General features: G+C 68.8%; 106 protein-coding genes, 2 pseudogenes and 1 other annotated feature (1 of these 109 running past the window's edge). Of the genes and pseudogenes, 68 read left to right on the top strand and 40 right to left on the bottom strand.

From position 1 onward, the window contains the following. The 3 genes from KB201_RS12680 to KB201_RS12670 all read right to left on the bottom strand — a co-directional run. Positions 1-1,130, bottom strand: partial view of an acyl-CoA dehydrogenase family protein gene (locus tag KB201_RS12680; RefSeq protein ID WP_159371200.1) — the 5' portion only. The gene continues 103 nt to the left of window position 1, outside the view; the window shows 1,130 of its 1,233 coding nt (coding positions 1-1,130); its start codon is at positions 1,128-1,130; its stop codon lies beyond the left edge, outside the window. A 90-nt stretch (positions 1,131-1,220) separates the two neighbouring features. Further along, positions 1,221-2,462 (bottom strand): AI-2E family transporter, encoded by a 1,242-nt coding sequence (locus KB201_RS12675; protein ID WP_159371199.1) that lies wholly within the window; start codon positions 2,460-2,462, stop codon positions 1,221-1,223. Positions 2,463-2,605: 143 nt separating this feature from the next. Further along, positions 2,606-5,011: an acetyl-CoA acetyltransferase gene (locus tag KB201_RS12670; protein WP_374193919.1), complete on the bottom strand. Its 2,406-nt coding sequence runs from the start codon at positions 5,009-5,011 to the stop codon at positions 2,606-2,608. 175 nt (positions 5,012-5,186) lie between these two features. Here KB201_RS12670 and KB201_RS12665 point away from each other — a divergent pair, with 175 nt between their 5' ends. Continuing rightward, positions 5,187-6,428: an acyl-CoA dehydrogenase family protein gene (locus KB201_RS12665; RefSeq protein WP_159371197.1), complete on the top strand. Its 1,242-nt coding sequence runs from the start codon at positions 5,187-5,189 to the stop codon at positions 6,426-6,428. Positions 6,429-6,454: 26 nt separating this feature from the next. Further along, complete coding sequence (locus KB201_RS12660) at positions 6,455-7,750, top strand: WS/DGAT domain-containing protein (RefSeq protein WP_159371196.1); 1,296 nt, start codon at positions 6,455-6,457, stop codon at positions 7,748-7,750. A 451-nt stretch (positions 7,751-8,201) separates the two neighbouring features. Here the strand turns inward: KB201_RS12660 and KB201_RS12655 are convergent. Next, positions 8,202-9,484: pseudogene (locus tag KB201_RS12655) on the bottom strand (IS3 family transposase). Then, positions 9,078-9,206 (bottom strand) — a sequence feature (AL1L pseudoknot). It overlaps the preceding pseudogene by 129 nt. A 281-nt stretch (positions 9,485-9,765) precedes the next feature. Between KB201_RS12655 and KB201_RS12650 the strand changes: the two are divergent. The 3 genes and pseudogenes from KB201_RS12650 to KB201_RS12640 all read left to right on the top strand — a co-directional run bounded on the left by KB201_RS12650 (position 9,766) and on the right by KB201_RS12640 (position 14,109). After that, positions 9,766-10,626, top strand: a complete 861-nt coding sequence (locus tag KB201_RS12650; protein WP_082652954.1) for a type II CAAX prenyl endopeptidase Rce1 family protein — start codon at positions 9,766-9,768, stop codon at positions 10,624-10,626. 34 nt (positions 10,627-10,660) lie between these two features. After that, positions 10,661-12,017 (top strand): annotated as a pseudogene (locus KB201_RS12645) (IS256 family transposase). Between the two features lie 298 nt (positions 12,018-12,315). Next, positions 12,316-14,109: an HNH endonuclease signature motif containing protein gene (locus KB201_RS12640; protein WP_211539393.1), complete on the top strand. Its 1,794-nt coding sequence runs from the start codon at positions 12,316-12,318 to the stop codon at positions 14,107-14,109. A 27-nt stretch (positions 14,110-14,136) separates the two neighbouring features. On the opposite strand, the gene KB201_RS12635 is transcribed toward KB201_RS12640, so the two are convergent. Further along, on the bottom strand, positions 14,137-15,090 hold the full coding sequence (locus tag KB201_RS12635; protein ID WP_211539392.1) for a hypothetical protein: 954 nt from the start codon (positions 15,088-15,090) through the stop codon (positions 14,137-14,139). A gap of 69 nt (positions 15,091-15,159) precedes the next feature. Then, entirely contained in the window at positions 15,160-15,747 is a 588-nt protein-coding gene (locus KB201_RS12630) for an HhH-GPD-type base excision DNA repair protein (RefSeq protein ID WP_159371194.1), read from the bottom strand. Between the two features lie 49 nt (positions 15,748-15,796). Here KB201_RS12630 and KB201_RS12625 point away from each other — a divergent pair, with 49 nt between their 5' ends. Further along, complete coding sequence (locus tag KB201_RS12625; protein ID WP_159371193.1) at positions 15,797-16,342, top strand: hypothetical protein; 546 nt, start codon at positions 15,797-15,799, stop codon at positions 16,340-16,342. A gap of 1 nt (position 16,343) precedes the next feature. Here the strand turns inward: KB201_RS12625 and KB201_RS12620 are convergent, their stop codons facing one another. The 5 genes from KB201_RS12620 to KB201_RS12600 form a co-directional block, all read right to left on the bottom strand. Then, positions 16,344-17,006, bottom strand: a complete 663-nt coding sequence (locus tag KB201_RS12620; protein ID WP_065632625.1) for a lysoplasmalogenase family protein — start codon at positions 17,004-17,006, stop codon at positions 16,344-16,346. Continuing rightward, positions 17,003-18,286 (bottom strand): lipase family protein, encoded by a 1,284-nt coding sequence (locus tag KB201_RS12615; protein ID WP_159371192.1) that lies wholly within the window; start codon positions 18,284-18,286, stop codon positions 17,003-17,005. Before KB201_RS12615 ends, KB201_RS12620 begins: the two co-directional genes overlap by 4 nt. A 52-nt stretch (positions 18,287-18,338) precedes the next feature. After that, positions 18,339-19,241: a hypothetical protein gene (locus KB201_RS12610; RefSeq protein ID WP_058252517.1), complete on the bottom strand. Its 903-nt coding sequence runs from the start codon at positions 19,239-19,241 to the stop codon at positions 18,339-18,341. Between the two features lie 234 nt (positions 19,242-19,475). Beyond that, positions 19,476-19,910 carry a GAP family protein gene (locus KB201_RS12605; protein WP_265965993.1) on the bottom strand — a complete coding sequence of 145 codons (435 nt, stop codon included), beginning with the start codon at positions 19,908-19,910 and terminating at the stop codon, positions 19,476-19,478. 199 nt (positions 19,911-20,109) lie between these two features. Beyond that, complete coding sequence (locus tag KB201_RS12600) at positions 20,110-20,940, bottom strand: hypothetical protein (RefSeq protein ID WP_211539391.1); 831 nt, start codon at positions 20,938-20,940, stop codon at positions 20,110-20,112. 298 nt (positions 20,941-21,238) lie between these two features. On the opposite strand from KB201_RS12600, the gene KB201_RS12595 reads away from it, so the two are divergent. The 4 genes from KB201_RS12595 to KB201_RS12580 all read left to right on the top strand — a co-directional run bounded on the left by KB201_RS12595 (position 21,239) and on the right by KB201_RS12580 (position 25,958). After that, the gene (locus KB201_RS12595; protein ID WP_211539390.1) at positions 21,239-22,306 is read left to right on the top strand and encodes a thiamine ABC transporter substrate binding subunit; all 1,068 of its coding nucleotides are present in this window, start codon (positions 21,239-21,241) and stop codon (positions 22,304-22,306) included. Between the two features lie 7 nt (positions 22,307-22,313). Beyond that, positions 22,314-23,969, top strand: a complete 1,656-nt coding sequence (locus KB201_RS12590; RefSeq protein WP_211539445.1) for an iron ABC transporter permease — start codon at positions 22,314-22,316, stop codon at positions 23,967-23,969. Further along, a complete protein-coding gene (locus KB201_RS12585) occupies positions 23,966-25,039 on the top strand; it encodes an ABC transporter ATP-binding protein (RefSeq protein WP_211539389.1) in 1,074 nt (357 codons plus the stop codon). The genes KB201_RS12590 and KB201_RS12585 overlap by 4 nt, the downstream gene beginning before the upstream one ends. Positions 25,040-25,109: 70 nt before the next feature. After that, on the top strand, positions 25,110-25,958 hold the full coding sequence (locus KB201_RS12580; RefSeq protein WP_165630806.1) for a DMT family transporter: 849 nt from the start codon (positions 25,110-25,112) through the stop codon (positions 25,956-25,958). Between the two features lie 7 nt (positions 25,959-25,965). On the opposite strand, the gene KB201_RS12575 is transcribed toward KB201_RS12580, so the two are convergent. Then, complete coding sequence (locus KB201_RS12575; RefSeq protein ID WP_091344396.1) at positions 25,966-26,142, bottom strand: hypothetical protein; 177 nt, start codon at positions 26,140-26,142, stop codon at positions 25,966-25,968. Positions 26,143-26,351: 209 nt separating this feature from the next. Here KB201_RS12575 and typA point away from each other — a divergent pair, with 209 nt between their 5' ends. The 7 genes from typA to cofG all read left to right on the top strand — a co-directional run bounded on the left by typA (position 26,352) and on the right by cofG (position 35,598). After that, positions 26,352-28,262 carry a translational GTPase TypA gene (gene typA, locus KB201_RS12570; RefSeq protein ID WP_058252521.1) on the top strand — a complete coding sequence of 637 codons (1,911 nt, stop codon included), beginning with the start codon at positions 26,352-26,354 and terminating at the stop codon, positions 28,260-28,262. 69 nt (positions 28,263-28,331) lie between these two features. Continuing rightward, complete coding sequence (locus tag KB201_RS12565; RefSeq protein WP_137809068.1) at positions 28,332-30,305, top strand: ABC transporter family substrate-binding protein; 1,974 nt, start codon at positions 28,332-28,334, stop codon at positions 30,303-30,305. Then, positions 30,302-31,192, top strand: a complete 891-nt coding sequence (mshB, locus tag KB201_RS12560; RefSeq protein ID WP_211539388.1) for an N-acetyl-1-D-myo-inositol-2-amino-2-deoxy-alpha-D-glucopyranoside deacetylase — start codon at positions 30,302-30,304, stop codon at positions 31,190-31,192. Before KB201_RS12565 ends, mshB begins: the two co-directional genes overlap by 4 nt. Before the next feature lie 4 nt (positions 31,193-31,196). Next, positions 31,197-31,595, top strand: a complete 399-nt coding sequence (locus KB201_RS12555) for a hypothetical protein (protein ID WP_058252523.1) — start codon at positions 31,197-31,199, stop codon at positions 31,593-31,595. A 60-nt stretch (positions 31,596-31,655) separates the two neighbouring features. Next, the gene (locus KB201_RS12550) at positions 31,656-32,795 is read left to right on the top strand and encodes a hypothetical protein (protein ID WP_058252524.1); all 1,140 of its coding nucleotides are present in this window, start codon (positions 31,656-31,658) and stop codon (positions 32,793-32,795) included. Between the two features lie 53 nt (positions 32,796-32,848). Further along, complete coding sequence (locus KB201_RS12545) at positions 32,849-34,354, top strand: NAD(P)/FAD-dependent oxidoreductase (protein ID WP_091344399.1); 1,506 nt, start codon at positions 32,849-32,851, stop codon at positions 34,352-34,354. Continuing rightward, positions 34,351-35,598, top strand: a complete 1,248-nt coding sequence (gene cofG, locus KB201_RS12540) for a 7,8-didemethyl-8-hydroxy-5-deazariboflavin synthase CofG (RefSeq protein WP_058252525.1) — start codon at positions 34,351-34,353, stop codon at positions 35,596-35,598. Before KB201_RS12545 ends, cofG begins: the two co-directional genes overlap by 4 nt. 245 nt (positions 35,599-35,843) lie before the next feature. Here cofG and KB201_RS12535 read toward each other — a convergent pair whose 3' ends face one another. Then, positions 35,844-36,218, bottom strand: coding sequence for a rhodanese-like domain-containing protein (locus KB201_RS12535; protein ID WP_058252526.1), 375 nt, complete (start codon positions 36,216-36,218; stop codon positions 35,844-35,846). Further along, a complete protein-coding gene (locus KB201_RS12530) occupies positions 36,215-36,868 on the bottom strand; it encodes a cysteine dioxygenase family protein (protein ID WP_078112978.1) in 654 nt (217 codons plus the stop codon). Before KB201_RS12530 ends, KB201_RS12535 begins: the two co-directional genes overlap by 4 nt. Positions 36,869-37,309: 441 nt before the next feature. On the opposite strand from KB201_RS12530, the gene fdxA reads away from it, so the two are divergent. Further along, positions 37,310-37,639, top strand: coding sequence for a ferredoxin (fdxA, locus tag KB201_RS12525; RefSeq protein WP_058252527.1), 330 nt, complete (start codon positions 37,310-37,312; stop codon positions 37,637-37,639). Positions 37,640-37,649: 10 nt separating this feature from the next. Beyond that, positions 37,650-38,792, top strand: a complete 1,143-nt coding sequence (dapC, locus tag KB201_RS12520) for a succinyldiaminopimelate transaminase (RefSeq protein ID WP_058252528.1) — start codon at positions 37,650-37,652, stop codon at positions 38,790-38,792. Between the two features lie 12 nt (positions 38,793-38,804). Here dapC and KB201_RS12515 read toward each other — a convergent pair whose 3' ends face one another. Together KB201_RS12515 and dapD are read right to left on the bottom strand one after the other, a co-directional pair. Next, positions 38,805-39,047 carry a DUF3072 domain-containing protein gene (locus KB201_RS12515; protein WP_058252529.1) on the bottom strand — a complete coding sequence of 81 codons (243 nt, stop codon included), beginning with the start codon at positions 39,045-39,047 and terminating at the stop codon, positions 38,805-38,807. Between the two features lie 48 nt (positions 39,048-39,095). Continuing rightward, positions 39,096-40,061 (bottom strand): 2,3,4,5-tetrahydropyridine-2,6-dicarboxylate N-succinyltransferase, encoded by a 966-nt coding sequence (gene dapD / locus KB201_RS12510; RefSeq protein WP_078112956.1) that lies wholly within the window; start codon positions 40,059-40,061, stop codon positions 39,096-39,098. 178 nt (positions 40,062-40,239) lie between these two features. On the opposite strand from dapD, the gene KB201_RS12505 reads away from it, so the two are divergent. The 10 genes from KB201_RS12505 to KB201_RS12460 all read left to right on the top strand — a co-directional run bounded on the left by KB201_RS12505 (position 40,240) and on the right by KB201_RS12460 (position 48,850). Then, positions 40,240-40,755: a DM13 domain-containing protein gene (locus tag KB201_RS12505; RefSeq protein WP_211539444.1), complete on the top strand. Its 516-nt coding sequence runs from the start codon at positions 40,240-40,242 to the stop codon at positions 40,753-40,755. A gap of 4 nt (positions 40,756-40,759) precedes the next feature. Continuing rightward, positions 40,760-41,857, top strand: a complete 1,098-nt coding sequence (gene dapE / locus KB201_RS12500; RefSeq protein ID WP_058252532.1) for a succinyl-diaminopimelate desuccinylase — start codon at positions 40,760-40,762, stop codon at positions 41,855-41,857. A gap of 46 nt (positions 41,858-41,903) precedes the next feature. Further along, on the top strand, positions 41,904-42,683 hold the full coding sequence (locus KB201_RS12495; RefSeq protein ID WP_058252572.1) for a TIGR00730 family Rossman fold protein: 780 nt from the start codon (positions 41,904-41,906) through the stop codon (positions 42,681-42,683). Between the two features lie 43 nt (positions 42,684-42,726). Then, complete coding sequence (locus KB201_RS12490; protein ID WP_055475893.1) at positions 42,727-43,284, top strand: TIGR00730 family Rossman fold protein; 558 nt, start codon at positions 42,727-42,729, stop codon at positions 43,282-43,284. Positions 43,285-43,339: 55 nt separating this feature from the next. Continuing rightward, positions 43,340-45,145 (top strand): long-chain-acyl-CoA synthetase, encoded by a 1,806-nt coding sequence (locus KB201_RS12485; RefSeq protein WP_055475894.1) that lies wholly within the window; start codon positions 43,340-43,342, stop codon positions 45,143-45,145. Between the two features lie 71 nt (positions 45,146-45,216). After that, the gene (gene folP, locus KB201_RS12480; protein ID WP_091344402.1) at positions 45,217-46,041 is read left to right on the top strand and encodes a dihydropteroate synthase; all 825 of its coding nucleotides are present in this window, start codon (positions 45,217-45,219) and stop codon (positions 46,039-46,041) included. Next, on the top strand, positions 46,038-47,066 hold the full coding sequence (locus KB201_RS12475; RefSeq protein WP_058252533.1) for a glucosyl-3-phosphoglycerate synthase: 1,029 nt from the start codon (positions 46,038-46,040) through the stop codon (positions 47,064-47,066). Before folP ends, KB201_RS12475 begins: the two co-directional genes overlap by 4 nt. Before the next feature lie 138 nt (positions 47,067-47,204). Beyond that, entirely contained in the window at positions 47,205-47,603 is a 399-nt protein-coding gene (locus KB201_RS12470; protein ID WP_058252573.1) for a DivIVA domain-containing protein, read from the top strand. 105 nt (positions 47,604-47,708) lie between these two features. Further along, a complete protein-coding gene (locus KB201_RS12465; RefSeq protein WP_004019232.1) occupies positions 47,709-47,876 on the top strand; it encodes a DUF3117 domain-containing protein in 168 nt (55 codons plus the stop codon). A gap of 2 nt (positions 47,877-47,878) precedes the next feature. Beyond that, positions 47,879-48,850: a putative RNA methyltransferase gene (locus tag KB201_RS12460; protein ID WP_058252534.1), complete on the top strand. Its 972-nt coding sequence runs from the start codon at positions 47,879-47,881 to the stop codon at positions 48,848-48,850. Here the strand turns inward: KB201_RS12460 and glgA are convergent. Beyond that, positions 48,829-49,995 (bottom strand): glycogen synthase, encoded by a 1,167-nt coding sequence (gene glgA, locus KB201_RS12455; RefSeq protein WP_197282777.1) that lies wholly within the window; start codon positions 49,993-49,995, stop codon positions 48,829-48,831. The two genes, KB201_RS12460 and glgA, sit on opposite strands and share 22 nt — an antisense overlap. Positions 49,996-50,124: 129 nt before the next feature. Here glgA and glgC point away from each other — a divergent pair, with 129 nt between their 5' ends. Continuing rightward, entirely contained in the window at positions 50,125-51,339 is a 1,215-nt protein-coding gene (gene glgC / locus KB201_RS12450) for a glucose-1-phosphate adenylyltransferase (protein ID WP_211539387.1), read from the top strand. A 33-nt stretch (positions 51,340-51,372) separates the two neighbouring features. On the opposite strand, the gene KB201_RS12445 is transcribed toward glgC, so the two are convergent. The 3 genes from KB201_RS12445 to cofD are packed head-to-tail and all read right to left on the bottom strand — an operon-like array spanning position 51,373 to position 54,355. Beyond that, a complete protein-coding gene (locus KB201_RS12445; protein ID WP_068972063.1) occupies positions 51,373-51,975 on the bottom strand; it encodes an NUDIX hydrolase in 603 nt (200 codons plus the stop codon). Beyond that, the gene (locus KB201_RS12440) at positions 51,972-53,321 is read right to left on the bottom strand and encodes a coenzyme F420-0:L-glutamate ligase (RefSeq protein ID WP_058252537.1); all 1,350 of its coding nucleotides are present in this window, start codon (positions 53,319-53,321) and stop codon (positions 51,972-51,974) included. The genes KB201_RS12445 and KB201_RS12440 overlap by 4 nt, the downstream gene beginning before the upstream one ends. Next, positions 53,318-54,355 carry a 2-phospho-L-lactate transferase gene (cofD, locus tag KB201_RS12435; RefSeq protein ID WP_058252538.1) on the bottom strand — a complete coding sequence of 346 codons (1,038 nt, stop codon included), beginning with the start codon at positions 54,353-54,355 and terminating at the stop codon, positions 53,318-53,320. Before cofD ends, KB201_RS12440 begins: the two co-directional genes overlap by 4 nt. A gap of 689 nt (positions 54,356-55,044) precedes the next feature. Between cofD and KB201_RS12430 the strand changes: the two genes are divergently transcribed. Continuing rightward, entirely contained in the window at positions 55,045-55,302 is a 258-nt protein-coding gene (locus KB201_RS12430; protein ID WP_171011557.1) for a WhiB family transcriptional regulator, read from the top strand. 64 nt (positions 55,303-55,366) lie between these two features. On the opposite strand, the gene KB201_RS12425 is transcribed toward KB201_RS12430, so the two are convergent. Next, a complete protein-coding gene (locus KB201_RS12425; RefSeq protein WP_058252540.1) occupies positions 55,367-55,888 on the bottom strand; it encodes a metallopeptidase family protein in 522 nt (173 codons plus the stop codon). Positions 55,889-56,030: 142 nt separating this feature from the next. Here KB201_RS12425 and KB201_RS12420 point away from each other — a divergent pair, with 142 nt between their 5' ends. The 3 genes from KB201_RS12420 (at position 56,031) to manA (ending at position 59,070) form a co-directional block, all read left to right on the top strand. Next, positions 56,031-56,540, top strand: coding sequence for a DUF3499 domain-containing protein (locus KB201_RS12420; RefSeq protein WP_171011554.1), 510 nt, complete (start codon positions 56,031-56,033; stop codon positions 56,538-56,540). A gap of 89 nt (positions 56,541-56,629) precedes the next feature. Beyond that, entirely contained in the window at positions 56,630-57,787 is a 1,158-nt protein-coding gene (locus KB201_RS12415; protein WP_058252542.1) for a hypothetical protein, read from the top strand. Next, positions 57,784-59,070 carry a mannose-6-phosphate isomerase, class I gene (gene manA, locus KB201_RS12410; RefSeq protein ID WP_211539386.1) on the top strand — a complete coding sequence of 429 codons (1,287 nt, stop codon included), beginning with the start codon at positions 57,784-57,786 and terminating at the stop codon, positions 59,068-59,070. Before KB201_RS12415 ends, manA begins: the two co-directional genes overlap by 4 nt. A gap of 10 nt (positions 59,071-59,080) precedes the next feature. Here the strand turns inward: manA and eccE are convergent, their stop codons facing one another. Next, positions 59,081-60,817, bottom strand: coding sequence for a type VII secretion protein EccE (gene eccE, locus KB201_RS12405; protein WP_055475942.1), 1,737 nt, complete (start codon positions 60,815-60,817; stop codon positions 59,081-59,083). A 203-nt stretch (positions 60,818-61,020) separates the two neighbouring features. Here eccE and eccB point away from each other — a divergent pair, with 203 nt between their 5' ends. Further along, the gene (gene eccB / locus KB201_RS12400) at positions 61,021-62,517 is read left to right on the top strand and encodes a type VII secretion protein EccB (RefSeq protein WP_055475905.1); all 1,497 of its coding nucleotides are present in this window, start codon (positions 61,021-61,023) and stop codon (positions 62,515-62,517) included. Between the two features lie 23 nt (positions 62,518-62,540). Here the strand turns inward: eccB and hpxO are convergent, their stop codons facing one another. Together hpxO and KB201_RS12390 are read right to left on the bottom strand one after the other, a co-directional pair. Continuing rightward, the gene (gene hpxO, locus KB201_RS12395; RefSeq protein WP_211539385.1) at positions 62,541-63,698 is read right to left on the bottom strand and encodes an FAD-dependent urate hydroxylase HpxO; all 1,158 of its coding nucleotides are present in this window, start codon (positions 63,696-63,698) and stop codon (positions 62,541-62,543) included. Positions 63,699-63,808: 110 nt separating this feature from the next. Continuing rightward, positions 63,809-64,435, bottom strand: coding sequence for a TetR/AcrR family transcriptional regulator (locus KB201_RS12390; protein WP_065632656.1), 627 nt, complete (start codon positions 64,433-64,435; stop codon positions 63,809-63,811). A 118-nt stretch (positions 64,436-64,553) separates the two neighbouring features. Between KB201_RS12390 and KB201_RS12385 the strand changes: the two genes are divergently transcribed. The 5 genes from KB201_RS12385 (at position 64,554) to nrdF (ending at position 69,782) form a co-directional block, all read left to right on the top strand. Then, positions 64,554-65,111, top strand: coding sequence for an NAD(P)H-dependent oxidoreductase (locus KB201_RS12385; protein ID WP_055475908.1), 558 nt, complete (start codon positions 64,554-64,556; stop codon positions 65,109-65,111). 420 nt (positions 65,112-65,531) lie between these two features. Next, complete coding sequence (locus KB201_RS12380) at positions 65,532-65,765, top strand: redoxin NrdH (protein ID WP_004019249.1); 234 nt, start codon at positions 65,532-65,534, stop codon at positions 65,763-65,765. A gap of 188 nt (positions 65,766-65,953) precedes the next feature. Next, on the top strand, positions 65,954-66,418 hold the full coding sequence (nrdI, locus tag KB201_RS12375) for a class Ib ribonucleoside-diphosphate reductase assembly flavoprotein NrdI (RefSeq protein WP_055475910.1): 465 nt from the start codon (positions 65,954-65,956) through the stop codon (positions 66,416-66,418). 100 nt (positions 66,419-66,518) lie between these two features. Next, entirely contained in the window at positions 66,519-68,711 is a 2,193-nt protein-coding gene (gene nrdE, locus KB201_RS12370; RefSeq protein WP_058252547.1) for a class 1b ribonucleoside-diphosphate reductase subunit alpha, read from the top strand. A gap of 66 nt (positions 68,712-68,777) precedes the next feature. After that, a complete protein-coding gene (gene nrdF, locus KB201_RS12365) occupies positions 68,778-69,782 on the top strand; it encodes a class 1b ribonucleoside-diphosphate reductase subunit beta (protein ID WP_058252548.1) in 1,005 nt (334 codons plus the stop codon). A gap of 5 nt (positions 69,783-69,787) precedes the next feature. On the opposite strand, the gene KB201_RS12360 is transcribed toward nrdF, so the two are convergent. Continuing rightward, positions 69,788-70,594, bottom strand: a complete 807-nt coding sequence (locus KB201_RS12360; RefSeq protein ID WP_211539384.1) for a hypothetical protein — start codon at positions 70,592-70,594, stop codon at positions 69,788-69,790. Beyond that, on the bottom strand, positions 70,591-73,593 hold the full coding sequence (locus KB201_RS12355; RefSeq protein WP_249145385.1) for a DEAD/DEAH box helicase: 3,003 nt from the start codon (positions 73,591-73,593) through the stop codon (positions 70,591-70,593). Before KB201_RS12355 ends, KB201_RS12360 begins: the two co-directional genes overlap by 4 nt. 155 nt (positions 73,594-73,748) lie before the next feature. On the opposite strand from KB201_RS12355, the gene KB201_RS12350 reads away from it, so the two are divergent. Then, complete coding sequence (locus KB201_RS12350; protein ID WP_211539383.1) at positions 73,749-73,922, top strand: hypothetical protein; 174 nt, start codon at positions 73,749-73,751, stop codon at positions 73,920-73,922. A 19-nt stretch (positions 73,923-73,941) separates the two neighbouring features. Here KB201_RS12350 and KB201_RS12345 read toward each other — a convergent pair whose 3' ends face one another. Together KB201_RS12345 and KB201_RS12340 are read right to left on the bottom strand one after the other, a co-directional pair. Further along, positions 73,942-74,430 carry a carbonic anhydrase gene (locus KB201_RS12345; protein ID WP_211539382.1) on the bottom strand — a complete coding sequence of 163 codons (489 nt, stop codon included), beginning with the start codon at positions 74,428-74,430 and terminating at the stop codon, positions 73,942-73,944. A gap of 140 nt (positions 74,431-74,570) precedes the next feature. Beyond that, positions 74,571-75,620 carry an ABC transporter substrate-binding protein gene (locus KB201_RS12340; RefSeq protein ID WP_211539381.1) on the bottom strand — a complete coding sequence of 350 codons (1,050 nt, stop codon included), beginning with the start codon at positions 75,618-75,620 and terminating at the stop codon, positions 74,571-74,573. Between the two features lie 291 nt (positions 75,621-75,911). On the opposite strand from KB201_RS12340, the gene ctaD reads away from it, so the two are divergent. The 4 genes from ctaD to KB201_RS12320 are packed head-to-tail and all read left to right on the top strand — an operon-like array spanning position 75,912 to position 80,179. Continuing rightward, complete coding sequence (ctaD, locus tag KB201_RS12335) at positions 75,912-77,696, top strand: cytochrome c oxidase subunit I (protein WP_065632663.1); 1,785 nt, start codon at positions 75,912-75,914, stop codon at positions 77,694-77,696. A 4-nt stretch (positions 77,697-77,700) separates the two neighbouring features. Beyond that, complete coding sequence (serB, locus tag KB201_RS12330) at positions 77,701-78,942, top strand: phosphoserine phosphatase SerB (protein WP_068970709.1); 1,242 nt, start codon at positions 77,701-77,703, stop codon at positions 78,940-78,942. A gap of 14 nt (positions 78,943-78,956) precedes the next feature. Then, on the top strand, positions 78,957-79,733 hold the full coding sequence (locus tag KB201_RS12325) for a peptidyl-tRNA hydrolase (RefSeq protein ID WP_159371166.1): 777 nt from the start codon (positions 78,957-78,959) through the stop codon (positions 79,731-79,733). After that, positions 79,730-80,179: a cupin domain-containing protein gene (locus tag KB201_RS12320; RefSeq protein ID WP_211539380.1), complete on the top strand. Its 450-nt coding sequence runs from the start codon at positions 79,730-79,732 to the stop codon at positions 80,177-80,179. Before KB201_RS12325 ends, KB201_RS12320 begins: the two co-directional genes overlap by 4 nt. 21 nt (positions 80,180-80,200) lie before the next feature. Here the strand turns inward: KB201_RS12320 and KB201_RS12315 are convergent, their stop codons facing one another. After that, entirely contained in the window at positions 80,201-81,202 is a 1,002-nt protein-coding gene (locus tag KB201_RS12315; RefSeq protein WP_211539379.1) for an LLM class flavin-dependent oxidoreductase, read from the bottom strand. Between the two features lie 99 nt (positions 81,203-81,301). Here KB201_RS12315 and KB201_RS12310 point away from each other — a divergent pair, with 99 nt between their 5' ends. Then, complete coding sequence (locus KB201_RS12310) at positions 81,302-82,138, top strand: ABC transporter ATP-binding protein (RefSeq protein ID WP_065632666.1); 837 nt, start codon at positions 81,302-81,304, stop codon at positions 82,136-82,138. Then, on the top strand, positions 82,139-82,966 hold the full coding sequence (locus KB201_RS12305) for an NUDIX domain-containing protein (protein ID WP_065632667.1): 828 nt from the start codon (positions 82,139-82,141) through the stop codon (positions 82,964-82,966). Positions 82,967-82,978: 12 nt separating this feature from the next. On the opposite strand, the gene KB201_RS12300 is transcribed toward KB201_RS12305, so the two are convergent. Then, positions 82,979-83,578 carry a maleylpyruvate isomerase family mycothiol-dependent enzyme gene (locus KB201_RS12300; protein ID WP_211539378.1) on the bottom strand — a complete coding sequence of 200 codons (600 nt, stop codon included), beginning with the start codon at positions 83,576-83,578 and terminating at the stop codon, positions 82,979-82,981. A gap of 101 nt (positions 83,579-83,679) precedes the next feature. Between KB201_RS12300 and KB201_RS12295 the strand changes: the two genes are divergently transcribed. Further along, positions 83,680-84,084, top strand: coding sequence for a MarR family winged helix-turn-helix transcriptional regulator (locus KB201_RS12295; RefSeq protein ID WP_058252199.1), 405 nt, complete (start codon positions 83,680-83,682; stop codon positions 84,082-84,084). On the opposite strand, the gene ligD is transcribed toward KB201_RS12295, so the two are convergent. Further along, positions 84,065-85,045 carry a non-homologous end-joining DNA ligase gene (gene ligD / locus KB201_RS12290; RefSeq protein WP_137809015.1) on the bottom strand — a complete coding sequence of 327 codons (981 nt, stop codon included), beginning with the start codon at positions 85,043-85,045 and terminating at the stop codon, positions 84,065-84,067. The genes KB201_RS12295 and ligD overlap by 20 nt on opposite strands. Before the next feature lie 127 nt (positions 85,046-85,172). On the opposite strand from ligD, the gene KB201_RS12285 reads away from it, so the two are divergent. The 3 genes from KB201_RS12285 (at position 85,173) to KB201_RS12275 (ending at position 88,217) form a co-directional block, all read left to right on the top strand. Then, complete coding sequence (locus KB201_RS12285; RefSeq protein WP_211539376.1) at positions 85,173-85,961, top strand: enoyl-CoA hydratase/isomerase family protein; 789 nt, start codon at positions 85,173-85,175, stop codon at positions 85,959-85,961. Between the two features lie 62 nt (positions 85,962-86,023). Further along, on the top strand, positions 86,024-86,998 hold the full coding sequence (locus KB201_RS12280) for a class I SAM-dependent methyltransferase (RefSeq protein ID WP_211539375.1): 975 nt from the start codon (positions 86,024-86,026) through the stop codon (positions 86,996-86,998). Positions 86,999-87,017: 19 nt separating this feature from the next. Continuing rightward, positions 87,018-88,217 carry a class I SAM-dependent methyltransferase gene (locus tag KB201_RS12275; RefSeq protein WP_211539374.1) on the top strand — a complete coding sequence of 400 codons (1,200 nt, stop codon included), beginning with the start codon at positions 87,018-87,020 and terminating at the stop codon, positions 88,215-88,217. 69 nt (positions 88,218-88,286) lie between these two features. Here KB201_RS12275 and KB201_RS12270 read toward each other — a convergent pair whose 3' ends face one another. Then, entirely contained in the window at positions 88,287-89,624 is a 1,338-nt protein-coding gene (locus tag KB201_RS12270; protein ID WP_211539373.1) for a PQQ-binding-like beta-propeller repeat protein, read from the bottom strand. A 127-nt stretch (positions 89,625-89,751) separates the two neighbouring features. Here KB201_RS12270 and KB201_RS12265 point away from each other — a divergent pair, with 127 nt between their 5' ends. Beyond that, a complete protein-coding gene (locus tag KB201_RS12265) occupies positions 89,752-90,498 on the top strand; it encodes an acyltransferase (RefSeq protein WP_058252168.1) in 747 nt (248 codons plus the stop codon). Between the two features lie 91 nt (positions 90,499-90,589). Here the strand turns inward: KB201_RS12265 and KB201_RS12260 are convergent, their stop codons facing one another. Genes KB201_RS12260 through KB201_RS12250 form a run of 3 tightly spaced genes read right to left on the bottom strand, consistent with a single transcriptional unit; the run spans position 90,590 to position 94,244 of the window. After that, entirely contained in the window at positions 90,590-91,864 is a 1,275-nt protein-coding gene (locus KB201_RS12260) for a glycosyltransferase family 4 protein (protein ID WP_211539372.1), read from the bottom strand. Then, on the bottom strand, positions 91,861-93,423 hold the full coding sequence (locus tag KB201_RS12255) for a glycoside hydrolase family 57 protein (RefSeq protein WP_058252166.1): 1,563 nt from the start codon (positions 93,421-93,423) through the stop codon (positions 91,861-91,863). The genes KB201_RS12260 and KB201_RS12255 overlap by 4 nt, the downstream gene beginning before the upstream one ends. Positions 93,424-93,425: 2 nt before the next feature. Continuing rightward, the gene (locus KB201_RS12250) at positions 93,426-94,244 is read right to left on the bottom strand and encodes a bifunctional 2-polyprenyl-6-hydroxyphenol methylase/3-demethylubiquinol 3-O-methyltransferase UbiG (protein ID WP_211539371.1); all 819 of its coding nucleotides are present in this window, start codon (positions 94,242-94,244) and stop codon (positions 93,426-93,428) included. Between the two features lie 186 nt (positions 94,245-94,430). Between KB201_RS12250 and KB201_RS12245 the strand changes: the two genes are divergently transcribed. The 10 genes from KB201_RS12245 (at position 94,431) to ligA (ending at position 104,874) form a co-directional block, all read left to right on the top strand. After that, positions 94,431-95,216 carry an electron transfer flavoprotein subunit beta/FixA family protein gene (locus tag KB201_RS12245; protein WP_004019278.1) on the top strand — a complete coding sequence of 262 codons (786 nt, stop codon included), beginning with the start codon at positions 94,431-94,433 and terminating at the stop codon, positions 95,214-95,216. Between the two features lie 53 nt (positions 95,217-95,269). Continuing rightward, the gene (locus tag KB201_RS12240; RefSeq protein WP_068970697.1) at positions 95,270-96,226 is read left to right on the top strand and encodes an electron transfer flavoprotein subunit alpha/FixB family protein; all 957 of its coding nucleotides are present in this window, start codon (positions 95,270-95,272) and stop codon (positions 96,224-96,226) included. 100 nt (positions 96,227-96,326) lie between these two features. Next, the gene (locus KB201_RS12235; protein ID WP_211539442.1) at positions 96,327-97,313 is read left to right on the top strand and encodes a GNAT family N-acetyltransferase; all 987 of its coding nucleotides are present in this window, start codon (positions 96,327-96,329) and stop codon (positions 97,311-97,313) included. Beyond that, entirely contained in the window at positions 97,310-98,254 is a 945-nt protein-coding gene (locus KB201_RS12230) for a 1-acyl-sn-glycerol-3-phosphate acyltransferase (protein ID WP_211539370.1), read from the top strand. Before KB201_RS12235 ends, KB201_RS12230 begins: the two co-directional genes overlap by 4 nt. A 62-nt stretch (positions 98,255-98,316) precedes the next feature. Continuing rightward, the gene (locus KB201_RS12225) at positions 98,317-98,796 is read left to right on the top strand and encodes a DUF4334 domain-containing protein (protein ID WP_159371154.1); all 480 of its coding nucleotides are present in this window, start codon (positions 98,317-98,319) and stop codon (positions 98,794-98,796) included. A gap of 69 nt (positions 98,797-98,865) precedes the next feature. Then, the gene (locus KB201_RS12220) at positions 98,866-100,086 is read left to right on the top strand and encodes a cysteine desulfurase family protein (protein WP_211539369.1); all 1,221 of its coding nucleotides are present in this window, start codon (positions 98,866-98,868) and stop codon (positions 100,084-100,086) included. Further along, positions 100,086-101,204 carry a tRNA 2-thiouridine(34) synthase MnmA gene (gene mnmA, locus KB201_RS12215; RefSeq protein WP_211539368.1) on the top strand — a complete coding sequence of 373 codons (1,119 nt, stop codon included), beginning with the start codon at positions 100,086-100,088 and terminating at the stop codon, positions 101,202-101,204. The genes KB201_RS12220 and mnmA overlap by 1 nt, the downstream gene beginning before the upstream one ends. Beyond that, the gene (locus KB201_RS12210; RefSeq protein ID WP_211539441.1) at positions 101,201-102,217 is read left to right on the top strand and encodes a vitamin-B12 independent methionine synthase; all 1,017 of its coding nucleotides are present in this window, start codon (positions 101,201-101,203) and stop codon (positions 102,215-102,217) included. The genes mnmA and KB201_RS12210 overlap by 4 nt, the downstream gene beginning before the upstream one ends. A 42-nt stretch (positions 102,218-102,259) precedes the next feature. Further along, the gene (locus tag KB201_RS12205; RefSeq protein ID WP_211539367.1) at positions 102,260-102,646 is read left to right on the top strand and encodes an MmcQ/YjbR family DNA-binding protein; all 387 of its coding nucleotides are present in this window, start codon (positions 102,260-102,262) and stop codon (positions 102,644-102,646) included. A 137-nt stretch (positions 102,647-102,783) separates the two neighbouring features. Continuing rightward, positions 102,784-104,874, top strand: a complete 2,091-nt coding sequence (gene ligA / locus KB201_RS12200; protein WP_211539366.1) for an NAD-dependent DNA ligase LigA — start codon at positions 102,784-102,786, stop codon at positions 104,872-104,874. Between the two features lie 7 nt (positions 104,875-104,881). On the opposite strand, the gene KB201_RS12195 is transcribed toward ligA, so the two are convergent. Together KB201_RS12195 and KB201_RS12190 are read right to left on the bottom strand one after the other, a co-directional pair. Beyond that, a complete protein-coding gene (locus KB201_RS12195; protein WP_068971731.1) occupies positions 104,882-105,397 on the bottom strand; it encodes an O-acetyl-ADP-ribose deacetylase in 516 nt (171 codons plus the stop codon). 34 nt (positions 105,398-105,431) lie between these two features. Then, positions 105,432-106,100: a hypothetical protein gene (locus tag KB201_RS12190; RefSeq protein WP_058252155.1), complete on the bottom strand. Its 669-nt coding sequence runs from the start codon at positions 106,098-106,100 to the stop codon at positions 105,432-105,434. Positions 106,101-106,279: 179 nt separating this feature from the next. Between KB201_RS12190 and gatC the strand changes: the two genes are divergently transcribed. Continuing rightward, a complete protein-coding gene (gatC, locus tag KB201_RS12185; protein WP_065632687.1) occupies positions 106,280-106,591 on the top strand; it encodes an Asp-tRNA(Asn)/Glu-tRNA(Gln) amidotransferase subunit GatC in 312 nt (103 codons plus the stop codon). Next, positions 106,588-108,108: an Asp-tRNA(Asn)/Glu-tRNA(Gln) amidotransferase subunit GatA gene (gatA, locus tag KB201_RS12180; protein ID WP_058252153.1), complete on the top strand. Its 1,521-nt coding sequence runs from the start codon at positions 106,588-106,590 to the stop codon at positions 108,106-108,108. The genes gatC and gatA overlap by 4 nt, the downstream gene beginning before the upstream one ends. 45 nt (positions 108,109-108,153) lie before the next feature. Here the strand turns inward: gatA and KB201_RS12175 are convergent, their stop codons facing one another. Together KB201_RS12175 and KB201_RS12170 are read right to left on the bottom strand one after the other, a co-directional pair. Further along, positions 108,154-109,401: an alpha/beta-hydrolase family protein gene (locus tag KB201_RS12175; protein WP_205333478.1), complete on the bottom strand. Its 1,248-nt coding sequence runs from the start codon at positions 109,399-109,401 to the stop codon at positions 108,154-108,156. Further along, positions 109,398-110,105, bottom strand: a complete 708-nt coding sequence (locus KB201_RS12170) for a hypothetical protein (protein ID WP_249145396.1) — start codon at positions 110,103-110,105, stop codon at positions 109,398-109,400. The genes KB201_RS12175 and KB201_RS12170 overlap by 4 nt, the downstream gene beginning before the upstream one ends. Positions 110,106-110,264: 159 nt before the next feature. Here KB201_RS12170 and KB201_RS12165 point away from each other — a divergent pair, with 159 nt between their 5' ends. The 3 genes from KB201_RS12165 (at position 110,265) to KB201_RS12155 (ending at position 113,341) form a co-directional block, all read left to right on the top strand. Beyond that, positions 110,265-111,557, top strand: a complete 1,293-nt coding sequence (locus KB201_RS12165) for a sensor histidine kinase (protein ID WP_058252150.1) — start codon at positions 110,265-110,267, stop codon at positions 111,555-111,557. A gap of 9 nt (positions 111,558-111,566) precedes the next feature. After that, positions 111,567-112,217 carry a response regulator transcription factor gene (locus KB201_RS12160; RefSeq protein ID WP_058252149.1) on the top strand — a complete coding sequence of 217 codons (651 nt, stop codon included), beginning with the start codon at positions 111,567-111,569 and terminating at the stop codon, positions 112,215-112,217. Between the two features lie 89 nt (positions 112,218-112,306). Then, the gene (locus KB201_RS12155; protein WP_058252148.1) at positions 112,307-113,341 is read left to right on the top strand and encodes a 6-phosphofructokinase; all 1,035 of its coding nucleotides are present in this window, start codon (positions 112,307-112,309) and stop codon (positions 113,339-113,341) included. Positions 113,342-113,355: 14 nt separating this feature from the next. Here the strand turns inward: KB201_RS12155 and KB201_RS12150 are convergent, their stop codons facing one another. Next, the gene (locus tag KB201_RS12150) at positions 113,356-113,589 is read right to left on the bottom strand and encodes a PspC domain-containing protein (RefSeq protein ID WP_058252197.1); all 234 of its coding nucleotides are present in this window, start codon (positions 113,587-113,589) and stop codon (positions 113,356-113,358) included. A 131-nt stretch (positions 113,590-113,720) separates the two neighbouring features. On the opposite strand from KB201_RS12150, the gene gatB reads away from it, so the two are divergent. Then, positions 113,721-115,226, top strand: a complete 1,506-nt coding sequence (gatB, locus tag KB201_RS12145; protein WP_078112932.1) for an Asp-tRNA(Asn)/Glu-tRNA(Gln) amidotransferase subunit GatB — start codon at positions 113,721-113,723, stop codon at positions 115,224-115,226. The last annotated feature ends 117 nt before the right edge of the window (positions 115,227-115,343 follow it).

The following is a 115,343-nucleotide window of genomic DNA, read 5'->3' as shown; positions in this document are numbered from 1 at the left end:
GCCTGCCACGGTTCGCCGCTGACGTAGCCGTCGGTGGGCGGGGTGTACTGGAAGATGGGTCCGCCCGGCTTCGTGGCGTGGGGCTGGAAGACGCGTCCGTGCGGGCCCGCGGCCTCCAGGCTGAGGGTCGTGATCTCCTGGCTCAGTTCGGTGCCGAGGATCTTCAGCATCGACGCGATGGAACCGGGGTCCTTGCCCGAACTCATCGCGGCGAGCGCGCGGTACTCGAGGACCTCGAGGATCTTCGCGCGCACCTGCAGGTCGGTGAGCTTGGCCGCGAAGGCCGGATCCTCCGACAGCGGGCCGCCGTTCGGCGCCGTCACCGACGCCGCGTCCCGGCCGAGCTGCTCGGCCATGACCTGCAGCGCCGGGGCGGCCGCGCCGCCACCACGCTCGAAGACGAGCAGGTACTTCGCGACGGTCCACCCCTCGTCGATCTTGCCGAGGACGTTCTTCTTGGGCACGCGCACGCCGTCGAAGAAGACCTGCGCCTGCACCTGCTCGCCGGACGCGAACACGAGGTTCTGCACCTCGATGCCCGGCGAGTTCATGTCGATGAGCACGAACGTGATGCCCTGCTGCTTGCGTTCCTGGCGCGAGGTCCGCACGAGGCAGAAGATCCAGTTCGCCTCGGAGGCGTGGGTGGTCCAGATCTTGGAACCGGTGACGACGAGGTCGTCGCCGTCGTCGACCGCGGCCATCGACAGCGACGCGAGGTCCGAGCCGGACTCCGGCTCGGAGTAGCCCTGGCAGAAGAAGACGCTGCCGTCGAGGATGCCCGGCAGGAAGAAGTTCTTCTGCTCGTCGGTGCCGAACGCCATGATCGCGTGCGACACCATGCGGATGCCCATCGGCGACAGCGACGGCGCGCCGGCGAGGATCGACTCACGGCTGAAGATGTAGTGCTGGGATTGCGACCAGTCGCATCCGCCGTACTGCACCGGCCACGCGGGAGCGGCCCAGCCACGCTCGTGCAGGATCGCCTGCCACTCCATCGAGGCCTCGTGGTCGGAGTAGACGCTGGTGCGCAGCGTGCCCGCCGCGCGTAGTTCGGGGGTCAGTTTCTCGTCGAGGAACGCGCGGACCTCGTCGCGAAACGCAGCGTCGTCCGGAGACCAGTTCATGTCCATGAGCGGTGCGCAACCTATCTGTAAACGGTTGTGGTCAGATTGGGGTCGAAAGGGAATCTACCCAATGATCGGCGCGGTGCGTAGCCCGCCTCACGTTTCCGGTTCCAGTGTGACGCCCGGGGCCGATCCGGGTGGCGGATCCTCACCCTTCGTGCCCGTGGTCTTCGCGGGTTCTCTCGTGTCGTCGTCGGAGGTTCCCGCCTCGGCCGGGTCCGGGCTCTTCGGCTGCCCGCCCGACGACAGCAGCACGTCTGCCCAGCGGGTGGCGGGGTCGATGTCGATGAGCAAGGCCTTGGCGAGCAGGGTCAGCGGCACCGCGAGGATCGCGCCAAGCGGCCCGATCGCCCAGGCCCAGAAGAGCAGGGACAGGAAGGTCAGGGTGGTCGACAACCCGACCGCGTCGCCGACGAATTTCGGTTGGATGACCGACTGGATGATGACGTTGATCGCGCTGTAGACGACGATGACGACGATCATCTTCGTGGGCCCCCCGACGAGGAGCCCGAGCAGCGCGGGTGGGACCAGACCGATGATGAAGCCGACGTTCGGGATGTAGTTGGTGATGAACGACAGCAGGCCCCAGAGGATGGGGAGCGGGATGGACAGCAACGCGAGGGCCACGCTGTCGAGCACGGCGACGATCAGGCCGAAGACCGTCGACACCCACAGATAGCTGCGTGTCCCCTGCGAGAACGAACGGAAGGCCGATGCGATGTCGGGGCGCATCCGGTCCAGGATGTTCATCCGGTCGTCGAAGCCGACCGAGTCCGCGGCCATGAACAGCAGCAGGGCGAGGACGAGCACGAGCGCCGAGGCCACGCTGAACGTGCTGCTCAGCACGTCGGTCACGGCACCCACGACCTTGCTGGTGTCGACATGGGAGATCATGTCCTGCACCTTGTCGTGGCTGACGCCGTGGCTGGTGAGGAAGTTCTGGAAGCCGGTGACGAGGTCGTCGAACTTGTCGTCGTACTGCGGCAGGATCGATGCCAGGCGCGCGACGGAGAACACCAGCGCCGCGAACAGCCCGATGAGGATTCCGTAGACGAGGAGCACCGTCGTCACGAAGGCGGCCCACCGCGGGAAGCCCTTCTTGCGCAACCAGTTCGGGACCGGCTGGACGGCGACGGTGAGCATCAGCGCGAGAAAGACCGGCCCGACCAGCGACGCCACCGACTTGATGCCGCCGATGGCGACGACGAGGCCGGCGATCGTGAGGAGCACGATCGTGCCCCGCGGCAGTGTCCAGTCGGGGGGATCGACCCGGTACGACGGTGGTGGGGGTGTGCGTTTGGAGGACTTGGTTCCGCGTGCCTCACTGCTACCGGACATGGTGTGCCGCCTTTCTGGACACGACTGTTACGTCGAAACAGCGGCCACCCACACGCGGGAGCGCGCGGAGTGGCCGCCGTCAAGTGTTCAGCATCCGACGACCGTGCGCGCGTCTTCCGTGCGCTTTCGTCTTCGATGAGTCTCTAGTGGCCTTTCCAGTTCGGCGTCCGCTTCATCACGAACGCCATGATCCCTTCGAGGGTGTCGCCGCTGATCACGAGCGAGTCGAGCACCGAGGTGCTGGCGTGGACGGCGTCGACGGTGTCGGTGATGGCGTCGGACTGCTCCATGGTGGCGATCGACGCCCGTACCGACGTCGGAGAGGCGGCCAGGATCTCCTCGGCCACGCCGCGTGCGGTCTCGAGAACCTTTCCGGCCGGGGCGATCCGGCTCACCAGTCCGGCGGAGGCGGCCTCGGCGGCGGAGATCCGACGCCCGGTCAGGATCATGTCGCGTGCGAGCGCGGGCGGGATCATCCGCGGCAGGCGGACCAGACCACCCGCGGCGGCCGCCAAACCCACCTTCACCTCGGGCAGTCCGAACGACGCGTCCTCGTCGGCCACGACGATGTGACAGGCCATCGCGATCTCGCAGCCGCCGCCGAGCGCGAAGCCGTTGACCGCCGCGATCACCGGTTTGGGCAGGCTGCGCCGCGAGGTGAGTCCGGCGAACCCGTTCTTCGGCACCGACAGGGCGGCGGGGCCCGCGGTCGCCGCGAGATCGTTGCCCGCCGAGAAGGCCTTGTCGCCCTTGCCCGTCAAGATCGCCACCCACAGGTCGGGATCGGCGAAGTAGGCCTCGAAGATCGAATCGAGTTCGGCGTTCGCGGCGGGGTTCAACGCGTTGCGCGCATCGGGCCGGTTGATGGTCACCTCGAGCAGCCGGCCGTCGCGACGGATCTCGACGTGCTCGTAGGAGTCGCGGAACGCCGGCGCGACGACCGGATGCCGGGAGTTCATGGCCGCGGCGGTCAGGGCCACCCGATTGCCCTTGTCGAAGGACCGCACGACGATCGGCGTGCCGACGGGGTCGTCGGAGGTGAGGAGGAGGTCGAAGAGTTCGTCGTCGTCGGAATCGAGATTGGCCACGAAGCGGGCGCCGAGTCCCTCCGGAACGGTCGGGTCGACCAGCCGGCCGATGACCACACCGGTGCGGCGGCCGTTCTTCTGCGGGATGACCGTGTAGGTCTCGATGATCGCGGCGCCGTCGGCGTCGGCGATCGTGGGAACGGTCGGTACCGCGTCGAGCTCGGCCTGGACCGGACTGCTGGTGTCCGGGCGCCACGGTGCCGGCGTCGTCGAATAGACACCCGCGGCATGCTTGCTCAGCACACCACCGTTGGCGACGACGAGACCGTAGTCACCCGGCGATCGCCGGACGCGGGTGACGACTTCGGCGATCGCGTGGAGCGAGTAGTTGTTGCCCGGCCCGCCGAAGAACGGCAGGCCACCCGTCAGGGTCAGTCCGCGCGGATCGTCGGGCGACATGCCGATCCCGTCGAGGACGTTGAACACCGCGATCGGGAAGCAGCTGTAGATGTCGACCACGGAGATGTCGTCGAGCCCGATCCTGGCGACCTGCAGCGCATGCCGCACCGCCGCGGGAGCCGCAGGAGCGGAGGACAATTCGGGGCGAGCCAGGACCGGGCGTTCCACCGTCGACGAATGACCGTGCAGGAAAACCCATTTCGCGGGGTCGATGCCGGCGGCCTGCGCGGCCCGCACCGACATCACGACCACGGCTGCGGCCTGGTTGACCTGATCGCGCGCCACGATGTACCGGGTGAACGGATCGGACACGATCCGGTTCTCGGGGGTGACGGTGACGAGTTCGTCGGCGGTGCGCGCCGTCGGGGCGGCCGAGTGCGGGTTGGCGGCGGCGACCTCGGTGAACGGCGCGAACAACTCACCCATCGTGGCGATGTAGGCGTCGCGGCCCAGGCCGGAGGCGTGCCGGCGGGCGTTCTCCAGCAGGGCGTACTGCGGCAACACCGACGCGAGGCCGTGCCGCATCTCGGCTACCGAGATGATGCCCTTGAGCCCGAAGCCGCGGTCCTCGAGCTGTCCACCGACCTCCTCGGCGAAGCTCGGGCGCTGGTGCTCCGGCTGTGACATGAGGTGGCGGACCGTCGACATCACCTCGGCGCCGAACACCACGGCCCCCTCGGAGTCGCCGGCGGCGATGGCCGCCGCGAGTTCGGTGAGCATCGTCTGCGGGGTCTGGCCGCCGGTCACGGCCTGCACGGCGCGGCGTGGGTCCACCCCGATCCGGTTGCCGACCGCGCGCGGCATGTTGTCCGGTCGGCCCAGCGGTGACGACGACAACGGGCTCGAGATCTCGAACGAGCGGATCGCGGCGATCGTGTCGATCGACCCGGCGACGTCGCCTCCGGAGTCGGCGAATGCGGCGGTCACCGCCCGGGCGGCGAGGTCGGCCTCGCCGAGCGCCTCGTATCCGGGATCGGTCAGGCGTTCCGATGCCTGGCCCACGCCGACGACGACGGGGGTGGTCGGATCGATATCAACGAGCGTTGTTGGCATACCAAACATTGACACATGGCGTGACCGGGGTCTCATCGGAGGTGGCCGACGAGCGTCGGAGCGCCAGTGTGCGGTGCACGCGCCCAGAACGTCAGCGTTGCGGTCAGCGCGGTTGCAACCGTGGTCGGCCGGTGCCGGGCCGACCAGACTGTCGCCGACCAGTCTGCGATCGAAAGGACCCCCGATGACGTCCACTGTGCCGTCCACCGAGCAAACTAACCGGCCCGCCACCGGAACGACGGACGAGCGTCTCGACGAGGTGTTCGCACCGATCTTCGCCCGGATCGCCGAAGGCGCCGTGCAGCGCGAGGACGACCGCAGGCTTGCATACGACGAGGTCTCGTGGCTACGGGAGGCGAAGTTCGGCGCGTTGCGCGTGCCGGTGGAATTCGGCGGTTATGGCGCGTCGATCCGTCAGCTGTTCCGGTTGCTCATCGATCTGGCCGCCGCGGAGTCCAATCTCCCGCAGGCCCTGCGGGTGCACTGGTCGTTCGTCGAGGACCAGCTCGCCGCCCTCCCGGACGAGGCTGCGCAGCAGTGGTTGCGCAAGGTCGGCGAGGGGACGCTGGTCGGCAACGCGATCACCGAGCCCGGCGTCGGCGCCATCGACCGGTATCAGACGCGCCTGACCCCGGATCCGGCGAGCGCCGGCGGCAGCGGGTTCCGGCTCGACGGCACCAAGTACTACAGCACCGGCAGCCTCTACTCCGACCACATCCTCGTCGCCGCCGACCAAGACGGTGAGCGGGTCTCGGTACTCGTCGACGCCGACGCCGACGGCGTCACCCAGCACGACGACTGGGACGGCTTCGGTCAGCGCCTGACCGCCAGCGGCACCACCGAGTTCGCGAATGTCGAGGTGCCGGCCGAGCGTGTCCTCGGCCCGGGGTACGGCGGGGAGGGGCGCACGTACGCGACGTCGTATCTGCAACTCGTGCAGCTCTCGGTGCTCGCGGGTATCGCGGCACGCGCCACCGACGACGTCGTGGAGTGGGTGCGCAACCGCACTCGCACCTTCACGCATTCGACCGCCGACCTGCCGCGCCATGATCCGTTGGTGCAGCAGGTGATCGGCCGGTTGTCGGCGGCGGCCTACACCGCGCGCACGCTGGTCCTCGACATCGCCGACGAGCTCGACGAGCTCGCGCTCGCCGGCTGGGAGGACGCCGCGCTCCTCGACCGCGTCGAATTCGATGTCGCCCGTGCCCAGGCCGCCGTCATCCCCGCCGTGCTCGACGCGACCACGCAGCTCTTCGAGGTCGGCGGCGCGTCGATCACCTCCGAGCGTCTGCGCCTGGATCGCCACTGGCGCAACGCCCGGGTGATCTCGGTGCACAACCCGCTGATCTTCAAGCTGCAGGCGGTCGGCGACCACGTGCTCAACGGCACCGACCTGCCGTACGCCTGGAGCGCCGGACAGAAGTAGCACGCCGTGCCGCTACGCTGGCGGCCATGCACCGGATGGCCGCGGCGGACGCGGTGTCGTACTGGATGTCGCAGCGCATCCCGAACGACGAGTTCCTGGTGTATTGCTTTGCCGCGCCGCGCGGTTCGATCGAGGACTGCGCGGCGCGACTCCGGCTGCGGGCGGCGCACGTCGACGATCTGTGCCTCCGGATACGAGATGTCCCGGGCACCGCCGACCGCCCGTATTGGGAATCCGTCCGGCCCGCCGACGACCAGGTCCGCGTGGACGCGTCGAGCCGCACGTGGTCGTCGTGTCTGACGGAGATCGCCGGGCTCATCGCCCAGCCGCTCGATCCCACGAGGGAGGCGTGGCGGGCGCACCTCTTCGGTCCGGTCGCCGACGTCCCGGCAGCGACGGGTCCGGTGGTCGTCGTCGTGCTCCAGGTCTGTCACGCCCTGGGTGACGGGCGTCGGATGTCGCGGATCGCGCGCGACTGGTTCACGGCTCCCGCCACCCCACGACGACCGCTGTCCGAGGTGCGTTCACCCTTCCGCGAGCTGATGGTCGACGCCGGTACGGCGCTCGGCGGAGTGCTTCGATTCCCCGGCGAGTTCGTCACGACAGCGTGGCGAGGGGTTCGCGCGGCGCGGCTCGCCGCGGCATCCGTGCCGGGCACGGCGGGATATGCGCCGACTCGGTTGAACGTCCCGCCCGGACCGCGGCGGACCCTGCGTGTGCTGGTCGTCGCGCGTGATCAACTCAGCGGCCCCGGAGTACCGGTCACGGTCGCCGTACTCACCGCGATCTCGGTGGCGCTCCCAGAGTATCTGGGGGACGGGAATCGACGATACGGCGCGGAGCTGACGGTCGGGCGCGGCGGAGAACGTCGAGCGCGAAATCACTTTCGCAATGCGGGGATCGATCTGCACATCGACACCGACGATCTGGGCGAGCGCGCACGACTCATCGGCGCCGAGATCGCCGCCGCACGCGCGGCCGAGGCGGAACCGCTGCGGGTCGCGCAGCGTCGGGCGTCGGAGTCGACACCGGCGATCCTGACCCGATGGGGGATCCGATCCTTCGATCTCGACACCCCGCCGGCGACGGTCACCGGCGTCACCGTGGTCTCGTCGGTGAACCGCGGAGCCGCCGATTTCGAACTCGATGGAGGCGAGATCCTCTTCAGCACAGGGTTTCCCGCGCTGTCGCCGGCTCAGGGACTGACTCACGGCGTACACGGGATCGGCGACCGGATCGCGATCTCGGTGACCACGAGCCCGGATGTCGTGAACGATGTGGACCGGTACGTGGAACTGCTCGCGCGAGCGCTGGGTGGCTGACTGCGCGCCGCGGCGGCCCCTCCGCTCTACACCGAAAGAACCCCAGACCCAGTTGCGGAGAGCGCGTCACGCCCCTGCTCCCTGAGGAGCGTCCGGAGCTTGCGGAGGGCGCGTCACCCCCTGCTCCCTGAGGAGCGTCCGGAGCTTGCGGAGGGCGCGTCACGAAGGGTCTTCGCAACCCGACTCACCAAGACCCTTCGTGACGCTCGCAAGCTCGCTCCTCAGCCTGGATCCGTGGACGGGTGCGGGGTGTCGATAACGTGAGAATGCCCTCTGAGCTGGAATGATTGGTGGTGTTGAGACACAAAACATTCCAGCCCAGAAGGCACTTTCAGTGAAAGTATCGCACACGTTCTCCGCCACGTCCGCCATGTTCGACGACGACAACCTGGTGTCGCACGCCGGACTGGAAGCGGTCATGTGAATCGCCCCGGGTTTGCTGGAGGCTCGGTTAGTTGGTTCCAGCGGATGCCGGGACCGGGTTCTCACGGTAGCTGGTGACCGTGTGGGTCGACCAGTAGGCGTCCTCGTACTCGACGGGTGGGACGTGGCCGATCTCGCCGTGCAAACGGCGGTGATTGAACCAATCGATGTACTCGGCGACGGCGATCTCGACCTCGCCGACACCACCCCAGCCACCTCGAGGACGCATCACTGGGTTGCGGATGCATTCGGCCTTGGACAACGAGTTGAACGCCTCGGCCATCGCATTGTCATACGAATCACCCTTAGAGCCAACAGAAGTCACCGCATCGGCTTCGGCGAGGCGTTCGGTGTAGCGGATGGCTCGATACTGGGCGCCGCGGTAGGAGTGGTGAATCAGCCCGGCCACGTCCTGGCCGGCACGCGAGCGCGCCCACAACCCCATATCCAGGGCGTCGAGCGCGAGGTCGGTGCGCATGGTGGTCGAGACCTGCCAGCCCACGACCATCCTGGAGAACACATCGAGGATGAACGCGGCATACACCCACCCCGAGTGGGTGCGGATATAGGTCAGGTCGGCCACCCACAGCGCGTTGGGCGCCGCCGCGGTGAACTGCCGTTGCACACGATCTGCCGGTCGTGGAGTTTCGGCCCCCTCGCTGTGCGTGGTCTTGCGTGTCTTCAACCTCGTTATCCCCTGCAGCCCACCAGCTTTCATCAACCGTTCGACAGTGCACCGGGCCACGCGGACACCCTTCCTGCCTAGTTCGGCATGGACTTTGCGGGCACCGTAGACGCCGAGATTATCGGCATGCACAGTGCGGATCTCGCCGAGGACCTCGCGGTCACGGACCACCCGTGGCGCCTCGACTCGTCGAGAACTCAGATGGGCTCGCACCGTGGACGGAGCGATCTGGGCGGCCGTATCGCGCAAGGCCGCGCAGATCGGATCGACTCCGTGTTCGCCGCGGAAAGTGGCGACGAACTCCACGATCAGCGCTGCGGGCGGTCGATCTCCGCCGCGAAGAATGCCGAGGCCTGCTTCAAGATGGTGTTCGTCCGCCGTAGCTCACGGTTCTCCCGTTCCAGCTGTGCGATCCGCTCGGCCTCGCTGGTCGTGGTACCCGGTCGGACGCCGCCATCGATCTCGGCCTGCTTGACCCAGGTCCGCAGCGCCTCCGGGTGCACACCGAGTTGATCGCCGATCCGTTTGAGCGCTCCCGGCCGCGTGACCGGGTCCTTGCGGGCCTCCACCGCCATCCGCGTCGCCCGCTCCTTCAGCTCAACGCTGTACTTCCGTGGTGCTGCCATGCTCTCCATCCTTCACAGATTCGAGAGCCTCCGACAAACCCGGGGCGGTTCAGCCGGCGCCGGTGTGAATTTCTCGTCATCTCATGGCCTCAGCCTAATCCAGGCTCAGTGTGAGACAGGCTTGTTCCGGTTCGCCGTGCCCCCGCTTAGGGTTGCTCAGCCTGCAACCGCGTCTTGTCATCTGGAGCGGTGCCACGACGGGAACTTCGACCCATGCGCGGGCCCGAAAGGCGCGCTTACTGTGTTACTGGCCTGTAGGCGCAGCGAAGAACGAGGCATGGATGTCGGATGAAGTAAGTCAGTCCAGCACCGGCGAATACTCATGGTGGACGAAGTTGCGCCATGGCCTGCCGCGTAGCACCGTGATCTTCTTCGCGTTGGCGTACCTGATCAGCTGGTCGATCTGGTTACCGATGCTCTTCGCGCCTGACAGCCTGCAGTGGCTGCACTACGTGGGAAGTCTCGGCCCACTGATCGCGGCGGTCGTACTCCGGTGGCGCGACGGGGGACGCGCGAGTGTCATCGCATTGTGCTCTCAAATGTTCCGCTGGCGAGTCCCTTTTGTGTGGATAGTGTTCGCAGTCGCATTCCCGCTGGCGCTGTTCGGTCTCGGCGCCGTGGTTTCGACTTTGGCAGGCTCGCCCGTCGACTGGTCAGAGTTCCTGGGGTCGAAGGAGTTTGCTCACGTGGGTTGGCTGCTCGTCCCGATTGAGATCGTGTTCTTCGGATTCGGCGAGGAGACAGGCTGGCGCGGATACGCCATCCCCAGCATGCAGGATGCCGGCTGGACAGCGTACGGAGCCACGACCATCTTCGCCGTGGGATGGGCTGGCTGGCATCTGCCACTGTTCCTCTATCCCTACGGATTACAGACTCTGGGACTCCTGATGATTCCTGGTTGGATTCTGAGTCTATTGTTCGGCGCCTACCTCACGACGTTTCTGTTCAACAGCGCACGCTCGAGCATTCTGGTCATCGCGATCTTTCACGGCATGGTCGATATCGTGTCCATATCCCGGGCGGCCACCGACATCACTCTCCTAATCGTCAACGCCGGACTCATCGCAACCGCCGTCGGCGTCACCATCGTCTCCGCTCCGGAGCTCCGGGGACTGTCGCTGATTCGGTGTAAGTGGTTGTGATCGCCCCCGGCGTGGGGCAGGAGGAATCACGACGATGACCGACACAATCGGAGGCGTGGATGCCCCGGTGGCAGGGCCGGTTCAGACCGGTCAGGAACACGATGTCACCACTGCGGATGCGGTGCGTGAGCTCTCGAAGGCCGAGCAGGCTTTGGTGAGCGATCTGGTACGTAGCTCACGCGCTCAGGGAGTGGCGCTGACCGGTCCTGGCGGGCTGCTCAAAGCCTTGACCAAGAGCGTCCTCGAAGCCGCGCTCGATGAGGAGATGACCGAACATCTTGGCTACGACAAACATGACGTGGCCGGCCGCAACACCGGCAATTCGCGTAACGGCACGCGCGCGTAACGGCACGCGCGCGAAACGGGTGCTGACTGATGCGTGCGGGCAGGTGTCGATCGAGGTCTCCCGCGACCGCAACGGCACCTTCGACCCGGTGATTGTCGGTAAGAGCAAGCGTCGCGTCACCGATGTGGATCGGGTGGTGCTGTCGCTGTATGCCAAAGGCCTCACGACCGGTGAGATCTCGGCGCATTTCGCCGATGTCTACGGTGGGTCGGTGTCGAAAGACACCGTCTCGCGCATCACTGATCGGGTCATCGAGGAGATGGTGGGTTGGTGGGCGCGCCCGCTGGAGAAGGTGTACGCGGCGGTGTTCGTCGACGCGATCATGGTCAAGATCCGTGACGGGCAGGTGCGTAACCGGCCGATCTATGCTGCGATCGGTGTTGATCTCGACGGGCACACAGACATCCTCGGCATGTGGGCCGGTGACGGGGGCGGCGAGTCGGCCAGGTTCTGGTTGGCGGTGCTCACCGACCTCGAGAATCGGGGTGTCCGCGACATCTTCTTCGTTGTCTGTGACGGGTTGAAAGGGTTGCTCGACAGTGTATCTGCCGCATTCCCGTTGGCCACGGTACAGACGTGCATCATCCATCTGATCCGGAACACCTTCAAGTACGCCTCCCGCAAGTACTGGGATCAGATCAGCGCCGATCTCACACCGATCTACACCGCGCCGACCGCCGCTGAGGCCCGGCTGCGGTGGGAGGAATTCGCTGAAAAGTGGGGGACGCCATACCCGGCGATCGTGGCACTGTGGGAAAACGCGTGGGAGGAGTTCATCCCATTCCTTGACTACGACGTCGAGAATCGGCGAGTGTTGTGCTCCACCAACGCGATCGAAAGTCTCAACGCCCGCTACCGGCGTGCGGTGCGCGCTCGCGGGCACTTCCCGAACGAGCAGTCCGCACTTAAAACGCTGTACCTGGTGACCCGGTCACTGGACCCAAAGGGTACCGGTCAGACGAAGTGGGCCGTACGCTGGAAGCCAGCGCTCAACGCCCTGGCCATCACGTTCGCCGATGGTATGCCCGCAGCCGAAGAACGCTGACCCACCGAGCAATCGGAAAACCGCCGCTTACACCGAATATCGGACAGACCCGAAGGGCTCGCACTGCGCACAACGGTTCTTTCGTGATCCACGACGGCGGCCGGGCCGCGTCACGAAGGGTTGGCGACGAAATGTCCCCGGTCTCATCGAATTCGACTTGATCTGCGCCGCCGACCATAGCCAGATGTCGAGGACTGCGCGTCGGGCGCGATTTCTTGTCGGTGGTCGGGTCTACCTTGGACGTATCAATTGATCCGGTCAACCAGGCCGGGTGGCAACGACTTCGGGGGGAGTCACTGTGGGGGCATGGACCGATCTGCCGGGCGAGTTCCTCGCCGGGGTCGATCCTGCTTGTCCGGCCGATGCCGACACCGCCACCCATATGCAGCGTCTGGGGTCGATCCGCGCGGGCGAGTCGTATCTGGCGTGGTGCCGCTACCAGACGATCCTGGTGTTGTGCGATCGGCTGCTGACCACGGTCGGCAACAGTTACGTCTCCGACGGTTTCGGTGACATCGTCGCCCGGGTCTCGCGGGAGGCCGGGATCACCCGCTACCGGGCGGGGATGCTGGTCGACGAGGCGCTGTGTCTTCGTGACCGGTTGCCGCGGGTGTTGGAGACGTTGCGCGACGGCATCATCGGGCCGCACCAGATCCGCGAGATCATCGGACGCACGCACTTGGTGTCCGATGATCACCTTCTCGACCCCGGCGACCCCGCCAGCCGCCGGATCATCGAGGTGCTCGACGAATCGATCGCCGACCTGCTGCGCTCCCGGTCCGGGTCGTGGTCGACGTCAGGTTTGCGCGACATGATCGACCGCCTGGTCTTCGGCCACGACGCCGACGCCGTCCGCGAACGGCGCCGCGAAGCGCTCGACAAACGCGGGGTGTGGACCGAGCACCACGGTGACGGCACCGGTGAGATCACCGCGGTCATGGCCGCCGAGAACATCCGGGCTTCCAACGCCTCGGTACGGGAGTTGGCCGCATCAGTGTGCGACCGCGATGGCCGCACCCTCGGGGAACGCAAGTCCGACGCCATGTGCGCGTTGCTCACCCGAACAGCGTTCACCTGCGCGTGCGGTCAGTCCGACTGCACCGCAACATTGCCCAATCCTGCCGGCGCCACCGCGGGTACCGAGATCGTGATCCATGTCGTCACCGACGCCGACACCCTGGCCGGCGGGTCCGGACCCGGCTGGGTCGACGGGCACGGAGTGATCTCCGATGACCATGTGCGCGACCTCGCCGCCCGGCCCGACGCGACGATCAGGCCGGTCACCCCCATTCGCACACCACCCACGCAGGTCGTCGCCGGCGAGGGCGGATACGACGACGACACCAAGCGGACGGCGAACATCGCCGCGCCACAGCCGGATACGGCGGGCACCGACACCAACGCCGATGCCGGCGGCGCGGGTGACGCGTCGACACCCCCGACTTCGACCTCATCGTCGACGGAGCCGGTGTCGTCGGAGATGGTGGTGGTCTACCCGGCTGCCCTGCCTGGTGACCCGTACCGGCCGACGAGTGCGTGTGCGGAGTTCGTGCGGGTGCGCGACGGCTACTGCACCGAGCCGGGTTGCACGCGTTCGGCTTTCACTGCCGATGTCGATCACGTCGCCGAGTACGACCACGCCCGACCGGCACGCGGGGGTGCGACCTCGAGTGAGAACCTCAACGCCAAATGCCGTCCCGGTCATCTGCACAAGACCCACGGCGACTGGACCGATGTGCAGTACCGCGACGACGAGGGCCGCCTGGTCACCGAATACGTCACGCCCGAGGGGTTTGTCATCCCCGGCGAGGCCGAAACCCTCGAAGACCTCTTCCCGAACCTGCGTCGCATCCGGTTCGAACAAGCCGCGAAAGCACCACCCAGTCCGCGGACCATCGTGCCCGAACGGCAAGGCAGACAACAGCAAGGCCGACAACCGCGCACGATCACCGAACGCACCGCCGCCAAACACGCGAAGCGGCGAGAAGAACGTGCCCGCAACAACAAACAGCGCGAAGCTAACCGCCGCGCCCGGAACGAGGCAACCCACCATCAAGCGACAACCCACGACGACGAGCCCCCGCCATTCTGACCCGGCGCTCGGCGTGGCCTGTGGCGGCTAACTCCGCGGGTACCCGTTCGTGTCCGCCGGGGCGTCTCCGTGTCCGTTGCCACCCGACCCCTTCGGCGGACGGGTGAGGCGTTTGGGAAGTCGCTCGGCGAGACCGCCGAGCGGTGCGACCGTCTGGTTGAGCAGGTCGACGGTCTCGGCGAGCTCGTGGACCGTTTCCTGCATGGCGAGCAGGTTGGGCCCGAGCTGCCCGATGACCTCGGTGAGCTCGGAGATCCGGTCCAGCGGCCCGCCCGGTGCGATCGCGCGCTCGACCGCGCCGTTCTCGCCCAGGAGCTGATCGAGCAGGCCGTCGTCCTCGGCGAGCCGGTCCAGGATGCCTCCCGCGGCGGTCACCTTCTCCAGCACGCCGTCGGGCGCGGTCAACTTGTCGACGATGCCGCCCTCGGAGGTGAGGCGCTCGAGGATGCCCTCGTTCTCGGTGAACTGGTCGACCACGCCACCCGGCCGGGTCAGCCGGTCCAGCGGTCCACCCTTCGCGGTGAGGCGCACCAGGATGCCTCGTTCCTCGGCGACCTGGTCGAGGAGTCCGCCCTCGGCGGTGAGCTTGTCGAGCGGACCGTTCGGAGCGGTGAGCCGGTCGACGACACCCCCGGGATCGAGCAGTCGCTCCAGCGGACCGCCGTTGGCCAGGATCCTGCCGAACGGCCGCTCGGGGCCGAGTAGTTCGGACAGCTGGTTGAGGAGGGCGAGCGGAGTCCGGAGTGATCCGAGCTCGTCCGCGTCGACGCCCACTGCCAGTGCGATCTCGTTCTGCACGCTCCCGGCCGTGATGCGGGCGATGGCGACTGCGGACTCGGCTGCACTGAGCACCACCCCGGTGACCGCGAAACCGAGTCGGAACGGCATCTCGACGAGCGCACGGCCCGCGTCCGCCGTGGCCACCGGTCTACGGTCGGCGCGGCGACGGTCGGGTAGCGGCCGATCCGGAAGGGACTCCATGCTTTCCGACCCTAGGCCAACCGACCGGCGTTCGGGGCGAGGGTTCGGTGATTCCGAAGGGCGGTGTCGCTACCGCGCACCGGTCGCCGGTGCCTCTGCCGCCTTGGCGGCCTTCGCCGCCTTCTTGAAGTCGCGGACCTTCTGCAGCGACTCCGGGCCGGTCACGTCGGCCACCGACCGGAACCCCTTCTTGCTGTAGTCGCCGGCGACCTTGGTCCAGCCCGACGGCTTGACGTCGAGCTGCTTGGCGACGAGCGCGACGAAGATCTTGGCCTTCTGGTCGCCGAACCCGGGCAGGGCGCGCAATCGCTTCATCAGGTCCGCGCCGTCGGCGGCCTCGGTCCAGATGCGCGCGGCGTCGCCGCCGTACTCCTCGGCGACGACTTTCGCGAGCGCCTGGACCCGGCCGGCCATCGACCGACCGTAGCGGTGGATTGCCGGGGGAGTGGCACACAGGTCGGCGAACGCCTCGGGGTCGGCGTCGGCGATCTCGACCGGATCCATCGTGCCGAACCGGTCACGGATCTTGGCCGGCCCGGCGAAGGCCCGTTCCATCGGGAACTGCTGGTCGAGGAGCATTCCCGTGAGGAGGGCGAACGAATCGTTCGACAGGAGTTCGTCGGCCGCGGGTTCCTGCGCGATCTGGATCTTCGGCATGGGGTCGATTCTGGCAGACGGCACCCGCGTGCGGCTCTAGACTGCCCCCATGATGAGCGGGGAGAACACGGTCGGCTTCGAGAACGGCAGACGTCGGCGGGGGCGCGTCGGAGTGGGAACGGTCGCGACGGTGGCCGGCGCCGTGCTGGCGCTGGCCGTGTCGCTGTTCGGTACTGGCGCCGCCGGGGCCGCACCGGCAGACGACGGGGCGAACTACGTCACCACCCTGCGGTGCGACAGCGTCAACCCGTGGCCGGCAGGCACGGTCAAGGTCCGCGTGGACGTGTTCAACCAGATCCGGCACCCCGCGGACGGACTACCCGGACCCGTCATCGCGCTCATCGGCACCGACCGTGCCCGAGCAGTGGCCCTCGAATACACCTACGAGGTGTCGGTGTCGTGGCGGAACCTGCGGACCGGACGTACCGGCGTCACCACTGTTCCGGGCCGCGGGTACACCATCAAATGGCAGGTCGACATCCATCCAGGCAGCGGTCCCGTCGCCTTCACGATCCGCCAGAAGATCGGTGCGCTGGCCTTCTTCCCGATGACCAATCCGAAGTACTCGACCTGCTCGGGCCGCGCGGTCGCCTGACTCACCGGTCGGCGAGTCCGCCGATCAGCAGGTACTGCGCGGTGAAATAGCTTGCGAGCACCCAGGCCTCGCCGGCCACCCGGAGTCGAGGGTCGGTGACCAGGTGTCGTCGATTGATGATCGCGAGGTCGGAGAGCAGGAAGAACCACCCGCCCGCCCGCAAGCGCGGTTGCGGCGTCGGCACGTCCGCCGCCAGCGCCGACATCGTCGCGAGCGTGTTGCCGTACGTCCCCAGAACCGGCAGCAGGGCAGGGCGGTGTCGGCTCAGCACCGTCGCCGACTCGGCGAGAACGCCCACCCGCGGCGCGACGGACCGAACCGTCGGTCGTGCGCCGGCACGCCACATCGCGACCGCGTAGCTCAACTGTGCGCCCGCGAAAGACGTTGCACCCCTGCGGAGAAAACGATCCTTCGTGGCCGGGTCGTCGTGTTCGAATTCCTCCTGCAACATGAACCGGTCGCCGAGCGCGGAGAACCCGACGACGGACGCCAGGGCGACGGTGTCGGCGACCGGGCGGCGTCGTGCTCCGGCGGCCACCCGCGCCGCGAGAAGCGCGATCGGCAGCGGTTTGGTGATCGCGGCGCTGCGTCGATCACCGGCCGACCCGGCGATCGTCGCTGCCGCGGCAGTGGCCGCATAGGCGATCCGGAACGTTCGGTTCACCGCAGGACGCGGGCGACGAACGCGCGGATGTCGGTGTCGGAGAACCGCTTCGACTGGGCACCGTCGAGCGTCAGATAGGTACGCGCCGACACCTTGCTGTCGCCGACCCGGGCGTCGTTGAGGTACTTGAGGGTGAGCGGTACGACGACGGAGGTGTCCTGTAGGGTCTGCGTCATCAGGACCGGACGCTCGAAGCCGCGAGTGGGCAGCTCGGTCGCCTTGGTCAGCAGGGCGGTGAGTTCGGTGTTCCCCGACAGCGGTTTGGTGAACAGCGAGCCGATGGCGAGACCGTCCACCTCACGCGCGAACTCGGTGACACACGACGCGGCGGCCTTGGTCAGCCACTTCTTGCCGGTGTCGGTGAGGTAGGCGTCGAGATCGAGGTCGGACTGCGCGTTGCGGATCGCGCTCAGCGTGTACAGCGCGTCGGCGGCCAGCCCGGACGGCATCGCCGCGGACGACGGCCCGAGATTGGCCACGAGCGAACCGAACTGGGCGGGAATCGAACTCGCCGCGGCACCCTTGAAGTCGAGCTTGCCGCCCTGGATGGTCGGGGCCAGTCGGGCCAGCGTGATCGCGGCCGCGGCTCCCTGGCCCTCGCCGACCACTGCCCACGAGCGCGACAGGTTGTCGGCGATGTCCCGAGAGGCGCGCACCGCGTCGACGATGTTGCGGGCAGTGGCCTCGAGATCGTAGTACTGCGGCGTGCCGGGGGTCCCGACACCCGCGTAATCGGTACTGACGACGGCATATCCACGACCGAGCCATCGCTTGAGCTCATCGGTGTCCTCGGCGGTGGGCCGCGACGACGGTGCGCACCGGTCGGCGATGCCGCGCGAACCGTGGGCCCAGGCGACGATCGGCCAACCGCCGGCCGGCGCCCGCCCGCCCGGCACCATCAACACGCCCGAGGACAGATGGGCCTTGCCGTCGGCGCCGGTGCTCCAGTACGTGAAGTCATTTCCGGACCCGGCGCCCGCGACCGTACGTGCCCGGGGGAGTTCGCGATTGGCGTAGACGGCGCCCGGCGTCTGTCCCGGACCTCGCGTGTCGACGGTGCCCGCATTGTCGTCGGCGGGCGCGCTGTTGTCCGTCGACGACGGTTCCGCCGACGGCTCGGCCACGCCTGGCGTCGATGTTCCCGGAGTCGGTTCGGCCGCGGCCGTCGCCGTCATGCCGACGGCGGCCGGGGCCACGACGATCGTCAGGGCGGCTGCGGCCGCGAGGGCGCGTGCGAGGTGGGCACTCCGTGGTTTCGAAGTGTTGCCGTGGGGGTTCATGTGTCGTCAGTTCGTTCTGTGAGGCGTGACCGGATGCGAAAAGCGTTGTGCGTCAAGCATTGACGATGCCGACGGCAGGTAGGAACCAGCAGTTCTGGGTACCGTTGCTGGCGTTGCCGAAGACTGCCGACAGGATGGTGCCGCTGCCGGTCTTCACCGGTGCCAGCCGGACCCCGGACAGCAGGGGCAGCGCCGTCAGCGCGGTGCGGTCGGTGATCGGGTCGAGATCGGCGAAGCCGCCCTGGAGCGTGCTGGTGTTGAACCACGCGACCTGCATCTTGCCGCCGCTACCGGCCGTCGGCGAGGCGGGCACGAAAGCGTATGCGGTCTCGCCCTTCTCGACGAGGTTGAGCTTCTCGGGCAGCTTCACGCCGGGGATCATGTCGAGCAGCGGCTTGAGCTGGGTCAGGGGGTCGGTCTTCATCGGCCACGGACCCGCCACGGCCCCTGCCCCGGCGGTGACGAGTCCGAGCGGGTTGTCGGCGGTGGGTGCGGTGCAGAACGGCGACACCGACGGGGTGAGCGTCTGGATGCCGAGCGTGCGCAGCAGGGCGATGGGGTCGGTCGGGGCCGCGACCGGAGTGGCGGCCGACGCGGGTGCGCCTTCGGCGGCCGCGGGGAGCGGGAGAGCTCCCGCACGCCCGGCGATGTCCTCGACCGAGAGTTGTCCGGCGCTCCCCATGATCGTCTGGGCGGCCTGCACGGCGATCTGGTCGACACCCGCGGCCTTGAGCAGACGTACCGCCCCGGCCAGCTCGGCGTCGAACGGGATCGACAGCGCGCCGAGCAGATTGGCGGGGATGAGGGGCTCGGCCGTCGCCGGCGCCGAGGTGGCGGTGAGGGTGGCCGCCGCGATCGCCACACCCATGAGACCGGCGCCGCAGCGCTGGATCGCGCGGCTGCGAGTGACGCGACGCGGAGCGTCGGAACGCGTGAACCGAGACGTGAGGGACATGGCTCTCCTTGGGGCAACCGGCTGTGACGGCCGAGCACCCGCCACGTGTGGCGGGTGTGACAGATGGGACTCGAGTTACAAGAGACCACGAAGACTCGGAACCCGGCAAGTCGCGAGTCCGACCTGTGACATGGGCGCGATCCGCGAGAGACCGAAACCGCGGCGAACTGCGGGTTCAGTGCCCGCGAGCACGGCCTCGGACCGCCGCACAGAGGCCGACCACCGTCGGCACGCTCAGCTCGCGCCGCCGATTCCCTTGCCGATCAACACGACTCCGATGACCAGGATCAGCACCGCCATCACCGTCGCGTTGTTCGCCTGCAGCCACGACTTGTGGCGGTCGAGAGGATCGCGCAGGCGGGCCGCGGCGAGCTGGTAGCCCACGACCGGGACCACGACCGAGGTCGAGGCCAGGAGTGCGAAGATCGCCACCGCGATCACGTCCTGCGGCATCGACAGCGCGCCCGAGGTGATCGAGACACCCGCCGCCCCGCAGAGAACGAGATTCTTCGGATTGATCGCCGCCAGCGCGAACGCGGTACCCATGGCGGTCACCGGACGCATCTCGTCGATGGCCGACATCCACTTCGGCGTCGCGGACTCCGCGTGCCGGGAACGCCACTGACGCAACCCGACGACGAGCAGGACGACACCGAGCGCGATCTTCACTTAACCGGGCGACACCGCGACACCCACCGCAAGGGGTAGTAACTCACCGAGCAGGGGTCCCATCGAGAATCCTCACGAAGTGGCCGCCGACCGTGTCGTCGTACGCCATGGTCGCATCCCGTGAGGAACTCTCGACCGGTAACGAACGAAGGCACCCCGCGATGAGTCGGGGTGCCTTCGTCTGTGAGAGGAGAAGAGATCAGATGATCGCGAGCCCGATCACCGGGACGATGGTGCAGGAGACGACCTTGCCCTTCGTCTTCGTGGTGACGTTGCCGTGGATCGCCGAGATGACGCGGCCCTTGCCGGTTCGCGAGATACCGGTAAAAGTGCCGGGGCCTTCCTTCACGTTGATCTTCGGGTTGCGCTTGAGCGTCGTGGTACCCGTGCGACCGGTGTCGACGTTGAACCAGCTGACCGTGAGCGGCGCGGCCTTGTTGTCGATCGCCGGACCCGTGCCGAGCGAGGTGTAGACGTAACCGCTCTCGCCGCGCTTGGGGCCGGGGGCGGGTGCCTCCTGCGGTCCGGCGGTGACCAGGGCGCGACCGAGCGAACCGCCGCCGGGGATGCAGCCGAGGCCGAAGGTCGGGTAGAGGAATTCCTGGATCTTCGGGGCGTTCGGGCCCTGCGGGATCTCGGGATCGCCGGGCTTGGGCTCGGCGGCGAGCTGACGCGCGGCCTGCTTGCGGCCGGGTTCGCCGAGGAAGTCGGCGATCGAGCGCCAGATCTTGCTCACCTCAGCCGGCATACCGGGGGTGTCGGCGAACGACTGGGCCTGGCGGAGCAGGTCGACCGAGACCTTGCCGTCGGGTCCGGGCGTCGCCACGGAGCCGATGATCGCGGGAGCGAACGCGCCGAGCGACTCCAGCACGCGCTGGTCGACCTTCGGGGGCGGGGCGGCCTGCGCGGCCATCGGCATCGCGAGTGAGGTCGCCGCCGCGAGCGCCGACACGGCGACGAGGAGTCGACGGGTCCGGAGTCGATGCGGGGCATGGCCGGATCGCAACCTCAGTGGCCGGGAGAAACGCACTGGTGTGTCCTAACGGTCGTGGCGCCGACGATCAGTTGATCGGCGCCTCGCGGGTCGTGTCATCCGCCCGGGTGTCGGGTAGCGGACAGCCCATCCTCTCACCCGGGTCGTCGCGGGTCATTCTAAGCCCCCCGCGGGTTCCACTGTCCAGACCGCCGGCATGTTACGGGTGGGGTTAGAGTGGTAATTGATGCAATTGTTATCGAAGTGACGTCGGGCGGTTGGATCTTACGGACAGGCGGCAACCTGGTTGGATGAGGAGAATCGGGTATCGGGGACGGTCGAACAGGAGTCTGAAGTGACAGAGCTGCGCGCTGACGCGTCGGGTCGCCCACGCGGGAGGTCGCGACTGACGCGCCTGGTGGTCGGTGCCGTCGCGGTCGTACTGGCAGCGACGACGGCCAGTGCCTGCGCCGACGACTCGTCGTCGGGCGGCGAGGTCACGCTGCTCACCCACGATTCCTTCGAACTGCCGGAGTCGGTCATCGACGAGTTCCGTCAGGAGACCGGGCTGACCCTGAAGATCGTGAAGTCCGGGGACGCCGGGCAATTGGCGTCGACGGTGTCACTGACGCCGGGTGCGCCCAAGGGAGACGCGGTCTTCGGCATCGACAACACCTTCGCCTCGCGTCCGATCGACGCCGGCGCCCTGGAGTCCTATGAGTCACCCGCCGCGGCCGACGGTGCCGCCGATTTCGCGGTGCCCGGCGCGGAGGGGCAGCTCACGGCCGTCGACCGCGGGGATGTGTGCCTCAACATCGACGACGGCTGGTTCGAATCCAGGTCTCTGACCCCGCCGGCGAGCTTCCGGGACTTGACCCGCCCGGAATTCGCCTCGCTCACCGCGGTGACCGACCCGGCGACCTCCTCGCCGGGCACGGCGTTCCTGCTCACCACCGTCGGTGCGCTCGGAAACGGCTGGCAGGACTATTGGAGGCAGGTCGTCGGCGGCGGCGCGACCATCGTCTCGGGCTGGGAGGTGGCCTACAACCAGCTCTTCACCGCCGGCGAGGGCCGTGGCGACAAACCCATCGTGCTGTCCTATGCCTCGTCGCCGGCGGCGACGCCCGGGACGAGCGCGCTGCTCGACAGCTGCTTCCCGCAGGTGGAGTACATCGGCATCCTGAAGGGCACCCGGAACTCGACCGGCGCCCGCAGGCTCGTCGATTTCATGCTGAGTCCCACTGTGCAGAAGGAACTCCCGAACTCGATGTACGTCTACCCGGTGCAGCGCGACACCCCGCTGCCCGAGGGATGGCCGGCGCGCGCGGAGGTGCCCGCCTGGATGTCGTCGCTGCCGCCCGCCACGATCGCGGAGAACCGCGAGATGTGGCTCGATCAGTGGCGTGCCGCGGTCGGCCGGTGACGACTCGGTGACCCCGGCCGGGACAGTGGTGACCCGGGTGGCCCGGGCCGCCGGACCGGTTGCGCTGTGGGTCGTCCCGGCGCTGTTCGTCGTGGTGCTGTTCGCCTGGCCGGTGATCGCGCTCGTCCGGCGCGCCGTCACGATCGCCCGTGACTCCGGGGTGGGCCTGATCGAACTGCTCGACCGTACCGACGCCCTCGGGCTTCTGGGCGTCACCCTGGGCCAGGCGGCCGCCTCGACGGTCCTGGCACTCGCCGCCGCCGCACCCATCGCGTGGTTGTTCGCCCGGGTCCGCGGGACCACCGCGCTCGTGCTCGCCGTCGTGGTGACCGTGCCGTTCGTGCTGCCGACGGTCGTCGTCGGTGTCGCTTTCCGCTCCCTGCTGTCCGGCCCATTGGCGTTCCTGCACATCGAATCCGGGCTGCCGGCCGTGCTCGCGGCGCACATGTTCATCAACATCGCCGTCGTCGTCCGCGTCGTCGGGGCGGCCTGGCGCAACCTCGACCCGCGACTGCTCGAGGCGGCACGGTCGCTCGGGGCGGGCCGGATTCGGGCGACCATGACCGTGGTCGTGCCGCGCCTGGTGCCCGCCACGGCGTCGGCGGCCGCGCTGATCTTCTTGTTCTGTTCCACCAGTTTCGGCGTCGTGATCATTCTCGGCGCCGGGGAGCTGCGGACCCTGGAGACCGAGATCTACACGCAGGCCATCGGATATTTCCGGATTCCCGAGGCGGTCGCGCTGTCGATGCTGCAGATCGTGGTGGTCATTGCGGCGCTGCTCCTGACGCGGGTGTTCGCGGATCCGGCGAGCCGCGGATCGGGTGGCGGCGCCCGGCGGGCCGAACGGAACCGCAGGGTCGCCGGCGGCCGCTGGACGCGGCCGGCGGTCTGGGTGGTGGGGGCGTGGACAGCAGTCCTCCTCGTCGGACCGGTCCTGGTGCTGGTGGTGCGGTCGGTCCGGCCGGTCGCCCACGGCGACTGGACCCTCGCCGGCTACCGCGCACTGGCCGAACCCGTCAACGGGGTGACACCCCTGGAGAGCCTGCGCTATTCGCTGGTGACCGCGACCGCGGCGACCGCCATCGCCCTGGTGGTCGGGACGCTCGCCGCCGTCGCGCTGCATCGCGCGCACGGAGTCGTCGGGGCGATCGGCTCGGCCGTCTCGCTCATCCCGCTCGGGATCAGTGCTGTCACACTCGGATTCGGCTACCTCATCGTACTGGCGTCGTTGCCGTACGAGATCGCCGCATCACCCGCGGTCATCCCACTGGTCCAGGCCCTCATCGCGATTCCGGTGGTCATCCGCATCATGATGCCCGCACTCGAGTCGGTGCCGGTCCGGTTGCGGCATGCCGCGGCGACGTTGGGAGCCACGCCGTTTCGCGTCTTCGCGACCGTCGACCTGCCGATCGTCGGAAGGTCGATTGGGGCTGCCGGTGGGTTCGCCTTCGTCATGGCCCTGGGCGAGTTCGGCGCGACGAGCTTCCTCGCCCGCGCGGACACGACCACCCTTCCGGTACTCATCGGGTCCGCCCTGAACCGCCCAGGCGCCGAGAACCTGGCCACCGCCATGGCCGCCTCGGTGGTCCTCGTCATCGCGACGGTCGTCGCAGTCGTCGTGGTCGAGGCGTTCCGGCCCCGCTCGGAGGTGCCGCTGCTGTGACCACGCAGAACGCGAAAGACGTTGCCGGACAGGCTCAATTCGTACTCGAGGTCTGCGACCTCACGGTCGCGTACGGCGGCGAGACCGTCATCGACGGTCTGTCGTGGCGGCTCGGGGGAGAAGGGTCACTGGTAACCGCGATCCTGGGCCCGTCGGGGTGCGGCAAGTCGACCCTGATCCGGACGATCGCCGGACTCGAGTCGCCGGTCGGTGGAACGGTGCGGTTCGGCGGAGTCGACCTCGCCGGCGTCGAGGTCCATCGGCGGGACTTCGGGGTCGTCTTCCAGGACGGGCAACTTTTCGGCGGGCGCAGTGTCGCGTCGAACGTCGCGTACGGGCTGAAGGTGCGGCGCTGGTCGCGTCGCGCCATCGCCGATCGCGTCGCCGAGATGCTCGACGTCGTCGGACTCACCGGCTACGACAAGCGTCTCGTGGAAACCCTGTCGGGCGGCCAGGCCCAACGGGTCGCGCTCGCGCGTGCCATGGCCCCGCGTCCGCGTCTGCTGTTGCTCGACGAGCCGCTCGCCGCGCTCGACCGGCGGTTGAGAGACGAATTGGCCGTGGAGATCTCGGAGATCGTGCGAGCGGCCGGCGTGCCGACGATGGTGGTGACCCACGACCACGCCGAGGCGGCCACCATGGCCGACGAGATCGCGGTCATGCGGGACGGGGTGATGATCCAGACCGACGTTCCGGCGGCGCTGTGGCGACACCCGGTCGACGAGTGGACCGCGCGTTTCCTCGGCGCCACGACCGTCGTCGACGCGCAGGTCCGCTCGGGCGTCGCGCAGACCGTCCTCGGTGAGATGCCGCTGGATCGTCCCGACGGTTCGTGCCGGCTCGGCCTGCGGCCCGAGTCGGTGGCGATCGGACCTACGCCGTCCGATGCGCCGGAGAGGCCGGGAACGACGGCGACCGTCGTGCTCGTCGCCGAACTCCCGGCCGGGCCGCGCGTGCGCATCGACACCCCGGTCGGCGAGATCGATGCGGTCACCGACGCCTTCGTCGCGATCGGCGACCGGATGCGGGTGCGTCTGGTGCCGGAACGGGTCGCGGTGATCGGGTCGTGACGCCGCGTGGGCCGGCGAGGCGGTCGTCGTGCCGGTGACACGGCGGGACCTGCTGGTCCCGCCGGGACTGATGGTCGTCGGAGCGACCTCCATGTATCTCGGCGCGGCCGTCGCCGTCGGCCTGTTCGACGTCATCTCCCCGGCCGCCGTCGCGTGGTTGCGGATCGCCGGGGCCGCGCTGGTGTTGCTGCTGTGGGTGCAACCGGCCCGGACGGCCTGGCGTTGGGAGCGATTGCGCCTCGCCGGATGCTTCGGGCTGATCACCGCCGGGATGAACATCGCCTTCTACGAGGCGCTCGCGCATCTGCCCCTGGGCACGACCGTCGCCCTGGAGTTCCTGGGCCCGATCGTGGTGGCCGCCTTGGGTTCTGCGACGCGTCGCGATGTCGCCGCACTCGTCCTGGCGGCTGTCGGCGTGGTCCTGATCGCCGATGTCCGGTGGTCGGGAACGGCGATCGGCGTCGTCCTGGCGCTGACCGCGGCCGCCTGCTGGGCGGGGTACATCGTCCTGGGCAAACGGGTCGCGGCGCGAGGCACGGGCGTCGAGGATCTGGCGACCGGCTTCGCGGTGGCCGCGTTGCTCACCGCGCCGCTCGCGTGGTGGGTGGCCGACGCGGTACGCGCGGGGGCCGCGCTGCCGGTGGTCCTGGCCCAGGGGTTGCTGCTCGGCATCGCGTCGACCGCGGTGCCCTACGCACTCGACCAGATCGTGCTGCGGCGGGTCGGCCAGGCAAGGTTCGCGATCCTGCTCGCGCTGCTGCCGGTGACGGCGTCGGTGATCGGGTTGCTCGCGCTGGCGCAGGTGCCGCGGCCCCTCGAAGCGGTAGGGATCGCGCTCGTCGCGGTGGCGGTGGCCGTGCGATCGGTCGACGACGACAGCCGGTCCGACGATCGCGAGGCGGAGATGCCGCCGGGGTGACCGCGAATCAGGCGGCGCGCGCCTTCTTCAGTGCTTTGTGCAGCTCTTTCTTCGACATGTCGGAGGTGTCGAGCTTGCGCATCCGGTGAATGACCACCGGGCAGCGAACACAGCGCGTCGAACTCTTGCAACACTTCTTCTTGGGCTTCAGAGAGCCCACCTTGGTCGGGTCGACCTTGCCCATACGGCGAGGTTAGCAGACCCTAACTACAACTCTTGTGGGTGCTGTGATCGCGGTCTCACCGCCCGAGCCGATAGTCTGTGACGTTGAATCCCTAGGTGATCTGCTCCCCGCGCCGGTCAGAGCCGTTCGGCTGCGAACGTTCCAGACGTTCGGCAGTGACCCGGACGCCGGCCGCCGCTGCCGGTCCCCAACCACACGAAAGAGAGCCAGTGAGCGCTGTCCCCACCTTCCGCAACGTCGCGATCGTCGCGCACGTCGACCACGGAAAGACCACACTCGTCGACGCCATGCTGCGCCAGTCCGGCGTCTTCGGCGAGCGCGCCGAGGTCGTCGACCGGGTGATGGACTCCGGTGACCTCGAACGTGAAAAGGGCATCACCATCCTCGCCAAGAACACCGCGGTCCACCGGCGCCAGCCGGACGGCACCGAGGTCGTCATCAACGTCATCGACACCCCCGGCCACGCCGACTTCGGCGGTGAGGTCGAGCGCGGCCTGTCGATGGTCGACGGCGTGGTCCTGCTCGTCGACGCCTCCGAGGGCCCGCTGCCGCAGACGCGCTTCGTGCTCCGCAAGGCGCTGGCCGCCGAGCTGCCGGTGATCGTCGTCGTCAACAAGACCGACCGTCCCGACGCCCGCATCCAGGAGGTCGTCGACGAGACGCAGGATCTGCTCCTCGACCTCGCCTCCGACCTGGACGAGGAGGCCGCGAAGGCCGCCGAACTCGTCCTCGAGCTCCCCGTGCTCTACGCCTCGGGCCGCGCCGGTGTCTGCAGCACCGAGCAGCCGGCCGACGGCGAGATCCCGGCGGGGGAGAACCTCGACTCCTTCTTCGACGTCCTGCTCGAACACGTCCCGGCGCCCAAGGGTGACCCGGACGCGCCGCTGCAGGCACACGTCACCAACCTCGACGCGTCGGCCTTCCTCGGCCGTCTCGCGCTCGTCCGCATCCACAACGGAACCCTCCGCAAGGGCCAGCAGGTGTCCTGGTGCCGCGAGGTCGACGGTGAAGCCGTCGTCGAGCGCGCCAAGATCACCGAGCTCCTCGCCACCGTCGGAGTCGACCGGGCGCCCGCCGAGTCCGCATCGGCCGGTGACATCGTGGCCGTCGCCGGTATGCCGGAGATCATGATCGGCGACACCCTCGCCGACCTGGAGAACCCGCAGCCGCTGCCGCGCATCACCGTCGACGAGCCGGCGATCTCGGTCACCATCGGCACCAACTCGTCGCCGCTGGCGGGCCGGGTGTCGGGCCACAAACTGACCGCCCGCATGGTCAAGCAGCGTCTGGACACCGAGCTGATCGGCAACGTGTCGCTGCGCGTGCTCGACATCGGCCGGCCCGACGCCTGGGAGGTGCAGGGACGTGGCGAGCTCGCCCTGGCCATCCTCGTCGAGCAGATGCGTCGTGAGGGCTTCGAGCTGACCGTCGGCAAGCCGCAGGTCGTCACCCGCAAGGTGGACGGCAAGGTCCAGGAGCCGTTCGAGCATCTGACCGTCGACGTGCCCGAGGAGTACCTCGGCGCGGTCACCCAGTTGCTCGCCGCCCGCAAGGGCCGCATGGAGCAGATGAACAACCACGGCACCGGCTGGGTCCGGATGGAGTTCATCGTGCCCTCGCGCGGCCTCATCGGGTTCCGTACCGACTTTCTCACCGAGACCCGCGGCACCGGCATCGCCAACGCGGTGTTCCAGGGTTACGACGCCTGGGCGGGCGAGATCCGGGCGCGCCACACGGGTTCGCTCGTCAGCGACCGGTCGGGAACGGTCACCCCGTTCGCGATGATCCAGCTCGCCGACCGCGGCACGTTCTTCGTCAACCCGGGCGACGACTCGTACGAGGGCCACGTCGTGGGGATCAACCCGCGCCAGGAGGATCTCGACATCAACGTCACCCGCGAGAAGAAGCTGACCAACATGCGTCAGTCCTCGGCCGACGTGATGGAGACCCTCGCCAAGCCGATGCAACTCGACCTCGAGGGCGCCATGGAATTCTGCGCCGCGGACGAGTGTGTCGAGGTCACCCCTGAGGTCGTGCGAGTGCGTAAGGTGCACCTCGACTCGACGACGCGCGCCCGTGAGCGCTCGCGGGCCAAGTCCCGGGATGCCGCCGTCAGCTGAGTGTCGATGGCGCTCCGGCGCCGCATCACGGTGGCGGGCGCGTCCGACGGACCGAGAAGCTTCTTCGTCATGGGGGTATCCGAGGTGAATCGCGCGAGACCACGACCGGGCCGCGAGGCCGCGAACCGGGTCCGTGGGCGGTTGCTCGGCATGCTCTCGTGCAGCGTCGCCCTGCTCGTGGTGCTGACCGCCTGCATGTCGGATCCGCCGCCCCCGGTCCGCGACACCGGGCCACCGCCGACCCCGACCGAGTACCCGGTGGAGAAGACGATCTACATCGCCACCGACTCGGTCGGATCGGGCTTCAACCCGCACATCGCCGCCGACCAGAATCCGGTGACCACGGCGGTCGCGGCGATGACGCTGCCCAGCGCGTTCGCGCCGGTCCAGACCCCGGGCGGGACGGTGTGGGAACTGCAGCGCTCGTTCGTCACCTCCGCTGAGGTGACGTCGCGGGCGCCGTTCACCGTGACCTACCGCATCCACACCGACGCCCAGTGGTCCGACGGCCTGCCGGTGACGGGCGACGACTTCAACTTCCTGTGGCAGCAGATGTCCCGGCAGCCCAACGTCGTGGCACCGGCCGGCTACCGGCTCATCGACTCGGTGCAGTCCCGGGAGGGCGGCAAGGTCGTCGAGGTGCGGTTCGAGTCGCCGTACCCCGCGTGGCGAGAGCTGTTCACCGGATTGCTGCCCAGTCACGTGCTCAAGGGTGCGCCGGCCGGCTTCCAGACCGGGATGGACACCGGCAAGCCGGTTTCGGCCGGGCCCTACGCGATCGTGGGGATCGACAAGACCCGCGACGAGGTCCGCCTCGCCCGCAACGACCGGTATTGGGTCACCCCGCCCCGGTTGGATCAGATCGTCCTCCGCCGCGCCGGCACATCGGCCCAGATGCTCGACTCCGTACGATCCGGCGACTCGGCCATCGTGGCCCTCGGCGCCTCGCCGGCCACCGACGCGGAACTGACCGCGCTGCCCGGTCTCGAGACCGCCCGCAGCCTGACGTCGCGGTCACTCGGTGTCAGCGTGAACGCCCGCACCGACGCGATGAGCTCGGTGGAGGTCCGGCGCGCGATCCTCGGGTTGGTCGATCCGCGACTGACCACCTTCGCCGGTGCCGGCGACTGGGTCGTCGAACCGTTCGCGAACACCGTCTTCGCGCCGTCGGATCCGGGCTATTCACCGGTCGACCGCCCGCGCCTCGGGGCGGCCGAGGTCGACGCCCTGCTCGGCGCCGCCGGTTACCGCCGCGCCGCGCCCGAGCCCGTCGGCTCGGCATCCCCGGTGCCGTCGGCGTCGTCGTCGGAGCCCTCCTCGGTGTCGCCGTCGTCCCCGTCCGGGTCCACGCCCGCGTCCGAGGCGCCGTCCGCCGGCGGGTCGGCGACGCCCGGGGTGAGCGAGACCCCGAACGAGGGTCTGGTCGAGGTACCTGAACTACCCGAGGGAATCCTGCCGTTCCAGCGCGACGGGCAGGACCTCATCGTCCGTGTCGGTGCGGTCGCCGGCGATCCGCGGACCACGTCGGCCGCGTCGAGCATCGTCGACCAGCTCCGAGGTGCAGGGGTGCGCGCTCAGGTCGTGACGCTGCCCAACAGCGAGCTGTACGGGTCGGCGCTCACCAACCAGCGCGTCGACCTGGTCGTCGGGTGGTCGGGGCTCGGCGTGCCGCCGGCGTCGTCGCTCGCGTCGCAGGTCGACTGCAACCAGCCCAAGCCCGGTACCGAACCGTCGCCCGCGACGCCGCCGACGCCCACCAGCATCGCGCCGAGCGGTGGCGATCCCGGGGACAGCTATGCCAGCAACGTGTCCGGGTTGTGTGACCCGCGGCTCATCGAGCTCGCGCGCACCGCACTCTCCGAGGACGACCCGATCCCGACGCTGAACGAGGCCGAGCCGCTCCTCGCCGCGCAGGCGATCTACCGGCCGCTGTACCAGGACTCGATGGTCGTGGGCACCACGTCCGCGGTGCGCGACGTCCCGCTCACCGGACCCATCCAGGTCTCGATCTTCGGGACCGCGGTCAATTGGGAGCTGACGTGACCGGTGTCCCGGCGGATCGCCGGCTGCTGCTCGTCCACGCTCATCCCGACGACGAGACGATCATGACCGGCGGCACCATCGCCCGGTACCTCGCCGAGGGCGTCGACGTGCGGGTGCTGACCTTCACGCTCGGGGAGGAGGGCGAGGTGATCGGCGACGAGTGGGCCCAGCTGGTCGCCGACGGCGGCGCCGACCAGCTCGGCGGGTTCCGGGTACTCGAACTCACGCGGGCACTGGCCGAGCTCAGTCCCGCCGGCCGACCCGCGTTGCGGCCGCGATTCCTCGGCGGTGCGGGCCGATGGCGGGACTCCGGGATGGCCGGCGCCCCGTCCGCGAACCACCCGCGCGCACTCGTGCGGGCACCGTTCGACGAGCCCGTCGAGGCGTTGGTCGACGTGCTCACCGACTTCGCACCCCAGGTGGTCGTCAGCTACGACGTCTCGGGTACGTACGGCCATCCCGACCACAAACTGGTGCACGAGGTCACAACGGCCGCGGTCGCCCGGGCCCGGGAAGTCGGGCCGGGCCCGACCAAGATCTACGAATCGGTGACCGAACGCACCGCACTGGACTCCGGGCTCGCCGGCGTGGCCGCGGTACCCGACGGCTGGCGGATGCCCCGCGACGGTGAGCTGCCGAGCTATCCCGACGTCGACATCACCACCGAGATCGACATCAGCGCGTACCTCCCCCAGAAGGTGGCCGCCCTGGCCGCCCACGCCACGCAGGTGACCGTTGCGGCGTCCGGGACCGAATACGCGCTGTCGAACAACATCCTGCAGCCGATCGCCCGCGCGGAGCATTTCATCCTCACCGAACCAGAGCGTCACGAGTCCCTCGGTGCCACGGACACGCGCGAGTCGGACCTGTTCGCCGGGATCGACTGACTCGATGGCCCGCTTTGTTCGGCCCGTATCGGGTTCCGTCGTCGACCGACTGCTCCTGGGGTTCCTCGTCGTCGACGGGTTCGCGATCGGGCTCCTGAGCGTCGCGTTCACCTATCAGCGCTTCGGCGGCGTCGCCCTGCCCGTCGCGGCACTTGCCGCCGGCGTGGTCAATGCGGTCCTGCTCTGGCTCGCGGCCGGCCTCACCGCGACCCCGTGGCGGTACGGGCCCCTCGCCGCATGGGGGCTCGTCGTCGTGATCGCCGGCGGGCTCCCCGGCCCGGGCGGGGACGTCGTGCTCTCGATCAGCAGTGGTTACCTCGTGCAGACCCTGCTGCTCGTCGTCCTCGGTGTCGGGCCGTGCGCCGCGCTGGGCTGGACGGGGCGGCTGCCCGAACCCGACTGACCACCGCTCCGCAGGGGCGCTCCGCGTTGTGTCGCGAGGGGCGGCGTTAGAGTGAAAGACATGCTTCTGCGCGCGTGGGCCGAAGACATCATGGCCCCGATCGAGCGCGTCACGGCCGCACTGAGCCGTGTCCGTGACGACCCGACTCTCGGGGCCGACGCCCTCGACGATGACGGCTGGGTCGCCCTCCTGGGTGCCTCGGGTGCGCAGCTCGACGAATTGTGCGAACTGGCCGACACCGTGCGTCGGCAGGTGACCGACGCGGAGGTGTTGACCTTCGTGGTCAACCGCAACTTCGACACCGGGGTCGTCAGCCGGCTCGGACCCGACGACCCGGGTCTCGACGAACTGGTCGCCGAGGCGGTCGCACTCGGCGCGACCGAGATCTGCATGCAGGGACCCCTGCCCGCCGAACTGCCGGCCGACGGATACGTCCGACTCGTGGAGGACATCACGGGTGCCGCCGACGGGCTCCACCTGCACGCCTATCGGGCCCCGGAGATCGTCGACGGCGCCGAGCGTGCCGGGATCACGATCGTCGAACACCTCGAGCGGCTGCGGACAGCGGGCCTGGGGTCGGTGCCGGGGACCGCCGCCCAGATCCTCGACGACACCGTCCGGGTGACGCTCTCACCCACCGGCACGGCGCCGCCGGTCGGCAGCTGGGTCGACGTCATCGAGACCGCCCACCGCGTGGGTCTCTTCTCCACCGCGACTATGCTCTACGGGCACGTCGAGACGCCCGCACACCAGATCGCCCATCTTCGACTGCTACTCGAGATCCAGCGTCGCACGGGCGGTTTCAGCGAACTCATCCTGATGCCACTGCTTCCCGAGAACGTGCCGCCCCACTTGGCGGACACCGCCTCGCGGACCGCGTCGGAGCGAGAGACCCGCGCGTTGCACGCCGTCGCCCGCCTCATGACCGCAGGCCTCCTCGATCATCTGCAGGTGGCGTGGACCAAACTGCCCGCGGCCACCGTCGATCTGGTGTTGCGCGGCGGGGCGGATGACCTGGGTGGGCTGTTGCTCGACGGCACCCTGATGCCGGGCGCGGGACCGGAGTCAGGTCGTGTCCTCGACGCCGCGGCTGTCGTCGACATCGCGGCGCGAGCCGGACGGAGGCCGCGTCAGCGCACCACCCGCTACGGGGTGCCGGAGCCCGACCGGCAACTCCCGCTGCCACAGGTGTCCGCGTGAGCCGGAGCATGTCTTCCGGGCGGGCGGCCGGAGCGCAGCAGCGCGCGCTGACGATGGACGACGTGGATGTCGCCATCATCGGCGCGGGCTTCGCCGGGCTCGGGATGGCGACGCAGCTCGCACGCCGCGGGCGGGAGTCCTTCGTCGTGCTCGAACGCGCCGACGGCGTGGGGGGCACGTGGCGCGACAACACCTATCCCGGCATCGCCTGCGACATCCCCGCCCATCTGTACTCGTTCTCGTTCCGGCCGCCGGCCGATTGGTCGGCGCGGTTCCCTCGTGGCGCCGAGATCCGCAGCTATCTCGAACAGATCGTCGTCGACGAACGACTCGCCGACCGCATCGAACTCAATCGCGAACTACGCGAAGCGGTCTGGGACGAGCAGGGGGCGCACTGGGTGATCACGGCGGCGGCGCCGGACGGCCGGGCCGTCACCTTCCGCGCTCGCTCGCTGGTGCTGGCGGTCGGACGGTTGTCGGAGGCGCGCATCCCCGACATCGACGGACTCGACACCTTCCCGGGACAGGTCGTCCACACGGCCGCCTGGCACGACGACGTCAACGTTACGGGTGCGCGGGTCGGGGTCGTCGGAACCGGTGCGTCGGCGGTGCAGCTCATCCCGCATCTCGCCGACGCCGCGGACGATCTCGTCGTGTTCTGCCGTACGCCACCGTATGTCGTGCCGCGCGCGGACCGTCTCTACACCGACGACGAACGCGCTGCCATGCTCGACCCCGTCGTCGCGGCGGAGGTGCGCGACCGACTGCTCACCGAAGCCGATGCGGCGTTCCGGCAGCGGCTCGGGTTGCATCCGGACATCGACGAGATCCGTTCCCGTGCACGGGATCACCTCCACGGGCAGGTGGCCGATGCCGACCTTCGTGAACAGCTGGCCCCCGACTACGAGATCGGTTGCAAGAGAATCCTGCTCAGCGACGACTTCTATCCGGCACTGCAGCGGCCCAATGTGGTGTTCGAGTCGAGTGCTCTGACGTCGGTCGCCGAGACCAAGGCCACCGCGCACAGTGGTCACACCTACGATCTCGACGTCCTGGTGATGGCAACCGGTTTCGAATCCGCACGCCCGCCCGCCGCATCGCGCATCACCGGTCGTGCCGGTCGGCGGCTGTCCGACCACTGGTCTGCAGGCATGACGTCCTATGCCTCGACCGTGGTCAGCGGTTTCCCGAACATGTTCGTCCTCGACGGGCCCAACGCGGCGCTCGGCCACAACTCGGCGATCTACATGATCGAGACGCAACTCGACTACGTCCTGGGCGCGCTGGAGTACATGGCCGGCAACGGGATCACGACGCTGGCGGTCTCGCCTGCCGCCGAAGACGAATACACGCGGGAGATCGACGCTCGCAGCGAGTCGACGGTGTGGCTGACCGGTTGTGAGAGTTGGTATGTCGACCCCGACAGCGGTCGCCTGACCCTGTTGTGGCCGGGCACCGCGGCGTCGTTTCGCGAACGCAACGGCACCTTCGACCCCGAACCGTACGAACCCCGTCCCGACGACGCCGGCACCGGAACACCTGAGGAGGGTGAGGAATGACCGAGCAGTTGACCGTCCGCGCGGCCCTGGACGCCGCGCGCGACCGGGCGCCGATCGGTCTCGACGAGGCCGTGACGCTCCTGTCCTGCGCCGGAGACGACCTGGTCGAACTGCAATCGATCGCCGGGGCGCTCCGAGACGAGGGGCTGGCCGCGGTCGGCCGGTCCCGGCAGATCACCTACTCCCGCAAGGTGTTCATCCCGCTGACGCGCCTGTGCCGCGACCGGTGCCACTACTGCACCTTCGTCACGGTCCCCGGAAAGCTCGCCCGCGCGGGGGAGGGGCTCTATCTGGAACTCGACGAGGTCGTCGACCTCGCGCGCCGCGGTGCCGAACTCGGCTGCAAGGAGGCGCTTTTCACGCTGGGTGACCGCCCCGAGGACAGGTGGCCGCAGGCCGGCGAATGGCTGGCCGAACGGGGTTACTCCTCGACGCTGGACTACGTTCGTGCCGCCGCGGTCGCCGTGTTGTCGGAGACAGGTCTGCTGCCGCACCTCAATCCCGGGGTGATGAGCCTCGAGGAACTGCTCCGTCTGCGCCCGGTCGCACCGTCGATGGGCATGATGCTGGAGACGACGTCGCGTCGCCTGTTCACCGAGAAAGGCCAGGCACACTACGGAAGTCCCGACAAGGACCCGCTGGTCCGCATGCAGGTGCTGCGCGATGCGGGCACCGCTCGTGTCCCGTTCACCACCGGGATTCTGGTCGGGATCGGCGAATCACTCACCGAGCGGGCCGAATCGCTGCTGGCTCTCGCGGATGTGCACGCCCGAGGCGGGCACATCCAGGAGGTGATCGTGCAGAACTTCCGGGCGAAGCCGGACACCGCGATGCGCTCCACCCCCGACGCGGAGATGACCGAGTTCCTCGCCGCCGTCGCGGTCGCCCGGGTCGTCCTCGGCCCACACATGCGGATCCAGGCGCCCCCGAACCTGGTGTCGCCCGCCGAATGTGCCGCGCTGATCGCCTCCGGCGTCGACGACTGGGGTGGGGTGTCGCCGCTGACTCCCGATCACGTCAACCCGGAACGCCCGTGGCCTCACCTCGACGCCCTGGCCGCCCGCACCGCGGAGTCCGATTTCGTTCTCACCGAACGCATCACCGCGCAGCCGCCGTATGTGCTGAACGGTGCCGACTGGATCGACCCGGCACTGACCCAGCACGTCGCCGCGCTCGCCGACCCGGTGACCGGCCTCGCCGTCGACACCCGCCCGGCTCCGCGTCCGTGGCCCGCCGTCGCTTGAGAATCACTCTGCGCCCTCGAGGTTGCGTGCGGAGTCCCGCCCCCGCTCCCTGAGGAGCGCCCGGAGCTTGCGGAGGGCGCGTCACGAAGGGTCTTCGCAACCCGACTCACCAGGACCCTTCGTGACGGCCTCCGCAAGCTCCGGCCTCCTCAGGGAGCAGTGATTGGGCTCGCGCCGAGCACGGCGAGTTCTTTCGTAGTCCACGACGGCCGCCAGGCCGCAGACACCGACGTGCGATCGAAGGGTCAGCCGAGAACGGGTGCGAGCGCTTCGTATCCGCCGACGACGTCGGTGGCGCGATGTAATCCGAGATCCTGCAGGGCCGCGGCGGCCAGGCTCGACGTATACCCCTGGGAGCACAGGACGATCCAGCGGACGTCATGGTCGACGGCCTGGTCGATGCGCGCGTCGCTCGCCGGGTCGCACCGCCATTCGAGGACATTCCGTTCGATGACGAGAGCACCCCGGGCCTCGCCCTCCTCCGCGCGCTGCGCCGCGGGACGGATATCAACGAGCACCGCCCCGTCGGCCAGCTCGGCGGGGACGTCCACGGCCTCGACCCGCGCGATCCGCGACCGTGCGTCGGCGAGCACGTCGTCGATGGTGCGGGGAGTGCTCATTCGGGCTGGTCGGTGAGAACGGTCCGGTCGCGGCGCAGGTGGCCGCCCTCGGAGATGTCGTAGTAGGACATCGCGGTCAGCGGCGGTGAGTAGGCGTGCACGCTGAGCGTCGGGGTCACCAGAGGGCTGGTCTCCGCACCGATCTCCGGTGCGGCGACGACCGGGTTCCGCACGACGTCGTGCACCCACCCGAGAGGGAAGGCGGCCTGGTCGCCGGCGTCGAGGATGCGCACCGCCAGATCGTCTCCCGTCCAGTGGTACTCGCGCAAGCTGCCCGACAACACCGTCAGGGCACCGAGCGAACCGGCGTGGTCGTGGAGTTCGGTGGCCTCGCCCGGGGTCCAGCTGATCAGCCACACGTCGACGTCGTCGTCGGCGTGCAGGCGCGTCGACCAGCGATGCCGTTCGTCCCAGACGTCCGGGAGCAGGTCGTCGTGGCGACCGTCGAGGACGTCTGCGACGCCCTGGTCGGTGATGCGGAGGAGGTCGGCGGGCCGGAGCCGCGTCGGCAGGTGACCAAGGGCGCGCGGGGCCGCAGTACCCGGACGCTCGCGCAGCGGCGACGACGTCCGAGCCCGATTCCGGGCGGAGGAAAGAGACGATATGGCGGACTGAGGCGCCCGTTCGGTGCGGGCGAGGGTGGAGGTCATGGCGAATCCTTGCGAGGGTCGAAGAGGATGTGGTGAGGCCGATCGGTTCAGCAACAGCACATCGACATCGACCGCGCGGTGGGTCGGTGCGGCACCCGGGCACATGCGCCCCTGGGTCGGTGTCCGGTGAGGACGGATTCGTCGACGACGATCATGCGCCCGACTCTGCACGCGGATCGTCGCGGCGTCGAGGTTTGGCGGCACGCTGAACGAAACCCGGAGCGGCGTCTCGCGGTCGGCGATGTGATCCTCGTTACTCAAACCCGGATTCGGGCGCCTCTGGACGGGGGTCGATTTCGTCGCAGCGTCTCCCGGGGCGGATACTGTGGGGTGCGGTTCGACCAGCCCTCGGGCCGCACCGGCGCCGACGCCGGAGTGCCGTTCGACGCCGAACTGCGTTTCTCGTCGCGCCGACCCGGATCTTCCCTAGCGAAGGAGTGAGTGGTGACCTACATCATCGCGGAGCCTTGCGTCGACGTGTTGGACAAGGCTTGCGTGGAGGAGTGCCCCGTCGACTGCATCTACGAGGGTGGACGCATGCTCTACATCCAGCCGGATGAGTGCGTCGACTGTGGCGCGTGTGAGCCGGTGTGCCCGGTCGAGGCGATCTTCTACGAGGATGATGTTCCCGACGAATGGGAGCCCTACGTCAGCGCGAACGCCGACTTCTTCGACGACCTCGGCTCCCCGGGCGGCGCCAGCAAGGTCGGCAAGACCGAGGCCGATCCGGCGTTCATCAAGGGTCTCCCGCCGATGAACGAAGAGGACTGACCGCCTCCGCATGAGCAGTCCTGTCTCCCGTACGGCTGCGCCCCTGCGCGTCTCCTCGACCCGCGTCAGCGGGCGTCTGCCCGACTTCCCGTGGGACACGATCGCCGATGCGAAGGCGACGGCTCAGGCCCACGCCGATGGCATCGTCGACCTGTCGGTCGGGACGCCCGTCGACCCGGTGCCCGCACTCATCCGCGACGCACTCGCCGAGAACTCGGCGTTCCCGGGATACCCGACGACGATCGGGATCCGCGAGTTGCGGCAGGCGGCCGCGGAGTCGCTGATCCGACGCCACGGGGTCACATCGCTCGACGAGTCGGGAATCCTGCCGGTCATCGGTACCAAGGAGGCGATCGCGGGCCTGGCCTCGACCTTCGGGCTCGGACCCGGCGACGACGTGGTGATCCCCGAGGTCGCCTACCCGACCTATGAGGTGAGCGCCCTGCTCGCCGGTGCGCGGGCGGTGCGGGCCGATTCGACCGTCGCGCTGGGACCGATGAACCCGGCGCTGATGTTCATCAACTCGCCGTCGAATCCGACCGGCAAGGTCCTCGGCCTCGATCATCTCCGCAAAGTCGTGGGATGGGCGCGCGAGCGGGGGACCGTCGTCGTGTCCGACGAGTGTTATCTCGGTCTGAGTTGGGAGGGCGAGCCGCTGTCGATCCTCGACCCGAGGGTCTGCGACGGCGACCACACCGGACTGCTCGCGGTCCACTCACTGTCCAAGATCTCGAACCTGGCGTCGTATCGCGCCGGATTCTTCGCCGGCGACACCGAACTGATCGCCGAATTGCTCGCGGTCCGCAAGCACGCCGGACTCATCGTGCCGTTCCCCGTCCAGGGAGCGATGACCGCCGCACTGGCAGACGATGCACACGTCCATGAGCAGCGCGAGCGTTATGCCGAGCGTCGTCGGCTGCTCAAAGCAGCTGTGGAGGGTGCGGGATTCCGGGTCGACCATTCCGAGGCGGGCCTGTATCTCTGGGCCACCCGGGACGAACCGTGCCGGGAGACCGTCGCCTGGCTCGCCGACCGCGGAATCCTCTGTGCTCCAGGCGATTTCTACGGTCCGGCGGGTGAGCGCCACGTTCGGATGGCGCTCACCGCCACCGATGAGCGGATCGGTGCGGCCGTCGCTCGTCTGACGGCCTGACACCGGCCCTGCTCAGCCGCGACCGCTCTTCTGTTGCAGGCGGTCGATCTCCTCGGACGCCTCGGCTTTCGTGAGGTCGGCCGAGAGGGTCTCGCCGGCCTCCCGTGCGAGGGTGTCGAGATAGCTCCGCTGCGCGCCGGTCATCGGCTCGTCGCCGGTCACCCAGTCGTCCGGGTCCTTCTCGGTGGAGTTTCCGGCGCCCGCGCCGAGGACGTCGTCGATATCGTTCGTCGAACGATTGTTCGATGTGCTCATGGGCCCACCATACGTCGGGATCACGAATCCGGCCAGTGAGCCCCGGTGTCAGTCGTTCTTGTGCAGCGCCTCGTTGAGGGCGATGCCGTCGCCCTTCCACGGCACGACCTCGACCGCGCCGGTCAGGCTGTTGCGACGGAACAGCAGGTTGGACTGGCCGGACAGGTCGCGCGCCTTGATCTGCGTGCCGTCGGGTCCGGTGACCTTGGTGCCGGCGGTGACATAGAGGCCCGCCTCGATGACGCAGTCGTCACCCAGCGGGATGCCGCAGCCGGAGTTCGCGCCGAGGAGGCAGCGCTTGCCCAGCGCGATGATCTCCTTGCCGCCGCCCGACAGGGTGCCCATCGTCGAGGCGCCGCCGCCGATGTCGGAGCCGTCGCCGACGACGACGCCCGCGGAGATGCGACCCTCCACCATCGACGACCCGAGGGTGCCGGCGTTGAAGTTGACGAAGCCCTCGTGCATCACGGTGGTGCCGGCCGCGAGATGCGCGCCGAGGCGGATGCGGTCGGCGTCGCCGATCCGTACGCCACCGGGCACCACGTAGTCGACCATGCGCGGGAACTTGTCGATCGAGTAGACGGTGACCGGTCCGCGGGCGCGCAGCTTCGCCCGTACCGACTCGAAGTTGTCGACCGCACACGGGCCGTGATTGGTCCACACCACGTTGGTGAGCATCCCGAAGATGCCCTCGAGGTTGGCGCCGTGCGGGGTGATGAGGCGATGCGACAGCAGGTGGAGTCGGAGGTAGACGTCGTAGGCGTCGATGGGTGCGGCGGAGATGTCGGCGATGCCGGTGCGGACCGCGACGGTCTTGACCCCGCGGGCCTCGTCGACGCCCACCAGCTCACGGAGGTGGGCCGGTGTCGACTCGTCGTCGAGGATCACGGTCTCCGCGGTCTCGACCCCGTCGAGTTCGGGTTCGGGGAACCAGACGTCGAGGACGACGCCGGGAGTCGAACCCCCGTCGATCACGGTCGCGATGCCAGTTGCGTGTGCGCCAGTAGATGTCACGACAGGTGAGTCTAGGTGATCGACACCGGCGCCCCCGCCCCGCCACCGGTGCCCCGGCGTCATCCATTCGGCCCAAAGACCTGGTCACGCGCTGTGCGCCGCTCGTAGGGTCGCCAGCATGACCGGTCATCCCCAGCCATCTGTACCGCCCCGGCGCCGCCGACGCCGCTGGCCGTGGGTGTTGGGCGGGGTCGGCGTCGTGATCGTGGCGGCGCTGGCGGTCGGGGCCGTCGTCTTCCAGCCGTGGCTGATCTTCGTCGACACCGAGGTCGACGACGCGATCCCGGTCGCGGTCACCCCCACGACGTCGACGCCGGGGCAGCCGCCGCCCGCCGGGCCGGTGGTCGTCTCGCGCGGCAGCCTGATCAGCCATGAGCACCCGACATCCGGAACGGTCTCGATCATCGAACAGCCCGACGGCTCACGCGTGCTGGCGATCGAGGACCTGGACACGACCACCGGCCCTGATGTCCACGTGTGGCTGTCGCAAGGGGACGTGGTCGAGGGGTTCGCCGGGTGGCGAACGGCCGCGGACGTCCCGCACGTCGACCTCGGCATGATCAAGGGGAACAAGGGCAACCAGGTCTACGAGATCCCCGCCGACGTCGAGCTGGCCGACTATCCGTCGGTGTTCCTCTGGTGCGTGAAGTTCAGCGTCTCCTTCGGCGCCGCGGAGATGGGCTCACTACGGTGAGGGAGTGAGCACCGACCTCGACCTGACCGCCGACCCCGTCGAACTGACCGCCGCGCTCGTCGACATCGAGAGCGAGTCGCGCAACGAGTCGGCCATCGCCGACGCGGTCGAGGCCGCGCTGCGCGCGCAGACGAGCGGATTCGAGATCCTCCGCCATGGCAACCGGGTCCTCGCACGGACCGACCGGGGGCACGCCCAGCGGGTCATCCTCGCCGGGCACCTCGACACCGTGCCGGTCGCCGGCAACCTCCCGCACCGCCGCGAGATGGATTCGGAGGAGGGCGACGTCCTGCATGGATGCGGCACCGTCGACATGAAATCCGGTGACGCGGTGTTCCTCCACCTCGCGGCGACCCTGCCGGAACCCGCCTCGGATCTCACGCTGATCTTCTACGACTGCGAGGAGATCGCGGCAGAGTTCAACGGCCTCAACGACATCGAACGCGAACTCCCCGAGTGGCTCGCCGGTGACGTGGCGATCCTCGGCGAGCCGACCGCGGGGCTCATCGAAGCCGGATGCCAGGGGACGCTGCGGGTTCGGTTGTCGACGACGGGAACCCGAGCGCACTCGGCCCGATCCTGGATGGGCGACAACGCCATTCACAAGCTCGGCGGTGTCCTGACCACGCTGGCGGGGTACGAGGCCCGTCGGGTCGACATCGACGGCTGCGAGTACCGCGAGGGCCTGTCGGCGGTCGCGGTCGGCGGCGGGGTGGCCGGCAACGTGATCCCCGACGCCGCGCATGTCGACGTCAATTTCCGCTTCGCGCCGGACCGTTCGATCGACCAGGCGCTGGACCACGTCCGCGAGGTGTTCGCCGCCGACCTGGCCGACGGCAGGATCGGGCTGGAGGTCACCGATTCCGCGGCCGGCGCCCTGCCCGGGCTGGGGCACCCGGCGGCCGCGGCGCTCGTGGCGGCCGCGGGCGGACGGTTCCGCGCGAAGTACGGCTGGACCGACGTGTCGCGGTTCTCGGCGCTGGGCATCCCCGCAGTGAACCTGGGCCCCGGCGATCCCAATCTCGCGCATCGCGTCGACGAACGGGTGCCGGTGGAGCAGATCCGCGCGGTGACCGACCTACTGCGCACCTACCTGTCCTGACCTCGCGAGACCGGCGGAGCCGGACGGCGCTGCTAGCGTGACCGCCATGTCGACCACGCCCGAGCCGGAACCCGTCGAAGACGGAACGAACCCCGACACCTGCTACGTCGGCCCGATCCGGATTCGGCGGGACCAGCGCGGCAAGACCACGGACCGCCGCCTGCTGGAATGGGTCGACCCGCGCGACGCCACGCGTCGTTCCGAACGAACCATGCGCGACTCCTGGCGGGTCCTGCGCATCCAGTCCGAATTCGTCGCCGGGTTCGATGCGATGAGCGAGGTCGCCGAGGCCGTGACCGTCTTCGGCTCGGCGCGACTGCATCCGGAGTCGCCGGAATACGCGCTCGGTGTCCGCGTGGGCCGAGCGCTGGGCGAGGCCGGGTACGCGGTCATCACCGGTGGCGGACCCGGTGCGATGGAAGCCGCCAACCAGGGCGCACATCAGGCCGGGGCGCAGTCCATCGGACTCAACATCGAGCTGCCCTTCGAACAGGGCCTCAACCCGTGGGTCGATCTCGGCATGAACTTCCGCTACTTCTTCGTGCGCAAGACGATGTTCGTGAAGTACGCGCAGGCGTTCGTCTGTCTCCCCGGCGGGATGGGCACCCTCGACGAACTCTTCGAGGCGCTGACCCTCGTGCAGACCAAGAAGGTGGTCCGGTTCCCGATCGTGCTGGTGGGCAGCGACTTCTGGGGCGGCCTCCTGGACTGGATGCGCGACGTCCTCGCCGCGCGTGGGATGATCTCGCCCGAGGATCTGGACCTGCTCACCGTCGTCGACGACCCCGACGACGTGGTCGCCGCGATCGAGGCCGCGACACCCTGAGGGTCGATATGACCTTCCCGGCCGACGATGGCACGATTGCCCGGTGAGTGCTGTCTGCGTCTATTGCGCCTCCGGTCCCGTCGACCAGCCCTACCTCGATCTCGCCGCCGAAGTGGGTCGGACGCTCGCCGAGCAGGGGCATGTGGTCGTCTCCGGTGGCGGGAACATCTCCATGATGGGAGCGCTGGTCAACGCCGCTCGCGAGGCCGGTGGCCACACGGTCGGCATCATCCCGCGCGCACTGATGAAGCACGAGGTCGCCGACCTCGGGTCGGGCGAACTCGTGGTCACCGAGACCATGCGCGAACGCAAACGCCTCATGGACGAGCGCGCCGACGGGTTCATCACCCTCCCCGGCGGGATCGGGACGCTCGAGGAGCTCTTCGAGACCTGGACCGGGGGCTACCTCGGGATGCACGACAAACCGGTCGTCCTGCTCGATCCTGTCGATTTCTACGCGCCGTTGCTCGACTGGCTGCGAGAGTTGTCGACAACCGGGTTCGTCGCCCGACGATCGCTCGACCGGCTGCTCATCACGCGGTCGGTCGCCGACGCGGTGGAGTTGGCGACGGCACGGAAAGGTCTTGCTACCGGCCGGTAAGGTAGCGCGTGAGTGCGCGGGGCACTCGAAACGCCAGCGGGAGAGCGGAGGGCAGATGTCCCAAGGGGTCGAGCAGCAGGACGGTCGGCAGCAGAGTGTGAAGAAGACCGTCGGTATCCCCGACATCCTTCGCGGCGTGGTGAAGATGGCGCCACATGCGACCGGGATGATCAAGCACGCGCCGGGACTCATTCGACGCCCACCGGAGGCCAAACGGACCATCGGTTCGGTCTTCCAGAAGCACGCGGCCGAGCACCCCGACCGGCCGTTCGTCCGGTTCGAGGGCCGCACGACCACCTACGGCGAGGCCAACCGCCGCGTGAATCGTTACGCCGCAGCACTTTCCGCCGACGGCGTCGGCAAGGGCGACGTGGTGGCGCTGCTCTCCAAGAACTGCACGACCGACCTGCTGCTGATGCTCGCCACCGTCAAACTCGGCGCGATCGCCGGGATGCTGAACTACAACCAGCGCGGCGAGGTGCTCGAGCACAGCGTCGGCCTCCTCGAGGCCAAGGTCCTCATCCACGATCCCGAGTGCGCGGAGGCCTTCGAGTCGATCCCGGAATCGGTTCTGCCCGAACACGTCTACGATTTCGCCGCGTTCGACGCCGCGGCCGAGGGACTCTCGGAAGCCGATCCCGAGGTCACCGAGCAGCTGCCCGCGTCGACCAAGGCGTTCTACATCTTCACCTCCGGCACCACGGGGATGCCGAAGGCCAGCGTGATGAGCCACAACCGGTGGCTGGCGAGCCTGTCCGGCATCGGCGGTCTCGCCGTTCGGTTACGCCACAGCGACACCATGTACGTGCCGCTGCCGCTCTACCACAACAACGCGTTGTCGGTGTCACTGTCCTCGGTCCTCGCCTCGGGTGCGTGCATCGCCATCGGACGCTCGTTCTCGGCGTCGAAGTTCTGGGACGACGTGATCCTCAACCGTGCGACGGCGTTCTGCTACATCGGCGAGCTCTGTCGCTACCTCCTCGCGCAGCCCGAGAAGCCCACGGATCGCCAGCATTCCGTGCACACCGTGGTCGGCAACGGTATGCGCCCGGACATCTGGGACGAGTTCCGCGAGCGTTTCGGGGTCGACCGCGTCGTCGAGTTCTACGGGGCCAGCGAACTGAACCTCGCATTCGTCAACGCGTTCAGCGTCGACAAGACCGCCGGCTTCTGCCCGCTCCCGTACAAGATCGTGGAATACGACGAGGAGGGGAACCCCAAACGCGGCGACGACGGTCGGCTCGTGAAGGTCGGCCGGGGCGGTACCGGCCTGCTGCTCGCCCAGATCAGTGACCGGGTGCCCGTCGACGGCTACACCGACTCCGAGGAGACCGAGAAGAAGATCATCCGCGACGCCTTCAAGGACGGTGACTCCTACTTCAACTCCGGTGACCTCGTCCGCGATCAGGGCTTCGCGCACATCGCCTTCGTCGACCGGCTCGGCGACACCTTCCGCTGGAAGGGCGAGAACGTCGCCACCACCCAGGTGGAGGGGGCGGTCGACTCCTATCAGGCCGTCGCGCAGTCGGTGGCGTACGGCGTCGAGGTCCCCGGCACCGACGGTCGCGCCGGGATGATCGCGATCAAGCTGCGCGAGGGCGCCGACCTCGACCCGGGCGCATTCGCCCGCCATCTCTACGACGCGCTGCCGTCGTACGCGGTGCCGCTGTTCGTGCGGATCGTCGACGATTTCGAGCAGACCTCGACCTTCAAGAACCGCAAGGTCGAGCTGCGCAAGGAGGGGTACACCGACGCCGAGGCCGAACGGCTCTACGTGTTGCTCGGCAAGGAGAAGGGCTACACCGAGTTCTACGACGATTACCCCGACGACGTCGCCGCCGCCAAGGTGCCCAAGGGGTGAGTTCCGGCCCGGAGACGTCGGCGTCGGACACGCTGTGCGGGCGGCGGGTGCCGACCGACCGCGCGTTGGTGATGGCGATCGTCAACCGCACCCCTGATTCGTTCTACGACCGAGGTGCGAGCTTCGACGACGCCGCCGCTCAGGCGCACGTCGACCGGGTCGTCGCCGAGGGCGCCGACATCATCGACGTCGGCGGGGTCAAGGCCGGACCCGGACGCGAGGTCGACGCCGCGACGGAGGCCGCCCGGGTCGTCGGCATGATCGCCTGGATCCGTGACCGGCATCCGGACGTGCTGATCAGCGTCGACACCTGGCGCAGCGAGGTCGCCGACCAGGCCTGCGCCGCCGGCGCGGATCTCATCAACGACACCTGGGCGGGATTCGACCCCGACGTCGTCGACGTCGCCGCCGAACGCGGGGCCGGGATCGTCTGCTCGCACACGGGTGGCGCGCGGGTGCGGACCCGGCCGCACCGCGTCGCATACGGGGACTCGGTCGACGCGGTGGTGGCCGACGTGATCCGGGAGGTGACCTCCGCGGCCGACCGGGCGCTCGCTGCCGGGGTGCGTCGAGACTCGATCGTTATCGATCCGACGCACGATTTCGGCAAGAACACTCACCACGGGCTGGCTCTGTTACGCGGTGTGAAAGATCTTGTTAACACAGGCTGGCCGGTCCTGATGGCGCTGAGCAACAAGGATTTCGTAGGGGAGACTCTGGGTACAGACCTAGCGCACCGATTGGAAGGGACTCTGGCCGCGACAAGTCTGGCCGCCGCCCAAGGCGCCCGGATCTTCCGCGTCCACGAAGTCGCTGCCACTCGTCGCGTGGTCGACATGGTCGCTGCCATCGCGGGAGCGAAACCACCCGCCCGAACAGTCAGGGGACTCGCATGACCAAGCAGCAGAAGCGACGTAGGCCCAGCACCGTCAGCCGGGACAAGGCCGCCATGTGGCCGACGGTCGCCCAGACCCCGGGGACCGAGCAGCGCTGGTCGGCAACCCACACCTGGGAGCAGCCGGACTGGACGATCGACGACCTCGTCGACGCGAAGAACGGCCGGACTATCTCGGTGGTGCTGCCCGCGCTGAACGAGGAAGAGACCGTCGCCGACGTCATCGCCACGATCATGCCGCTGTACGGCACCCTGGTCGACGAGATCATCGTGCTGGACTCCGGGTCCACCGATGCCACCGCCGAGCGCGCGCTCGCCGCCGGCGCGCAGGTGATCTCCCGCGAGGAGGCGGTACCCGAGTTGGACCCGGTCAAGGGCAAGGGTGAGGTGCTGTGGCGTTCGGTCGCCGTGGCGACCGGCGACATCATCGCATTCGTCGATTCCGACCTCATCGACCCGGACCCGATGTTCGTGCCAAAGATGCTCGGTCCGCTCCTGCTGAACCCCGAGATCCAGCTCGTGAAGGGCTACTACCGGCGCCCGCTGCGCACGGGCGGTACGCACGACGCCAACGGCGGCGGACGCGTGACCGAGCTCGTGGCACGCCCCCTCCTGGCATCCCAGAAGCCGGATCTCACCGCGGTGCTGCAGCCACTCGGCGGCGAGTACGCCGGCACGCGCGAACTGCTCTCCTCGGTGCCGTTCGCGCCGGGCTACGGGGTCGAGATCGGCCTGCTCATCGACACCTATGACCGGTACGGCCTGGCCGGGATCGGTCAGGTCAACCTCGGGGTCCGAACCCATCGCAACCGCCCGCTGGTGGAATTGGGGGTCATGAGCCGCCAGATCGTCGGAACCCTGATGCGCCGCTGCGGCATCGAGGACTCGGGCGTCGGGCTCACCCAGTTCACCGCCGAACCCGACGGCTCCTTCACGCCGCACACCACCGAGGTCTATCTCGAGGATCGTCCGCCGATGAACACCGTGCGCGCCCTGGCCCCCAAGGCCGAGGAGATGGCCTCCTAGCCGGCTCCGGACCTGCTGAGCCAGACCTGATGAACCCGGCCCCGACCCGGCGACGCCGCCCGCCCTGACGCGGGTGGCCGTCGCCGGGTCGGTGCTGTGCCGGGCCGTCGTCCGGGCGCTTCTGCCAGGATGGAACGCATGCAGACGCTGCTGCTGTACCTGCTGATCATGGGACTCGTCGTCGCGATCGTGTTCGCTGTCGTCTGGTTCGTGTTCGGACGCGGAGAAGATCTGCCGCCGGTCGAGCCCGACACCACGCTCACCCGGTTGCCGTCGGTGGGCATCACCGGTGACGACGTGCGTGCGTTGCGCTTCGCCCAGACCCCGCGTGGTTACAAGCAGGCCGAAGTCGACTGGGCGCTGGCACGTCTCGCGCGTGAGGTCGACGACCTGCGGTCGGTGATCACGCGTCTGCGCGAACGGGAGTCGGTGCCCGGGGCGGAAGCAGACGCGGCTCCGGACGATCCCGCCGCTGGTATCACCGGGAACAGCGGCGTGGACGCCGGGCGGTCCGGCCCGCCGAGCACCCCCCAGTAGGGGCCGTACGTCGAGACCGCGCGGCGCGCGTGTCGCGCACTGACAATCGTGTGCGACCCGGGCACGTATCATGTTCGGAGCAGGGACCTTGAAGGGAGCTTGAGAATGGCGGCAATGAAGCCACGTACTGGGGACGGCCCCCTCGAAGCGGCCAAAGAAGGGCGTGGAATCGTTGTCCGGATTCCGATCGAAGGTGGAGGTCGACTGGTCGTCGAGCTGACCGCCGACGAAGCAGCCGCGCTGGGCGAGGAACTCCGCGGGGTAACCGGCTGAACATGCCCCACGAGGGTAGTTCCCATGAGGCCCGGGCGGACCCACCGACCCCGCACCGGGCGCATGGCCTCACTTCGGTACTCGAGATCCTGCGCTGCCCGGTGTGTACCGGGCGCCTGTCGGCCGACGGCGCGTCGCTGCGCTGTCCGCAGGCGCATTCTTTCGACCTCGCCCGTCAGGGCTATGTCTCACTGCTCGACGGCCGGTCCGGCGCGCTGCGCGCCGACACCGCAGCCATGGTGGCCGCCCGAGCCCGCGTGCACGACTCCGGTTTCCTGCTCCCCGTGGTCGATTTCGTCGCCGGCCGCGCGGCCGAGGTCACGGGTGGACACGACCGGCCGGTGATCCTCGACGCGGGGGCCGGTGGCGGACACTATCTTCGCACCGCGGTCGAGGCGAGTGGGGTGCCCGGCGGTGACGGACGGTCCTCGGCCGCCGGAATCGGCCTGGACCTCTCGAAGTACTGCGCGCGGGCCATGGCGCGGGGACCCCGACCCCTCGCTGCCGTCGTCGCCGACGTCTGGCGCGGCCTGCCCGTCGTCGATGACGCTGTCGCGGTGGTGCTCTCGGTGTTCGCGCCGCGCAACGCGAGCGAGTTCGCCCGCGTACTGGCCCCTGATGGCGCACTGATCATCGTGAGTCCGGGGCCCGACCACCTCGGCGAACTCATCGAGCCGATGGCGATGCTGCGTGTCGACGAGGCCAAATCCGAGCGCCTCCGTGCCTCGCTCGACGCGGGCTTCGAATTGGTCGACGAGTTACCTGTCCGGTACTCCGCAGACGTCGACGCGCAGACCGTGGGGGATCTGGTCGCCATGGGCCCGTCGGCATTTCACTCCGACGAGGCCGACATCCGCTCGCGGGCCGCGGCCTTCGCCGGGGACGGTCGGGTGCCGGTCACGGTGTCGGTCGTGGTGACCACGTGTCGGCCCGTCCGCGGACGCTCACCCGCTCAACGCCGTACGGACTCGTAGACACCCAGCGTCTGTTCGGCGATCGACGCCCAGGAGAACTCGGCTTCGGCGCGTTCGCGGCCGGCCACCCCCATCGCCGACGCCGCCGCCGCATCCGAGGCCACCGCGTTCACCGTGTCGGCGAGATCGTGTTCGAAGGTCGCCGGATCGACGGGGTCGTACCGCACGAGGCGGCCGGTGACGTTGTCGCGCACCACCTCGGGAATGCCGCCGACCGCCGAGGCCACCACCGCGGTACCGCAGGCCATCGCCTCGAGGTTGACGATGCCCAGCGGTTCGTACACCGATGGGCACACGAAGACCGTTGCCGCGGTCAGGATCTCGCGGATGCGGGGGAGTGGGAGCATCTCGCGCACCCAGTGGACGCCGGGACGCGAGGCGGAGAGTTCGCCCACCGCGCTCTCGATCTCGGCGCCGATCTCCGGCGTGTCGGGGGCACCAGCACAGAGGACGAGCTGGATGTCCGGATCGAACCGGTGCGCCGCGGCCACCAGATGTGCGACGCCCTTCTGCCGGGTGATCCGGCCGACGAACGCCGCGATCGGGCGATCCGGGTCGAGCCCGAGTGCGGTCGGCGTCGAGTCGGGTCCGAACGGATCGTCGACCGGGAACCATTGAGATGTGTCGATCCCGTTGCGCACCACATGGACACGCTCAGGGTCCAGACGCGGGTAGGTGTCACAGATCTCGGTGCGCATCCCCGAGCTCACCGCGATCACCGCGTCGGCGTACTCCACCGCGTTGCGTTCCACCCAGCTCGACACCCGGTACCCGCCGCCGAGTTGCTCGGCCTTCCACGGGCGCGACGGTTCGAGCGAGTGGGCGGTCAGCACGTGCGGCACGTCGTAGAGCTGTCCCGCCAGGTGCCCGGCAAGGCCGGTGTACCAGGTGTGGGAGTGCACGACATCGGCACCGGACGCACCCACCACCATCCGCAGATCGGCCGACAGCGTCGTGATCGCCGCATTCGCCCCGGCCAACCCCGGGTCGGGGGTGTACACCGAGGCAGTCTCCCGCTCGGCGCCCATGCAGTGCACGTCGACGGTGATGAGATCGCGCAGATACCGGACCAATTCGGTGACGTGGACCCCGGCGCCACCGTAGACCTCAGGTGGATATTCCCGTGTCATCATCGCCACCCGCATGATCTCGACGCTAGTGCCAACGCGCGCAGATCGCCATCGGTGCTGCCAAACCCCGGTCGCGGCCGACGCCACGCATACTGACCGCCCGGTCATCTGGCCGACGGCTTCGATCGCGGTTAAGTTGGGGGAGTGAGATCTGAGCCGCACGTCCTCGGCATCGTCCTCGCAGGCGGCGAAGGCAAGCGTCTGTACCCGCTGACGATGGACCGCGCCAAACCTGCGGTGCCCTTCGGCGGTGCCTACCGACTCATCGACTTCGTGCTGTCCAACCTGGTCAATGCCGGTTACGAGCGCATTTGCGTGCTGACACAGTACAAGTCGCATTCGCTGGACCGGCACATCTCGCAGACCTGGTGGACGTCGGGATTCCACGGCGAGTACATCACCCCGGTGCCGGCCCAGCAGCGACTCGGACCACGCTGGTACACCGGCAGTGCCGATGCGATCTTCCAGTCGATGAACCTCATCACCGACGAACGACCCGAGTACATCGTCGTCTTCGGAGCCGATCACGTGTACCGGATGGATCCGTCGCAGATGGTGGCCGCGCACATCGAATCCGGCGCCGACGTCACGGTGGCCGGGATCCGCGTGCCCCGAGCGGAGGCGGTGGCCTTCGGCTGCATCGACTCCGACGAGAGCGGGAAGATCACCCGCTTCCTGGAGAAGCCGGCCGATCCGCCCGGCACGCCGGACGATCCCGACGTGACGTTCGCGTCGATGGGCAACTATGTGTTCACCACCGAGGCGCTGGTCGACGCGCTGCGCGCCGACGCCGCCGACTCGGACTCCGACCACGACATGGGCGGTGACATCATCCCGGCCTTCGTGCGCCGGAACACCGCCTTCGTCTACGACTTCAAGGACAACCAGGTACCCGGTGCCACCGAACGCGACACCGGTTACTGGCGCGACGTCGGAACACTGGATGCGTTCTACGAGGCGCACATGGACCTGGTGTCGGTCCACCCGATCTTCAACCTCTACAACGGCCGCTGGCCCATCCGCGGCGAGACCCACAACCTGCCGCCCGCCAAGTTCGTCCAGGGCGGGGTCGCGGAGGACTCCGTGGTCGGTTCCGGATGCATCATCTCCGCCGGCACGGTGCGCAACTCCGTGCTCTCGTCGAACGTCATCGTCGAGGACGGCGCGGTGGTCGAGGGCAGCGTGCTGATGCCCGGCGTCCGCGTCGGTAAGGGTGCCGTCGTCCGCAAGGCGATCCTCGACAAGAACGTCGTGGTGGGCGACGGCGAGCAACTCGGTGTCGACGTGAGCGCCGACCGCGAGCGGTTCTCCGTCAGCGCCGGTGGTGTCGTGACGGTAGGGAAGAACATCCGGGTCTGACGACGGCCCTTCGTGGCTCGCTTCGCTCGCACCTCAGGGAGCGGGGGAGCCGCCGTCCCGCAAGGCCGCGTCGATGAGCGTCGCGATGTCGTCTCCGGCGTCGTCCGGAAGCGCGTCGACCGGCCACCAGCGGAGGTCCACGGACTCGTCACTGCATACGACGCGGGGGAGTTCGCCGTCGGGCGTCGGGGCGGCGACCACCCGGTAGCGGACGTCGAGGTGGCGGGTGGGGACTCCCAAGGAGCAGGTGATCGGGTGGGTGTGGAGGTGGACCATCCCGTCACCGGCGAGCGTGGGGTCGGCGGTGTCGAGCACGAGTTCGGGCATGCCCGACTCTTCTCGCGCCTCGCGCAGCGCCGCGCCGGCGAGGGAATCGTCGGAGGGTTCGCAGTGACCGCCGAGCTGTATCCACTTCCCGACGCGGGGGTGCAGGGTCAGCAGAACGTGTCGGCGCGTCGCGTCGAAGACGATCGCCGAACCCGTCAGATGTCCTGGTGCGCAGGCCCGAAGACACCCGTCCGGGGACGCGGCGAGGAACGCGAGATATGCGTGACGCAGGGAGTCCTGGGCGGGATCGGGTGTCTCCCACCGTGTCAGGGCCTCGACGGCGGAGGCGTGCAGCGACTCGGCGGTCACAGTTCGACGACCCACTCCGCGGTGGGGGCGGGGTCGCGCAACCCGGCCGGTTCGAGCGGATGTCCGATGGCGACGGCCCCCAGCGGTTCCCAACTCGAATCCAGATCGAGGACGCGGCGCACCGTCGGCGCGGCGAAGATGGTCGACCCGACCCAGCAGCTGCCGATGTCGCGGACCGCCAGCGCGGTGAGCAGGGTGGCGACCGCCCCGCCCGCGGCCACGGTGAACATCGTGTGCTCGGCGGCGTTGCGACGATCATCGGGGTAGTCGTGGGCGCCCTCGGGTACGAGGAACGGGATCACCAGTTCCGGGGCGTCGTAGAGGATCTGCCCGCGTCGAAGTCGCTTCTCGATGGATTCGGCTGTCTTCGAGTCCGATTCGAGGTCGGTGCGCCAGTCGCGCGTCATCGCGTCGAGCAGTTCGCGGCGTCGCGAGGCGGAACGCATCCACACGAAGCGGACCGGATGTGTGTGGTGGGGTGCCGGGGCGGTGAGCGCCTCGGCGAGGGCGTCGCGCAGCTCCGCCGGGTCGACGGGCCGGTCGGCGAAGGTGCGCACCGAACGCCGGGTGCGGATGGCCTCTCGGCGGCCCTGTGCGATCGCCTCTTCGGTCCCGAGGCGGAACAGGTCCTCGTCGTAGGGACGGATGAGGTCGGCGGCGGTGGTGCCGTCGTCGGCCGGAGCGAACCCGCGGACGACGGCGACGGGGACGGCGGCGAGCTTGCCCTTGACGAGGTCTGCCGCGGCGGCGAGTTCGTCGGCCACCGCTATCTCGGTGACGATCAACGGATTCCCGTAGTCGTCGACGCCGCCCTCGTATGGGTGGGTCACGGCGATGCCGGCCGCGCCGATGGCAACGTCGGTCTGTCCGGTCCGCCAGGCCCGACCCATCGTGTCGGTGATGATCACCGCGACGTCGAGGCCGGCGGCGTCGGCGATGGCACGCCGCAGTGACGCCGCACTGCGGTCGGGGTTCTCCGGCAGGAGTGCCAGCTGATCGCTGCGCACATTCGAGCCGTCGATCCCGGCCGCGGCCTGCACCAGGCCGAGACGGTTCTCGGTGATCAGGGTTCGGTTCTTACGGGCCAGGACGCGCACCGATTCGGCGTCGACGAGGCGACGACGCAGTGCGTCCCGCTCCTCGGGATCGCTGGGCGCATCGACCATCCGCCCTTCGGCCTTGGAGATGATCTTGCTGGTGACCACCAGCACGTCGCCGGACTCGAGCCAGGGTGCGGCGCCGAGGATCTCGCCCGCGACGTCGGAGTCGGCGGTGAACTCGGGCAGGCCGGTCACCGGCCGGATCTCGAGATGTCCCGGTGCGCGGTGGTCGGGGCGAGCGGTCACTGCACGCCCTTGTTGGTCTCGGGCAGCGGTACGTCGACGAGCGCGCAGGCCGCACGCACCATCTGCGCGGTGGCCGCGGGGTCGGTCATGAGCAGCGGTGCGGTACCGACGGCGATGCCGTCGACAGCGGCGTGGTCGCCGTCGGCGATGAGCCAACCGTCGAGAATCCCGTTGCCGCTGCGGGCGCCGTAGTGTCCGGCGATCCCCTGTGCCGAGGACTCGACCTCGATCACGGACAGGCATTCGTCGGCCATGCCGCGCAGGGGACGGTTGTCGATGACCGGTGAGATCCCGACCACCGGGGCCTTGGTCTGGCGCAGCGCGCTGCGCATCCCGGGAACACTGACGATGGCGCCGATGCTCACGACCGGGTTCGACGGCGCGAGGAGGATGACATCGGCGTCGGCGATCGCGTCGAGGACGCCGGGTGCCGGCGCCGTGTCGTCCGAACCGACCTGCGCGAAGCCGAAGGTGGGGATCTGCGCGCGATGGCGTACCCACCATTCCTGGAAGTGGATCGCGACCCGTTCGCCGTCCTCGCCGTCGGGTTTGGCGACCACGACGTGGGTTTCGTGACGATCGTCGGTGACGGGCAGGAGCCGCACCCCGGGGACCCAGCGCCGGCACAGGGCGGCCGTGACGTCGGACAGCCGGTACCCGGCGTCGAGCATCTGGGTCCGGATGAGGTGGGTCGCGAGATCGCGATCGCCGAGGCCGAACCAATCCGGGTCGGCCCCGTAGGCGGCGAGTTCCTCTTTCGCGCGCCAGGATTCGTCGCGCCGACCCCACCCGCGTTCGGGATCGATCCCGCCCCCGAGTGTGTACATACAGGTGTCGAGGTCGGGGCAGATGCGGACGCCGTGCATCCAGGCGTCGTCGCCCACGTTCACGATGGCGGTGATCTCGTGCTCGGTCGCCGGGGCGCCGGACGCGTCGTCCTGGGGGGCCGGGAACGCCGTCGGGCCGAACAATTCGCGCAGACCGAGGAGGAATCGTGCCCCTCCGACGCCCCCGACGAGTACGGTCACCTTCACAGCAGGTACTCCTTCACACCGCCACTGTAGTGCGCGGTGCGAGTCGGCGGTCAGGCGCTGTCGGTGCGGTGCGGATGGTTTCGACCCGTGCCGGGTTCGGTGTGACATTCACGTCGGGTTGAGGTCAATGTCGTGTCGAGTCACAGGGTTGTCGGATCCTGGTGGTAAACAGAGAATCTTTGACTTCAACTTGACCGGGACCGCCTTGGGCGTGTGTAATCACATCAGTGTCATTCCGAGTTTGAGATCGAGAACCTTCGGATCGAAAACCGCTGGACTTCAACGGATTCGATCGTATGTTCGAACTCGGGTGAGGGTCGGTTCCGGCACTTCGCGGGCCGTCGCTCGGGCGCTGTGTACGTCTGATGTGGGTGTTTCCACATCCGTAGTACAAGTGGTGTGGCAACAGTGGTGGGTGCGGCACACAGGCCGTGTTCGCAGAGGACGCAGAAACTACCAACATCCCGAGCTAGGAGGCGCCGACGATGGCTTTGGAAAACCCGATCGGCAATCCGCTTGAACCACAGAACCGCCCGCAATTCACCGCCGAATTCAACACCCTTGGCCCCGTTGATGATTCGATGATCGGCGGCACCGCCGCCGCGTCGGCCATCGGTATCGGGACCGACTTCGGGTCGCCGCACGGGCCCGTCGCCGACGAGGCCGAGCCGGGTCGTCGTCATCTTTCGTTGGTGCCCAACGACTTCGACGATCTCTTCGACGCCGTCGAAGAGCAGTGGCAGGACCGTGCCCTGTGTGCGCAGACCGACCCCGAGGCGTTCTTCCCGGAAAAGGGTGGGTCGACACGTGAGGCCAAGCGGATCTGCCAGGGCTGCGAGGTCAAGTCCGAATGCCTCGAGTACGCCCTGCACAACGACGAACGCTTCGGCATCTGGGGCGGCCTGTCGGAGCGTGAGCGCCGGCGTCTCAAGCGCGGCATCATCTGACCGGCGTCACCATCTGACCGGACGGCTCGCGACGGAGTCGTCCCCACCGATCATCGACCGCGGATCACTCTGGTCCGCGGTCGATCGTGTCTTCGTCGACGCCCAGATGCGTCGCCACCTGTTGCACGAGTACCTCGTGGATCAGATCCAGCAACTCGGTGCCCTTCTTGGCCCGGGACTCCAGTGGCCGGCGGAACAGGATGATCTGCGCCCGCGTCGGTGCGCCGTTCACATCCATCCCGGCCGGGATCAGCCGTGCGAGCGGCACCGCACCGTCGGCGGTCACCTCGTCGGGCCACTCGACCGTCTCGGGGTCACGTGGCAGGAGCCGGGGGATCTCGTCGACGGCGATGTCGAGTCCGGCGATCTGGTCATGCCACTGCGCGTCGATCTCGGCGAACGCCTCCAGGGCGACCGCGTCGAATTCATCGGACCGGCTGTTGTGGGCGGGCACGCCCTGTGGCAGCAACGGCGAGCGCAGTCCCCGTCCGCGACGATCGCGGTGACGACCCGTCCGCCGACGACCGCGGCGCGCCTCCGGCAGGCCGGAGGAGCCACGTGGAGTCGGCTTCGGGTCGATACGCATGGCGAGAGTGTAGGAGGTCGGACGAGTCCGTGTCTCCTCCGGTCACTGCGTGTCTGCTCCGGCGGTCCGGGTCTTCGCCGGCCGCCCGCCCGGTGAGCGTGTCGCCGACGCGGTTGCGAGCGACGAGGGCTAATCTCGTCACGTGAAGCTTCCCCGACTGTGCTGCCGACCCGGCTGCGCCCGATCCGCGGTGGCTACCCTGACCTTCGTCTACGCCGAGTCGACCGCGGTGATCGGTCCGCTCGCGACGTCGCAGGAGCCGCACTCGTGGGACCTGTGCGACGATCACGCCCGCCGGATCACCGTCCCGCGCGGCTGGGAGATGCTGCGCAGCGAGCGGGGATTCTCCGCGCCGCCGGCCGAGGATCAAGAGCTGACCGCGCTCGCCGAGGCGGTTCGGGAAGCCGGAGCCGTCGCCGGCGGTGGACGCCCGCGGTACGTCGACCGCAGTCCGATCGACGCCCTCGACGCCTTCGAGGACACCGCGTTCGTCGAGGCCCATCGCGATGCCGTGGACGACCGTCGGACGGGTCGGCACCGCGCCGGCCCGGTCGATGCACCGTCGCAGCCGGCCGGGGCCCCGCGACACCAGACCCGGCCGCGCCCGGGGCGCCGCGGACACCTGCGGGTACTGCCGGACCCGGTCGACTGACCGGTCACCACCGCGCGGGGGGCGTGGACCACACAGACACTGTGCCGAGTACGTGCGCGCCGACTCCGCGACCTGGCTACCCTGGTGACATGCGAACCGGTTCCCCCGACCTCGACGACGCCGAGGAGCTGATCTCGGCCGATGTCGACGGTTTGCTGAGAGCGGTCGCGCTCGCCGGCGCACAGGTGCGCGCCGTCGCCGAAGCGGTGCGCGAAGGCGTGCTCGCCCCGCTCGCGGACCTGCGTCCCCGTAGCGTCATCGTGGTCCACGGTTCCAGCGGCGTCTCCCATCGGGCGACCGACTTCGCGGTGGCCACGCTCGGGGCCCGGGTGGACGTCCCGGTGGTCAGTGGTCCGGTGTTGCCCGGGTGGATCGGCCCGCTCGACGTCGTGATCGTCGCCGGCGACGATGCCGGGGACATGGCGCTCGCCGACGCCGCCGCGCGGGCGTTACGCCGGCGGGCCGAGGTCGTGGTGGTCGCCCCCGTGGCCGGGCCTCTTCGAGATGCGCTGGGCGGCAACGGGATCAACCTTGCGCCGCGGTTCGACATCGAACCCCGCTTCCGCTTCGTGGGGTTCGCCGCCGCGCTGCTCGCGGTGTTCGGTGCGCTGACCCAGGTCCGGTTCACCGGGAGCGTGCCCGCACTCGACGACCTCGCCGACGCACTCGACGACGAGGCCTCGACCGGACACCCGGCCCGCGACGCCTTCCACAATCGCGCCAAATCGCTGGCGCTGCGCGTCCGGGGCCGCCCCACCGTCTGGACGGCGGACAGCCCGGCCGGCGCGGCCATCGCCCGGCATGCCGTCGCCGGGCTCGTCGGACTCTCCGGGATCGTCAGCGCCGCAGCCGAACTCACGGACGTCTCGCGAATGGTGCAGTTGCTCGGGTCGCGCTCGGATGTCGCACCGAGTGCGGACTCGATCTTCTACGACCCCGACTTCGACGGACCGCCGGCAGCTCCCGCGCCGCGTGTCCAGGTCGTCTCGACGGGGCGGCGGGAATGGTTCACGCGTCAGCGGATCACCGGTCTCGGCGAGGTCGATCTCCTCGTCGGAATCGATCGTGCGCAAGAGACTTCGGCCGCCGGGGGCGCGGACGGCCGCGAGTGGGAGGACCGGCGTCCGGCGCCGGGTGAGGATCCGGTGGCCGACGGCCCGGGGGATGTACTGGATTTCCTGATCGTGGCACTACGGGTCGAGATGGCGGCGGTGTACCTCCGCCTGGTTGGGAACGCGTTGCAATGAGGATCATCGACGGAGTGGTGCGGCCATACGCCTGGGGGTCGCGGACCGCGATCGCGTCCATGCAGGGTAGGTCCGTGCCGTCGGCGCACCCGGAGGCGGAGCTGTGGTTCGGGTCCCATCCCGCGGGGTCGGCTCGGTGCGTCGATGTCGCCGGGATCGAGCAGGATCTCGTCGACGTGATCGACGCGGATCCGATCGGTACGCTCGGCGCGGCAAGCACGGCGGCTTTCGGCGAGCGTCTGCCGTTCCTCCTGAAGGTGCTCGCCGCCGAGGAACCGCTGTCCCTGCAGGCACATCCGTCCGCCGAACAGGCCCGGGCAGGATTCGAACGCGAGAACTCCCGCGGTGTCGCGCTCGAAGCCCGCGACCGCAACTACCGCGATCCATGGCACAAGCCCGAACTGATCGTCGCGACGACCCCGTTCGACGCCCTGGCCGGCTTCCGTCGACCGGAGGACACCATTCGGTTGCTCCGCGCACTGCAGGTCAGTGAGCTCGACCCCTATCTGGGGATGCTCGCGGGGCAGCCGGACTCGGAGGGGCTGCGGGCGCTCTTCACGACGTGGCTGACGCTGCCCGAGTCGCTGCTCCGTCAGCTGGTCCCGGCGGTACTCGCCGGCGCGGTCACCGTGCTGAGCGCGGGTGAGACGGAGTTCGTCGCCGAACTGCGGACGGTGTGTGAACTCGGGGAGGCCTACCCGAACGATCCCGGTGTCCTGGCATCGTTGCTGCTCAACAACATTCACCTTGAACCCGGGCAGGGTCTCTATCTGTCCGCGGGCAACCTGCACGCCTACCTCCGCGGTACGGGCGTGGAGATCATGGCGAACTCCGACAACGTGCTGCGGGGCGGACTGACGCCCAAACACATCGACGTTCCCGAGTTGTTGCGCGTCCTCGACTTCACCCCGGTCGATGTCTCGGACCTGACCCCGCAGATCCGGACCGTCGGCGCCGAGCGCGTGTACCTCACCCCCGCTCCCGAATTCCGGCTGTCGCGTGTCGAACTCGACGGGACGGGCCTCCACCACGCCTCGTCGATCTGCTTCGACATGCCGGGCCCGCAGATCCTCGCCGTGCTCAGCGGCGCGGTGGAGGTCCGACCGGCGGGTGGGAACCCGCTCACCGTGACGGCCGGACGGGCGGTGTGGATCACCGACGACGACCCGGACGTCATCGTCCGCGCGGCGTCGGCTCGTGCGGTCTTCTACCGCGCGCTGGTGCCGGCCGCGGTCTCGGCGCGACCCGACCCGACCTCATCGGTGGCGTCCGCGTCCGAATGATGTCAGTCCGTCAGCGCCGGACCGGAGTAGCCGCAGCGGTGCCCGCGGGTTCGGGGTAGCCGCCGATCAGGTTCCATTCGTCGGGGGTCGCGACCATGGTGACCAGGATCGGCCGCCCGCCGGTGTCGAGTGCGATGTCCTGTGGCGTACGCGGATTCTGACGCAGCGCGACGGTGGCGCCGTCGGCGGGTTCGCCGAGGCCCGGTGCGACGACGATCATCCGCGTGGTGTCGGGTTGTGGGGAAGGTGGCGCCACACCGTCGACGATGACCAGGCCGGGGCCGGGGCGCGCCGGGGTGCGGTCGCCCGAGAGTGACAGCGCGCTCGGATCGCCCACGGCGGTGACCACCGGGGTCCACCGGTGCGGGCGGTCGGTGTGCACGCGCACCGCGGCACCGACCGCGACTGCGCGGAGAGCGATCTGGGCCACGACGTGAATGCCCGCGGCGACCGAGACCGTGGAGATACCGGGTCCGACGAGCCGGGTGGCGACCGCGCGGCCGGCGTGATCGGCGCCGATGAGCTGGCCGCAACCGCCTGCCGGGATACGCGCCGAGGCGAGGAACGCCTCCGCCTCCGAACCCGTGAGTGCGGGTACGGCCCGGTCGAGCCGGGTCGGCGTCGAGATGGGGAGACTCGCTGCGAGAGCGTCGAACTGGCGGCCGTCGAGGGGGATCAGACCCGCGGGCCATCCACCGAGTGCGCGCCTCGCGGCGGGGAACTCGTTGACGCGGACGATCCCGGACACCTCGACCGTCGTGCGATCGCCGCGACGCCTGCCCTCGGTGACTCGTGGGCACAACTTCACGGTGACGGTCGTCGAGACCGCGGAGTTGACCCAGATGCCGCGCAGCACGTCGGTCAGGGCGGCCGGTTCGACGGCGGCGCTGCGCATCCGCAGACCGGCGACGCCGACCGAGTCGCGTTCCTCGGCGAGCGAGTCGAGGCTTGCGCCCTCGATGAGCTGCGCCGTGATGGCGGTGATCTGTGCCGCCGACAGGATGGTCGTCGACAAGCCGTGTTCGGCGAGCCTCTTGGCGACGCGGCGGGTGGTCACCGTCGCGGTGCGCAGTGCACCGGTCGCGCCGCCCCCGCGGCGGGCGACGGCGTCGGCGCAGTCGAGGGGATTGAGCCGGAGGACGACCAGCACCGACCGTTGGGCCGTCGCCGACAGCGGGCCCAGGGTGCGGTCGTAGGTGTCCGGCGCGATGCCCGAACCCCACACGCGCACACCGTGACTGATGACCTCGATGGAGCTGAGCCGGATGTCGTAGGGACTGATGCACTCGGCCAGGACGCCGAGGGGCACCACCTGGCCCGATTCGTCGCCGAGTTCGCTGTGGCCCGGGGTCAGGTAGGTGACGGCCGGGCTGCCCGGGTCCACCCGGACGACGGTGACCAGGGTGTCGCCGACCCACCTCGCGCCGATGGTCGTCGGAGCCGATGTCCGCCGTGCGGTGGCGTGGGTACTGGGGGCGGGCAGCGGGATGTCGAACGGGGCCGGGGCGAGATCGGCGTGGTCGCGGCGCATCCGCGACCACGAGAACGACAGATTCGCCACGATTCGACCGAACACCGACGGCCGGCCGCCGACCCGCACCAGACCTGCGGAGACGACCGCGGCCACGCCGAGTGCGGTTGCACCCCAGACGCTGCCGGACACCACCCAGACGACGAGTCCGAGCGCCAGCACCGCCTCGATCACGACGAGTGTGGGCAGTGCGATCCCACGCCTGTTCCGCTCCACGGTTGCGACCCCCTCGATCACCGCTGCCGACTGGCGTGTGCCGTCCACCGAGAGTGTGCACAAGCGGTGGAGCCCCACACGTCAGGGGCATGTTTGTCGGTTAGGCTACTACCGCGCGGCAGGGGGTATGCCGCAGGAGATCACAACCCGCTCGCCGCCGGAGAAGGTCCGACGCCGCGGCCCGGGTGCGGACAGGGGGAGCCGTGGCACGTCAGCTGACGACCAAAGCCCAGGTCAACGGCTACCGTTTCCTGATCAAGAGGCTCGAGCACGCCCTGGTACGACGCGACGTCCGGATGTTGCACGATCCCATGCGTTCACAGTTGCAGGCGCTCGTGGTCGGGACCGTCCTCGGTCTGCTGGTCCTCGGCGGGTGTGGAATCTGGGGCCTGATCCGGCCGCAGGGGTCCGTCGGCGACGCCACGATCATCGTCAGCAAGAACAGCGGCAGCACCTACGTCCTGATCGAGGACACCCTGCATCCCGTCCTCAACCTGGCCTCGGCACGGCTGGTGACGGGTAGCTCGGAGTCGCCGACCTCGGTCGGGGACAACAAGCTCAAGCCGTACCCGCGCGGACCCCTGTTGGGCATCCCGGGTGCGCCGGCGGCACTGCCGAAGTCGGCGCACCCGGACTCCTCCACCTGGACGGTCTGCGATTCGTCGACCGTGTCGGACGCGCCGGTCGAGTCGATCGAGCAGACCGTCATCGCCGAGACGCCGCGTCTGGGTGACGCGATCGGGACGGCGAACCCCGCCGACGCCGTGCTCGTCGATGGCGGCGACCAGACCTTCCTGGTGTATCAGCTGTTCCGGGACGGTGTCTGGAGTCCGGTCCGTGCCGCTGTCGACACCGAGAGCGCGCCCGTCATGCGGGCCCTCGGTCTCGAGGGGGCCACGCCCCGGCAGATGTCCACCGGCCTACTCAACACCTTCCCACTGGTCGATCCGCTTGCCGTGCCGGAGATCTCGGGTGCCGGCCAGCCCGGGGCAGTCGACGGCGCGAGTGTCGGCAGTGTCGTCAAGTCGGTCGGTGTCGACGACACGACGTCCTATCATCTGGTGCTGCGCGACGGGGTGCAGGAGATCAGCGCCCCGACCGCCGAACTCATGCGGCTGGCCGACTCCGACGCAGCTCCGGTGACCACCGTCGCCCCGGGGCAGCTCGCTGCGCTGAGAACCGTGGAGTCGGAACCCGTCTCGGACTTTCCCGAAGTCGCGCCGACGCTGCTGGACGTGGGCGGCGATCCGACGCTGTGCCGCACCTGGACCCGCGGGACGGGGGAGCCGCGCGCACAGACGACGTTGCTCGCGGGGCGTGAACTGCCGCTCGCGTCGGACGCGGTGCCGGTCCGGCTGACGTCGTCCGATGGTGCCGGACCGAACCTCGACGCGGTCTACATGCCGCCGGGCTCGGGCCAGTATCTGCAGGTGACCGGCAACGAGGCGGACAGCTCGCGCACCGAATCGCTGTTCTACGTCAACGATTCGGGTGTGCGGTTCGGCGTGCCGGACTTCGAGACCGGCGGCATCCTCGGGCTCGGGGATTCACCGTCCCGCGCGCCGTGGTCGGTGGTGTCGCTGCTGGCGCCCGGGCCGACCCTCTCGCGCGAGAACGCCCTCGTCGCGCACGACGGCCTGGAGACCGCACGACTCGACGCCGGCGCGGAGCACACCGAAGGACCCTCGACCGGCGGATGATCGACGGCGCTCCCGCCGCGGCCCTACGTGAGCGGGCCGCCGACGATGTTGCCGACGATCCCGCGGATGACGTTGGTGCCATCCTCGGATCGCAGTTCCTCGTACCAGGCCGCGGTCGCCTCCGGGTCCTTGCCGTGCGTGACGTCGCAGCGCTTCCGTGCGCGGAGCACGAGGTCGGCGGCCCGTTCGGTGCGTGACGCCTCATAGGTCGCGAGGGCCGCGTGCAGGTCGTCGGCGTGATCACGGAAGGCGAACTGCAGGGCGATCGCATCTTCCATCGCCGAACAACCACCCTGCCCGATGTCGGGGGTGGTGTTGTGTGCGGCGTCGCCGAGTAGTGCTACATGTCCCCGGACCCAGGTGTGGAACGGATCGATGTCGAGGATCTCGACGCGGTTGGTGGTCGCGGGATCCAGTGTCTCGATGAGCTTCTGGACGCCGGGCGCCCATCCGGCGAACTCCTCGGCGAGCACCTCGCGTGCGGTTCCACGTTCGAACGGAACCCCTTCAGGCATGGTCACGTCGAAGAAGAAGTAGAACCGGTTGCCCGCCACCGGCATCACCGATACCCGACGCGAATCGCCCACGTAGGTGGTCCATTCGGTGGCCGGTCCGATCTCCTCGTCGATCGGGACGAGTCCGTTGAAGTTCACGTACCCCGCGTAACGACGCTCGACCGCGTGACCGAGCACATGGTCGCGGGCAAGCGATCTCGCACCGTCGGCGGCGATGACGACATCACCCTGGGCAGTGGTGCCGTCGGCGAATTCGACAGTGGCGCCGTCCGGACCGTCGTGGACGGCGACCATCTTCTTGCCGAACCGGATCTCGTCGTGGCCGAAGGCGTTCATGAGCATGAGCTGGAGTTCGGCGCGTGCGATCGGGTAAGGACGTTGCCCGACCTCGTCGATGAGCGGTGCCATGCTGAAGCGGCACATCGTCTCTCCGGTGAATGCGTCGATGTAGCTCATCGAATCGACGATGCCGCCCAGCGCGGCGGTCTCGGCTTCGAGGCCGAGGTGGTTCAGGCACTTGACCCCGTTGGACCACACCGAGATCGCCGCGCCGACGGGGCGGTTCTCGGTGACCTGCTCGTATATCTCGACCTCGTGCCCGAGCTGTCGCAACGCGATGCCCGCCGAGGTCCCGCCCATACCGGCGCCGATGATCACAGCTTTCACAGGAACCCAGGCTAGGTGTCCGCGAGCCGCGGCGCGCGGCGAGTACGCCGGACACCTCGCCGCCTGACCCGCCGCCGCGAGGACGTCGTGACCGGGATGGACCCGACGGGTCAGGACCGGTCGTGTCCGGTGACGAGCGCGGTGACCATGTCCTGCCACTGATGGGTGATCGTCTCGAGGTCGAGCCCGACGTCCACCAACAGGTAGCGGACCGAACTCGCCGAGAGCGGCGCCTGGACAGTGAGGGCCAGGAAATCCAGCGCGCCGTCGAAACCCAACTGGCGCAACAGGATCTGCACATGCTGGGTGGACGTTCGGGCCACCGGGTGACTCATGAAGTCCTCGGCGCCGGCGCCGGCCTCCAGCAGGATGTCGAGGTGGTCGGCGGTGAGCTTGAGGCGAGCGCGACCGTAGGCGAGGAGTCGGTCGAGCGGGGGAGCGCCGGGACCCAGCGGCTCCGGACCGGACAGATACGCCTGCTGGATCTCGGACTCGCTGTGGTCGAGGAGAGCGAGCATGAGCCCGGTCCGGCTGCCGAAGCGACGGAACACTGTGCCCTTGCCCACACCCGCTTCGCGGGCAACCGCCTCCATCGTCACCGCGGCCGCACCGTGGTGATCGATGAGGTTCTTGGCGGCAGCCAGCAGCAGACGCCGGTTACGTGCGGCGTCGGCACGTTCGGTCCCCGAAGAATTGAGCGAGATGTGGAGTGGGGAGTGGTCGGGCCCGTTTGGCACGTGATGAGCGTAACTCTTGACCAGATGCGGAATGAATCGGACCCTGGTCCGGTTAGAGCATGTCGTAGACAAGGTCGCGTGGACTTCCACGGACTCCTGTGCCATCGAGAGGAATCACATGTCGGAACGAGTCGTCGAACTGGTCGCGCTGGTCGGAAGCCTGCGTACGGCCTCGGTCAACCGCCAGCTCGCCCACCTGGCCGCGGACAATGCGCCGTCGGGAGTCTCCATCACGGTCGTCGACAATCTCGGCTCGCTGCCGTTCTACAGCGAGGACATCGACATCGAGGAGCAGCTCGACCCAGCCGTGGCGAACCTGCGCCAGATCGTCGGCGCCGCCGACGGCGTGCTGATCGCGACCCCCGAGTACAACGGCACCATCCCCGCCGCACTCAAGAACGCCATCGACTGGTTGTCGCGGCCCTACGGCACCGGCGCGCTCACGGGCAAGCCCGTCGCGGTGCTGAGCGCGGCCCTCGGCCAGTACGGCGGCGCGTGGACCCGTGAGGACACCCGTAAGTCGGTCGGCATCGCCGGCGGTCGCGCGATCGCGGAAGCCGACCTCGGTCTGCAGCTCGCGGCACTGCCCGAGGCCGGCCTGGATTCTCCGGAGGTCGTCGAGAAGGTCGTCGCGTCCGTCACCCGGCTCGTCGACGAGGTCGCTGTCAGCGCCTGACCCGCACCAACGTCCCGACGCCGCGCCCGGCCCTTGCCCGGCGCGGCGTCGTCGTGTCCGGGGGTGCCGGCGTCGGGCCGCGAGTGCGACCGGGGGCGGATGTGGATGGTCGGTGGACATGTTGTGGACCGCCTCGGGACAGCCTGTGAACGACACGCCGGACGCGCGGAGGACACGCGGGGGATTTGTGATCGTGCACCGCTCCGACCTGCATGTCTTCCATCAATGTTATTCACAAGCCCTTGTGGTGACCAGAAATGTCAGCCACTAGGTGTAGTGTTTGAGCTACCAGTCAGGCAGACGACGAGAAGCAGTTCGACTCCTCGGAGAAAGCCACCACGATGGTGATCCAGGTCACCATCTTCACGCTGGGAAACCGCACGTCACTGGCGATTCCTACGACCCGAGGAGTACCTCCGAATGTCTATCACCGTCTACACGAAGCCGGCCTGCGTCCAGTGCAATGCCACCTACAAGGCCCTCGACAAGCAGGGTCTGTCCTATGAGATCGTCGACATCAGCGAAGATGCCGAGGCGCGTGACTACGTGATGGCGCTCGGCTACCTGCAGGCACCCGTCGTGGTTGCCGGTGACGCGCACTGGTCGGGCTTCCGTCCCGACCGCATCAAGGCACTCGCCACCGCCGCTGCCTGATCTGCCGTCACCATCACGGTGACATCGCCCGCCCGACCGGCGGTGCAGAGGCGATCCGACGGGGAAGCCGGATCACATCGCATCGCGAGGTCATCGAGGAAATGGTCACGCCGCTCACGGCGTTGACACCGACAGTGCCGGGCCGGACACGGCCGGCGAGATCACGAGAACTACCGGCTGGAGGAGACATGGCGGCAGAATCGCCGTTGATCGTGTATTTCTCCTCCGTCTCGGAGAACACCCACCGGTTCGTCGAGAAACTGGACATGCGCGCCGTGCGCATCCCGGTCCTCGATCGGACCGGTGTTTTCCGTGTCGACGAGCCGTATGTCCTGGTCTGCCCGACCTACGGCGGGGGCAAGGCGACGGGGCAACCCGGCGGCTACGTTCCCAAGCAGGTCATCCGCTTCCTCAACGACGAACACAATCGGTCATCGATCAGGGGGGTGATCGCGGCGGGTAACACGAACTTCGGCGAGGAGTTCTGTTACGCCGGCGATGTCATCGCACGGAAGTGCCACGTCCCCTACCTCTACCGGTTCGAATTGATGGGCACCTCCGACGATGTCGACCGCGTCCGCGCGGGACTCGCCGAATTCGCCCAGAGTCCGGCGTTCGCGGCGAGCGTGTCGCTCAGCGCCTCGCCCGCCTGACCTGCGGATTCCGCTCGATCAGGCTTTGTCGTACCCCTCCCATACTCTGGCCGCACCGGCCCTCGGTAACAGCCACCACTACCCGCAGGAGTCATCTGTCGTGTCGCCCACCGCCGCCGTCTCGGACACCACTTCAGCCAGCAAGTCGGGTGTGCACCCCGGGCCCTCGGGACACGACCCGGGCGAGCTCGACTACCACGCCCTCAATGCGATGCTCAACCTGTACGACGCCGAGGGCAAGATCCAGTTCGACAAGGATCGCGAAGCCGCGAACCAGTACTTCCTGCAGCACGTCAACCAGAACACGGTCTTCTTCCACGATCTCGACGAGAAGCTCGACTACCTCGTCGAGGAGAACTACTACGAGCCCGAGGTCCTTGCGAAGTACGACCGCGAGTTCGTCAAGAGCCTCTTCGGGCACGCCTACAGCAAGAAGTTCCGTTTCCCGACCTTCCTCGGGGCGTTCAAGTACTACACGAGCTACACGCTCAAGACGTTCGACGGCAAGCGGTACCTGGAGCGTTTCGAGGATCGCGTGTGCATGGTGGCGCTGACCCTGGCCGACGGCGACACGGCCCTCGCGCGCAACCTCACCGACGAGATCATCGACGGCCGGTTCCAGCCGGCGACGCCGACCTTCCTCAACTCCGGCAAGAAGCAGCGCGGCGAACCCGTCTCGTGCTTCCTGCTGCGTATCGAGGACAACATGGAGTCGATCGGCCGGTCGATCAACTCGGCCTTGCAGCTCTCCAAGCGCGGCGGCGGAGTTGCCTTGCTGCTCAGCAACATCCGTGAGCACGGTGCGCCGATCAAGAAGATCGAGAACCAGAGTTCGGGTGTCATCCCGATCATGAAGCTGCTGGAGGACTCCTTCTCCTACGCCAACCAGCTCGGTGCCCGGCAGGGCGCGGGCGCGGTGTACCTGCACGCACACCACCCCGACATCTATCGCTTCCTCGACACCAAGCGCGAGAACGCGGACGAGAAGATCCGTATCAAGACCCTGTCGCTTGGTGTGGTCATCCCGGACATCACGTTCGAGCTGGCCAAGGCCAACGACGACATGTACCTGTTCAGTCCGTACGACGTCGAACGTGTCTACGGCGTACCGTTCGCCGACGTCAACGTGACGGACAAGTACCACGAGATGGTCGAGGACCGTCGCATCCGCAAGACCAAGATCAAGGCGCGCGAGTTCTTCCAGACCCTCGCCGAGCTGCAGTTCGAGTCGGGATACCCGTACATCATGTTCGAGGACACGGTGAACCGGGCCAACCCGATCGACGGCAAGATCACGCACTCCAATCTGTGCTCGGAGATCCTGCAGGTGTCGACGCCGTCGACCTTCAACGACGACCTGTCCTATGCCGAAGTGGGCAAGGACATCTCGTGCAACCTGGGTTCGCTGAACATTGCCAAGACGATGGATTCGCCCGACATCGGCCAGACCATCGAGACCGCGATCCGTGGCCTCACCGCGGTGAGCGACCAGACCACGATCACGTCGGTGCCCTCGATCGAGCACGGCAACAATCAGTCCCACGCCATCGGCCTGGGGCAGATGAACCTGCACGGATACCTGGCGCGTGAGCGGGTCTTCTACGGCAGCGAAGAAGGCATCGACTTCACGAACATCTACTTCTACACGGTGCTCTATCACGCGCTGCGCGCGTCGAACCGGATCGCCGCCGAGCGCGGCCGGGCGTTCACCGGCTTCGAGAAGTCGAAGTACGCGAGCGGTGAGTTCTTCGACAAGTACACCGAGAAGGTGTGGGAGCCGGCGACCCAGAAGGTGCGAGACCTGTTCGGGCAGGCCGGGATCGCCATTCCGACCCAGGACGACTGGCGCGAGCTGAAGGCCGCCGTCCAGCGTGACGGCATCTACAACCAGAACCTGCAGGCCGTCCCGCCGACCGGTTCGATCAGCTACATCAACCACTCGACCAGTTCGATCCACCCGGTCGCCGCCAAGATCGAGATCCGCAAGGAAGGCAAGATCGGCCGCGTCTACTACCCGGCGCCGTACATGACGAACGACAACCTGGAGTACTACCAGGACGCGTACGAGATCGGGTACGAGAAGATCATCGACACCTACGCCGCGGCCACGCAGCACGTCGATCAGGGCCTCAGCCTGACTCTCTTCTTCAAGGACACCGCCACCACCCGCGACGTCAACAAGGCGCAGATCTACGCATGGCGCAAGGGCATCAAGACGCTCTACTACATCCGCCTGCGCCAGATCGCGCTCGAGGGGACCGAGGTGGAGGGTTGCGTCAGCTGCATGTTGTGATCTGCTGCGAGGCAACATCTTTCAGGACTTCCAGACTCCAATTGACCAGTTAGACGAGGAAAAGTCATGACCTCCACCCAAAGCCACAGCCCCGCCGACGGAGCGCCCATCAAGCTGGTCAGCCGGGTCTCGGCGATCAACTGGAACCGCGTACCCGACGAGAAAGACGCCGAGGTGTGGGATCGCCTCACCGGCAACTTCTGGTTACCCGAAAAGGTGCCGGTGTCCAACGACATCCCGTCGTGGGGCACGCTCACCGAATACGAGAAGCAGCTCACCATGCGGGTGTTCACCGGTCTCACCCTGCTCGACACCATCCAGGGCACGGTCGGCGCGGTGTCGCTGATCCCGGACGCCACCACTCCGCACGAGGAGGCGGTGCTCACCAACATCGCCTTCATGGAGTCGGTGCACGCCAAGAGCTACAGCTCGATCTTCTCCACTCTGTGCTCCACCAAGGAGATCGATGAGGCGTTCCGCTGGTCGGAGGAGAACGAGCAGCTGCAGCGCAAGGCGCAGATCGTCATGGATTACTACCGTGGCGACGACCCGCTGAAGCGCAAGGTCGCCTCGACGCTGCTCGAGTCGTTCCTGTTCTACTCCGGCTTCTACCTGCCGATGTACTGGTCCAGCCGCGCGAAGCTCACCAACACCGCCGACCTGATCCGCCTCATCATCCGCGACGAAGCGGTGCACGGGTACTACATCGGCTACAAGTATCAGCGCGGACTCGAGGTCGAGACCCCGGAGCGTCGTCAGGAGCTCAAGGACTACACCTTCGAGTTGCTGTTCGAGCTCTACGACAACGAGAGTGACTACACCGAGGCTCTGTACGACGAGGTCGGGCTGAGCGAGGACGTCAAGAAGTTCCTGCGCTACAACGCGAACAAGGCCCTGATGAATCTGGGCTACGAGGCCATGTTCCCGCGCGACGAGACCGACGTGAACCCGGCGATCCTGTCGGCGCTGTCGCCCAACGCCGACGAGAACCACGACTTCTTCTCCGGGTCGGGCAGTTCCTACGTCATCGGCAAGGCCGTCAACACCGAGGACGAGGACTGGGACTTCTAGTTTCGCTACGAATCGCCGGCGGTGAGGCGGTCGTAGAGATCGCCGAGCTCGTCGATCGCCTCGGCGATGTCGGCGGGCGCGACGCCGGTGGCTCGCAACGCCGCCCGTAGTTCGCCGCCGTCGAGCGCGGTCAGCGGGTTCATCCGCGACGGCGACGGCAGCGGCGGCAGCGTCGACGCGGTGCCGTAGAAGTCGTCGACCTGCAACGACTCCGACCCGGCGTCGTCCGAGGACCGTGATGCCGGAGGGCGAGAGTCGATCTCGGCCAGCAGCGCTCGCAGGTCGGTGCCCATCACGGTCAGCAGGGTCAACGGGGTGCGGTCGATCTCGGCGGCCACCTCGTAACAGGTGACGAGCGCATGGATGCACCGCGGCGCCTCGTCGGGGCACGTGCAGTCGGTCTCGACGTCGGCGGATTCGGTGGGCACCAGCAGCTCACCCAGCGCCGGCGGCTGTTCGCCGCGGGTGAGCAGCATGAGTTCATCGCCAGCGTTGCGCTCGCGGAGTAGGTTCGCGAGTGTCGGGGTGTCGACGGTGCGGGTGGTCAGGATGACGTCGAACGGCTCGAGCTGGGTGCCCTCCACCGAGGCGGTCACCCGGCCGGCGTCGATCCGCAGGCCGCGCAGATGCCGATCGCGGAAATACCTGCGCGCCTTGGTGATACGACGGCTGTCGGCGACCGATTCGCCGTCGGCGCCGCGGCCCTCGACGACATCGACGAAGGCGCGTGACCACGAGGTGAGGCCATAGCCGCGGACCGCGATCGTGCCACGCTCACCGCGTCGTTGCGTGCCCTTCTTGCGCACCGTCATTCGCTGACCGCCTCGTCGCGCAGCCGGAAGAGTTCGAAGAGCTCGTCGTCGGCGAGGTCGGACACCCAGTTCTCGCCGGCCGCGACCGTCAGCCGGGACAGCTCACGTTTCTTGGCGATCATGTCGTCGATGCGCTCCTCGATGGTGCCGACACAGACGAACCGATGCACCGACACCTTCTGGTCCTGGCCGATCCGGTAGGCGCGGTCGGTGGCCTGGTCCTCGACGGCCGGGTTCCACCACCGATCGACGTGAATGACGTTGTTGGCCGCGGTCAGGTTGAGCCCGGTGCCGCCGGCTTTCAGCGTCGCCAGCAGGACCGGCGGCCCGTCGTCGGACTGGAAGGCGGCGACGAGGCGGTCGCGCTCGGTGCGACCCAGACCGCCGTGCAGGAGCGGGATCTCGCTGCCGAACTCCGCGGACAACCACGACGACAGCATGTCACCGAAGGCGGCGAACTGGGTGAAGACCAATGCGCGGTCGCCCTCCTCGGCGACGGTGGAGACGATGTCGGCCAGCAGTTCGACCTTGCCGGAGCGGTGTTCGCCGTCGCGGACGAGGTCGGTGCCGTCGGCGAGATAGTGCGCGGGGTGGTTGCACACCTGCTTGAGGCGGGTCAGTGCGGCCAGCACGTTGCGGCGTCGTAGTGTGCGCTGCTGCTTGTCGCGCAATGCCGCCATCAGTTCGTCGATCACCGCGCGGTACAGCGCCGCCTGCTCGACGGTGAGGTTGGCCCGGACGGCGAAGTCCGCCTTCTCCGGGAGGTCGGCGGCAATCGCCGGATCGGTCTTCTCGCGGCGCAGGATGAACGGCCGGGTGATCGCGGACAACCGTCGGAGGGCGGCCGGGTCACGATCCCGTTCGATCGGTTCGGCGTAGCGTGCACGGAACACCGACGCGGACCCGAGCAGGCCGGGGTTGACCAGGTCGATGACGGCGCGGAGATCCTCCAGGCGGTTCTCGACCGGGGTGCCGGTGAGGGCGAGTCGGTGGTCGGCGGGGACCGTCCGAACCGCCTTGGCCGCAATGGTGTTCACGTTCTTGAGGTGCTGGGCCTCGTCGACCACGATTCGATGCCATGGTCGTGAGGACAGCAGCTCGTGGTCGCGCGCCGCGATCGCGAAGGTGGTGACCACGATGTCGACGGACTCGCGGACGCTGGCGAACGCCGCCCCGGACTCGCGGGACGGCCCGTGGTGGATCGCCACACGGAGCGCGGGCGCGAACCGGGCGAACTCCCGCGCCCAGTTGCCGACCAGGGACATCGGGCAGACGACGAGCGTCGGCTTCCGACGATCATCGGCAGGCGACGCGGACGGACCGCTGCGCTCGTGGCATTCCAGAGCGATGACCTGCAGGGTCTTGCCCAGGCCCATGTCGTCGGCCAGCACGCCGCCCACACCGAGAGTCGCCAGATGGGCGAGCCAGTCCAGGCCGCGCTGCTGGTAGGGACGCAGGGTGGCGGTCAACCCCGTCGGTGGCGCGACGGATTCGGGACGAAGGACGCCGGTGTCGGCGACGTCGTCGAGCCAGGAGAGGCCTTCGACTCGTGACACCGGTACGGGTAGACGGTCCGACTCGCCGGTGACGAGATTGAACAGCTCGCCGAAGTCGCTCGGCGGTTCGGCCGCGGCCAGCGCGCGTTGGGTGGCGACGAACGTGGCTGCCCGGGTCAGCGCGGCGCCCTCGGCGCGCATCCACACCCCGCGCACGCGGACCAGATCGCCTTTCTGGCCGGACAATTCGTCGAGGTCGGCGTCGGTGAGCGTGATCGCGTCGGGGGTGTCGCCGAGGGCGAGACGCCACTCGAACTCCCGGATCTCCCGCAGGCCGACCATCGCCGCCGGTGCCCCGCCGCCGGGCGGGGCGAGCGCGCGCAGGGTCAGACTCGGACGGACCTCGGCGATCGTCCTCGGCAGCAGAACCGGGATGCCGACGGCGCCGAGCGCCGCCGCGCCCGTGGCGAAGAGTTCTTCCGCGATCGCGGTCGGCAGCAGGAAGTCGAGGGAGCCCCGATCGGGGTCGGCGCGGCCCAGTTCGGGGAATTCGCGGACTGCCGCAGCCAACTCGGTCGTCAGTTCGTCGAGTTCGTGGGCGTCGAGGCGGTGCGGCGCGACGGGTTCGACCTGTCCGTCGATGCTCCGACGACAGACCTGCAGTCGCCACCGCGAGGTCTCGGCCACCTCGGAGCGGCTCGGCGGGTCGACGGTGTCGTCGTCCCATTCGTCGGCCCACGGAGTGTCGGCGAGGTCGTCGTACTCGGGTTCGTGCAGCCGGAAGATGAGTGAACGATCGTCGCGCGGAGCGCCGGCGTTCCACCGCGACCAGCCACCCGCGGCGGCGGCGAGACGTTCCGGCGAGCTGGGCGGGCGGGGATCGGCGTCGGGGAGCAGTGCCCGCACGATGGGTGACGCGGGCCGTGGTTCACCGAGGCGGACGGTGGAACGAGCGATGGCAGAACGGCATTCGTGGTCGACGAGTTCGGCGAGGAAGTCGTCCAGCGCGGGTGCGGACCCGTTGTGCAACAGCGCATCCGGAGCGCTTCCCACGAAGACGGCATGCCAGCTGCGCCACGTCGGCGTCGCGACGACGACCCAGCGCACCATCCACTCGCCGGCCACCTGCTGGACCGACGGCGCCACGGTGCCCGACCGCACGAAGGCCCGCACACCGTCGAGGAGATATCGATACCAGCGGACATCGCCGGTCACCGCGATGGATCGCGACGCGTCGAGAAGCGTGATCGCCGACGTCATGCCCAACGTCGCGGCGCGGACGAAACGTCGGTGGCCGTCGGCGTCGACGACGGGGATCTCGCTGCGGAAGCGACGGCCGTCGAGTAGGTCGCGAAGGGGCGCGGCGAGATCGGACGGGTCCCCGTCGACCCACACCGCCAGGCCGACGCCCGGTCGCCACAGGGCGTGCAGGGGCTCGGCGGGGCTGGGCTTCGGGGCAGAGTCGGTGGCAGGCTGCCCGCTGGACGGCGCATCATGTGGCATGGAGGATCGTCGGCCAGTTTAGCGACGGGCTACGACACCAGTCGTCGACGGCGGACGGTGCGCGAGACCACCCGACAGTGGTTTGCCCGTTCGGGGAGCCGGGTATCGACGATCGTCGCCCGGCAGACCGGCCGGAACGATCGTAGGAGGTACCGATGGGACAGTCCGAGAGCTCCGCGACCTCGGGGGACAGGGATACCGGCAAGGGTCCGGACAAAGAAGTCGAGAAGGATCCGCCCGGCCCGCAGGACCACGGACGCGAGGGCGGGATGGCCACGCGCGAGAACGCCCCCGAAGCGGTCCAGCGCTCCGAGGGCGGCGACTCGTAGGAAGGTCGGGTAACCCGGGTCAGGACACCTCGCGCAGGAGTCCGGTCGCGACGTCGAAGACGAACCCGCGCAACGACGTGGTCTTGGTGACGAACGGGCTGTTCTGGATCCGGGTGATCGATTGGCGGACGTCCTCGTCGAGATCGGCGAACGCCTCCGCCGACCACGCGGGCTTCTGCCCGATCTCGTCCTGGATCTGGCGCTTGAAGTCGTCGTCGGTGAACGTCAGCATGCCGCAGTCGGTGTGGTGGATGAGGATGATCTCGGTGGTGCCGAGCAGTCGCTGACTGATGGCCAGGGAGCGGATCTCGTCGTCGGTCACCACCCCGCCGGCGTTGCGGATCACGTGGGCCTCGCCCTCGTTCAATCCGAGGATGCGGTAGACGTCGAGGCGGGCGTCCATACAGGCCACCACCGCGACGTGCTTGGCCGGCGGCAGGGGCAACGGCCCGGTGAAGGTCTTGGCGTATTCGGCGTTGTTCTCGAGGCATTCGTCGGTGACACTCATGCGCCGATCCTGATGTGTCGACGTCGCCCCGGCGAGGGTTTGGACGTGGGTGATCGGAAGTGGCCGAAACGGCACCCGGCAGATGTAGCGCATCGTTGCGCCTGGGGCAACGATGCGCGACACCTGCCGATCGGAGACCGTCAGGAGTTGCCGTCGAGTGAGCCCTTGACGTCGTTGAGGACCAGCCAGGCGGCGGCGAGTCCCGAGGACTCGTACCAGACGTCGTCGTCGACGGCGAGCACACGTTTCCACACGGGTGCGCCCAGGCTGAGCCATTCGTCGCTGAGCAGGACCTGTTCCCCGTGGGCGAGGCCTTCCTCGCCTTCGAAGCTCACATAGATGAGGTCGGCGTCGGCGTCGCGGAAGTTCTCGTCGGTGACGGCGAAGGAGTCGGGCACGCGCTGCGGGCCGGGCCGCTGGACGCCGATGTCCCCGAGCACCTGGCCGGCGAAGGTGTTCATCCCGGCGATGGTCTCGGAGTCGTCGCCGAATCGCACCAGCGACACCTGGGTGTGCGAGGCGTCCATACGCCGGCCGGTCTTGGTCGCCTCGGTCGTGTACTCGGCGAGACGTGTCCGACCCGACCCGCTGCGGTTCACGGCGTCGGCGACGGCCTGGAACTGCTCTTGCCAGGTGCCGTCGGCCGGGATGGTGACGGTGCGGACACCGGGGAACGCGCGGGCGGAGTCCGCGGTGTCGGCGGTGGTGAGGACGAGTCCGGCGTCGGCGTCGGCGACCGCCGCGGCGTCGGGCGTCGGTCCGATGGCCGGGACCGAGGTCAGTTGGGGACCGAGATACTCGGGCACGGAACCGGGTTCGGCAGCCACCGCGACGACCTCGGGGCCGAGCCCGAGGGCGCACAGCGCGTCGAGGACGGCGGGGTCGGTCACGACGATGCGGTCGACGTCGGCCTCACCCGGATCCGGCGCGGTGGGTGCGAGGCACGTCTTCGCGTAATCACGGTCGGCCGAGACGATGTTCACCTCCGCCACCCGTGTCGTCACGGTGGAGATGGGGGAGCCGTCCGGAGTCGTCAGCGGTTCCTCGCCCGAACAGGAGGCCAGCGCGACCACGGTCAACCCGATCGTGGTCGCCAGGCCGATGCGTCGGACGAGTGAGCGCCGGGTCTCGCCGGTGGCTGCCTCGACACTTCTGGCGGCCTCGTTCGCGACCGTGACCCTCCGTTGCACCCGCCCAACCTAGCACCGGCCCCGGGGCACCCGGCGTAGGCTCGGATGCGCACTCCCGGGCGCCGGACGCCGGCGATCTGAGGGGTGCTCCGAGAGCCTGGCGCGTCGTCGAAGAAACCGCCGATGAGCACTGCCGATCCGGTGGCTCCGACATCGAATACGACAGATCGTAGGACCCGCTCGGCCCGGGCACCGGTGAGGGTTTAGGATCAGTAACCAGCGCTCGGTTTGTTCATGTGCCGACCGACGGCCGAAGGGGTTCGGCGTCGGGTTCGGGCAAGAGGAGGATCTGTGACCGCGGTAGACCAACCCACCACGCAAGTGGCTCCAGTGCGTCCGTTCCCGGAGCGCTATCAGCCCAAGGGTTCGTTCATCTACAAGCTGTTGACGACGACCGATCACAAGTTGATCGGCATGATGTACATCACCGCCTGCTTCGCGTTCTTCCTCATCGGCGGCCTCATGGCCCTGCTGATGCGTGGCGAGCTCGCGATGCCGGGCATGCAGTTCCTGTCCACCGAGCAGTTCAACCAGCTCTTCACGATGCACGGCACCGTGATGCTGCTGATGTACGCGACGCCGATCGTGATCGGCTTCGCCAACTTCGTGTTGCCGCTGCAGATCGGTTCGCCCGACGTCGCCTTCCCGCGACTCAACGCACTCGGCTTCTGGCTGTTCGTCTTCGGTTCGACCATCGCCGTCGCCGGCTTCATCACCCCCGGTGGCGCCGCCGACTTCGGCTGGACCGCGTACACGCCGCTGACCGACGCCGTGCACAGCCCCGGCATCGGCGCCGACCTGTGGATCATGGGTCTGGCCGTCTCGGGTCTCGGCACCATCCTCGGTGGCGTCAACATGGTCACCACCGTCATCTGTCTCCGCGCACCCGGCATGACGATGTTCCGCATGCCGATCTTCACCTGGAACATCCTGGTGACCAGCGTGCTGATCCTCCTCATCTTCCCGCTGCTGACCGCGGCGCTGATGGGTCTCGAGGTCGACCGCCAGTTCGGTGCCCACATCTACGACCCGGCCAACGGCGGCGTCATCCTGTGGCAGCACCTGTTCTGGTTCTTCGGACATCCCGAGGTGTACGTCATCGCACTGCCGTTCTTCGGCATCGTGTCCGAGGTCTTCCCGGTCTTCTCGCGCAAGCCGATCTTCGGTTACTCCGGTCTGATCTACGCCACGCTCGCCATCGCCGCCCTGTCGGCCGCGGTGTGGGCCCACCACATGTACGTCACCGGCGCCGTGCTGCTGCCGTTCTTCGCCTTCATGACGTTCCTGATCGCGGTGCCCACCGGCGTGAAGTTCTTCAACTGGATCGGCACGATGTGGCGCGGTCACATCACGTTCGAATCCCCGATGCTGTTCTCGGTCGGCTTCATCGTGACGTTCCTCTTCGGTGGTCTGACCGGCGTGCTGCTCGCGAGCCCGCCGCTGGACTTCCACCTGTCCGACAGCTACTTCGTCGTCGCGCACTTCCACTACGTGCTCTTCGGCACCATCGTGTTCGCCACCTACGCCGGCATCTACTTCTGGTTCCCGAAGATGACCGGACGCATGCTCGACGAGCGACTCGGCAAGATCCACTTCTGGCTGACGTTCATCGGCTTCCACATGACCTTCCTGGTGCAGCACTGGCTGGGCAACGAGGGCATGCCGCGTCGCTACGCCGACTACCTCCCGTCGGACGGCTTCACGACGCTGAACATGATCTCGACCGTGGGCGCGTTCATCCTCGGCCTGTCGACCCTGCCGTTCCTGTGGAACGTCTTCCGCAGCTACCGCTACGGCGAGGTCGTGACCGTCGACGACCCGTGGGGCTTCGGCAACTCGCTCGAGTGGGCCACCTCCTGCCCGCCGCCGCGCCACAACTTCACCGAGCTGCCCCGCATCCGGTCGGAGCGCCCGGCGTTCGAGCTGCACTACCCGCACATGATCGACCGCATGCGTGCCGAGGCACACGTCGGACCGGGCCACGCCGCGGGCAAGGACCGTCAGATGGAAGAGGCTCGTCGCGAGCCGTTCACCGTGGGAACGCACGAGGGATCCCCGGATCCCGACCCGCGCTGACCCGGTGAGCAAGGACTCGACAGCCAGTTCCGGTACGACCGTCCTGGTCACTGTCACCGGTCCCGACCGGCCAGGTGTCACCTCTGTTCTCATGGGTGCCCTGGCCGGTCAGGCCGTTGCACTGCTCGACGTCGAGCAGGTGGTCATCCGCGGGCAGCTGACCCTCGGCGTGCTGGTGTCCTCCACCGGCGACCCCGAGGCGCTGCAGGAAGTCGTCGAACAGGCGATGGCGTCCATCGGTTTCGACGTCCGGGTGGAGATCGGGGTCGATCCCGGTAGCCGCTCGCCGTCCTCGCATGCCGTCGTGATCCTCGGCAGCCCGGTCACCGCCACCGCGTTCAGCGCCGTCGCGGCGAAACTGGCGAGCCAGGGCGGCAACATCGACTCGATCCGCGGAATCGCCGACTACCCGCTCACCGGCCTCGAACTCATGGTCAGCGTTGCCGGCCGGGGTGGTGTCGCCGCCGACGCCGCCCTCCGCAAAGGCCTCGCCGAGGTTGCTGCGAAGCATTCGGTCGACATCGCCGTGGAGCGCGGCGGACTCGCTCGGCGCGCCAAGCGCCTGATCGTCTTCGACGTCGACTCGACCCTCATCCAGGGCGAGGTGATCGAGATGCTCGCCGCGCACGCGGGCCGCGAAGCCGAGGTCGCCGCGGTGACCGAGGCGGCGATGCGAGGTGAACTCGATTTCGCGCAGTCCCTTCACGAACGCGTCAAGGCCCTGGCCGGACTCGACGCGAGTGTTCTCGACGATGTCGCCAAGTCACTCGAACTGACCCCCGGTGCTCGGACGACGATCCGTACGCTGCACCGTCTCGGATTCCACTGCGGTCTCGTGTCCGGCGGTTTCCGTCAGGTCATCGACGGACTCGCGCACGAACTCGAACTCGACTTCGTCCGGGCCAACACCCTGGAGATCGTCGACGGGAAACTCACCGGCCGGGTCGTCGGCGAGGTCGTCGACCGGATGGGCAAGGCGCATGCGCTGCGGTCGTTCGCCGATCAGGTCGGGGTGCCGATGGAGCAGACGATCGCGGTGGGCGACGGCGCCAACGACATCGACATGCTCAGCGTCGCCGGGCTGGGAATCGCCTTCAACGCGAAGCCGGCGCTGCGCGAGGTCGCCGACGCCACGCTGAATCACCCGTTTCTCGACGGGGTCCTGTTCATCCTGGGCGTCTCCCGCGACGAGATCGAGGCGGCCGACGCCGCCGACGGCGTCTATCGCCGGGTACCCCTGGGCTGACCTCGCACCGCTCCATGGGATCCGAGCGCACGGTCTCTCCGCAGGTCGATCCGGAAGCGATCGTGGCCGATCATCGGCGGCTGGTCGCCTACGTCGGAGGCGGTGACGACCCGTCTGACCCCGCCGACGTCCTGGCGATGGCGATGGTGCTCCGGATCGAGAAGAACGATCCGCCCGACCGCACCGAACTGCTGACCGCGGCAGCGCGAGCGGTGGCGTTACTGTGCCTCGACGAACGAAGTGCGGGCGACGGTCCGTGGTCGGCGGCGATGGACGCCTGGTGCGACGCACGAATCCGGAAGATCGCCCGGCGCGCGCGTGGCGCGCAATGGGCTGCCGCGCAGGAGGTCTGGGGTGTGACCGCGACCGAGGGCGGGGCGTCGGCACGGGCGTTCGTGCCCGGCCGCGTCGGTGACCTCGACCGGCGTGTGGCGAAGCTGCAGATCGGTGGGACCGAGGTCGAGGGAGAGCTGCCCGAGCAGCCGCCGGTCTCGGGCGTCGTGCTGTGGACCAATCCCGACCTGCCGATGACTGTCGGCAAACTGGCCGCGCAGGTCGGTCACGCGTCGATGCTGGCGGCCAAGCTCCTCTCCGCGGACGACGCGATCGAGTGGCGTCGGGACGACTGCCCGCTCGCGGTCCGTCAGGCCACGCCCGGGCGGTGGCGAGAACTGCTCTCCGCCGATGCCGCCGGGAGGGCGGTGGCCGTTCGAGACGCCGGGTTCACCGAGATCGCGCCCGGTTCGGTGACCGTCATCGCCGAGGTCATCCGGGCCCAGGAGGACACGTGAGCGCTGCGGTACCGCCGGAATGGGTGAAAGCTCTTGATCTGCAACCCCATTCGGAAGGCGGCTGGTTCCGGGAGACGTGGCGGAGCGACGTCGTCGTGCCGTCGGCGTCGCTGGCCGACGGCTATACCGGCGACCGTGCCGCCGGCACGGCGATCTACTTCGTCCTCATGCCGGGCGACGAGTCGGCGTGGCACACGGTACGCGGCGCCGAACTGTGGCTGCACCATCGAGGAGCGCCGGTCGAACTCGATCTCGGCGGGGACGCCGATGTCCCCGGTGACCCGACGACAGTTCTCGTCGGACCCGACATCGAGGCCGGTCACCGACCCCAGGCGCTCGTGCCGCCGGGCGTGTGGCAGCGTGCACGGCCCGCCGGGGACGAGCCGTCACTAGTCAGCTGTATCGTCGTGCCCGGGTTCGACTTCGAGGACTTCCGGCTGGCCTGACGGTCTGCCCTCGGATCTCGGTCAGCCGGCGGCGACCGGTGAGTTCACCGGCGCGAGGTGGCCGAAGGTGCCCAGCCACACGTCACGATCGGGCGCCAGCGACGCGACGATCAGCTCGTCTGCGTCGGCGTGCCCGGCGAACCACGAGAGGTAGTCGCGCACCTCGCCCGGCGTCCCGACACCCGAGTACGTCAGCATCTCGTCGATCTGGCGTCCCTGCGGCATCGAGAGGATGGCGTCGGCTTCCTCGTCGGTGAAGGTCCGGCCGCGGCCGTAGAGCAGCGACACGCGTTGACGTTTCGCGATCTGCAGCTGCGCCTGCGCACGGTCGGCGTCCTCGTCGGCGATCGCTCCGACACCCGCGATGACGTAGGGCTCGGCGAGGACCTCCGACGGCCGGAACTCGCGGCGGTACAACGCCACGGCCTCGGTGAGCGCCTGCGGCGCGAAGTGGGAGGCGAAGGCGTACGGAAGTCCGAGGGCCGCGGCGAGCTGCGCGCCGAACAGCGACGAGCCGAGGATGTAGAGCGGCACGTGGGTGCCCGCGCCCGGGGTCGCGCGAACGCCTTCGATACGCGACTCGTCGCCGAGGAAGGCCTGCAGCTCCAGGACGTCGTGCGGGAACCGCTCCGCGGAGGCGTGGGTGCGGCGCAGGGCCGCGAAGGTCTGCTGATCGCTGCCGGGCGCGCGCCCGAGCCCGAGGTCGATGCGCCCGGGATGGAGTTCGGCGAGGGTGCCGAACTGCTCGGCGATGGTCAGCGGGGAATGGTTCGGCAGCATCACGCCGCCGGCGCCGAGACGGATGGTCGAGGTGTGCGCGGCGATGTGTGCGATGAGCACCGCCGGCGCCGACGACGCGATGGCCGACATGTTGTGGTGCTCGGCGTACCAGATCCGGCGGTAGCCCCACTTCTCCGCGTTCTGTGCGAGATCGACACTGGCGGACAGGCTTTGCGCGGCAGTCTCGTCACGACCGATCTGCGCGAGATCCAGGATCGACAAGGGGGGGTTCGAAGGGGTCACGACGATGTTCAATGCGGCCGACGCCCCGGACTATTCCCGCCGTCCGGTCTGCCGTGAGTCGAACGGGTCGACCATTCCCTCGTGGTGCAGGATGGGGGAGTGACCGAATCCGATCCCGACCTCCTGATCGATTTTCGCGACGTCGCCGTCGTCCGGGGCGGCAAGACTCTCGTCGGCCCGCTGTCGTGGCAGGTGGAACTGGACGAACGCTGGGTGATCATCGGACCCAACGGCGCGGGAAAGACGACACTGATCCGACTGGCCGGGGCGGAGATCCACCCGACGTCGGGCACCGCCTTCGTGCTCAACGAGAAGCTCGGCCGGGTCGAGATCCGCGAGCTGTCGACCCGGATCGGGGTCTCGAGCCCGTCGCTGGTCGATCGAGTGCCGCCGGAGGAGATCGTCAGCGACGTCGTCATCTCGGCGGGATATGCGGTCCTGGGGCGGTGGCGCGAGAGCTACGACGCCGTGGACCGTGCGCAGGCCGTCGAATCGCTGGAATCGATGGGTGCCGAGCACCTCGCGGACCGTCGCTTCGGCACGCTGTCCGAGGGCGAGCGCAAGCGTGTCGTGATCTCGCGCGCGCTGATGACCGACCCCGAACTGCTCTTGCTCGACGAACCGGCCGCCGGGCTCGACCTGGGTGGCCGCGAAGAACTCGTCGATCGTCTCGCCCGCCTCGCCGCCGACCCCGACGCGCCGGCCATCGTGCTGATCACCCACCATGTCGAGGAGATCCCCGAAGGTTTTACCCATGCGATGATCCTGTCCGAGGGTGGTGTGGTGGCCCAGGGGCTGCTCGAGGAGGTACTCACGAGCGAGAACCTCACCGCCGCCTTCCGCCAGCAGATCGTTCTGGACAAGGTCGACGGCCGGTACTTCGCGCGGCGCCGGCGCCGCGCGGGTGGCCACCGTCGAGCAGCAGGAGGTAACTGAATGACGTCGACACAGGAGCAGGGCGCGGACATCGTGTCCGCACCGTTGCGGGATGCCGCGACCGTCGTGCTCGTCCGCGACGCTGCCGACGGCATCGAGGTGTTTCTCCAACGCCGCGTCAAGCAGATGGCCTTCGCGGGGGGAATGACGGTGTTCCCGGGCGGCGGCGTCGACAAGCGGGACGCCGACGCCGACCTGGCGTGGACGGGTCCCGAGGCCACCTGGTGGGCCGGGCAATTCGGCAGCGACGCCGAGATCGCCCAGGCCCTGGTGTGCGCGGCCGTCCGCGAGACGTTCGAAGAGTGCGGCGTCCTGCTCGCGACCGATGCCGACGGCGCCTTCGCCGACCCGGAGGGACTGGCCGAGGATCGGCAACGCCTCGTCGAGAAGTCGTTGTCGTTCGCGCAGTTCCTCACCGCGCGCGGACTGACGCTGCGTGCCGATCTGCTGCGTCCGCTCGCGCACTGGATCACCCCGGTGAACGAGAAGCGACGCTACGACACCCGGTTCTTCCTGGCCGCGATGCCCGACGGACAGCATGCCGACGCCGAGACCACCGAAGCCGAGGTCGCCCGGTGGGTGAACGCCCGCGTCGCGATCGATTCCTGGGCCGCGGGCCAGCACTTCCTCATGCCGCCCACGTGGTCGCAGCTCAACTACGTCTCGCAGTTCTCGACCATCGACGAACTGCTCGACGCCGAGCGTGTCATCGAACCGATCCTGCCGAACGTGACAGCCGGCGCCGGGCTGGCCGGCCTCGGTTTCCCGGGCTCCGACGAGTACTTCCGGACTCTCGGCGACCAGCAGCCGCCCGAGATCACGCTCTGACCGGACGCGCTGTCAGGTTGAGGGCGCCAGAGCCCCGGCGGCGTTCGTCCGTCCGCCGAACAGCATGACGATGTCGCGGATCGGCGCCTCGACGACCTCGCCCGTCCCGGCCGCGAAGTCGCAGTCGGTGGCCACGTAGCGTCGTCCCTCGTTTCGGCGACGTGCGTGGAACGGGAAACCCGTCGACCACAGGTAGTCGGCGCACGCCGTCGCGGCGTCGGTCGGCATCGGCCGGTCGAGTCCGAGCGGGACGGCGATGTCCTGCCCGTGCAGGAGCGAATCCAGTAGCGGCGCCATGGGAGTCGTCCCGATCGGATGCCGACGCGAACCGACCATGGCGCGCAACTTCGAGGCGGCCTGATCCGCCGTGGTGTCGTCGCGCAGCGCGAGTTCGCGGATCATCGTGTTGAACCGGAATCCAAATCGGCACGCGGCGATCATCGCTCGTGCCGGTGAGGTGTGGGAGTGGGTGAGGTGGACCGCGACGTCGCGCACCGTCCACGCGTCGCACAGCGACGGGGTGGCGAGTTGCTCGGGCGTGAGGGTCTCGATCAGCGCGGCGAGTTCGAGTCGTTGCTCGTCGATGCGCTGCCAGATGAGGTCGGTGTCCATCGGTCGCTCCCGCCGCACAGATAGTCAGGTTCCCTGACTGATATTAGTCAGGTTTTCGTACTAAAGTCAACGACGTGTCCGACCCGGAGATCGCCGTTCTGATGTTCATCGCCCATCGCGCGACCGAGCGCCGAGTGTTGGCACGGATCGCCGAGGAAGGGGCCGACGACATCACTCCGGCGCAGTCCCGGGTGCTACAGCGGCTGGCACCCGAACCCATGCGGCTGACCGATCTCGCCGAGCAGGCGGGTGTCACCAAGCAGACCGCGGGCGGCATCGTCGACCAGCTCGAGGCGGCGGGCTACCTGACCCGGGTGCCGGACCCGTCCGACCGTCGCGCCCGGCTGGTGACGCTGAGTGAGCGGGGCGTTCACCTGTGCGAGGTCGCCGCGCGAGAGGTCGAGGCGCAGCAGCAGGAGTGGCGCGAGCATCTCGGCGACGCCCAGTTCGCCGCCCTGGAAAAGGCATTGCGGTCGTTACGCGACGTCACCGATCCATATCGATGATCTCGGCGTCCTCGTCGGTGCCGATGTCGTCGCGGTCGGCCCAGTCGATGAGGGTGTCGAGTCGGTGCGCGACGTCGTCGATCTCCGCGTGCAGGTCTCCGAGTTCGGCGAACCGGGCCGGCACGGTGGCGATGGTGAAATCGTCGGGTTCGATGTCGTCGATCTCGGCCCAGGTGATCGGCGTCGACACGGTGGCCCGCTCGTTGCCGCGCACGGAGTAGGCCGACGCCATGGTGTGGTCGCGGGTGTTCTGGTTGTAGTCGACGAAGACCGCCGCCGGGTCGCGGTCCTTGCGCCACCAGGTCGTCGTCACGTCGTCGGGCGCCCGTCGTTCGACCTCCCGAGCGAAGGCGAGCGCCGCACGCCGGACCTGCGGGAAGCCCCACTCCGGCGCGATGCGGACGTAAATGTGCAGCCCGCGACCGCCCGAGGTCTTGGGGAACCCGCGCATACCCAGTTCGTCGAGAACCTCTTCGACGACGTGCGCCACCCGCCGGATCCGGGGGAACGTGCAGTCGGGCATCGGGTCGAGGTCGATACGCCACTCGTCGGGCGACTCGGGGTCGTCGCGTCGTGAGTTCCAGGGGTGGAACTCGACGGTCGACATCTGCACCGCCCAGATCACCGACGCCAACTCGGTGACACACAGTTCGTCGGCGGTGCGGCCGTACCGCGGGAAGTAGATCTCGGTGGTCTCCAGCCAGTCCGGCGCGCCGGCGGGGACGCGCTTCTGGTGGACCTTGTTGCCGCTGACGCCCTTGGGGAACCGGTGCAGCATGCACGGACGGTCGCGCAGCGCACGGACGATCCCGTCGCCGACGGACAGGTAGTACTCGGCGAGATCGCGCTTGGTCTCACCGCGCTCGGGAAAGTAGACGCGGTCGGGACTCGACAGCCGGACGGTGCGGTCGCCGACCTCGAGCTCGATGGGATCACCTGCGGAACCCGACGTTTTCGCCATGACCGCCACTGTATGGCTCCGATGCCGGCGAGCGGCGGACTCCGGGCCGCGTCGTGCGTGCCGGGTCGTCGGCCTGGGTCGCCGGGCTGGGGCATCGATCGGACTTACCTACCGGTAGCCTTCGACCATGCCTGAGTTCGTGACCCTCGAGTGCTCCGACGCTCATCCGGGGGTCGGCACCATCCTGCTGCACCGGCCGCCGATGAACGCGTTGAGCCGGCAGGTGCAGGCCGAACTGGCCGCCGCGGCCGAGGAGGCCACGGTCCGCACGGACATCAAGGCCGTCGTCGTCTATGGCGGCCCGAAGATCCTGGCGGCCGGCGCGGACGTCAAGGAGATGCGGGACGTCGGCTACGCCGAGATGAGCCGGGTGGCGGGTCGTCTGCAACGCGATCTCGGCGCGATCGCCGCCATCCCGAAGCCGACCGTCGCGGCCATCACCGGGTACGCGCTCGGCGGTGGCCTCGAAGTCGCGTTGGGTGCCGACCGGCGTATCGCGGGCGACAACGCGAAGCTCGGGCTGCCCGAGGTCCTGCTCGGTCTCATCCCCGGCGGCGGCGGCACGCAGCGGCTGGCACGTCTCATCGGGCCGTCGAAGGCCAAGGATCTGATGTTCACCGGCCGCTTCGTCGACGCCGCGGAGGCACTGGCGATCGGACTCGTCGACGAGGTCGTCGCGCCGGACGAGGTCTACAACGCCGCGCTCGCCTGGGCCGGACAGTTCGACGGCGCCGCCTCGGTGGCGCTCGCCGCGATCAAGAAGGCCGTCGATCAGGGGCTCGGCGTCGACCTCGACACCGGGCTCAAGATCGAAGAGCAGTTGTTCGCCCCGCTATTCGCGACCGAGGACCGCGCCATCGGTCTGACTTCGTTCCTCGAGAACGGCCCCGGGAAGGCGGAATTCGTCGGCCGCTGAGCCGTCGTCGCCGCGCACCCTTCCACCACAGCATCCCGTCACCACGCACACAGGAAGCGATCATGACCACCGACGCCACACCGGGCACCGATCCCGCTCCCAATCCGCACGCCACCGAGGAACAGGTCAAGGCGGCCCTCACCGACACCAAACTCGCCCAGGTGCTCTACCACGACTGGGAGGCCGAGACCTACGACGAGAAGTGGTCGATCAGCTTCGACGAACGCTGCATCGACTACGCGCGTGGCCGTTTCGACGCCGTGGCCACCGACGAGCCCCTGCCGTACGGCCGCGCGATGGAACTCGGTTGTGGCACCGGCTTCTTCCTGCTGAACCTGATGCAGTCGGGTGTCGCGTCGAAGGGGTCGGTCACCGACCTCTCGCCGGGCATGGTCAAGGTCGCCCTGCGCAACGCGGAGAACCTCGGTCTCGATGTCGACGGCCGGGTCGCCGACGCGGAGAAGATCCCGTACGACGACGACACCTTCGACCTCGTCGTCGGACATGCTGTGCTGCACCACATTCCCGATGTCGAGCAGGCGCTGCGCGAGGTGCTGCGGGTACTCAAGCCGGGCGGACGCTTCATCTTCGCGGGTGAGCCGTCGACGATCGGTGACTTCTACGCGCGCTGGATGAGTCGGGCGACGTGGTTCGCCACGACCAATGTCACGAAGCTCGGTCCGCTGCAGGGATGGCGGCGCCCGCAGGAGGAACTCGACGAGTCCTCGCGTGCGGCCGCGCTCGAGGCCGTCGTCGACATCCACACGTTCGATCCCGACGAGCTCGCCGGGATCGCCCGCGCTGCCGGCGCGCAGAAGGTGTCCACCGCCACCGAGGAACTGGCCGCCGCGATGCTCGGCTGGCCGGTCCGCACCTTCGAGGCCGCGGTCCCGCCGGAGAAGCTGGGGTGGGGCTGGGCCCGCTTTGCCTTCGGCGGATGGAAGCGCCTCACCTGGCTCGACGAGAACGTGCTGCGGAAGGTCGTGCCGCCGAAGTTCTTCTACAACGTCGTGGTGACGGGGACGAAGCCGCAGTAGGCGGTTCCGCCGTCAGGCCATGGGCTACTCCTTCGATCTCGACGACGTCGCGTTCCTGCGGTCGCGGCACGGCGAGAAGGCGCTCGACACGGTGTCCGCCCTCGAGCTCACCCCGTCGACGATGCTGGCCGACATCACCGAGGTACGCAGTCGATACGCGCCTCACGACGCCGCGCTGATCGAGACGGTGCAGTGTCGTAGGCGCGCCCGCTCGAAGCTGCGCGATGCCGAGGGGCTCCTGTTCACCGACGACGCCCTGCAGCAGGCGACCGCGTCGGTGGTCGCCGCGCACCGTGCGGCCGAAATCGCGGCGCGGTTCCCGGAATCGGTGGTGCACGACCTGACCTGTTCGATCGGGGCGGAGCTACGGGAGCTGGTGCGCGCCAACGGTATCTCGGGTGTCATCGGCAGTGACATCGACCGGGTCCGGCTCGCGATGGCGCGTTCCAACGTGCCGGAGGCGACGCTGCTGGTCGCGGACGCGCTCACCCCGACCTCGACCGCGGACGTGCTCCTCGCCGATCCCGCGCGGCGATCGGATGCGGGCCGCATCTTCCGGCTCGATCAGCTGACCCCACCGCTCTTCGAGCTGCTGACGACCTATCCCGGTCGCACGCTCATCGTGAAATGCGCTCCCGGACTGGACCATCAGATGTTGCGAAACCGCTATGGCTTCGACGGCGAGGTCCAGGTCACCTCACTCGACGGCGGCGTGCGCGAGGCGTGCCTGTGGACGGGTCCGGGTGTGGAGCCCGGCCGTCGGGCCACCGTGCTCCGCACCCGCGCCGACGGAACGGTCGCCGAGGTCGAGGTCACCGACCGCGAAGACGACGACGTGCCGGCCGGTGAGGCGGGGGAGTGGATCGTCGACCCGGACGGGGCGATCGTGCGCGCCGGGCTGGTCAAGCACTATGCTCACCGGTCCGGGCTCTGGCAACTCGATCCGCAGATCGCCTATCTCACGGGTGATTCCGTCCCCGACGGCGCCCGCGGGTTCCGGGTGATCGAGCAGACGGGGGTGACCGAGAAGGCGCTCCGGAAGGCGCTCTCGGCGCTCGACTGCGGCCCCCTGGAAATCCTTGTCCGCGGACTCGACGTCGACCCCGACCGGCTGCGGAAGAAGCTCAAGCTCAAGGGCTCCCGGCCGTTGTCGATGGTGCTGACCCGGATCGGGCGCAAGGGTGTCGCGTTCATCTGTGAGCCGGGTGTCCGGTTCTGAAACCAACCCGACCACGCAGAGTGTGGGATCTGTATCGGTTCCAGTACGAATCCCGCACTCTACGAACACCTACCCGAGATCGGCCTTGCTGTCGAAGAAGTACACCTCGCCGAGATTGGTCGCGGTCGCGATCTGTCCGGAGTAGGACACCGCGACACCGGTCGCGAAACCGCGCGAATTCGGCAGCGGCAGAGTCCGTTTCGTCGCGCCGTCGGTCGTGGACACCTCGACCAGGGACAGGGAGTCCCTGCCGGGATCGCGGGCGACCGTCCACGCGGTCTGCTGCTGGGTCAGCGCGGACAGGCTCACCGTCGCCAGATCGGTGCGCTGCCAGACCTGTTCGGCACGATCGCCCCGGTCACGCAGCAGGGTCAGCGGGGCGCCGAGCGAACCGGTCGGGATGATCAGACCGTCCGGGGAGACGGTCATCGTCGCGAATCCGTGGCCGCCGATGTCGTAGGTCCACCGCGTCGATCCGTCCTCGGCGTTCAGGGCGACGATCTTGCCGTCGCGCGAGAACGCATAGACGGTCGCGCCGTCGGCCGAGAGCGTCGGGGTCCCGATGACGCCGCTGGGGACGTCGGCCTGCCACGCGGTCCGGACTTCGCGGTTCCCGGCAACGGCGCCGTACTTCATCGCGCGGATCTGCGACGTCGCTGCGCCCTGGGGAAAGAAGTTGAGGAAGAAGCGTTCTCGTTCGGTGTCGACGGCAGCGGGGGCGGGGATCGCGCACTGCGGCCCGTTGCTCACGCAGTCGCCGAAGCCGCGGAGCGGTTGCGCGGGGTCGGCGTCGTCGCGCAGTCTCACCTCAGGCGCGAGGAGTTCGTTGCGCTGGGTGTCGATCAGCAGGATCTGACCCTGTGTGGTGGCGACCAGCACCTCGTTCGGGGCCGCGAACTTCGCCGACAGCGGTACCCCGATCACGCCGGCCCGCCAGCGGATGGCGCCGCCGGCATTGAAGGCGAGGAAGGTCGTCTCCTCGCCGAGATAGGGCTGGTCGTACTGATCGACGAGCATCGCGTTGATCTCGACACCGGCCCGCATGTCCTTGCAGAAGTTCTTGCGTCCGGAGCGGCTGTCGAGCACGAGCACGTTGCATCCCTGCGCCGCATTCGACGTCACGCCCACGTTCCCCTTGCCGGAGATCGTCACCGGCGCGGTGACCGGGCCGCCGGTCGGCCGTGTCCAGCTCAGCGTGAGGTCCTCCGGCACATCGGCATACGCGAAGTTGGCGTTGCCCGGGACACCCCCGTAGCTGGGCCATCCGACGCTCGGTACGGAGCGGACGTCGATGTGACCGTCCGAGCAGGCGGCGAGCGCCATCGAGCACACGGCCGTCAGCGCGACGAGCAGGCGGGTCAGCGCGGATCGGCGGCGTCGAGACACCTGCGGTCGTGCCAAAGCCATCCTGCTCCTCGTCGTCGTGCCCTGTTCTGCGTCGTGTGCAGGCGCCGGGCATGCCATCGAACGGCACCCTCCGCGCCAGCAGTGAGCCTATCGTGCGCGAAAATCGCGTCGATTAGGGTTTCTGGTCATGACCACCATGTGGAATGCGTCGTACCGGTCCCGCCGGCGCGCGGGCCGACGCCGCGACCCCGACCAGGCGCGTTTTCTCACGCTGGACTCGCTGCGATGGATCAGACGCAACCGGGCGTACACACCGTGGTACCTCGTGCGCTACTACCGCCTGGCGCGGTTCCGCCTGGCCAATCCGCACATCGTGCTGCGGGGCATGGTGTTCCTCGGGCGCAACGTCGAGATCCACGCGACGCCGGAACTCGCGCGCATGGAGATCGGTCGCTGGGTCCACATCGGCGACGGCAACTCCATCCGCTGCCACGAGGGCAGCCTCCGCATCGGCGACAAGACCGTCTTCGGCTGCAACAACGTGGTGAACTCCTACCTCGACCTCGAGATCGGCGGTTCCACCCTCATCGCCGACTGGTGCTACATCTGCGACTTCGACCACAAGATGGACGACATCACGCTGCCGATCAAAGACCAGGGCATCGTGAAGGGCCCGGTGCGCATCGGGCCGGACACGTGGGTCGCGGCCAAGGTGTCGGTGCTGCGCAACACCATCGTCGGGCGAGGATGCGTGCTCGGCTCGCACGCGGTGGTCAAGGGCGTCATCCCCGACTACGCCATCGCGGTCGGCGCCCCCGCCCGGGTGGTCAAGAACCGGATGGACGACTGGGCCTCGAACGCCGCAGAACGTGCCGAACTCGAACGCGCCCTCGCCGACATCGAACGGAAGAAGGCTGCGGCCGAGCGGGAGTGACCCTTCGTGACGCCCTCCGCAGGCTCCGGGCTCCTCAGGGAGCAGGGGGTGGAGGCGTTCCGCAGGCTCCGGGCTCCTCAGGGAGCAGGGGCTATGCCTGCCCCGGGTCCCGTTCCGGCAGCGGGCGTTCCGGGATGTCGGGCCGTCCGATCGCGTGCCGGACCCGACGCTTCGCGGCGAGGTGCACGCTCGCGGTGCGCTCGGCGACCTCGGCCCAGGAGAAATCCGCGGTGAGCCGCGCCCGGGCCCGCAGTGCTCGCTGCGCGGCCGCGCCCGGATCGGACAGCGTGGCCCGGACCGCCGCGGCCAGACCGGCGACATCCGCGGGCTCGAACGTCAGCCCGGTGTCCGGCTCGCGAACCGCCTCACCCAGACCCCCGGCCGTGGACACGATCAAGGGCACGCCGGTCGCCGCCGCCTCCAGCGCCACGATCCCGAACGGCTCGTAGCGACTCGGTAGCACGATGGCGTCGCAGCGGTGCATCAGCGTCACCAGCTCGGCGTGGTCGACCGGGCCGACGAACCTCACCGCCTTGCCGACCCGATGCTTGCGCGCCTGCTCCATCAGCCATTCTCGCTGGGTGCCGTCACCGGCGATCGTCAGCGTCGTACCCGGATGGCTGCGGCGGATCCGGGGGAGCGCCGCGAGCAGATCCTGCACGCCCTTCTCGTATTCGAGCCGACCGGCGAACAGCAGCTCGGCCGGACCGCTCGTCCGAGCGCGTTCGGCGAACGGCCACGTACGGATGTCGATGCCGTTGTGGATCACCGTGATGTCGGTGGCGTCGTAGCCGAACAGTCGGTTCACCTCGTCGCGCATCGACGCCGAACACGTGATGAGAGCGTCGGATTCGGACACCAGCCACCACTCGACCGAATGCACCTGCCGGTTCGTCCGACCGCTCACCCAGCCGCTGTGCCGCCCGGCCTCCGTCGCGTGGATCGTGGAAACCAGTGGCACATCGAAGAATTCGGCCAGCGCGATGGCCGGGTGGGCGACCAGCCAATCATGCGCGTGCACGACCTCCGGCACCCATCGCGACCCGCTCGTTCCGCTCCCGGCGCCGCCGTGCAGAATCCGAAGTCCCGCCCGCACGAACGCATGCCCCATGGCCAGCGTCCAGGCCATCATGTCCTGCCCGAACTCGAACTCCGGCGGGTCCTCGGCGACGGCCAGAACCCGGACACCTTCGACGACGGTGTCCGTCGTCGGATGAGTCACCGCATCGGTCCCCGACGGACGCCGGGTCAGCACCACCACGTCGTGTCCGGCGGCGGCCATCTCGGTGGCGAGGTGATGGACATGCCGGCCGAGTCCGCCCACCACCACCGGCGGGTACTCCCACGACACGAACAACACCTTCATCGGATTCCCCCCTCGACGCCGACCCGGTCGGCGGTCAGAGCCGTGTGCAGCCGGCGCGCATCGAGTGCGGGAAAGAGATTGTCGGCACGCGCCCAGGCGGCGGCGAGCGTCTCGGCTGCGTCGTCGCGGCCCCGCATCGCCGCGTCGCTGATCTCGCGGGTGGCATGCGCATGCGTGTGAGCTCGCGACACAGCGTACTGCGCCGCGGTGTCCTTCGACACCATGAACGGCCAGTCCGAGGACACGGTCAGCAGCGCCTCGCGCACGATCTGATCGGCGACCCGGCTGCGTGCACTCCCGTGTTGCCGCAGCTTGGCGACCGCGTCGAGCGCCGTCTCGGTGACCTCGGCGTTCAGGTCGACCAGGTGCTGCACGGCCGGGCCGTTCCACACCCGCCAGTCCTTACCCGACCCCCACGACGACCTGGGGAGGTCGATGGGAGCGCCGACGAGCCCGGCCTGCGTTGCGCCCGCGAGTGTCCCGACGGTGACCCCGACCTCGGGCAGACGTCGCAGCACCCGTTCCAGCCAGACCGGGCCCTCATGCCACCAGTGCCCGAACAATTCGGTGTCGAACGCGGCGACCACCAGCGCAGGCCGGCCGATCCGCGCGGACTCGTCGACCAGACGCTGCCGCACATGCGCGACGAAGTCCTCGACGTGCCGGTCGACAACCGCGTCGACGCGAGCCGGGTCGTAGGGCTTCTTGTCCTGCCCGGACACGGTCCGGCCGGTGACCCGGAATCGCTTGAGCCCGGTCTCGTGGTCGTAGGTGTGGAAATCCCGATAGGCGCCATGACCCGGATAGCCCGACTTCGGCGACCAGACGCGATAGCTCACCGTCAGGTCACGTCCGTAGGCGACGACGGCGCTGTCGCCGACGGGGCGTCCCAGCGCGGTGTCGCCGTGCAAGGCGGGCCCGTCGACCATGAAGTGGCGCACGCCCGCGCGGTCGTACTCCGTTTCCATCCCCGGCGCGAAGGCGCACTCGGGTGCCCAGATCCCGGTCGGGTCGACACCCCACCGGGCATGGGCGTCCGCGAGCCCCTCGGTCAGCGAGAACCGGCGCAGTCGCGGGTCGAGCAGCGGTGCGAACGGGTGGGCCAGGGGGCCGCCCAGGATCTCGACGACACCGCTCGAGGCCAGTCCGCGGATCAGTGGCGACGCGCCGTGACGCCATCGGGAGGCAAAGGTGTCCAGCGCGCGCTGGGCGTCGAGGTACTCACGGCGGCCCGCCGCGGCTCGGTCGGCGTCGCGGGACATCGCCGCTTGCGTGGCCCGGAGCTGCCAGTCGGCGAGCCACTCGTACATCGACGACGTACAGTGCGGATCGTCGAGCTGCGCGGCCAGCACCGGCGTGATCCCGAGGGAGAGCTGGTCGGTGAAACCGTCGGCGGCCAGCCGCTCGAGCATGTCGAACAGCGGCAGGTACGACGCGGCCCACGACTGATACAGCCATTCCTCGCCGACCGGCCAACGTCCGTGATTGGCCAGCCACGGCAGATGCGAGTGCAGGACCAGCGTGAACTGGCCCGCGACGGGTTCGGTGCGGGTGGTCACCCTCAGCCCCGCAACGCGACGGCGAACAGGTCGAGCGAGTCGTCGATGTCGTACACGCCGGAATCGACGACGTCGAAATCTGCGGCGACCACGCCGGCGACATCCGCGGCCAGCTCGTCCGGCCAGGGCACGCCGGCGAGCGCACGCTCGATCTGGGCGTCGATGAGCGAACCGCCCCATTTGGTGTCCAGGGCGCGAAGGCGCGGTCCGTGCACGACTCCCCACATCGCGTCGATCACGAAGCCGCCGTCGAGAAGCAGTTCGGTGAGTTCGGCCGCGTCGAGCTCACGAGTGTGGAAGGGGTTGAGCGGTGTGTCGCGACCGGGGGAGAAGGTGATGCGGTTGGGCGTCGACATGACCAGGACCCCGCCCGGACGCAGCACGCGATGGCATTCGGCGACGAATCGCGGCTGATCCCAGAGGTGTTCGATGACCTGGAAGTTGACCACGATGTCGACCGAGGCGTCGGCGAGGGGGAGGTCGACGAGGTTGCCCTGGTGGACGACGAGCTGGGGATAGCGGCGTCGGGTGTGTTCGACCGCGGCGGCGTCGTAGTCGACGCAGACCACCGACGACGCCCCGGCGTCGGCGATCATCGCGGCGCCGTACCCCTCACCGGAGCCGGCTTCGAGGACGTCGTGGCCCGCGCACCGGTCGGCGATGTGGCGGTAGGCGATCTCGTGGCGCCGGAACCAGTAGTTCTCGGCGGGAATCCCCGGGACCGTCCGCTCGCCGGTCAGCGCCAATTGCTGGTCGGTGTCGAGCGCCTCGAGACCAGTGGTTGCCGTCCCGCGCGACGATCCGAGGTCTGCGTCAGTCATCTGACAGAGAGTAGGGCATGCCCCGGGGACCGCCGGGGCCGTCGTACCGAGCGAGCGAACGGTAGCGTGCATTGTGTGAGGTAGTCGATGTTTAGTGGAAACATAGGAGACGCTAAAGTGGTGGGGACCCATGGCCTTACCCGCCGGTAAGTTGCCGAACCCGATGCAGGAGGTCGACGTAGACCCATGACAAACATTGTCGTACTGATCAAGCAGGTTCCCGACACATGGTCCGAGCGCAAGTTGTCCGACGACGACTACACCCTGGACCGTGAGGCCGCCGACGCCGTCCTGGACGAGATCAACGAGCGCGCCGTCGAGGAAGCGCTGAAGATCAAGGAGGCCGACGGCGGTGAGGTCACCATCCTGACGGCGGGTCCCGAGCGCGCCACCGACGCCATCCGCAAGGCCCTGTCCATGGGCGCCGACAAGGCGATCCACATCAAGGACGACCTCATGCACGGCTCGGACGCGGTCCAGACCGCCTACGTGCTGGCCCGGGCGCTCGGCACGGTCGAGGGTGTCGAGCTGGTCATCGCCGGCAACGAGGCCACCGACGGTCGCGTCGGCGCCATCCCGGCCATGATCGCCGAGTACCTCGAGCTCCCGCACCTGACCCACCTGCGCAAGCTGACCCTGGAGGGCGAGACCCTCAAGGGCGAGCGGGAGACCGACGACGGCATCTTCCACGTCGAGGCCAGCCTGCCGGCCATCGTCAGCGTGAACGAGAAGATCAACGAACCGCGCTTCCCCTCCTTCAAGGGCATCATGGCCGCCAAGAAGAAGGAGGTCACCGTCCTGACCCTCGCCGAGATCGACGTCGAGGCAAGCGATGTGGGCCTGGAGAACGCCGGCTCGGTCGTGACGGCGAACACCCCGAAGCCGCCGAAGACCGCGGGCGAGCGCGTCACCGACGAAGGCGACGGCGGCACCAAGGTCGCCGAGTACCTGGTCGGCCAGAAGATCATCTGACCTTCTCCACGCAGACCACCGGCGAACCCCCAGACATTCAGGAGAAAACCACCATGGCAGAAGTACTCGTTCTCGTGGAACAGGACGCCGAAGGCGCCCTGAAGAAGGTCACCAGCGAGCTCATCACCGCCGCCCGCGCACTCGGCACCCCGTCGGCGGTCGTCGTCGGCAAGCCCGGCTCGGCCGACGGCATCCTCGACGGACTCAAGGAGGCCGGCGCGGAGAAGATCTACGTCGCCGAGTCCGACGATGCGGGTAGTTACCTCATCACCCCGCAGGTCGACGTGCTGGCCTCGATCGCCGAGACCGCCTCGCCGGCCGGCATCCTCGTCGCGGCCACCGCCGACGGCAAGGAGATCGCCGGCCGCTTGGCCGTGCGCCTCGGCTCGGGCGTCCTGGCCGACATCGTCGACGTCAAGGAAGGCGGCGTGGGCATCCACTCCATCTTCGGTGGCGCCTACACCGTCGACGCCCAGGCCAAGGGCGAGGTCCCGGTCTTCTCGATCCGCCCCGGTGGCGTCGAGGCCGCGCCGCAGGCCGGCGCCGGTGAGCGTGTCGACGTCGAGGTCCCGGCTCAGGAAGAGGGCGCGGTCAAGATCACCAAGGTCGAGCCGAACGTGGGCGGCGATCGTCCCGAACTGACCGAGGCGTCGATCGTCGTCTCGGGTGGTCGCGGTGTTGGCAGCGCCGAGAAGTTCTCCGTCGTCGAAGAACTCGCCGACGTGCTCGGTGCCGCCGTGGGCGCTTCGCGCGCGGCGGTCGACTCCGGTTACTACCCCGGTCAGTTCCAGGTCGGTCAGACCGGTAAGACCGTGTCGCCGCAGCTGTACGTCGCCCTGGGCATCTCGGGCGCCATCCAGCACCGCGCCGGCATGCAGACCTCGAAGACGATCGTGGCCGTCAACAAGGACGAAGAGGCCCCGATCTTCGAGATCGCCGACTACGGCGTCGTCGGCGATCTGTTCAACGTCGCTCCGCAGCTGACCGAAGAGGTCAAGAAGCGCAAGTGATCATGAACTGATCAACTGCAGAACCCGGTGACCCCCGACTCCCCGTCGGGGGTCACCGTGCGTTCGGGGGTCGTTCACCCGCAGGTGGCCGTGGCGAGGCCTGTTCATCCGGTGGCGGCCCGAGTTCATCGAACCCGCACCGACACGACACGCTGCGGTGGTCCCGCCGATGCCCGGTCTCGTTTTCATTCGAGTCATGAACGCCATGCAGTCGCCAGTCCGCACCAGCCATGTCGCGCGCGCTCGGTTCTCGCGGGCCGTGCCGACGATCCTGCTCACCGCGGGACCCATCCGGGTCCTCGTGTCCGACGAGCCCGCCGACATCGTCGCCGCCCAGGAACTGCGGTATCGCGTCTTCGCCGACGAGCCCGGCTTCTCCAACCGCATCGGTGACGCGGTCACCGGACGGGATGCCGACCGGTTCGACGCCTTCTGCGAGCACCTCATCGTCCGCCACACCGACGACGGGGTCGTCGGGTGTGCGCGCCTGCTCTCCCCGGCGCGGGCGATCGCCGCCGGCGGCTGGTACTCGGCCACCGAGTTCGACCTCCGCGAGATGAACGACATCGTCTCCGCCACCGTCGAATTGGGTCGGGCGTGTGTCCACTCCGAGTACCGCGACGGGTCGGTCACCGCGCTGATGTGGGCGGCGCTGCTGCAGTACATGGACGACGCCGACCTGCGATACCTGATGGGCTGTGTGTCGGTGCCCCTGCACACGCCGGGTGAATGGCTGCCGGGGTCGTCGCTGCGCGCCCTGCGCGACCGTCTGCGCGACGACCACCAGGACCCCGAGCGCCGTGCACACCCGCTGGCGCCGGCGCGCATCGGCGGACGCCTGCTCGACGACATCGTGCCGTCCGACACGGTCGCGATGCCGGCGCTGATGCGTGGATACCTCCGCCTCGGCGCCCGCATCTGTGGGGAGCCGGCGGTCGACGACGTCTTCGACGTCGCGGACTTCCTGACCCTGCTCGACCGCGAAGGGGCCAACAAGCGATACCTCGACCGGCTGCGATCGAGTGCCCGACGGCTGGGTTCGGCCCGCGCGGATGCCACGCCGGAGCCCGGGGGCGCGGCACGATGACCGCCCTGCTGGTCGGTCCGGTCGGACCTCGCTCCGAGCGTCCCCGACGCGAACACGCCGCGTGTCCGCCTGCCCGCCCGGCCGGCGCGCTCGCGCACCCGTGGTTCCCGATCAGCATCTGTGGCGACGGTTGCATCGGTGCACCGCGGGCCGGGCGGTTCGACGCGGTCTTCGGCGCGACGATCGTCGCGTGGCGTCTGTGCCGACTCGTCGTGGTCGTGGTGTGGATCGTCTGGGCGGCGCTGACCACCGGGGCGGTGGCGCGGCTGCGTCGTCGTCCGCCGCGTCCCCTGCGTCGATCCGCGTCGGGTGCACTGCTGGCGGCCCTGGGCATCGCCGTCCGCGTCGAGGACCGGCGCTGTGGCCCGACCCGCGCCGGACTCGTGGTCGCCAACCACATCTCGTTCCTCGATGTCTTGGCGCTCGCGCTGATCAGCCCTGCTGACGTGGTGGCCAAATCCGATGTCGTCGGGATGCCGGTGGTGTCGTCCCTCGCGCGCCGGTTCGGCGTCATCGCCGTCGACCGCGGCACACTCCGCGGTCTGCCGGGGACGGTCGGCGACGTGGCCGGGCGGCTGCACCGCGACTCGTCGGTGATCGTGTTCCCCGAGGGCACCACGTACTGCGGCCGCTCGGCCGGTGCATTCCGACCCGCGTTCTTCCAGGCCGCGATCGATGCGGACGTGCCGGTCGTGCCGGTGAGGTTGCGTTTCGTCGGCAGCGACGGGACCACCGCGACGGCACCGAGTTTCATCGGCGCCGACACCCCCGCCGACACGCTGCGGCGGGTCCTGCGGGCGCGTGGTCTCGTCGTCACGATGGTCATCCACCCGCCCGAGGAACCCGGCGCAGATCGTCGCGAGCTGGCGCGTCGGTGTGAGCGCGTCGTGGCGGGGCGGTTCCCGGCCGCGGAAAGTGACATCACCCGTTCCCTGATATAGGTTTTCCGGTAGCCGTCCGCAGCTCTGCGGACGATCAACCGCGTACCCCCAGGAGGCCGACGATGACGTCCACTCAGACCCGAGAAGCCGCGCGCGCCAAGTTCTTCGAACTCCGGGACGTCGACGGCCGAGTTGACGACGCCGACCTCGACACCGTGTGGGCGGGACTGTCGCCGCTGCGGCCCGAGGAGATGCTCGGCGCATGGAAGGGCGGCGAGTTCACCACCGGGCACGCGATCAACGGCGCGCTCGCCAAGGCCAACTGGTTCGGCAAGACGTTCACCTCACGCAGCGACGTCCAACCGCTGGTGTGCCGCGACGAGAACGGCAACCTCTACTCCAACACCACACTCGGCAAGGGCGAGGCCAGCCTGTGGGCGATCGAGTTCCGCGGCGAGATCACCGCATCGATGGTCTACGACGGTCAGCCGGTCATCGACCACTTCAAGCGCGTCGACGACACCACGGTGATGGGGATCATGAACGGCAAAGGCGGAGTCATCGACGGCCGTCACTTGTACTTCTACCTCGAGCGGGTCTGAGGCGGGCTGTCGTTCCGCGTCCGATCGCGGAATTTGTCGGCGACCTACGCGCGTTTATCCTTGCTAGCGATGCCCGTGCCAAGCCGACCGCCCGTGAAGGCGCCTGTCTACCTCGACCACGCCGCTTCGACGCAGATGCTGCCCGAAGCCGTCGAGGCGATGACGGCCGTCTTCGCGCAGCCGGGTAACGCCTCGTCGCTGCACGGATCCGGTCGCACCGCACGTCGTCGGCTCGAGGAGGCGCGCGAGGCCATCGCCGCGGCGGTCGGTGCCCGGCCCTCCGAGGTCGTCTTCACCGGCGGCGGCACCGAGGCCGACAACCTGGCGGTCAAGGGGATCTACTGGGCACAGCGGAACGCCGATCCCCGCCGTCGCCGGATCATCACCTCGGCGATCGAACATCACGCCGTCCTCGACCCCGCGCAGTGGCTGGCCGAGCAGGCCGGAGCCGAGCTCGTCCTGCTCCCGGTCGACGCCGACGGTGTCGTCTCGCCCGCCGACCTGCGCGCGGAGCTCGAGGAGCACGCTGCCGAGACCGCTCTCATCTCGCTGATGTGGGCCAACAACGAGGTCGGCACGATCCAGCCGATCGCCGAGCTCGCCGCGGTCGGGTCCGAATTCGGCGTCCCGGTGCATTCCGACGCGATCCAGGCCGTCGGCCATCTGCCGGTCGATTTCGCCGCGAGCGGCCTCTCGGCGCTCAGCCTGACCGCCCACAAGTTCGGCGGCCCGCAGGGTGTCGGTGCCCTGCTGCTGGGTCGCGACGTCGGATGCGTGCCGCTGCTGCACGGCGGCGGCCACGAACGCGACGTGCGCTCGGGAACGCAGGACGTCGCCGGTGCGGCCGGGATGGCCGCGGCACTGTCGTGGTGCGTCGAGCACCTCGACGAGAACACCGCGCACGTCCGCGCCCTGCAGACCCGGCTGACCGACGTCCTCCTCGGCGTCGACGGAACGGTGCGCAACGGTGCCGACGGCGATCGTCGCCTCCCGGGGAACGTGCACGTGTCGTTCGCCGGTTGTGAGGGTGACTCGCTGCTCATGCTTCTCGACGCCAAGGGCGTCGAGTGTTCCACCGGATCGGCCTGCACCGCCGGGGTCGCCCAGGCCAGCCATGTCCTCCTGGCGATGGGTCTGGACATGGCCGACGCGCGGTCGTCGCTGCGGTTCTCCCTCGGCCACACCACCACCGAGGCCGACATCGACGCGGTCGCCGCGGTCATCGACGAGGTCGTCGACCGGGCGCGGGCGGCCGGACTGGTCTCGGTCCCCGGCGGAAGGATCTCCTGATGCGCGTATTGGCAGCGATGAGCGGCGGCGTCGACTCGGCGGTTGCCGCGGCCCGGGCGGTCGAGGCCGGTCACGAGGTGGTCGGAGTTCATCTGGCGTTGTCGACGGCTCCGGGTGCGCTGCGCACCGGTTCGCGCGGATGCTGCTCGCGCGAGGACGCCTCCGACGCCCGCCGCGCCGCCGATGTCCTCGGAATCCCGTTCTACGTGTGGGATTTCGCCGACCGGTTCAAGGACGATGTGATCGACGAGTTCGTCGAGGCCTACGCGGCCGGACGCACCCCGAACCCGTGTCTGACGTGCAACGAGAAGATCAAGTTCGCGGCCCTCGCCGACAAGGCGATGGCGCTCGGCTTCGACGCGCTGGCCACCGGTCACTACGCGCAACTGACCGACGGCGAGTTACGACGAGCGGTCGACGCCGACAAGGACCAGTCGTATGTGCTGGCCGTGCTGACGCGTGATCAGCTGTCGCGGGCGATGTTCCCGATCGGTGACACTCCGAAGTCCGAGATCCGGGCCGAGGCGGCCCGGCGCGGCCTGGCCGTCGCGGACAAGCCGGACTCCCACGACATCTGCTTCATCCCGAGCGGCGATACCCGCGCGTTCCTCGGCGCCCGCATCGGCGTCCGGCCGGGCGCGATCGTGGACGCGACGTCGGGCGAGCGCCTCGCCGAGCACGACGGGGTCCACGGTTTCACCATCGGGCAGCGCAAGGGCCTGGGGGTCGAGGCGCCGGCCGCCGATGGCAAGCCCCGCTATGTCACCGAGATCGACCCGGGTTCGGGGACGGTGACGGTCGGGACGGCTGCCGACCTGCAGGTCTGGGGCATCACCGCGACGCGCGCGGTGTGGACCTCCGGCGTCACTCCGGACGAACCCTTCGACGCGATGGTGCAGGTCCGAGCCCACGGCGGGCTCGCGCCGGTGCGCGCGACCGCCACCACGATCGACGGTGAACCCGCCATCGACATCGCGCTGCAGGAGCCGCTCACCGGCGTCGCCCGCGGTCAGGCCGCGGTGCTGTACCTGCCCGATGCCCGACGCGGCGACCAGGTCGTCGGGTGCGGACGCATCGCCACCACCTCATCGCAGCCGACTGTCGTCGCATCTCGGTGACCGGAGCGGCACTGCCCACCGGAGTGGGCACCGGCGTGGGGTCGATGCCCGGCACCGACGCACGTGCGGCCGCCGCGGTGGTGAACGGGGAACTCGATCTCGCTCACCTCGTCGAACTGCCCGCGCGAGGTATCGGTGCGGATCTGATCGGCCGGATGGCGGCGATCCTCGTCGACCTGCCGATGGACACCGCGACATGGGGTTACCGGCTGGCGCAACGCCACTCCCGCCTGGCCCGACGCGCCGCGGACCTGCTTGCCGAGGACCTCGACGTCGTCGAGGAACTCTGGGAGACAGCGGGTTTCATCGGTACCGGCCGCACCTTCAAGGTGCAGGTGGCCGGTCCGTTCACCACCTCGGCATCTGTCGAGCTGACGAACGGGCAACGAGTCCTGAAAGACCACGGAGCCGTCCGCGACATCGTCGAGTCGACGGCGGAGGGTGTGCGCGAGCACGTCGCCGAGGTGGAACGCCGACTTGGTGCGCGCGTGGTGGTCCAGATCGACGAGCCGATGGTCGGCCAGGTCATCGACGGCACGGTGAAGCCACTGACCCGCTTCGACCCCATCCGGGCGATACCGGCGGTCGAGGTGGCTCGCGCACTCACCGAACTCGTCGACCACGTCGGCGTCCCGGTGGTCGTGCACGATTGCGGCACACCGCGGTGGGACCTCCTCGAACATCTTCCCGGGGTTGCGTATTCGATCGACATCACCACACCGTCGGCGACCGATCTCGACGGGATCGGGATGCTCGTCGACCGCGGCGGCGTCCTGCTCGCAGGTCGTGTGCCGTCGACCGCGCCCGATCGTCCGCTGGCCGCCGAACACGTGGCGACCGAACTCGCCGCGCTGACCGACCGCATCGGGCTGGACCGCAAAGTGTTGTCGGACAACGTGATCGTGACGCCGACCTGTGGTCTGGCCGGCGCGTCGGCGAAGTGGGCCACGACGGCCTTGGCGATCACCGCGGAGGCCGGTCAGCTGCTCGGCAGCGATCCCTCCGCGCTCTGAAAACCCCTGCGGGTCCGACGTCGCGGACCTATTCTCGTCGGTATGCCGCACCCGATCATGTTCGACGACGCGGATCCCTATCTGGGCCGCATACGGGAGATCGCGCTCGCGCTGCCCGACGCAACCGAGGTCGTCGCGCACGGTCGCCCGACCTTCCGCTGCGGCAAGATGTTCGGCAACTACGGCGGTGGCGTCAAGGGCAGCAAGGTGCGTCACGATCAATCGATCCCGGTCCTCGCCGACGACTCCGAGCGGCCCGCGCTGCTGGACGATCCGCGGTTCTTCCTGCCCGCCTACCTCGGGCCGGCCGGCTGGGTGGGGCTGATCCTCGACGACGAGACCGACTGGGACGAGGTCGCCGAACTCCTCGACACGAGTTACCGCCAGATCGCACCCAAACGGTCGGTGGCGAAGCTCGGTCCGTTGTGATCGTCGGCGCGGAAACTCCCGCGGCCCCGTCTCCGTCCCGCTGATCGGATCTCATCAGCGAAAGGGGAGCAGTACCGCGCGAACGAGGCATCGGTTGACGAGCTGGGTCTGTCCCACCACTCCGATACCCTCGGAACGTGGCAGATACAACGGAGTCGGGTCAGCCGGTCACCGAGCAGTCGGGGCCGGAGGCGGACCTGCGTGAGGAGTGGACCGCACTCGCCGAGGAGATCCGCGAGCACCAGTTCCGCTACTACGTGAAGGACGCGCCGGTCATCACCGACGGCGAGTTCGATCTGCTCCTCCGACGCCTGCAGGCGCTCGAGGATGCGTATCCCGAACTCGCGGCCGCCGACTCACCCACCAAGCTCGTCGGGGGCGGCTTCTCCACGGCGTTCTCCCCGGTGGACCACCTCGAGCGAATGATGTCGCTGGACAACGTCTTCGACCACGACGAGATGCGCGCCTGGGTCGACCGCGTGGTCGCCGACGCCGGCGCCCGGGCCGACTTCCTCTGCGAGCTCAAGATCGACGGCGTGGCCCTGGCGCTGGTCTACCGGAACGGGGTTCTCGAACGAGGTGTCACCCGTGGCGACGGACGCACCGGTGAGGACGTCTCACTGAACGCGCGCACCATCGACGACATCCCGATGCGCCTGACCGAGTCTGCGGGGTACCCGATTCCCGAGGTCCTCGAGGTCCGTGGCGAGGTCTTCTTCCGGGTGGAGGACTTCGAGGCGCTCAACGCCTCGCTCGTGGCGGAGGGCAAGCCGCCGTTCGCGAATCCGCGCAACTCGGCCGCCGGCTCGCTGCGGCAGAAGAATCCGCAGGTCACGGCCCGTCGCAAGCTGCGGATGATCTGTCACGGGATCGGGCACACGGAGGGCTGGCGACCGGAGTCGTTGCACGACGCCTACCTGGCGCTCGGGGCCTGGGGTCTGCCGGTGTCGACCCACACCACCAAGGTGTCCGGCGCCGACGAGATCATCGACAAGATCGCCTACTGGGGCGAGCACCGTCACGACGTCGAGCACGAGATCGACGGCATCGTGGTCAAGGTCGACGACGTCACGGTGCAGCGCCGCCTCGGTTCCACCTCGCGGGCGCCGCGGTGGGCGATCGCCTACAAGTACCCGCCCGAGGAGGCCACCACCAAGCTCTCCGACATCCAGGTCAACGTCGGACGCACGGGCCGGGTCACACCCTTCGCAGTTCTCGAACCCGTGCTCGTCGCCGGGTCCACGGTCTCGCGTGCGACCCTGCACAACGGTTCGGAGGTCAAGCGCAAGGGTGTGCTGATCGGTGACACCGTCACCATACGCAAGGCGGGGGACGTGATCCCCGAAGTCCTCGGGCCGGTCGTCGATCTCCGCGACGGCACCGAGGTGGAGTTCGAGATGCCCGAACTGTGCCCGGCCTGCGAGACGCCGCTGCGGCCGGAGAAGGAGAGCGACGCCGATCTCCGCTGTCCGAACCAGGAGAGTTGTCCGGCCCAGTTGCGCGAGCGGCTCTTCCACCTGGCCGGTCGGGGTTCTTTCGACATCGAGGCGCTCGGCTACGAGGCCGCGTCGGCCCTGCTGTCGGCGGGGGTGCTCACCAACGAGGGTGACCTCTTCTCGCTGACGGCCGAGGACCTGATCCGCACGGATCTGTTCACCACCAAGGCGGGGGCGCTCTCGGCCAACGGCAAGCGGTTGCTGGCGAACCTCGACAAAGCCAAGGACGTGGCGCTGTGGCGCGTGCTGGTCGGGCTGTCGATCCGCCATGTCGGGCCCACCGCCGCCCGCGCCCTCGCCACCGAATTCGGTTCCCTCGAGGCCATCGAGGCCGCCGACATCGACCAGCTCGCCGGCGTAGAGGGGTTGGGAATGACCCTCGCCCAGTCGATCCACGACTGGTTCACCGTCGACTGGCATCGAGACATCGTCGAGAAGTGGCGCGCCGCAGGCGTTTCCATGGAAGACGAGCGCGACGAGTCGATCCCGCGGACCCTCGAGGGCAAGACGATCGTCGTGACGGGTTCGCTGGTGGACTTCTCCCGTGACGGGGCCAAGGAGGCGATCCTGCAACGCGGCGGCAAGGCGTCGGGTTCGGTGTCGAAGAAGACCGACTACGTGGTGGTGGGGGATTCGCCGGGCACCAAGGCCGACAAGGCCGAACAGCTCGGCGTGCCGGTGCTCGACGAGGACGCGTTCAAGAAGTTGCTGGAGACCGGCAGCCCCGAGTGACCGTCGATCAGCCCAGAGCGGACTCGAACGCGCGGAAGGCACGCTGGTCGAAAAGGACGAAACGGACCTCCTCGATCGAGGTCTCCGGCAGCGTGGCACGCACCGTGTCGACCGCTTTGCGGGCGCCGTCGTTCATCGGCCAGCCGTAGACGCCGGTCGAGATCGCCGGGAAGGCGATGGTGGTGGCACCGAGTTCGGTTGCGACGCGCAGTGACTCGCGGTAGCAGGAGACGAGCAGGGATGAGCGGTCCTCGTCGTAGGAGTGCACCGGTCCGACCGTGTGGATGACCCAACGTGCGTCGAGGTCTCCCGCCGTGGTGGCCACGGCCTCGCCGACAGGTAGTCCACGTTCGTAGGTGCCCGCCCGCAGCTCCTTGCACTCGGCGAGGATCGCCGGGCCGCCCCGCCGGTGGATCGCGCCGTCGACACCGCCGCCGCCCAGCAGTGTGGAGTTCGCGGCATTCACGATCGCGTCGACCGACTGTGTCGTGATGTCGCCCTGTATCAACGTGATGGACGTCATCAGACCATGATGCCTCCGGATCGACCGGCTGTGGCTAACTCTCGGCGCGCAGCACGGTACTGACGATCCCGGCGAGATAACCGAGTCGGGCGACCTCCGACGGCCGGAAGTCCGGTCCGCCGATGCGTCCGAGCAGGATCGCCCTCGACTCCGATCCCAGGGGAGCCGCCGCGAGACGGGTGTCCATGTCCTGCCAGGCACCGGGCACCCAGTCGCCGTCGGCGTCCAGCTCGACGGCTCTCTCGAGCGGTAGCCAGTCCGCCCTGGTCAGCGGGGTCTCCGGGGCGCCGGACGAGCCGAAGAGCTGCAGCACGCCGCCGCTGGCCGGTGTGACCACCATCGCCCAGGAGACGCGCAGGACGCGGGGCGCGTTGTCCACCAGGATCTGCAACCGGTCACGTCCGGCAGTGGCCACCTGATCGACCAACTCGAGTTCACGATGGGTGTCCAGCACGCCCGAGTAGGGGCGGATCGAGTCGACACGGACGCCGTTGACCTTCTCGGCCGCGGTGATCAGGCTGTCGGGCAGCGCCCCGGGCGCCACCTCGACGACGAGGTCGTCCACGGCGTAACCGTTGCCGCGCTCGACGACCTCGAGGGACAGGATGTCTGCGCCGACCGAGCCGAGCTGCACGGCGAGCACGCCGAGGCTGCCCGGCCGGTCTTCGAGATAGACCCGCAACAGGTAGGACACGTGCGACATTCTCGCACCCACGCGCGCGCGGCGCGCAGTGCACGGCTGCCAACCGGTGGCTGGGGGAAGCGGTCGTCGCGGGTTCCCATAGTCTGGAGACGTCGCCCAGACGCCGACACGACATCGGTCGACGACGCGGCGGGGACGACGAGACCCGAACGAACAGTGATGGAAGGAAGGACGCTGCGGTGGCTGGCGAACCGAAGTCCATATCGCGCAACGAAGTCGCGCATCTGGCGCGTCTGTCGCGCCTGGCGTTGAGCGAGGACGAACTCGATGTCTACGCCGAGCAGCTGGACTCGATCCTGACCCACGTCGCGTCGGTGTCGGAAGTGGCCGCCGACGACGTGCCCGGCACGGCCCACCCGGCCGAACTGGCGAATGTGCTGCGCCCCGATGTCGTCGTCCCGGGGCTGACGACCGACGCCGCGCTGTCCGGTGCACCGGCCGTCGAGCAGGACCGTTTCGCGGTTCCGCAGATCCTGGGAGAAGAGCAGTGAGTCCCGATTCCAGCGCCCCCGGATCCCATGTCGCCGCGCCGCGTCCCGACGGTGATCTGACCGGATTGTCCGCCGCCGAACTCGCCACCCGGATCGGTGCCCGCGAGGTCAGCTCGGTGGAGGTCACCCAGGCCCACCTCGACCGCATCGCCGAGATCGACGACCAACTCGGCGCGTTCCTCCACGTCAGTGGCGCCGAAGCGCTGGTCGCCGCGAAGGCCGCCGACGACGCGATCGCCGCCGGGGACGCCCCGTCGGCCCTCGCGGGTGTACCGATCGCCCTCAAGGACGTCTTCACCACCACCGACGCACCCACCACGTGCGGCTCCAAGATTCTCGAGGGTTGGGTTCCGCCCTACGACGCCACGGTCACCGCACGCCTGCGCGCCGCGGGCATCCCGATCCTGGGCAAGACCAACATGGACGAGTTCGCGATGGGCAGCTCGACCGAGAACTCCGCCTACCAGCTCACCCGGAACCCGTGGGATCCCAGCAAGATCCCGGGTGGTTCGGGGGGTGGCAGCGCCGCCGCGCTGGCCTCGTACCAGGCCCCGCTGGCGATCGGTACCGACACCGGGGGCTCGATCCGGCAGCCGGCCGCGGTCACCGCGACGGTCGGCGTCAAGCCCACGTACGGCACGGTCTCGCGCTACGGGCTCGTGGCGTGCGCCTCGTCGCTCGACCAGGGCGGCCCGTGTGGCCGTACCGTCCTCGACACCGCGATGCTGCACGAGATCATCGCCGGGCACGACCCGCGGGACTCGACCTCGATCGATGTGCCGGTGCCCGACGTCGTCTCGGCCGCCCGCGAAGGGGCCGAGCGGGATCTCGCCGGCGTCCGGATCGGTGTCGTCACCGAACTGCAGGGCGAGGGCTACCAGTCCGGCGTGCTCGACTCTTTCCACCAGGCCGTCAAGCTCCTCGAGGAGCGCGGCGCCGAGGTGGTCGAGGTCAGCTGTCCGCACTTCACCTACGCGCTGGGCGCCTACTACCTCATCCTCCCGTCGGAGGTGTCGTCGAACCTCGCGCGGTTCGACGCGATGCGCTACGGACTGCGGGTCGGCGACGACGGCTCGCATTCGGCCGATGAGGTCATGGCTCTGTCCCGGGAGCAGGGATTCGGTCCAGAGGTCAAGCGCCGCATCATGATCGGGACCTACGCGTTGTCCTCGGGCTACTACGACGCCTACTACGGTCAGGCGCAGAAGGTGCGCACCCTGATCGCGCGTGACTTCGCCACCGCCTTCGAGAAGGTCGACGTGCTCATCTCGCCGACCACGCCGACCACCGCGTTCCCGATCGGGGAGAAGGTCGACGACCCGCTCGCGATGTACCTGTTCGACCTGTGCACGCTGCCGGTGAACCTCGCCGGCATCGGGTCGATGTCGGTGCCGTCGGGGCTGTCGGTCGACGACGGCATGCCCGTCGGGCTGCAGATCATGGCGCCCGCCCTGGCCGACGACCGGCTGTACCGCGTGGGAGCGTCGTACGAAGCGGCTCGGGGGCCGATCGTCTGACGACCGGGGCGGCGTGCCGTCCTCGGTGCACGCCGCCGCGGGCCGTCAGTTCCGCATCGGCTGCGGCGGTCCGGACTGTTCCGACCCATACCGGTGGCCGACCCCGGCCGCACCGTCGAGTGCGCCGAGAAGGTCGATGCTCGTCTGTACGAAACTGACCACGGGTAGCCACGGCGCCGACGGGACCCGCGGACCGCGGATGTGGGTGTCCTCGGTCGCGCGGTGCGGCCTCCACAGTCCGGCGGGTGACCAGCGCACGACGGGGTCGCTGGAATTGGCGAGAACCGTTCGCGAGGTGCGGGAATCCGGAGCGACGGTGCCCGCCGGCGGCGCGACCAGCACGGTCTCGTCGAGCAGAGCGGGGCGCTCGTTCTCCAGCCATACCCGGGCGGCGTCGGCGCCCACGGCACCGAGACTCTGCCCGTAGAGGATCACCCGCGGACGTTCGCGGTCGGGAACACCGTCGAGGACGGCCGCCAGTGCCGACACCACCGCGATCGCCGAGTCCGCCGATCGGGAGCGGTCGGACACGAAGGCCTGCCACGACGGCACGTCGTCGTAGGGGAGTGCGAGAACCCGGACGTCGCCGGCGAACCGGCTCTCGAAACCGTCGACCGCTGCCGGGTCGACCCATCCCGATCCGGTCGGCACGGCAACGACAACCGCCCGCGTCGACAGTCCGCCCGAACGCGCCCACGTCCGCACGAGTTGTGCAGCGGCGCGGTCGAATCCATCGGTGCTCAGCTCCCCGCGGGCCAGGACGTCCGAATGCGTCGCCACCGTCGTCGACGACGCCGGCACCGGCTGTTCGTCGGCGCCGGCGTCGGCGGGTGCCAGCAGTCCCGCAGTGAGGGCGACTGCGCCGGCCGCGAGCAGAGCGCAGCTGCGCGGGACGGCGACGATCGCCAGGACGATGACGGCCGGCGGGATCGTGGCCGCCGCGCCCCACCCGAGCCCGACGGGGGCGACGTCGACCGCCGCACGGATGAGGTTCTGCCACCAGACCGCCACGCCGACCGCGCATCCGAGGATCACCAGGCAGGAGCAGAACACGACGCGCCGTGCCTGGTCGTCCGGCTGTCGCCGGCTGCGCCGGGCGACGATCATCCCGATGATCGCACCCAGGGCGCCGAATGCCGCTGTCACGATCGCGGTCGTCGTCGCGTCCCGGGGCAGCGTGCCCGGATAGACCGCCATGAGGTAACCGAGGGTCACCGCGACACTGATCGCGGGATGCGGCCACGATCGGAACGGGCCGTCACGCAGCCAACGGGCGTCTCGGTACTTCGTCATCGCCGCACCTCGCGCTCGTCGGGATCGACCAGGGCGCGCTCGACGGTCGTGCGGACCAAGGCCGACAACGACTCGCCCCGGGCCGGGGGACCGCCGTACTGCCGCCACGTGTTCCACGCCAACCCGATCCGAGCGCCATGCGCGGCTGTCGTGCACGCAGGCGTCCGGCAGGACGCGTACATCCGGTCGATCAGCATGCGGTCCAGCGCGATCCGGGCCCACGCTCCGAGCGGTTTGCCGTTTCGCTGCGCCGCCCGCAACAGGTCGTAGCCGAGATCGTGGGTGCGGCACAGCGGGGTGAAGTGCGGTGGCAACGGAACCGGCGACGAGCAGTCCCCATCCGGGTCGATCGGGTATCCGTCGACGATCCGCGGGGAGTACCCCTGCGCCACGACGAAGGACGGCGGAAGGGACGCCAGTGCGGTGGCCGGGTGCGGTCCCACGAGGGCGACGACCACGGCCGCGTAGGGATTGGTCGCATCGGCCGCCGGCGCCGTCACCGCCGGGCTCGGTGCTGCGAGGAGCGGGCCTGCGACGGCGTGTGCGGTCGAGACCCACTGGCCGGTGACGAGTACGGCCAGGGTGAGCATCGCCGCCCACCACCGCGACCGTCGTCGGCGAGTGGTTGCGGAGAGATCGCGGTGCTGGTGTAAGACGTTGTCCGACGGAAGCTTTCGGATGTTCTCTGATCCGGTCATGAGCATCGACGCTATGAGTCCGGATTCGGCCGGCACATCGCTCCGCGGGACCGGCCGCGGTCGTCCCCAGGCCGGTTCGTCGGCGCCGAAACGCTACGACGGTAGCGGGTCGTCTCCCTCGGAAGTATGAGGTCTTCGAGCGGTCGGCGAGCCTAGGGTGAGGGCATGTTCGGATACCGCAAGAAGCTCCGCGCGGTGGGGGCGTCCTCACTCGAATGGGCCTCGACCGCCCCGGTGGCCCAGGACCCCGCGGTGCGCCACTACTTCTCGTCGCGCCTCAACTGGTTCTTCCTGTTCGTGGCGCTGGTCATGTACTCGGTCGCCTGGCCGACGCTGCCGATCACCCACTCGATGCCGGTGTTCGTGCTACCCGTGGTCGCTGCCTTCGCGGCCCTGCCGATCGCCCTCGCGTGGTCGGCCCCGTTGCTGGGGTGGGCGATCTCGGTGGTCTCTGCCCAACTCATCGGCATCGTCGTCCCGACCCGGGGCGGGTGGGAGCTGACGATCCAGGTCACCCACCTGATCGAACTGCTGGTCCTCACGTTCATGGCCTTCCTCAAGTGCCCGCTGCGATGGATTCCGGTGGTCTGGGTCTCGACGTCGATCGTCATCGCCTTCGCCGTGCAACCGACCGCGCGCGTCGGGTGGGTCTTCGGGATCTCGGTGCTCGCGGTCGTGGTCGCGTTGCTGCGCGGACTGATGGCTTCGCGCCGGCAGTTGGCGGTGCGCACCGAGCAGACCGAGGCCGCCGAAGCCGAGGCGGCCGTACTCCAGGAGCGGGCGCGCATCGCCCGGGACCTGCACGATGTGGTCGCGCACCGGATGTCGATGGTGGTGGTGATGTCACAGACCGCCAGATATCGCCTGCCGGATGTGAGCCCTTCTGCCGCAGCGGAATTCGACGCCATTGCGGAGGCGGCACGTACGTCCCTCGACGAGGTCCGGCAGTTGCTCGGGGTCCTGCGCGTCGAGGGTGCGGATGCTTCGGCGGCACCCAATCCCGGTTTGGCCGAACTCGATTCGCTGGTCACCGAGACACGCCGCGCGGGTGCCGAGGTCGTGCTGAACCTGGCCATCGACGCCGACGACGTCGGTGAATCGGCCGCGCTGGTGATCTATCGGATCGTGCAGGAGTCGCTGGCCAATGCCACCCGGCACGCCCCCGGCGGGCGCGTGGACGTCGAGGTGAGGCGCGGGGACGATGATCTCGTCGACGTCGCCGTGGTCAACACGGCCGCGACCGCTGAACCATTGCAGATCGGCGGGAGCGGAGTGGGTATCCCCGGGATGATCGATCGCGCTCAGGCGGTGGGTGGTTCGCTGGTCGCCGCCCCCACATCGACCGGCGGGTTCGCGGTACGCGCTCGCATCCCGGCGACGCCGCGCCGGGACGTCGTCGTGCCCGAGCCGATCGTGACCTCCACGGGTTCCGGTGAGCCGTCGTCACGACGACGGTAGCGTGACGGCGTGCCGATCACCGTAGTCATCGCAGATGACCAGGCCATGGTGCGTCAGGGCTTTTCGGCGCTGCTCGCCGCGCAACCCGACCTCTCGGTCCTCGGCGATGCCGCCGACGGGGTCGAGGCCGTCGAGGTGTGTCGTCGGGTGCGTCCCGACGTCGTGCTGATGGATGTGCGGATGCCGCGCAAGGACGGACTGTGGGCCGCGGAGCAGATCCTCGCGTCGTCTGCCGAACCGCCCACGCGCGTGTTGATGCTGACGACCTTCGACATCGACGACTACGTGTACGAGGCGCTGCGCATAGGGGCATCGGGATTCTTGCTGAAGGATGCGCCCGCCGAAGAGCTGGTGCGAGCGGTCCGCGTCGTGGCCGCGGGTGAGGCGTTGCTGGCACCGTCGATCACACGGCGGCTGATCACCGAGGTCACCGCCAGGCGCCGGCGGCCGGCGCGGGATCAGAAGCTCGACACGCTCACCCCGCGGGAGCGCGAGGTGCTCGACCTGGTGGCCGACGGCAAGTCCAACGCGGAGATCGGCGCGGACCTGTTCGTGACCGAGCAGACGGTGAAGACCCATGTGAGCAGTCTCCTGAACAAACTCCGGCTCCGGGATCGGGCGCAGGCCGTCGTGTTCGCCTACGAGAACGGCATCAAGTGATTTCGCGACCAGCGCCGGGCTCGTCGGGGCACTAGATTGGGGTTGCTCGGGCAGGTTGACCGATGACGACAGGGAGGGTGGTCTCACCAGTGGCCAAGAGGTTCGGCATTCTGACGTCCGGGGGAGACTGCCCCGGACTGAACGCGGTCATCCGCGGCGCAGTGCTCAAGGGTGAGACCGTGTACGGCCACGAGTTCGTCGGCTTCCGGGACGGCTGGGCCGGACTGGTCTACGGCGACATCGTCGAATTGAACCGGTCGACGGTCCGCGGCCTGTCGAACCAGGGCGGCACCATTCTCGGCACGAGCCGGTTCGGTCCCTACTCCGAACCCGACGGCGGTCCCGAGAACATCAAGAAGGTGTTGAAGAACCTCGAGATCGACGGCGTGATCGCGATCGGCGGCGAGGGCACGGCGGCGGCGTCGAAGCGGTTGTTCGACGACGGCATCAACATCGTCGGGGTTCCCAAGACCATCGACAACGACATCGCCGCCACCGACTACACCTTCGGGTTCAACACCGCGGTGGAGATCGCGACCGAGGCCATCGACCGCCTCCGCACCACCGGCAACTCGCACAAACGGTGCATGGTCCTCGAGGTCATGGGTCGCCATGCCGGCTGGATCGCCCTGCACTCCGGGATCGCCGGCGGCGCCCACGTCATCCTGATCCCGGAGAACCCCGAGAGTCTCGACCAGATCTGTGCCTGGGTCACCAGCGTCAAGTCGCGCGGCCGTTCGCCGATGGTCGTCGTCGCCGAGGGGTTCAAGCTCCCGGAGATGAAGGAGGCGTACTCCACCAAAGGCCTCGACGGTTTCAACCGCCCCCGACTCGGTGGTGTGGCCGAGGTGCTCGCCCCGCTCATCGAGGAGCGGACCGGGATCGAGACCCGGGCCACCATCCTCGGCCACATCCAGCGCGGCGGCGTGCCGTCGGCCTACGACCGGGTGCTCGCGACCCGCATGGGGATGGCGACCGCCGACCTCGTCGCCGAGAAGGGCTGGGGGCAGATGGTCGCGCTTCACGGCACCGACATCGCCCGGATCACCTTCGACGAGGCACTCGGTGAACTGAAGACGGTGCCGTTGGATCAGTACAAGGAGATCCGGGTCATCTTCGGCTGAGCGACTCCGGGCCGTCAGGCCACCGGGGTGACCGTCGCGGCCGGCTCGCGCGGGATGATGATCCAGAGCGCCAGGTAGATCAGGACCTGGGGTCCGGGCAGCAGCATCGACAGGATGAACAGCACGCGGATGAGCGTCGGATCCCAGCCCCAACGTTGCGCGATACCACCGCAGACACCGCCCAGCCACGAGTTGCTGCGCGAACGCATCAGGCGGGGGCCGCTGTAGGCGGGTTGCGGGGTGGTCATCTCGTCCTCCTGTGTGGATTGTGGTCCGGCGTCGTTCGCCGGTGACATCCACGCTACGAGCGGGTCCGGCTCCCGGCATCGGTGATCACCCTGAACGTGCCCCTGGGATATCGCCGCATAAACTGGCCGCTATGACTTCCGCAGCCGTCGACCTGTTGGACTACGACGAGGTGCTTGCCGCATTCGATCCGGTGATGGGTCTCGAGGTGCACGTCGAGCTGGGCACCGCGACCAAGATGTTCTGCGGGTGCCCCACCGAGTTCGGCGCCGACCCGAACACCCAGGTGTGCCCGGTGTGTATCGGACTGCCGGGTTCGCTCCCGGTCGCCAACGCCAAGGCCATCGAGTCCGCGATCCGCATCGGCCTCGCGCTGAACTGCTCCATCCGGCCGTCGAGCGTCTTCGCGCGGAAGAACTACTTCTACCCGGATCAGCCGAAGAACTACCAGATCTCGCAGTACGACGAGCCGATCGCCTACGACGGTTTCCTCGACGTCGTGCTCGGCGACGGCACCACCTGGCGGGTCGAGATCGAGCGCGCCCACATGGAGGAGGACACCGGCAAGTCGCTGCACATCGGCGGCTCGACGGGTCGAATCCACGGCGCGAGTCATTCGCTGCTCGACTACAACCGCGCGGGCGTGCCGCTCGTCGAGATCGTGACGCGGCCCATCGAGGGCGCGGGGGAACGCGCGCCCGAGGTCGCCCGGGCCTACGTGTCGGCGCTGCGCGACCTGCTCAAGTCGCTGGACGTGTCGGACGTGCGTATGGACCAGGGGTCGATGCGCTGCGATGTGAACCTGTCGCTGAAGACGAAGGACGCCACCGAATTCGGTACGCGCACCGAGACCAAGAACGTCAACTCGCTCAAGAGCGTCGAGGTGGCGGTTCGCTACGAGATGCGCCGTCAGGCCGCCATCCTGGAGGCCGGCGGCGAGATCGTCCAGGAGACGCGGCACTTCCACGAGACCGACGGCACCACGTCGGCCGGGCGCCGCAAGGAGACCGCCGAGGACTACCGCTACTTCCCGGAGCCGGATCTGCCTCCGGTGCAGCCGGATTCGGCGTGGATCGAGGAGTTGCGGGCGAACTTGCCCGAGCTGCCGTGGCTACGTCGCGCCCGCATCCAGGAGGACTGGGGAGTCTCCGACGAGGTCATGCGTGACCTCGTCAACGTCGGCGCGGTCGATCTCATCATCGCCACCGTCGACGCCGGAGCAGCACCCGAGGCGGCGCGCGGCTGGTGGGTGTCCTTCCTTGCGCAACAGGCCAATTCTCGCGGAGTCGAACTCGCCGACCTGTCCATCACGCCGGCGCAGGTCGCCGAGATCATCGGCCTGGTCGACGAGGGCAGACTCACGACCAAGCTGGCGCAGCAGGTCGCGACCGCCGTCCTCGACGGTGAGGGTGAGCCCGCTCAGATCGTCGCCGACCGCGGCCTCGAGGTGGTTCGGGACGATTCCGCGCTCCAGAAGGCCGTCGACGACGCGCTCGCCGCCAACCCCGACATCGCCGACAAGATCCGCGGCGGGAAGGTCCAGGCCGCCGGCAAGATCGTCGGAGACGTCATGAAAGCGACTCGCGGACAAGCAGACCCGGCCCGCGTCAAAGAACTCGTCATCGCGGCCTGTTCCTGAGGGCGCAGCCCCTCTGCTCCCTGATCCGAAAGACGACATAACCATTGCTCCCTGAGGTGCGAGGAGCGCCAGCGACGAGCCACGAAGGGCCTGGTGAGACAGGTTGCGGAGCCCTTC

Source organism: Gordonia sp. SCSIO 19800 (genome assembly GCF_018132775.1).
Lineage (GTDB): Bacteria > Actinomycetota > Actinomycetes > Mycobacteriales > Mycobacteriaceae > Gordonia > Gordonia hongkongensis.
The sequence above is the reverse complement of the archived record's forward strand: the minus strand, read 5'-3'. Positions and strand labels throughout refer to the sequence as shown.

Excerpts from the sequence above, each read along its gene's own strand:
- KB201_RS12675 (WP_159371199.1), bottom strand. The coding sequence starts at position 2,462 with ATGTCCGGTAGCAGTGAGGCACGCGGAACCAAGTCCTCCAAACGCACA.
- KB201_RS12670 (WP_374193919.1), bottom strand. The coding sequence starts at position 5,011 with ATGTTTGGTATGCCAACAACGCTCGTTGATATCGATCCGACCACCCCC.
- KB201_RS12665 (WP_159371197.1), top strand. The coding sequence starts at position 5,187 with ATGACGTCCACTGTGCCGTCCACCGAGCAAACTAACCGGCCCGCCACC.
- KB201_RS12660 (WP_159371196.1), top strand. The coding sequence starts at position 6,455 with ATGCACCGGATGGCCGCGGCGGACGCGGTGTCGTACTGGATGTCGCAG.
- KB201_RS12650 (WP_082652954.1), top strand. The coding sequence starts at position 9,766 with ATGTCGGATGAAGTAAGTCAGTCCAGCACCGGCGAATACTCATGGTGG.
- KB201_RS12635 (WP_211539392.1), bottom strand. The coding sequence starts at position 15,090 with ATGGAGTCCCTTCCGGATCGGCCGCTACCCGACCGTCGCCGCGCCGAC.
- KB201_RS12630 (WP_159371194.1), bottom strand. The coding sequence starts at position 15,747 with ATGCCGAAGATCCAGATCGCGCAGGAACCCGCGGCCGACGAACTCCTG.
- KB201_RS12625 (WP_159371193.1), top strand. The coding sequence starts at position 15,797 with ATGATGAGCGGGGAGAACACGGTCGGCTTCGAGAACGGCAGACGTCGG.
- KB201_RS12615 (WP_159371192.1), bottom strand. The coding sequence starts at position 18,286 with ATGAACCCCCACGGCAACACTTCGAAACCACGGAGTGCCCACCTCGCA.
- KB201_RS12610 (WP_058252517.1), bottom strand. The coding sequence starts at position 19,241 with ATGTCCCTCACGTCTCGGTTCACGCGTTCCGACGCTCCGCGTCGCGTC.
- KB201_RS12580 (WP_165630806.1), top strand. The coding sequence starts at position 25,110 with ATGGTCGTCGGAGCGACCTCCATGTATCTCGGCGCGGCCGTCGCCGTC.
- KB201_RS12575 (WP_091344396.1), bottom strand. The coding sequence starts at position 26,142 with ATGGGCAAGGTCGACCCGACCAAGGTGGGCTCTCTGAAGCCCAAGAAG.
- KB201_RS12565 (WP_137809068.1), top strand. The coding sequence starts at position 28,332 with ATGGGGGTATCCGAGGTGAATCGCGCGAGACCACGACCGGGCCGCGAG.
- KB201_RS12555 (WP_058252523.1), top strand. The coding sequence starts at position 31,197 with ATGGCCCGCTTTGTTCGGCCCGTATCGGGTTCCGTCGTCGACCGACTG.
- KB201_RS12550 (WP_058252524.1), top strand. The coding sequence starts at position 31,656 with ATGCTTCTGCGCGCGTGGGCCGAAGACATCATGGCCCCGATCGAGCGC.
- KB201_RS12545 (WP_091344399.1), top strand. The coding sequence starts at position 32,849 with ATGGACGACGTGGATGTCGCCATCATCGGCGCGGGCTTCGCCGGGCTC.
- cofG (WP_058252525.1), top strand. The coding sequence starts at position 34,351 with ATGACCGAGCAGTTGACCGTCCGCGCGGCCCTGGACGCCGCGCGCGAC.
- KB201_RS12535 (WP_058252526.1), bottom strand. The coding sequence starts at position 36,218 with ATGAGCACTCCCCGCACCATCGACGACGTGCTCGCCGACGCACGGTCG.
- KB201_RS12530 (WP_078112978.1), bottom strand. The coding sequence starts at position 36,868 with ATGACCTCCACCCTCGCCCGCACCGAACGGGCGCCTCAGTCCGCCATA.
- dapC (WP_058252528.1), top strand. The coding sequence starts at position 37,650 with ATGAGCAGTCCTGTCTCCCGTACGGCTGCGCCCCTGCGCGTCTCCTCG.
- KB201_RS12515 (WP_058252529.1), bottom strand. The coding sequence starts at position 39,047 with ATGAGCACATCGAACAATCGTTCGACGAACGATATCGACGACGTCCTC.
- KB201_RS12495 (WP_058252572.1), top strand. The coding sequence starts at position 41,904 with ATGTCGACCACGCCCGAGCCGGAACCCGTCGAAGACGGAACGAACCCC.
- KB201_RS12485 (WP_055475894.1), top strand. The coding sequence starts at position 43,340 with ATGTCCCAAGGGGTCGAGCAGCAGGACGGTCGGCAGCAGAGTGTGAAG.
- folP (WP_091344402.1), top strand. The coding sequence starts at position 45,217 with ATGGCGATCGTCAACCGCACCCCTGATTCGTTCTACGACCGAGGTGCG.
- KB201_RS12475 (WP_058252533.1), top strand. The coding sequence starts at position 46,038 with ATGACCAAGCAGCAGAAGCGACGTAGGCCCAGCACCGTCAGCCGGGAC.
- KB201_RS12470 (WP_058252573.1), top strand. The coding sequence starts at position 47,205 with ATGCAGACGCTGCTGCTGTACCTGCTGATCATGGGACTCGTCGTCGCG.
- KB201_RS12465 (WP_004019232.1), top strand. The coding sequence starts at position 47,709 with ATGGCGGCAATGAAGCCACGTACTGGGGACGGCCCCCTCGAAGCGGCC.
- KB201_RS12460 (WP_058252534.1), top strand. The coding sequence starts at position 47,879 with ATGCCCCACGAGGGTAGTTCCCATGAGGCCCGGGCGGACCCACCGACC.
- glgA (WP_197282777.1), bottom strand. The coding sequence starts at position 49,995 with ATGCGGGTGGCGATGATGACACGGGAATATCCACCTGAGGTCTACGGT.
- KB201_RS12425 (WP_058252540.1), bottom strand. The coding sequence starts at position 55,888 with ATGCGTATCGACCCGAAGCCGACTCCACGTGGCTCCTCCGGCCTGCCG.
- KB201_RS12415 (WP_058252542.1), top strand. The coding sequence starts at position 56,630 with ATGCGAACCGGTTCCCCCGACCTCGACGACGCCGAGGAGCTGATCTCG.
- manA (WP_211539386.1), top strand. The coding sequence starts at position 57,784 with ATGAGGATCATCGACGGAGTGGTGCGGCCATACGCCTGGGGGTCGCGG.
- KB201_RS12385 (WP_055475908.1), top strand. The coding sequence starts at position 64,554 with ATGTCGGAACGAGTCGTCGAACTGGTCGCGCTGGTCGGAAGCCTGCGT.
- KB201_RS12380 (WP_004019249.1), top strand. The coding sequence starts at position 65,532 with ATGTCTATCACCGTCTACACGAAGCCGGCCTGCGTCCAGTGCAATGCC.
- nrdI (WP_055475910.1), top strand. The coding sequence starts at position 65,954 with ATGGCGGCAGAATCGCCGTTGATCGTGTATTTCTCCTCCGTCTCGGAG.
- nrdF (WP_058252548.1), top strand. The coding sequence starts at position 68,778 with ATGACCTCCACCCAAAGCCACAGCCCCGCCGACGGAGCGCCCATCAAG.
- KB201_RS12360 (WP_211539384.1), bottom strand. The coding sequence starts at position 70,594 with ATGACGGTGCGCAAGAAGGGCACGCAACGACGCGGTGAGCGTGGCACG.
- KB201_RS12355 (WP_249145385.1), bottom strand. The coding sequence starts at position 73,593 with ATGCCACATGATGCGCCGTCCAGCGGGCAGCCTGCCACCGACTCTGCC.
- KB201_RS12350 (WP_211539383.1), top strand. The coding sequence starts at position 73,749 with ATGGGACAGTCCGAGAGCTCCGCGACCTCGGGGGACAGGGATACCGGC.
- KB201_RS12345 (WP_211539382.1), bottom strand. The coding sequence starts at position 74,430 with ATGAGTGTCACCGACGAATGCCTCGAGAACAACGCCGAATACGCCAAG.
- KB201_RS12325 (WP_159371166.1), top strand. The coding sequence starts at position 78,957 with ATGGGATCCGAGCGCACGGTCTCTCCGCAGGTCGATCCGGAAGCGATC.
- KB201_RS12305 (WP_065632667.1), top strand. The coding sequence starts at position 82,139 with ATGACGTCGACACAGGAGCAGGGCGCGGACATCGTGTCCGCACCGTTG.
- KB201_RS12300 (WP_211539378.1), bottom strand. The coding sequence starts at position 83,578 with ATGGACACCGACCTCATCTGGCAGCGCATCGACGAGCAACGACTCGAA.
- KB201_RS12295 (WP_058252199.1), top strand. The coding sequence starts at position 83,680 with ATGTTCATCGCCCATCGCGCGACCGAGCGCCGAGTGTTGGCACGGATC.
- ligD (WP_137809015.1), bottom strand. The coding sequence starts at position 85,045 with ATGGCGAAAACGTCGGGTTCCGCAGGTGATCCCATCGAGCTCGAGGTC.
- KB201_RS12285 (WP_211539376.1), top strand. The coding sequence starts at position 85,173 with ATGCCTGAGTTCGTGACCCTCGAGTGCTCCGACGCTCATCCGGGGGTC.
- KB201_RS12280 (WP_211539375.1), top strand. The coding sequence starts at position 86,024 with ATGACCACCGACGCCACACCGGGCACCGATCCCGCTCCCAATCCGCAC.
- KB201_RS12275 (WP_211539374.1), top strand. The coding sequence starts at position 87,018 with ATGGGCTACTCCTTCGATCTCGACGACGTCGCGTTCCTGCGGTCGCGG.
- KB201_RS12270 (WP_211539373.1), bottom strand. The coding sequence starts at position 89,624 with ATGGCTTTGGCACGACCGCAGGTGTCTCGACGCCGCCGATCCGCGCTG.
- KB201_RS12265 (WP_058252168.1), top strand. The coding sequence starts at position 89,752 with ATGACCACCATGTGGAATGCGTCGTACCGGTCCCGCCGGCGCGCGGGC.
- KB201_RS12260 (WP_211539372.1), bottom strand. The coding sequence starts at position 91,864 with ATGAAGGTGTTGTTCGTGTCGTGGGAGTACCCGCCGGTGGTGGTGGGC.
- KB201_RS12250 (WP_211539371.1), bottom strand. The coding sequence starts at position 94,244 with ATGACTGACGCAGACCTCGGATCGTCGCGCGGGACGGCAACCACTGGT.
- KB201_RS12245 (WP_004019278.1), top strand. The coding sequence starts at position 94,431 with ATGACAAACATTGTCGTACTGATCAAGCAGGTTCCCGACACATGGTCC.
- KB201_RS12240 (WP_068970697.1), top strand. The coding sequence starts at position 95,270 with ATGGCAGAAGTACTCGTTCTCGTGGAACAGGACGCCGAAGGCGCCCTG.
- KB201_RS12230 (WP_211539370.1), top strand. The coding sequence starts at position 97,310 with ATGACCGCCCTGCTGGTCGGTCCGGTCGGACCTCGCTCCGAGCGTCCC.
- KB201_RS12225 (WP_159371154.1), top strand. The coding sequence starts at position 98,317 with ATGACGTCCACTCAGACCCGAGAAGCCGCGCGCGCCAAGTTCTTCGAA.
- KB201_RS12220 (WP_211539369.1), top strand. The coding sequence starts at position 98,866 with ATGCCCGTGCCAAGCCGACCGCCCGTGAAGGCGCCTGTCTACCTCGAC.
- mnmA (WP_211539368.1), top strand. The coding sequence starts at position 100,086 with ATGCGCGTATTGGCAGCGATGAGCGGCGGCGTCGACTCGGCGGTTGCC.
- KB201_RS12205 (WP_211539367.1), top strand. The coding sequence starts at position 102,260 with ATGCCGCACCCGATCATGTTCGACGACGCGGATCCCTATCTGGGCCGC.
- KB201_RS12195 (WP_068971731.1), bottom strand. The coding sequence starts at position 105,397 with ATGACGTCCATCACGTTGATACAGGGCGACATCACGACACAGTCGGTC.
- KB201_RS12190 (WP_058252155.1), bottom strand. The coding sequence starts at position 106,100 with ATGTCGCACGTGTCCTACCTGTTGCGGGTCTATCTCGAAGACCGGCCG.
- KB201_RS12175 (WP_205333478.1), bottom strand. The coding sequence starts at position 109,401 with ATGACGAAGTACCGAGACGCCCGTTGGCTGCGTGACGGCCCGTTCCGA.
- KB201_RS12170 (WP_249145396.1), bottom strand. The coding sequence starts at position 110,105 with ATGCTCATGACCGGATCAGAGAACATCCGAAAGCTTCCGTCGGACAAC.
- KB201_RS12165 (WP_058252150.1), top strand. The coding sequence starts at position 110,265 with ATGTTCGGATACCGCAAGAAGCTCCGCGCGGTGGGGGCGTCCTCACTC.
- KB201_RS12150 (WP_058252197.1), bottom strand. The coding sequence starts at position 113,589 with ATGACCACCCCGCAACCCGCCTACAGCGGCCCCCGCCTGATGCGTTCG.
- gatB (WP_078112932.1), top strand. The coding sequence starts at position 113,721 with ATGACTTCCGCAGCCGTCGACCTGTTGGACTACGACGAGGTGCTTGCC.